General features: G+C 62.6%; 91 protein-coding genes (2 of these 91 cut by a window edge). 30 read left to right on the top strand and 61 right to left on the bottom strand.

Features of this window, described 5'->3' with window-relative positions:
• The 5 genes in view from PFZ56_RS21105 to PFZ56_RS21085 are tightly spaced (at most 57 nt apart) and all read right to left on the bottom strand, a layout consistent with a single transcriptional unit that may run on beyond the window.
• On the bottom strand, positions 1 to 390 hold the 5' portion of the coding sequence (locus PFZ56_RS21105) for a polysaccharide biosynthesis/export family protein (RefSeq protein WP_110597022.1). Its footprint begins 630 nt before the window's first position; 390 of the gene's 1,020 nt are visible here — the first part of the coding sequence; it begins with the start codon at positions 388 to 390; its stop codon lies beyond the left edge, outside the window.
• Between the two features lie 22 nt (positions 391 to 412).
• Positions 413 to 1,057 carry a CpsD/CapB family tyrosine-protein kinase gene (locus PFZ56_RS21100; protein ID WP_102863544.1) on the bottom strand — a complete coding sequence of 215 codons (645 nt, stop codon included), beginning with the start codon at positions 1,055 to 1,057 and terminating at the stop codon, positions 413 to 415.
• A 1-nt stretch (position 1,058) separates the two neighbouring features.
• Positions 1,059 to 1,811 carry a sugar transferase gene (locus PFZ56_RS21095; protein ID WP_102879284.1) on the bottom strand — a complete coding sequence of 251 codons (753 nt, stop codon included), beginning with the start codon at positions 1,809 to 1,811 and terminating at the stop codon, positions 1,059 to 1,061.
• Between the two features lie 57 nt (positions 1,812 to 1,868).
• Positions 1,869 to 2,888, bottom strand: a complete 1,020-nt coding sequence (locus PFZ56_RS21090) for an NAD-dependent epimerase (RefSeq protein WP_102879285.1) — start codon at positions 2,886 to 2,888, stop codon at positions 1,869 to 1,871.
• Complete coding sequence (locus PFZ56_RS21085; protein WP_110653237.1) at positions 2,885 to 4,237, bottom strand: UDP-glucose/GDP-mannose dehydrogenase family protein; 1,353 nt, start codon at positions 4,235 to 4,237, stop codon at positions 2,885 to 2,887. Before PFZ56_RS21085 ends, PFZ56_RS21090 begins: the two co-directional genes overlap by 4 nt.
• A gap of 647 nt (positions 4,238 to 4,884) precedes the next feature.
• Here PFZ56_RS21085 and PFZ56_RS21080 point away from each other — a divergent pair.
• Positions 4,885 to 6,186: an OprD family porin gene (locus tag PFZ56_RS21080; protein WP_123391138.1), complete on the top strand. Its 1,302-nt coding sequence runs from the start codon at positions 4,885 to 4,887 to the stop codon at positions 6,184 to 6,186.
• A 117-nt stretch (positions 6,187 to 6,303) separates the two neighbouring features.
• Here the strand turns inward: PFZ56_RS21080 and PFZ56_RS21075 are convergent, their stop codons facing one another.
• From PFZ56_RS21075 to PFZ56_RS21045, 7 genes are all read right to left on the bottom strand, one after another.
• The gene (locus tag PFZ56_RS21075; protein ID WP_170002848.1) at positions 6,304 to 7,248 is read right to left on the bottom strand and encodes a carbohydrate kinase; all 945 of its coding nucleotides are present in this window, start codon (positions 7,246 to 7,248) and stop codon (positions 6,304 to 6,306) included.
• A 13-nt stretch (positions 7,249 to 7,261) separates the two neighbouring features.
• Positions 7,262 to 8,755: a xylulokinase gene (xylB, locus tag PFZ56_RS21070; protein WP_170002838.1), complete on the bottom strand. Its 1,494-nt coding sequence runs from the start codon at positions 8,753 to 8,755 to the stop codon at positions 7,262 to 7,264.
• Positions 8,752 to 10,254, bottom strand: a complete 1,503-nt coding sequence (locus PFZ56_RS21065; protein ID WP_170002839.1) for a mannitol dehydrogenase family protein — start codon at positions 10,252 to 10,254, stop codon at positions 8,752 to 8,754. Before PFZ56_RS21065 ends, xylB begins: the two co-directional genes overlap by 4 nt.
• Before the next feature lie 31 nt (positions 10,255 to 10,285).
• The gene (locus PFZ56_RS21060; protein WP_102879290.1) at positions 10,286 to 11,389 is read right to left on the bottom strand and encodes an ABC transporter ATP-binding protein; all 1,104 of its coding nucleotides are present in this window, start codon (positions 11,387 to 11,389) and stop codon (positions 10,286 to 10,288) included.
• A 23-nt stretch (positions 11,390 to 11,412) separates the two neighbouring features.
• A complete protein-coding gene (locus tag PFZ56_RS21055) occupies positions 11,413 to 12,243 on the bottom strand; it encodes a carbohydrate ABC transporter permease (protein ID WP_123390765.1) in 831 nt (276 codons plus the stop codon).
• A gap of 10 nt (positions 12,244 to 12,253) precedes the next feature.
• Entirely contained in the window at positions 12,254 to 13,180 is a 927-nt protein-coding gene (locus tag PFZ56_RS21050; protein ID WP_102879291.1) for a carbohydrate ABC transporter permease, read from the bottom strand.
• 157 nt (positions 13,181 to 13,337) lie between these two features.
• Entirely contained in the window at positions 13,338 to 14,609 is a 1,272-nt protein-coding gene (locus tag PFZ56_RS21045; protein WP_249735932.1) for a sugar ABC transporter substrate-binding protein, read from the bottom strand.
• 388 nt (positions 14,610 to 14,997) lie between these two features.
• Here PFZ56_RS21045 and PFZ56_RS21040 point away from each other — a divergent pair, with 388 nt between their 5' ends.
• From PFZ56_RS21040 to PFZ56_RS21015, 6 genes are all read left to right on the top strand, one after another.
• Complete coding sequence (locus PFZ56_RS21040; protein ID WP_102863555.1) at positions 14,998 to 16,020, top strand: AraC family transcriptional regulator; 1,023 nt, start codon at positions 14,998 to 15,000, stop codon at positions 16,018 to 16,020.
• Between the two features lie 315 nt (positions 16,021 to 16,335).
• Complete coding sequence (locus tag PFZ56_RS21035; protein ID WP_102879294.1) at positions 16,336 to 18,000, top strand: AMP-binding protein; 1,665 nt, start codon at positions 16,336 to 16,338, stop codon at positions 17,998 to 18,000.
• Between the two features lie 14 nt (positions 18,001 to 18,014).
• Entirely contained in the window at positions 18,015 to 18,776 is a 762-nt protein-coding gene (locus PFZ56_RS21030; RefSeq protein ID WP_123390772.1) for an SDR family NAD(P)-dependent oxidoreductase, read from the top strand.
• A gap of 12 nt (positions 18,777 to 18,788) precedes the next feature.
• Positions 18,789 to 19,979, top strand: coding sequence for an acetyl-CoA C-acyltransferase (locus PFZ56_RS21025; RefSeq protein WP_102879296.1), 1,191 nt, complete (start codon positions 18,789 to 18,791; stop codon positions 19,977 to 19,979).
• 12 nt (positions 19,980 to 19,991) lie between these two features.
• Positions 19,992 to 21,119 carry an acyl-CoA dehydrogenase gene (locus tag PFZ56_RS21020; protein ID WP_110595731.1) on the top strand — a complete coding sequence of 376 codons (1,128 nt, stop codon included), beginning with the start codon at positions 19,992 to 19,994 and terminating at the stop codon, positions 21,117 to 21,119.
• Between the two features lie 20 nt (positions 21,120 to 21,139).
• On the top strand, positions 21,140 to 21,913 hold the full coding sequence (locus PFZ56_RS21015; RefSeq protein WP_102863560.1) for an enoyl-CoA hydratase: 774 nt from the start codon (positions 21,140 to 21,142) through the stop codon (positions 21,911 to 21,913).
• Between the two features lie 120 nt (positions 21,914 to 22,033).
• On the opposite strand, the gene PFZ56_RS21010 is transcribed toward PFZ56_RS21015, so the two are convergent.
• Positions 22,034 to 22,798, bottom strand: a complete 765-nt coding sequence (locus PFZ56_RS21010) for an SDR family oxidoreductase (RefSeq protein WP_102879299.1) — start codon at positions 22,796 to 22,798, stop codon at positions 22,034 to 22,036.
• Between the two features lie 271 nt (positions 22,799 to 23,069).
• Between PFZ56_RS21010 and PFZ56_RS21005 the strand changes: the two genes are divergently transcribed.
• Together PFZ56_RS21005 and PFZ56_RS21000 are read left to right on the top strand one after the other, a co-directional pair.
• Positions 23,070 to 25,238 (top strand): DUF3274 domain-containing protein, encoded by a 2,169-nt coding sequence (locus PFZ56_RS21005; RefSeq protein WP_394304438.1) that lies wholly within the window; start codon positions 23,070 to 23,072, stop codon positions 25,236 to 25,238.
• Positions 25,238 to 26,833: a DUF2875 family protein gene (locus PFZ56_RS21000; protein WP_346010561.1), complete on the top strand. Its 1,596-nt coding sequence runs from the start codon at positions 25,238 to 25,240 to the stop codon at positions 26,831 to 26,833. The genes PFZ56_RS21005 and PFZ56_RS21000 overlap by 1 nt, the downstream gene beginning before the upstream one ends.
• A gap of 398 nt (positions 26,834 to 27,231) precedes the next feature.
• Here the strand turns inward: PFZ56_RS21000 and PFZ56_RS20995 are convergent, their stop codons facing one another.
• A complete protein-coding gene (locus PFZ56_RS20995) occupies positions 27,232 to 28,383 on the bottom strand; it encodes an acyl-CoA dehydrogenase family protein (protein ID WP_102879302.1) in 1,152 nt (383 codons plus the stop codon).
• Positions 28,384 to 28,387: 4 nt separating this feature from the next.
• Complete coding sequence (locus tag PFZ56_RS20990; protein WP_273922647.1) at positions 28,388 to 29,494, bottom strand: enoyl-CoA hydratase/isomerase family protein; 1,107 nt, start codon at positions 29,492 to 29,494, stop codon at positions 28,388 to 28,390.
• A gap of 263 nt (positions 29,495 to 29,757) precedes the next feature.
• On the opposite strand from PFZ56_RS20990, the gene PFZ56_RS20985 reads away from it, so the two are divergent.
• Positions 29,758 to 30,621 carry a LysR family transcriptional regulator gene (locus tag PFZ56_RS20985; protein ID WP_110651802.1) on the top strand — a complete coding sequence of 288 codons (864 nt, stop codon included), beginning with the start codon at positions 29,758 to 29,760 and terminating at the stop codon, positions 30,619 to 30,621.
• Between the two features lie 193 nt (positions 30,622 to 30,814).
• Here PFZ56_RS20985 and PFZ56_RS20980 read toward each other — a convergent pair whose 3' ends face one another.
• The 11 genes from PFZ56_RS20980 to arnB all read right to left on the bottom strand — a co-directional run bounded on the left by PFZ56_RS20980 (position 30,815) and on the right by arnB (position 42,808).
• Positions 30,815 to 31,519: an HPP family protein gene (locus PFZ56_RS20980; RefSeq protein WP_170004909.1), complete on the bottom strand. Its 705-nt coding sequence runs from the start codon at positions 31,517 to 31,519 to the stop codon at positions 30,815 to 30,817.
• Between the two features lie 296 nt (positions 31,520 to 31,815).
• On the bottom strand, positions 31,816 to 32,331 hold the full coding sequence (locus tag PFZ56_RS20975; RefSeq protein WP_170004903.1) for a GNAT family N-acetyltransferase: 516 nt from the start codon (positions 32,329 to 32,331) through the stop codon (positions 31,816 to 31,818).
• A gap of 41 nt (positions 32,332 to 32,372) precedes the next feature.
• Positions 32,373 to 33,998 carry a glycosyltransferase family 39 protein gene (locus PFZ56_RS20970; protein WP_110595723.1) on the bottom strand — a complete coding sequence of 542 codons (1,626 nt, stop codon included), beginning with the start codon at positions 33,996 to 33,998 and terminating at the stop codon, positions 32,373 to 32,375.
• Positions 33,999 to 35,363, bottom strand: a complete 1,365-nt coding sequence (locus PFZ56_RS20965; RefSeq protein ID WP_110595722.1) for a UDP-glucose/GDP-mannose dehydrogenase family protein — start codon at positions 35,361 to 35,363, stop codon at positions 33,999 to 34,001.
• Positions 35,360 to 35,773 carry a 4-amino-4-deoxy-L-arabinose-phosphoundecaprenol flippase subunit ArnF gene (arnF, locus tag PFZ56_RS20960; RefSeq protein ID WP_102879309.1) on the bottom strand — a complete coding sequence of 138 codons (414 nt, stop codon included), beginning with the start codon at positions 35,771 to 35,773 and terminating at the stop codon, positions 35,360 to 35,362. The genes PFZ56_RS20965 and arnF overlap by 4 nt, the downstream gene beginning before the upstream one ends.
• Positions 35,770 to 36,114, bottom strand: a complete 345-nt coding sequence (gene arnE / locus PFZ56_RS20955) for a 4-amino-4-deoxy-L-arabinose-phosphoundecaprenol flippase subunit ArnE (protein ID WP_102879310.1) — start codon at positions 36,112 to 36,114, stop codon at positions 35,770 to 35,772. Before arnE ends, arnF begins: the two co-directional genes overlap by 4 nt.
• Positions 36,111 to 37,760 carry a lipid IV(A) 4-amino-4-deoxy-L-arabinosyltransferase gene (arnT, locus tag PFZ56_RS20950; protein WP_102879311.1) on the bottom strand — a complete coding sequence of 550 codons (1,650 nt, stop codon included), beginning with the start codon at positions 37,758 to 37,760 and terminating at the stop codon, positions 36,111 to 36,113. The genes arnE and arnT overlap by 4 nt, the downstream gene beginning before the upstream one ends.
• The gene (gene arnD, locus PFZ56_RS20945; RefSeq protein WP_170004905.1) at positions 37,757 to 38,641 is read right to left on the bottom strand and encodes a 4-deoxy-4-formamido-L-arabinose-phosphoundecaprenol deformylase; all 885 of its coding nucleotides are present in this window, start codon (positions 38,639 to 38,641) and stop codon (positions 37,757 to 37,759) included. Before arnD ends, arnT begins: the two co-directional genes overlap by 4 nt.
• A complete protein-coding gene (arnA, locus tag PFZ56_RS20940) occupies positions 38,641 to 40,647 on the bottom strand; it encodes a bifunctional UDP-4-amino-4-deoxy-L-arabinose formyltransferase/UDP-glucuronic acid oxidase ArnA (protein ID WP_110651790.1) in 2,007 nt (668 codons plus the stop codon). Before arnA ends, arnD begins: the two co-directional genes overlap by 1 nt.
• The gene (gene arnC, locus PFZ56_RS20935; RefSeq protein ID WP_110651788.1) at positions 40,644 to 41,663 is read right to left on the bottom strand and encodes an undecaprenyl-phosphate 4-deoxy-4-formamido-L-arabinose transferase; all 1,020 of its coding nucleotides are present in this window, start codon (positions 41,661 to 41,663) and stop codon (positions 40,644 to 40,646) included. The genes arnA and arnC overlap by 4 nt, the downstream gene beginning before the upstream one ends.
• Before the next feature lie 5 nt (positions 41,664 to 41,668).
• The gene (arnB, locus tag PFZ56_RS20930; protein WP_102879314.1) at positions 41,669 to 42,808 is read right to left on the bottom strand and encodes a UDP-4-amino-4-deoxy-L-arabinose aminotransferase; all 1,140 of its coding nucleotides are present in this window, start codon (positions 42,806 to 42,808) and stop codon (positions 41,669 to 41,671) included.
• 477 nt (positions 42,809 to 43,285) lie between these two features.
• Here arnB and xerC point away from each other — a divergent pair, with 477 nt between their 5' ends.
• The gene (gene xerC, locus PFZ56_RS20925) at positions 43,286 to 44,197 is read left to right on the top strand and encodes a tyrosine recombinase XerC (protein WP_394304436.1); all 912 of its coding nucleotides are present in this window, start codon (positions 43,286 to 43,288) and stop codon (positions 44,195 to 44,197) included.
• 44 nt (positions 44,198 to 44,241) lie between these two features.
• Here xerC and PFZ56_RS20920 read toward each other — a convergent pair whose 3' ends face one another.
• A complete protein-coding gene (locus PFZ56_RS20920) occupies positions 44,242 to 44,454 on the bottom strand; it encodes a DUF4880 domain-containing protein (RefSeq protein WP_110651786.1) in 213 nt (70 codons plus the stop codon).
• A gap of 224 nt (positions 44,455 to 44,678) precedes the next feature.
• Between PFZ56_RS20920 and PFZ56_RS20915 the strand changes: the two genes are divergently transcribed.
• Positions 44,679 to 45,134: a glucosaminidase domain-containing protein gene (locus PFZ56_RS20915; RefSeq protein WP_242553852.1), complete on the top strand. Its 456-nt coding sequence runs from the start codon at positions 44,679 to 44,681 to the stop codon at positions 45,132 to 45,134.
• Positions 45,128 to 45,598, top strand: coding sequence for a hypothetical protein (locus tag PFZ56_RS20910; protein ID WP_102864995.1), 471 nt, complete (start codon positions 45,128 to 45,130; stop codon positions 45,596 to 45,598). Before PFZ56_RS20915 ends, PFZ56_RS20910 begins: the two co-directional genes overlap by 7 nt.
• 18 nt (positions 45,599 to 45,616) lie before the next feature.
• Here PFZ56_RS20910 and PFZ56_RS20905 read toward each other — a convergent pair whose 3' ends face one another.
• From PFZ56_RS20905 to PFZ56_RS20885, 5 genes are all read right to left on the bottom strand, one after another.
• Entirely contained in the window at positions 45,617 to 45,934 is a 318-nt protein-coding gene (locus PFZ56_RS20905; protein ID WP_102864996.1) for a hypothetical protein, read from the bottom strand.
• On the bottom strand, positions 45,931 to 46,641 hold the full coding sequence (locus PFZ56_RS20900; RefSeq protein ID WP_262379960.1) for an AzlC family ABC transporter permease: 711 nt from the start codon (positions 46,639 to 46,641) through the stop codon (positions 45,931 to 45,933). The genes PFZ56_RS20905 and PFZ56_RS20900 overlap by 4 nt, the downstream gene beginning before the upstream one ends.
• Before the next feature lie 125 nt (positions 46,642 to 46,766).
• On the bottom strand, positions 46,767 to 47,237 hold the full coding sequence (locus PFZ56_RS20895; RefSeq protein ID WP_102880054.1) for a sn-glycerol-3-phosphate transporter: 471 nt from the start codon (positions 47,235 to 47,237) through the stop codon (positions 46,767 to 46,769).
• A gap of 89 nt (positions 47,238 to 47,326) precedes the next feature.
• Positions 47,327 to 48,805: an alpha/beta hydrolase gene (locus PFZ56_RS20890; RefSeq protein ID WP_170005038.1), complete on the bottom strand. Its 1,479-nt coding sequence runs from the start codon at positions 48,803 to 48,805 to the stop codon at positions 47,327 to 47,329.
• The gene (locus PFZ56_RS20885; RefSeq protein ID WP_170005036.1) at positions 48,802 to 49,479 is read right to left on the bottom strand and encodes a metalloregulator ArsR/SmtB family transcription factor; all 678 of its coding nucleotides are present in this window, start codon (positions 49,477 to 49,479) and stop codon (positions 48,802 to 48,804) included. The genes PFZ56_RS20890 and PFZ56_RS20885 overlap by 4 nt, the downstream gene beginning before the upstream one ends.
• A gap of 214 nt (positions 49,480 to 49,693) precedes the next feature.
• On the opposite strand from PFZ56_RS20885, the gene PFZ56_RS20880 reads away from it, so the two are divergent.
• The 3 genes from PFZ56_RS20880 (at position 49,694) to PFZ56_RS20870 (ending at position 53,184) form a co-directional block, all read left to right on the top strand.
• Entirely contained in the window at positions 49,694 to 51,109 is a 1,416-nt protein-coding gene (locus PFZ56_RS20880; RefSeq protein ID WP_110651781.1) for an MFS transporter, read from the top strand.
• A 36-nt stretch (positions 51,110 to 51,145) separates the two neighbouring features.
• A complete protein-coding gene (locus PFZ56_RS20875; RefSeq protein WP_170005051.1) occupies positions 51,146 to 52,486 on the top strand; it encodes a DUF6687 family protein in 1,341 nt (446 codons plus the stop codon).
• Positions 52,487 to 52,566: 80 nt separating this feature from the next.
• The gene (locus PFZ56_RS20870) at positions 52,567 to 53,184 is read left to right on the top strand and encodes a trans-aconitate 2-methyltransferase (RefSeq protein WP_170005053.1); all 618 of its coding nucleotides are present in this window, start codon (positions 52,567 to 52,569) and stop codon (positions 53,182 to 53,184) included.
• 108 nt (positions 53,185 to 53,292) lie between these two features.
• Here PFZ56_RS20870 and PFZ56_RS20865 read toward each other — a convergent pair whose 3' ends face one another.
• The 5 genes from PFZ56_RS20865 to PFZ56_RS20845 all read right to left on the bottom strand — a co-directional run bounded on the left by PFZ56_RS20865 (position 53,293) and on the right by PFZ56_RS20845 (position 56,743).
• Entirely contained in the window at positions 53,293 to 53,772 is a 480-nt protein-coding gene (locus PFZ56_RS20865) for a copper chaperone PCu(A)C (RefSeq protein ID WP_123390814.1), read from the bottom strand.
• Complete coding sequence (locus PFZ56_RS20860; RefSeq protein WP_102880055.1) at positions 53,772 to 54,377, bottom strand: SCO family protein; 606 nt, start codon at positions 54,375 to 54,377, stop codon at positions 53,772 to 53,774. Before PFZ56_RS20860 ends, PFZ56_RS20865 begins: the two co-directional genes overlap by 1 nt.
• 228 nt (positions 54,378 to 54,605) lie before the next feature.
• Entirely contained in the window at positions 54,606 to 55,022 is a 417-nt protein-coding gene (locus PFZ56_RS20855) for an NUDIX domain-containing protein (RefSeq protein ID WP_170005055.1), read from the bottom strand.
• A gap of 190 nt (positions 55,023 to 55,212) precedes the next feature.
• Positions 55,213 to 55,848 carry a LysE family translocator gene (locus PFZ56_RS20850; protein WP_346010661.1) on the bottom strand — a complete coding sequence of 212 codons (636 nt, stop codon included), beginning with the start codon at positions 55,846 to 55,848 and terminating at the stop codon, positions 55,213 to 55,215.
• A gap of 85 nt (positions 55,849 to 55,933) precedes the next feature.
• Positions 55,934 to 56,743: an AraC family transcriptional regulator gene (locus PFZ56_RS20845; protein WP_102879324.1), complete on the bottom strand. Its 810-nt coding sequence runs from the start codon at positions 56,741 to 56,743 to the stop codon at positions 55,934 to 55,936.
• A gap of 164 nt (positions 56,744 to 56,907) precedes the next feature.
• On the opposite strand from PFZ56_RS20845, the gene PFZ56_RS20840 reads away from it, so the two are divergent.
• A complete protein-coding gene (locus PFZ56_RS20840) occupies positions 56,908 to 57,732 on the top strand; it encodes an enoyl-CoA hydratase/isomerase family protein (protein WP_110595709.1) in 825 nt (274 codons plus the stop codon).
• A 20-nt stretch (positions 57,733 to 57,752) separates the two neighbouring features.
• Here the strand turns inward: PFZ56_RS20840 and PFZ56_RS20835 are convergent, their stop codons facing one another.
• The 12 genes from PFZ56_RS20835 to PFZ56_RS20780 form a co-directional block, all read right to left on the bottom strand.
• Positions 57,753 to 58,985, bottom strand: a complete 1,233-nt coding sequence (locus PFZ56_RS20835; RefSeq protein ID WP_394304435.1) for a hypothetical protein — start codon at positions 58,983 to 58,985, stop codon at positions 57,753 to 57,755.
• Positions 58,982 to 59,980 carry a DegT/DnrJ/EryC1/StrS family aminotransferase gene (locus PFZ56_RS20830; RefSeq protein ID WP_346010600.1) on the bottom strand — a complete coding sequence of 333 codons (999 nt, stop codon included), beginning with the start codon at positions 59,978 to 59,980 and terminating at the stop codon, positions 58,982 to 58,984. The genes PFZ56_RS20835 and PFZ56_RS20830 overlap by 4 nt, the downstream gene beginning before the upstream one ends.
• A complete protein-coding gene (locus tag PFZ56_RS20825; protein WP_170003448.1) occupies positions 59,971 to 60,441 on the bottom strand; it encodes a hypothetical protein in 471 nt (156 codons plus the stop codon). Before PFZ56_RS20825 ends, PFZ56_RS20830 begins: the two co-directional genes overlap by 10 nt.
• A gap of 67 nt (positions 60,442 to 60,508) precedes the next feature.
• On the bottom strand, positions 60,509 to 70,933 hold the full coding sequence (locus PFZ56_RS20820; RefSeq protein ID WP_394304434.1) for a hypothetical protein: 10,425 nt from the start codon (positions 70,931 to 70,933) through the stop codon (positions 60,509 to 60,511).
• Between the two features lie 15 nt (positions 70,934 to 70,948).
• The gene (locus PFZ56_RS20815; RefSeq protein WP_110595705.1) at positions 70,949 to 72,316 is read right to left on the bottom strand and encodes a hypothetical protein; all 1,368 of its coding nucleotides are present in this window, start codon (positions 72,314 to 72,316) and stop codon (positions 70,949 to 70,951) included.
• Positions 72,313 to 75,870 carry a hypothetical protein gene (locus PFZ56_RS20810; RefSeq protein ID WP_170003452.1) on the bottom strand — a complete coding sequence of 1,186 codons (3,558 nt, stop codon included), beginning with the start codon at positions 75,868 to 75,870 and terminating at the stop codon, positions 72,313 to 72,315. The genes PFZ56_RS20815 and PFZ56_RS20810 overlap by 4 nt, the downstream gene beginning before the upstream one ends.
• 2 nt (positions 75,871 to 75,872) lie before the next feature.
• Positions 75,873 to 76,802: a hypothetical protein gene (locus PFZ56_RS20805; protein WP_170003454.1), complete on the bottom strand. Its 930-nt coding sequence runs from the start codon at positions 76,800 to 76,802 to the stop codon at positions 75,873 to 75,875.
• Between the two features lie 92 nt (positions 76,803 to 76,894).
• Positions 76,895 to 77,230 carry a hypothetical protein gene (locus PFZ56_RS20800; RefSeq protein ID WP_102879333.1) on the bottom strand — a complete coding sequence of 112 codons (336 nt, stop codon included), beginning with the start codon at positions 77,228 to 77,230 and terminating at the stop codon, positions 76,895 to 76,897.
• Positions 77,231 to 77,634: 404 nt separating this feature from the next.
• Positions 77,635 to 78,360: a hypothetical protein gene (locus tag PFZ56_RS20795; protein ID WP_102879334.1), complete on the bottom strand. Its 726-nt coding sequence runs from the start codon at positions 78,358 to 78,360 to the stop codon at positions 77,635 to 77,637.
• A gap of 509 nt (positions 78,361 to 78,869) precedes the next feature.
• Positions 78,870 to 79,382, bottom strand: coding sequence for an Imm15 family immunity protein (locus tag PFZ56_RS20790; protein WP_262379728.1), 513 nt, complete (start codon positions 79,380 to 79,382; stop codon positions 78,870 to 78,872).
• Between the two features lie 117 nt (positions 79,383 to 79,499).
• Positions 79,500 to 80,645 carry an AAA family ATPase gene (locus PFZ56_RS20785; protein ID WP_170003458.1) on the bottom strand — a complete coding sequence of 382 codons (1,146 nt, stop codon included), beginning with the start codon at positions 80,643 to 80,645 and terminating at the stop codon, positions 79,500 to 79,502.
• Between the two features lie 14 nt (positions 80,646 to 80,659).
• On the bottom strand, positions 80,660 to 81,520 hold the full coding sequence (locus PFZ56_RS20780) for an RNA ligase family protein (RefSeq protein WP_170003460.1): 861 nt from the start codon (positions 81,518 to 81,520) through the stop codon (positions 80,660 to 80,662).
• A gap of 339 nt (positions 81,521 to 81,859) precedes the next feature.
• Between PFZ56_RS20780 and PFZ56_RS20775 the strand changes: the two genes are divergently transcribed.
• Complete coding sequence (locus PFZ56_RS20775; RefSeq protein WP_170003462.1) at positions 81,860 to 82,519, top strand: hypothetical protein; 660 nt, start codon at positions 81,860 to 81,862, stop codon at positions 82,517 to 82,519.
• 72 nt (positions 82,520 to 82,591) lie between these two features.
• Here PFZ56_RS20775 and PFZ56_RS20770 read toward each other — a convergent pair whose 3' ends face one another.
• Entirely contained in the window at positions 82,592 to 84,283 is a 1,692-nt protein-coding gene (locus tag PFZ56_RS20770) for a SulP family inorganic anion transporter (protein ID WP_110595694.1), read from the bottom strand.
• Between the two features lie 286 nt (positions 84,284 to 84,569).
• On the opposite strand from PFZ56_RS20770, the gene PFZ56_RS20765 reads away from it, so the two are divergent.
• The 3 genes from PFZ56_RS20765 to PFZ56_RS20755 all read left to right on the top strand — a co-directional run bounded on the left by PFZ56_RS20765 (position 84,570) and on the right by PFZ56_RS20755 (position 92,201).
• On the top strand, positions 84,570 to 85,772 hold the full coding sequence (locus PFZ56_RS20765; RefSeq protein WP_110651729.1) for a M48 family metalloprotease: 1,203 nt from the start codon (positions 84,570 to 84,572) through the stop codon (positions 85,770 to 85,772).
• Entirely contained in the window at positions 85,760 to 91,216 is a 5,457-nt protein-coding gene (locus tag PFZ56_RS20760) for a WGR domain-containing protein (protein WP_170003464.1), read from the top strand. Before PFZ56_RS20765 ends, PFZ56_RS20760 begins: the two co-directional genes overlap by 13 nt.
• Positions 91,217 to 91,340: 124 nt before the next feature.
• Entirely contained in the window at positions 91,341 to 92,201 is an 861-nt protein-coding gene (locus PFZ56_RS20755; protein ID WP_170003466.1) for a hypothetical protein, read from the top strand.
• A gap of 121 nt (positions 92,202 to 92,322) precedes the next feature.
• Here the strand turns inward: PFZ56_RS20755 and PFZ56_RS20750 are convergent, their stop codons facing one another.
• Entirely contained in the window at positions 92,323 to 93,393 is a 1,071-nt protein-coding gene (locus PFZ56_RS20750) for an SDR family oxidoreductase (protein WP_170003468.1), read from the bottom strand.
• Between the two features lie 73 nt (positions 93,394 to 93,466).
• Between PFZ56_RS20750 and PFZ56_RS20745 the strand changes: the two genes are divergently transcribed.
• Positions 93,467 to 93,856, top strand: a complete 390-nt coding sequence (locus tag PFZ56_RS20745) for a MerR family transcriptional regulator (RefSeq protein WP_102879344.1) — start codon at positions 93,467 to 93,469, stop codon at positions 93,854 to 93,856.
• A gap of 3 nt (positions 93,857 to 93,859) precedes the next feature.
• Here the strand turns inward: PFZ56_RS20745 and PFZ56_RS20740 are convergent, their stop codons facing one another.
• Complete coding sequence (locus PFZ56_RS20740; protein WP_170003470.1) at positions 93,860 to 94,756, bottom strand: carbohydrate kinase; 897 nt, start codon at positions 94,754 to 94,756, stop codon at positions 93,860 to 93,862.
• A gap of 126 nt (positions 94,757 to 94,882) precedes the next feature.
• Positions 94,883 to 96,448: a carbohydrate porin gene (locus PFZ56_RS20735; RefSeq protein ID WP_110651721.1), complete on the bottom strand. Its 1,566-nt coding sequence runs from the start codon at positions 96,446 to 96,448 to the stop codon at positions 94,883 to 94,885.
• Positions 96,449 to 96,613: 165 nt separating this feature from the next.
• Here PFZ56_RS20735 and PFZ56_RS20730 point away from each other — a divergent pair, with 165 nt between their 5' ends.
• From PFZ56_RS20730 to PFZ56_RS20705, 6 genes are all read left to right on the top strand, one after another.
• Positions 96,614 to 97,888, top strand: a complete 1,275-nt coding sequence (locus PFZ56_RS20730) for an ABC transporter substrate-binding protein (RefSeq protein ID WP_170003472.1) — start codon at positions 96,614 to 96,616, stop codon at positions 97,886 to 97,888.
• Between the two features lie 21 nt (positions 97,889 to 97,909).
• Positions 97,910 to 98,872, top strand: a complete 963-nt coding sequence (locus tag PFZ56_RS20725; protein ID WP_102879348.1) for a carbohydrate ABC transporter permease — start codon at positions 97,910 to 97,912, stop codon at positions 98,870 to 98,872.
• Positions 98,869 to 99,711 (top strand): carbohydrate ABC transporter permease, encoded by an 843-nt coding sequence (locus PFZ56_RS20720; RefSeq protein ID WP_110595686.1) that lies wholly within the window; start codon positions 98,869 to 98,871, stop codon positions 99,709 to 99,711. The genes PFZ56_RS20725 and PFZ56_RS20720 overlap by 4 nt, the downstream gene beginning before the upstream one ends.
• A 27-nt stretch (positions 99,712 to 99,738) precedes the next feature.
• The gene (locus tag PFZ56_RS20715) at positions 99,739 to 100,911 is read left to right on the top strand and encodes a sn-glycerol-3-phosphate ABC transporter ATP-binding protein UgpC (RefSeq protein ID WP_170003474.1); all 1,173 of its coding nucleotides are present in this window, start codon (positions 99,739 to 99,741) and stop codon (positions 100,909 to 100,911) included.
• Positions 100,912 to 101,150: 239 nt separating this feature from the next.
• Entirely contained in the window at positions 101,151 to 101,441 is a 291-nt protein-coding gene (locus PFZ56_RS20710; protein ID WP_375538618.1) for a c-type cytochrome, read from the top strand.
• Positions 101,442 to 101,614: 173 nt separating this feature from the next.
• Complete coding sequence (locus PFZ56_RS20705; protein WP_110651717.1) at positions 101,615 to 102,178, top strand: fasciclin domain-containing protein; 564 nt, start codon at positions 101,615 to 101,617, stop codon at positions 102,176 to 102,178.
• Positions 102,179 to 102,272: 94 nt separating this feature from the next.
• Here PFZ56_RS20705 and PFZ56_RS20700 read toward each other — a convergent pair whose 3' ends face one another.
• Both PFZ56_RS20700 and PFZ56_RS20695 read right to left on the bottom strand, forming a co-directional pair.
• Entirely contained in the window at positions 102,273 to 102,854 is a 582-nt protein-coding gene (locus PFZ56_RS20700; protein ID WP_170003477.1) for a putative natural product biosynthesis protein, read from the bottom strand.
• Positions 102,855 to 103,013: 159 nt separating this feature from the next.
• Positions 103,014 to 103,403, bottom strand: coding sequence for a DUF2946 domain-containing protein (locus PFZ56_RS20695; RefSeq protein WP_110595748.1), 390 nt, complete (start codon positions 103,401 to 103,403; stop codon positions 103,014 to 103,016).
• Between the two features lie 149 nt (positions 103,404 to 103,552).
• Between PFZ56_RS20695 and PFZ56_RS20690 the strand changes: the two genes are divergently transcribed.
• Entirely contained in the window at positions 103,553 to 105,007 is a 1,455-nt protein-coding gene (locus PFZ56_RS20690; RefSeq protein ID WP_170003479.1) for a TrkH family potassium uptake protein, read from the top strand.
• 311 nt (positions 105,008 to 105,318) lie between these two features.
• Here the strand turns inward: PFZ56_RS20690 and PFZ56_RS20685 are convergent, their stop codons facing one another.
• The gene (locus PFZ56_RS20685; RefSeq protein WP_170003481.1) at positions 105,319 to 106,899 is read right to left on the bottom strand and encodes a toll/interleukin-1 receptor domain-containing protein; all 1,581 of its coding nucleotides are present in this window, start codon (positions 106,897 to 106,899) and stop codon (positions 105,319 to 105,321) included.
• A gap of 652 nt (positions 106,900 to 107,551) precedes the next feature.
• Between PFZ56_RS20685 and PFZ56_RS20680 the strand changes: the two genes are divergently transcribed.
• On the top strand, positions 107,552 to 108,016 hold the full coding sequence (locus PFZ56_RS20680; RefSeq protein ID WP_146036439.1) for a hypothetical protein: 465 nt from the start codon (positions 107,552 to 107,554) through the stop codon (positions 108,014 to 108,016).
• A gap of 22 nt (positions 108,017 to 108,038) precedes the next feature.
• Here PFZ56_RS20680 and PFZ56_RS20675 read toward each other — a convergent pair whose 3' ends face one another.
• The 5 genes from PFZ56_RS20675 to PFZ56_RS20655 all read right to left on the bottom strand — a co-directional run.
• Positions 108,039 to 109,676: a serine protease gene (locus tag PFZ56_RS20675; RefSeq protein ID WP_170003483.1), complete on the bottom strand. Its 1,638-nt coding sequence runs from the start codon at positions 109,674 to 109,676 to the stop codon at positions 108,039 to 108,041.
• Complete coding sequence (locus tag PFZ56_RS20670; protein ID WP_170003485.1) at positions 109,676 to 110,668, bottom strand: hypothetical protein; 993 nt, start codon at positions 110,666 to 110,668, stop codon at positions 109,676 to 109,678. The genes PFZ56_RS20675 and PFZ56_RS20670 overlap by 1 nt, the downstream gene beginning before the upstream one ends.
• Before the next feature lie 5 nt (positions 110,669 to 110,673).
• A complete protein-coding gene (locus PFZ56_RS20665; RefSeq protein WP_170003487.1) occupies positions 110,674 to 111,255 on the bottom strand; it encodes a hypothetical protein in 582 nt (193 codons plus the stop codon).
• A 171-nt stretch (positions 111,256 to 111,426) separates the two neighbouring features.
• Positions 111,427 to 112,932 carry a hypothetical protein gene (locus PFZ56_RS20660; protein WP_170003489.1) on the bottom strand — a complete coding sequence of 502 codons (1,506 nt, stop codon included), beginning with the start codon at positions 112,930 to 112,932 and terminating at the stop codon, positions 111,427 to 111,429.
• 312 nt (positions 112,933 to 113,244) lie between these two features.
• Positions 113,245 to 115,343, bottom strand: the 3' end of a protein-coding gene (locus tag PFZ56_RS20655) for a GNAT family N-acetyltransferase (protein ID WP_262379733.1). Its footprint extends 4,855 nt past the window's final position; the window shows 2,099 of its 6,954 coding nt (coding positions 4,856-6,954); the start codon falls outside the window, past its right edge; it ends in the stop codon at positions 113,245 to 113,247.

Genomic DNA, 115,343 nt, shown 5'->3' with positions numbered 1-115,343 from the left:
TTTGGCGTACTGGGCTTCCAGGGCCTGGCGCGCCTGTTCGGCGGACAGCCCGGCGACCTGGAGATTGCCCACGTAGGGCATGTCGATGCTGCCGTCGGGCAGTACCAGCTTGCTGCCCCCCAGTTCCGGCGCGGTGAGGAAGCTCACGTCCACCTGATCGCCGGGCTGCACCCGATACGGCTGCTGGCTGGTGGTGCCGATATGGAAGATCACATCGAGCACGTCCTGCGGGCGCAGCACCTGTTCGATGGGCATGACCTCGGTGAGCTGGGCCTGGTCGGCCGGGGCGCTGAGGATCTGCACCGGCATCTGCTGCGGCTCGCGGTTGACGCAGCCGCCGAGGGCGGCCAGCAACGACAGGCCCAGCAGGGAGAGTCTTGGCTTGTTCATGGTTACACGGTCCTTGTGCCGGTCAGAGACGGTCATAAACCCACTTGGGCATGTAGTACTTGCGGGCGTTGAACACGCTGCCGATCAGCTTCGCCTCGGCCTGGATCAAGCGCTGCGCCGCGGCCTGGGCCACTTCCCAGCGGGTTTCCTCGCTGCGTACCACCAGCACCACGCCGTCCACCTGAGTGCTCAGGGTGAGGATGTCGCCGCTGCTGTACACCGGGTCGCCGTCGATGATCACGAAGCGATAGTCCGCGGCCAGGGCCTGCAACAGTTCCTGCAGCAGTTCCGGGGTCAGGCGCTCGGCGTATTGCTGGCGGCGGCCCAGGGGCAGGAAATCGAAGCCCAGTTCATCGCTGCTTTCGATGCACTGCGCCAGGAGCGGCGGGGTATCGGCCAGGGCCAGGTCGAGAAAGCCCGGGCGTTCGCCCAGGTCCAGGCGCCGGGTCAGGCTGTTGTCCGAAAGGCTGGTGTCCACCAGCAGGACCCGGCCGCGGCTGGTGCGCGCCAGTTCGCTGGCCATGCTCAGGCTGCTGCTGGTGATGCCGCTGTTGCGGTTGGCCGCCGTCAGCAGGATCACCCGCAGCTCGCGGTCGAGCACGGTCACCGCCAGGTTGCTTTCGCTGGGGCGCTGGATCTTCAGACTGGCTAGGGTTGCTGCCGCCATTTCAACTTGCTCCATGGCCATTGAGGACCTTGAAAGGGGTTTTGATCAGGATCTTCAGGTCGAGCCAGGGGCTCTGCTGGAAGATGTAGGTCATGTCGAGGGTGACCCGACCGTCGAAGTCCACGTCGCTGCGTCCGGACACTTGCCACAGGCCGGTGATCCCGGGGTAGATGCTCAGGCGCCCGAGGTGGTGTTCCTTGTAGGTCTGGGCGTGGAACGAGGTCGGGCGCGGGCCGACGATGCGCATCTGGCCGAGTACCACGTTGATCAGGTTCGGCAATTCGTCGAGGCTGGTGCGCCGCAGGAAACCGCCGATGCCGGTGATCCGCGGGTCGCGGTCGATCTTGAAGTCCACCGAATCCGGGCCGTGCTTGTTCAGGTGGCGCACCGAGTCCTTCAAGGCTTCGGCGTTGACCACCATGGTGCGGAATTTGTACATGCCGAAGCGCCGGCCACGAAAACCGGTGCGCAACTGGACGAAGAACACCGGCCCGGGGCTGCTGAGCTTGATCAACAGCGCGACCGTCAACAGCACCGGCGACAGCAGCACCAGCAGCGTCGCCGCCAGCAGCGCCGAGGTCAGGCGCTTGCTGCGCGACAGGGTCCAGGGCCGGCCGCCGTCGCGGCCGCTAATCCAGCCATGCTGTTGCAGCTCGATGGCGGCCTGGACTTTGCGCCGGAACGGATCGTTGCGCCGGTCGATGCGAGCAGGCGCCGGCACCTCGGTTGCAGGCAATGAGAAGGGTCTTTCCATATCCACCGGGAATACTTCCATAGCAAAGGTTGGGTAAAAACGCCCAGGGGCGTGGGCTCAGGACGCGCCGCCCGGGTAGTAGCTCAGGTACCACTGGACGAAGTGCTTCAGGCCCTCTTCCAGGGTCACCTGGGGGCCGAAGCCGGTGAGGTTTTCCAGGGCACTGACGTCGGCGCAGGTGTTGAGCACGTCACCGGGCTGCAGGGGCAGGTACTCCACCTGGGCCTGGCGTCCGAGGAGCTTTTCCAGGGTTGCCACGTACTCCTTGAGTTCCACCGGGCGCTGGCCGCCGATATTGAACAGCCGCCAGGGCGCCATGCTGGTGGACGGGTCCGGTTGTTCGCGGTCCCACAGCGGGTCGCGCACCGGCGGCTTGCCCAGCAGGCGTACCAGGGACTCGACGATGTCGTCGACATAGGTGAAGTCGCGCTGGTGCAGGCCGTAGTTGAACAGCTTCAACGGCCGGCCCTGGCTGATGGCGTCGGCGAACAGGATCGGCGACATGTCCGGCCGGCCCCAGGGACCGTAGACGGTGAAGAAGCGCAGGCCGGTGGCCGGCACCCCGAACAGGTGGCTGTAACTGTGGGCCATCAGTTCGTTGGCTTTCTTGCTCGCCGCGTACAGCGACAGCGGGTGGTCGACGTTGTCGCTGACCTTGTACGGCGTTTGCTGGTTGGCCCCGTACACCGAGCTCGATGAGGCGTAGATCAGGTGCTCCACCGGGTAGCGCCGGCACATTTCCAGCAGGTTGAGGAAGCCTGAAAGGTTGCTGTCCAGGTAGGCCTTGGGGTTTTCCAGGGAGTAGCGCACCCCGGCCTGGGCGGCGAGGTTGATCACCACCTGGGGCCGGACTTCGGCGAACAGCCGCTCCAGGCCCTCGCTGTCCGCCAGGTCCAGGCGTTGCAGGGGGAAGTGTCCCACTTGCTGTTCGACCCAGCGCACCCGGTCGCGTTTGAGCTGGGGGTCGTAGTAGTCGTTGAAATTATCCAGTCCGGTGACCTGATGCCCATCCTTGAGCAAGCGCAGTGCGGTATGGGCGCCGATGAAACCGGCGGCCCCGGTGATCAGGATATTCATGCGCGCAGCGCCTCCGGTACGCGGTAGGGCAGGCCGATGCTCAGGTAATGCAGGCCGGCGTCCGCTGCCTGTTGCGGGTTGTACAGGTTGCGGCCGTCAACGATCAGGCGATCGTTGAGGGTGTCGTGCAGCAGCTTGAAGTCCACCACGCGAAAGGCTTTCCACTCGGTGCAGATCACCAGGGCGTCTGCGCCTTGCAGGGTGTCGTCACGGGTTGCGCACAGCTGCAGGTCGTCGCGGTAGCCGTACAGCCGTCGGCATTCGGTCATGGCTTCCGGGTCGTAGGCATGGACCTTGGCCCCGGCCTGCCACAGCGCTTCCATCAGGTAGCGGCTGGTGGCTTCGCGCATGTCATCGGTGTTGGGCTTGAAGGCCAGCCCCCACAACGCAATGACCTTGCCCTTGAGGTTGTCCCCCAAGTGCGCCTTGAGCTTGCGAAACAGCACATGGCGCTGCTGTTCATTGACGTCACGCACGGTCTTGAGCATGTGCGGCTCCAGCCCGTGGCTTTCCGCGGTGTGGATCAGCGCCCGCAGGTCCTTGGGGAAGCACGAGCCGCCGAAACCGGCGCCGGGGTAAATGAAGTGGTAGCCGATACGCGGGTCGGCGCCGATGCCTTTGCGCACAGCATTGATGTCCACCCCCAGGCGCTCCGCCAGGTTGGCCATCTCGTTCATGAAGCTGATGCGAGTGGCGAGCATCGCGTTGGCGGCGTACTTGACCAGTTCGGCACTGCGGTTATCCATGAACATCAGGCGGTCATGGTTGTGGTTGAACGGTGCGTACAGCTCGCTCAACTGCTGGCGGGGCCGTTCGTGGGAACAGCCGACGACGATCCGGTCCGGACGCATGCAGTCGGCCACCGCCGAGCCCTCCTTGAGAAACTCCGGATTGGAGGCCACGTGCACCCGCAGTTGGGACTTGCCCAGGTCCGCCAGTTGTTCGGCGACCGTCTCGATCACCAGGTCAGCAGTACCCACCGGTACGGTGGATTTGATCACCAGGGTCTTGTCGCTGTGCATCAGACTGGCAATGTTGCGGGCCACCGCCAGGACATGGTCCAGGTCCGCCGAGCCGTCTTCGTTGGAGGGCGTGCCGACTGCGATGAAAATCACCTGGCCATGGCCCACTGCATCGCTGGCCTGGGTGGTGAAGTGCAGTCGGCCGGCCTTTTGATTCTCTTCGATCAGGGTCGCCAGACCCGGCTCGTGAATCGGAGGAATGGAACGTTGCAGCTGGGCAATCTTATGGCTGTCGATATCGACACAGACCACGTTATGCCCGACATCGGCGAGGGCAACTGCTTGCACCAGGCCAACATAGCCAGTACCAAAAACGCTGACTTCCAAGGGAACGACCTCGTCCATGATGAGTGTTGGGTGAGGGCATGCCTCACCTTCTGAAAAAGGCGTGTGGCACTTGGCCGCTATCACGCTCTTTTTTTGACACTATCATAAGGTTGAGACGGTTAATTGACGTTTTGCAGTGATGCATAAATGACGCTGGCGTTTTCGGTGAATCTTTTATTGATAACAAATCCTTTTAAAACAATAAGTTAGATTGATTGATGATGGTCATAATGGAAAGCGTCAAATACTTGATCAGTTGTTCAGAAAGAATAATAAAACCGACGAACGGTAGGTAAAAACGTAAAAAATATGATGCTTTTTCGCCACTATTGACTACTGCGCTGTCTTGGTCAGGTGGTTTTCTGATTATTTAGTCAGGTTTTTTGACCGGTCTTATCGTGCTGAAATTTGCCAAAATTGACAGCTTTTCTGCTGGTTATGGCTGTTCGACGGCGTGGGCAGTGAGTGCAGTCGCGGCGACTGGGGGAGTCAGACTAAAGTCGGGTTGGGGGCAGGGCGGGCCATCTGCCATCATTGCCGACCTTCATTGATTCAATCAATTCAGCCTGCGACTTTTGATTCGTGGGATGGATTTCACCTGGGTCTTTCTTTACCTCGCGTCACTGATTTTCTGCTGGAGCCCGTTCATGCGTCCCCCTTTTGCGTTACTCAATCCGTGCCCACTCCTGGGCCTCGGAGCTGTCGTCCTGTGCGCAGGATTTGCCCCGCTGGCCCAGGCCGGTGGTTTTGTCGAGGACAGCAGCGCCAAGCTGGAGTCACGCACGGTCTACTTCAATCGGGACTTTCGCGACGGTCACACCCGCACTGATCAGGGGGCTTCCAAGCGTGAAGAGTCGGCCCAGGGTTTCATCCTCAACCTGCAATCGGGCTACACCGAAGGCACCGTGGGTGTTGGCCTGGATGCCTTGGGCATGTTGGGTATCAAGCTGGATTCCAGCCCTGACCGCAGCAACAGTGGTCTCTTGCCTTCCAGCGGACACGACCCACGGGGTTCTGCGGATCAGTACGCCAAGCTGGGCTTGACCGCCAAGGTGCGAATGTCCCGGACGGTGTTCAAATACGGCGCGCAACTGCCGGACCTGCCATTGCTCAAGTACAACGACGGACGCCTGCTGCCGACGATGTTCAACGGTGCCGTGCTCACGTCCAAGGAGGTCAAGGGCCTGACCCTGACAGCCGCGCGCCTGAACCGCTACACCGCACGGGATTCCACCGATGCCCAGGACATTCGCGTGCACTGCAAGAACAAGCGCTATGCCTGCAACACCACCGCGGACCACTTCGATACCTACGGCGTGGACTACCAGTTCAATGAGCGCCTGACCGGCCAGTACCACTACGCCGAGCTGGAAGACATCTACCGCCAGCATTTTGTCGGCCTGTTGGCCAACCAGCCGCTGGGGCCCGGGGTATTGAAGGGCGACTTGCGCCTGCTCAAGAGCGCCGACAGTGGCGCCGAGCGCGCCGGCAGCATCGATAACCGTGCCTTGAGCACCCTCTTGGGCTACAGCCTGGGCGGCCATGTGTTCAGTGCCGGCTGGCAGCGCATGTATGGCGACAACTCGATGCCCTACCTGGATGGCAGCAACCCGTACCTGGTGAACTACGTCCAGGTCAACGACTTCGCCGCGATCCAGGAACGTTCCTGGCAACTGCGCTACGACTACGACTTCAAGGCGCTCGGCCTCAATGGCTTGAGCTTCCTGACCCGGTACGTCAGCGGTGACCACATCAAGGTGCCGGGCAGCCTGCGTGAAGGTCGCGAGTGGGAGCGCGACAGCGAGCTCAAGTACGTGGTGCAGAGCGGCACCTTCAAGGACGTGAGCCTGCGCCTGCGTAACGCCACTTACCGCAGCAACTACCAGAAGATCGCCCGTGACATGGACGAGACCCGCCTGATCGTCAGCTACAACTTCTCGTTGCTCTGACCAAGGCCCAGGAAAAGCACCACGGTGGCGCTGAATGTTGTAGGAACTGGCTTGCCGGCGAAGGCGTCGCCCGAATCGGCGCAAGGCTGACGGGCCTCTTCGCCGGCAAGCCGGCTTCTATAGCGGTTGCAGTTGATGGCGGTAGGGCAGGTCCGGGCCGGTGCGGGTGCAGGTCAGCGCCGCGGCCTGGACGGCAAATCGCAGCAGGCTGTCGATCTGGGCAGGGGTCAGTTGCCCCAGGCCCTGAGGCGAGTCCAGGCCCTGTTCGGTGAGCCAGGCGATCAACGCCGCCTGGAAGGTGTCACCGGCGCCCACGGTGTCGGCCACCTGCACCTGGGGCGAGGCCACCGACCAGCTGCCATGTCGTGCACTGAATACTGTGGCGCCCTGGCTGCCACGGGTCAGGAACACCAACTGCGCATGCTCTTGCAGCCAGCCCTGGATCAGTTCCTCGGGCGCCTGCCCGGGATACAACTGGGCCAGGTCCTCGTCGCTGACCTTGATCAGGTCGGCATGCTGCACCAGTTCACCGATACGCTGGCGCCACAGCTGGATATCCGGCTGCGGGTTGAGTCGCACATTGGGATCGAGACTGATCAGGCGTCGCCCCCGCTCACGAAGCACCAGGGCCAGCAGGGTGTCGGCAATCGGCTGCACCACCAGGGAAAACGAGCCGATGTGCAAGCCGCGCACGCTCGGCTCCAGCTCCGGCAGGTGCTCCTGCAGAAGCTGGCGATCGGCACAGCCTTCGCCACGGAAGCTGTAGTGGGGCGAGCCGTCGGCGCCAACCGCCACCATGGCCAGGGTGGTGGGGGCGTCGAACTCCTGCAGGTACCGGGTGTTGACCCCTTCGTCCTGCAGTACCCGTCGCAGGCGTTGGCCCAGGTAATCCCGCGACAGCCCGGCCAGCAGGGCCACGTCAATGCCCATTCGGCGCAGGCCCAGCGCCACGTTGAAGGGCGAGCCCCCGGCAATGGCCTGGAACTGCACTTTATTGGCTTGGGTACTTGCGTCATCGACGCTGAAACAATCGAACAGCGCTTCGCCACACACCAGATACATAGTCATTCGCTCTTCAAAGGGTTGCCAGATGCTGTTGATAGCGTGCATACGCCGGCTCGTAGGCTTTCACCTGTTCGGCCTGGGGCCAGGTCTGGCTGTCGAGGTCGAGGCTTACGCAGCGTTCACAGAGTTGCGCCAGGCTAAAGGCCGGGTCCGTCTGCCGTCCATGGCACCAGGCCGCCTGGATCGCCGCACCCAGGGCGGCGGCTTCGGCTTCACGGGTGCAGATCACCGGGGTGTGCATGATATCGGCGACCATCTGCCGCCATAGCGGACTTTTCGAGCCGCCGCCGATCAGGCGGATGCTCTGGCTTTGCAAGCCATTGGCCCGCAACAGGTCGAGGCCGTAGCGCAGGCCGAAGGTGGTGCCCTCCAGCACCGCGCGGCACAGGTTGGCCTGGGTCAGGTTGTCCAGGGTCATGCCCAGCAGGCTGCCACGGGCCTGGGGCAGGGCGGGGACCCGCTCGCCATTGAAGAACGGCAGCAGGCACAAGCCTTCGGCGCCGATTGGCGCCTGGCCCGCCAAGCGGTTGAAGCTGTCCAGGTCCAGCTCCAGCAGTTGGCGCACCAGGGTGGTGGCGTTGGTCAGGTTCATGGTGCAGATCAGCGGCAGCCAGCCACCGCTGGACGAGCAGAAGGACGCCACCGACGCGTGGCTGACCAGCGGCTGCTCGGCATAGGCATACAGGGTGCCGGAAGAGCCCAGGCTCAGGGTGATGATGCCGGGCTCGATATTGCCGGTGCCGATGGCCCCGAGCATGTTGTCGCCACCGCCGCTGGCCACCAGGGCCTGGGGGTTGATGCTCAGGAGCCCGGCCATCTGCGGCAGTATCGGCCCCACCGGCTGCTGGGCCTGGATCAGTTCCGGCAAGGCACGCTCCAGGCGGCCCTCGGGGTCGATGTGGGCCAACAGGGCTCGGTCCCAGTCACGGCGGCGGACATTGAAGTAACCGGTGCCGGAGGCGTCGCCGTATTCGCTGCAGCAGCGCCCGGTCAGCCAGAAGTTGAGGTAATCGTGGGGCAGCAGGATATGGGCGATGCGCTGGAATAAGGCGGGGTGCTGTTCCCGGGTCCACAGCAGCTTCGACAGGGTGTACCCCGGCGCCAGGGCGATACCCAGGCGCTCCAGGGACCCTTGTTCTCCTCCCAGGTGATCCAGCAGGCGCTGGTTCTCGGCCACGGTTTCGGTGTCGCACCAGAGCTTTGCCGGACGCAGCACCTGGCCTTGATCATCCAGCAGCACCAGGCCGTGCTGCTGACCGGAGACCGCGAGGCCAAGAATGTCCCGGCCATCGACCCCGGCCGCCTGCAACGCCTGGTGGGTGGCGCTGATGCAGGCTTGCAGCCATTGCCCGGGGTCTTGCTCGCGTCGGCCGTTGGCGCCGCTGATCAGGCTGTGGGGGGCGGCGCCCAGGCCCAGGACGGCGCCGCTGTGGCTGTCGAGGATCAGGGCCTTGGTGCCCTGGGTGCCACAATCTAGACCCAGGTACAGCGCGGCTGTGTTCATCCTGCGCTCCGCGCTGGACGCGCTGGCTTGGCCAGCAGGCGTTCCAGGGTCCGGCTGACGCCATGCTCGCGCAGGCTGTTGAAGCAGCGCTCAAAGGCGTCGACGAACTCGGCGGACCTGGGGATCGCCGGGCCGAAGATTTCCTCCACTCCCAGCAGGCGCTGGGTCAGCAGGGTGTCGTCCGCCACCAGGGCCTGGCAGAACTCGGCCCGTGGATCGGCAATCGTGTAGCGCACGCCGTTTTCGTCCACGCCCCGCAGGTACAGGGCCCAGGCGGCCACCACCAGGGCCGCCCGCTCGGTATCGCGGCCCTCGGCGATCAGGCGGTTGAGGGTGGGCACGGTGAACTTGGGAAATTTCGACGAGCCGTCGCTGCACACCCGCTCCAGCTGGTCGGCGATGGCCTGGTTGGAAAAGCGCTGGACCAGCGTGTCCTTGTAGGCCGCCAGGTCTATGCCCGGCACCGGCGCCAGTTGCGGGGTCACGTCCAGGTCCATGTAGGCACGCATGTAGGCGACGAACAGCGGGTCGTTCATGGTTTCGTGGACGAAGCGGTAGCCCTTGAGAAAGCCCAGGTAGGTCAGGGCCAAGTGGCTGCCGTTGAGCAGCTTGATCTTCATCTCTTCGTAGGGCGTGACGTCGTCGGTGAACTGCACGCCCACCTGTTCCCAGGCTGGGCGGCCGTTGACGAACTGGTCTTCCAGGACCCATTGCACAAAGGGCTCGCACACCACCGGCCAGGCATCGTCGATGCCGTGCTGGTCGTGCAGTTGCAGGCGGTGGGCGGTGCTGGTCATGGGGGTGATGCGGTCCACCATGGCATTGGGGAAGCTCACCTGGCTGGCGATCCAGTCGTGCAGGTCGGCGTCGCGCCGGGCGGCAAACGACAGCAGTGCCTTGCGGGTCACGGCGCCGTTGTGGGGCAGGTTATCGCAGGACATCAGGGTGAAAGCCGCAATGCCCGCGGCGCGACGCTTGGCCAGGGCGGCACAGAGGAAGCCGAACACCGTGCGTGGCTGCTGGGGGTGGGCCAGGTCGTGCTGGATCTGCGGCAGGTGGAGCATGAACTCGCCGCTGCTGTCATCGATGCAGTAACCGCCCTCGGTAATGGTCAGGGAGACGATGCGGATCTCTGGGCTGGCCAGCTTGTCGATCAGCGCCTGGGGGCCGTCTTCGGCCAGCAGCATCTGGCTGATGGAGCCGATCACCCGCACTTCGTGGTCGTTGCCGTCCCCCAGTTCGAACAGGGTGTAGAGGCAGTCCTGGCCCGCCAGGTCGTCCCGGGCGCGGCGGTCTTCGGGGCGCAGGCCGACCCCGCAGATGCTCCAGTCCAGGCCCTGGCCCTGGTTCATCAGGGCGTCGGTGTAGTAGGCCTGGTGCGCCCGGTGAAAACCGCCGACGCCGATGTGCACGATGCCTTGGCGGGTGTCGGCGGCACTGTAGGTCGGCACCTGCACCTGGGGCGGGAGCTGGCTGAGGTTGAAGCGATTGAGTTTCATGCAAGGGCTCTCGGTAATCGGGCGGCGGCCATCAGGCGGCGGCGCGCAGGGAACGGGGAACAGCGACGCCTTGGGCATCGAACAGGTGGCAGTGCTCGGGGTCCAGGCGCAGGTGCAGTTGCTCGCCGCAGCGGCTGGCCAGATCACCGCGGATGCGCAGGGTCAGGGCCTCGCCGCAGGTGCTGCGCACATGACAGAAGGTGTCGCTGCCCAGGCGCTCGGCCACGTCGCTGGTGACTGGCAGGCTGCCGGGGCCGGGCTCGCCCAGCTCCAGGTGTTCGGGGCGAATGCCCAGGGTCACCGGGCTGCCGACCTTGAGCTGCGGATGGCTTTGGCTCAGGCGCAGGCGTGCCCCGGCCTGCAGTTGCACCTCGCACCCCTGGCCGTCCACCTGGCTGACGCTGCCCTTGAGAAAGCCCATCTTCGGTGTGCCGAGAAAGCCTGCGACAAACAGGTTGGCCGGGCGGTGATAGAGCTCCAGGGGCGAACCCACCTGTTCCACCCGGCCGCCGTTGAGCACCACCACCTTGTCCGCCAGGGTCATGGCTTCGACCTGATCGTGGGTCACGTAGATCATGGTGGCCTGCAGCTCCTGGTGCAGGCGCGCCAGCTCCAGGCGCATCTGCACCCGCAGCGCGGCATCGAGGTTGGACAGGGGTTCGTCGAACAGGAAGATCTTCGGATTGCGCACGATGGCCCGGCCGATGGCCACGCGCTGGCGCTGGCCGCCGGAGAGTTGCTTGGGCTTGCGTTCGAGCATCGGGCCCAGTTCGAGAATGCGCGCCGCCTCGTCGACCTTCTGTTGCACCTGGGCCTTGTCGACCCCGGCCAGGTCCAGGGCGAAGGACATGTTCTTGCGCACGCTCATGTGCGGGTACAGGGCGTAGGTCTGGAACACCATGGCCAGGTCGCGCTTGGCCGGGCTGACTTGGGTGATGTCGCGCCCGTCCAGCTCGATGCTGCCGTCGCTGACTTCCTCCAGCCCGGCGATCAGCCGCAGCAGGGTGGATTTGCCGCAGCCGGAGGGGCCGACGAAGACCACGAATTCCTTGTCGTTCACTTCAAGGTCGATGCCCTTGATGATCTCGAAGCCTTCGAAGCCTTTTTGCAGGTTGCTGATTTTCAGGTGAGCCATGGGATGTCTCCAGAATTCGAGGGTTACTTCACTGCGCCAAAGGACAGGCCGCGCACCAGTTGCTTCTGGCTGATCCAGCCGAAGATCAGGATCGGCGCGCAGGCCAGGGTCGAGACCGCCGAGAGCTTGGCCCAGAACAGCCCTTCGGGGCTGGAGTAGGAGGCGATCAGCGCGGTCAGCGGGGCGGCATTGGAGGAGGTCAGGTTCAGCGACCAGAAGGCTTCGTTCCAGCACAGGATCAGCGACAGCAGCGCGGTGGAGGCCAGGCCGCCCTTGGCGATGGGCATCAGCACCCGGAGCATTTCCTGGGCCAGGGTCGCGCCGTCCAGGCGCGCGGCTTCGAGAATGTCCCGGGGGATGTCCTTGAAGTAGGTGTAAACCATCCACACCACGATCGGCAGGTTGATCAGGGTGTAGATCACGATCAGCGCGATGCGCGTGTCCAGCAGGCCGAAACTCTTGGCCAGCAGGTAGATGGGCATCAGCACGCCCACCGGCGGCAGCATCTTGGTGGAGAGCATCCACAGCAGGGTGCGCTTGGTGTTGCGGGTCTCGTAGAAGGCCATGGAGTAGGCCGCCGGCACCGCGATCAGCAGGCTCAGGGCGGTGGCGCTGAAGGAGATCACCACCGAGTTCCAGGCGAAGGCCAGGTAGTTGCTGCGCTCGTTGATGTGCAGGTAGTTCTCAAGCGTTGGCGTGAAGATGAACTGCGGCGGCGTGGCAAAGGCGTCGATCTCGCTCTTGAAGCTGGTCAGCACCATCCAGAAGATCGGGAAGAAGATCAGGATCGCGATGGCCCAGGCCAGGGTGCCCAGTAGCAGGCTTTGCAGGCGTCGGGATTGTTGCAGGGTCATGGCGGGCACCTCAGCTCTGGTCAGTCAGGTTCTTGCCGATCATCCGTACCAGGATGATCGCGGCGATGTTGGCGATGACCACGGCGATCAGGCCGCCGGCGGAAGCCATGCCCACGTCGAACTGCACCAGCGCCTGGTTGTAGATCAGGTAGGCCAGGTTGGTCGAGGCGTAGCCCGGGCCGCCGTTGGTGGTGGTGAAGATTTCGGCGAACACCGAGAGCAGGAAGATGGTCTCGATCATCACCACCACGGCGATGGGGCGCGCCAGGTGGGGTAGGGTCAGGTGCCAGAAGATCGCGATGGGGCCGGCACCGTCCAGGCGCGCGGCCTCTTTCTGTTCCTGGTCCAGGGACTGCATGGCGGTCATCAGGATCAGGATGGCGAACGGCAGCCACTGCCAGGAGACGATGATGATGATCGACAGCAGCGGGTAGTGGGCCAGCCAGTCCACTGGCTGGGCGCCGAACAGCTTCCACAGCGCCGCCAGAATCCCCGAGACCGGGTGGAAAATCAGGTTCTTCCAGATCAGCGCGCCCACCGTGGGCATGATGAAGAACGGCGAGATCAGCAGGACCCGGACAATGCCCCGGCCGAGGAACTCGCTGGCCTCCAGTAGGGCACTGATCAGCACTCCGAGCACCACGCTGATCAGCAGCACGCTGCCCACCAGCAACAGGGTGTTGGTGGCCCCGGGCACAAAGCCCGAGTCGCTGAGGAAGTAGCTGAAGTTCTCCAGGCCCACGAACTGGTTTTCACCGGGGTACAGCAGGTTGTAGCGGATCAGCGAAAAGTACAGGGTCATGCCCAGGGGCACGATCATCCACAGCAGCAACAACGCCACCGAGGGGCTGACCAGGAACCAGCCGGGGCTGGCCAGGCGACGCTTGCGGGGGGCCGCCTGCGCTGGCAGATGGAGCTTGGCAGTCGAGGTATTCATGAGGATCACAACCAGTTGGGTATGAGGGGGCGCGACACTGCGCTGGCGTGGCCGGGCTGCGCGTAGGCGCTGGCTGGCCAGCGAAGGCGTCCTTGAACACTGCGCAAGACTCAAGGGCCTCTTCGCCGGCCAGCCGGCTCCTACAAGGCGTGCCGGGTTATTTCGGGTAGCCGGCGCGCTTCATTTCCCGCTCGGTGCTCTGCTGCGCGGCTGCTAGGGCCTGGTCCACGGTGGTCTGGCCGATCAGCGCCGCGGAAAACAGCTTGCCGACCTGGGTGCCGATGGCCTGGAACTCGGGAATGGTCACCAGCTGGATGCCGATGTAGGGCACCGGCTTGAGGGTCGGTTTGCTCGGGTCCACCGCCTTCAGCGATTCCAGGGTGATCCGAGCGAACGGCGCGGCGCTCATGTAGGCCTGGCTGTAGGTGGAGGCGCGGGTGCCCGGCGGCACATTGGCGATGCCGTCCTTCTCGGCCACCAGGGCTGCGTATTCCTTGGAGGTGGCCCAGGTGGTGAAGGTCTTCGCGGCGTCCTTGGCCTTGGAGCTGGCGGGGATCGCCAGGGACCAGGAGTACAGCCAGGCGCTGCCCTTGTCGGTGACTTGGTGCGGCGCGTAGGTGAAGCCCACCTGCTCGGCGACCTTGCTCTGGCTCTGGTCGGTGACAAAGGAGCCGGCGACGCTGGCGTCGACCCAGATCGCGCACTTGCCACTGTTGAACAGCGCCAGGTTTTCATTGAAACCGTTGCTGGAGGCCCCGGGCGGGCCGGACTTCTTCATGTTGTCGACATAGAAGCTCAGGGCGTTCTTCCATTCTGGCCCGCTGAACTCGGGCTGCCATTGTTCATCGAACCAGCGTGCGCCGTAGCTGTTGGCCAAGGTGGTGATCAGGGCCATGTTTTCGCCCCAGCCGGCCTTGCCCCGCAGGCACAGGCCGTATTGCTCCTGCTCGGGCTTGTTGAGCTTGGCGGCGAATTCGCCAATCTGCTCCCAGGTCGGCCGCTCCGGCATGCTCAGGCCGGCCGCCTGGAACAGGTCGGTGCGGTAGTAGGTCATGGAGCTTTCGGCATAGAACGGCAGGGCGTAGAGGGTGCCCTTGACCGACAGCCCTTCACGGACCGAAGGGAAGACATCGTCCAGGTCATAGGCGGCGGGCAGGTCCTGCATCGGTTGCAGCCAGCCCTTGGCGCCCCAGAGTGCGGCTTCGTACATGCCGATGGTGAGCACGTCGAACTGGCCGCCCTGGGTGGCGATGTCGGTGGTCAGGCGCTGGCGCAGGACGTTTTCTTCCAGCACCACCCAGTTCAGCTGGATGTCCGGGTGCTGGCTCTCGAAGGTTTTCGACAGCCGTTGCATGCGGATCATGTCGCTGTTGTTGACGGTGGCGATGGTCAGGGTCTGGGCGCCGAAGGTGACGCTGCTGAGGGTCATGCAGGTGCTGAGGAGCAGGGCTTGGGTGCAAGGTTTCATCGGTCACTCCTCTTCTGCGCCAATGCTGGCGACAGAAGGACGGTTATTGTTGTTATGTCTTCCGCCAGAGAGGAAGAATGTGGGCTGATTACAGCCCTCAAACGCGGCGCTGACAAATCATCCATGACACTGGAGTTGATACTTTTTTGCACTGCTTTGCTGCCGCTGCCAGGGCCCGGGTCTCGATTTGCAGGGCTTGCCCCGGGTTCAAGCCGCTACGGAGCCCGCGAATCCGTATCGGTTTCAAGGTGGGCGGGAGGCGACTCTTAGCCCAAAGCCCACTGGCATTTTTCCGATCACTGCCTAAGATGGCCGTCCTAAACCCCGATCCAGGAAACCCTTGGCCACGATGTCCGAAAAAGACACCATCTCCATGCAACTGGTGCGTGAGGCGCTGCTGCAAAGCTGCGCTCCGGGCGCGGCCACCGATGAAGTGCTGCACAAGGTCGGCATCGATCCGGCGGGCTTGCAGCAGGGCCGGGCACGGGTCCCGGCCAGTGCCTATGCGCGGCTCTGGCGCCTGCTGGCCCGGCGTCTGGACGACGAGTTCTTCGGTATGGACCCGCGCAAGCTGAAGTCCGGCAGCCTGGCCTTTCTCTGCCGCTCGGCCATGGCCCAGCCGACCCTGGCCATGGGGCTGGACTCGGTGCTGGGCTTTCTGTCGCTGATGTTCGAGCGCCTGCCGGCGCAACTGGTGCACCAGCAGAGCCTGGCGGAAATCGTCCTGCTGGAGGATGAACACGAGCCACGGCGGGCCTTTACCTACTTCACTTACTGGATGATCGTCCACGGCGTGGCCTGCTGGCTGGCAGGTCGGCGGATTCCGATCCTGGCCATCGAACTGCGTTGCCCGCAGCCGGATTTCTGCGACGACTACCGGGTGATGTTCTCCGACAACCTGCGCTTTGATCGACCGCGCACGCGGATGATCATCGCCGCCGACTGCCTGGACCTGCCCATCAAGCGCAGCGAAGCGGAACTCAAGCGCTTTCTGGCCCATGCCCCGGCCAATATCCTGGTGAAATACCGCGATCCCGAAAGCCTGGCCAGCCGCATCAAGCAGCAACTGCGGCAATTGCCGGGGGAGCAGTGGCCGGAGAGTGAAAGCCTGGCCCAGAGCCTGTGCATGTCCGCCTCGACCCTGCGCCGGCGCCTGGCGGAAGAGGGCCAGAGCTACCAGGCCCTCAAGGACAGCGTGCGCAAGGAACTGGCGATTGTCTGGCTGGCAGAGCCGCAACTGAGTTTCGCCGAGATAGCCGGGCGCCTGGGGTTTGCCGATACCAGCTCGTTCTACAAGGCGTTTCGCAAATGGTCCGGCTCCAACCCCGGGCACTATCGCAGCCTGATCCTCAACGACCCGGACCTCTCGTAGGAGCCGGCTTGCCGGCGAAGGGGCCCGCAAGCCAGGCTCCGCCCCGGCCGACGCCTTCGCTGGCAAGTCAGCGCCTACACAGCTCGCCATCACCGCATCCGTCCGTAGGAGCCGGCTTGCCGGCGAAGAGGCCCGCAAGCCATGCGCCGCTCCGACAGATCCGCCATCTCGCCGGATCTGTTGGAGCGGGCGCTTGGCCAAACCGGTCACGCAACTTGATAGCTTTGACCATTGTTCCGCGAGGGCTCTGGCGCCAGTATTTCCCCGGTTTTCATGAGGTTCCCATCCTAATAAGAACAGCGAGGGATTCTGGCAATGCGCAACTACCTGTCCGCTATCAAAGAGTTCAACTATCAGCACACCGTCGACGCCGCCCTTGCAGGCTCGCTGTCGGCGCTCAATGCCTGTGTCGAATGTTGTGACCGGCATGCATTGCCTGGTCGTATCGCGCTGTTCTGGGAAGGCCGGGACGGCAGCAGCGCCACCTACACCTTCACTGAATTGCAGGACAAGGCCGCTCGCCTGGCCAATTTCCTCCTGGCCCAGGGGGTCGGCAAGGGCGACAAGGTCGCCGGACTGTTGCCGCGCAATGTCGAACTCTTGATCACGGTGCTTGCCACCTGGCGTATCGGCGCGGTGTACCAGCCGCTGTTCACTGCCTTTGGCCCCAAGGCCATCGAGCATCGCTTGAACAGTTCCCAGGCCAAGGTGGTGGTCACCGATGGGGTCAACCGACCCAAGCTCCTGGAGGTCGCCGATTGCCCTACCGTCGTCACAGTGGGAGGCGCCAAGGGCCAGGGCATCGTGCGCGGCGATTTCAGTTTCTGGGCCGAGTTGGAACAGTACCCGGCCCAGTGCGAACCGGTGCTGCTCAGTGGTGAAGACCCCTTCCTGCTGATGTTCACTTCCGGCACCACCGGCCCGTCCAAGGCCCTGGAAGTGCCGCTCAAGGCCATTGTCGCGTTCCAGGCCTACACCCGCGACGCCGTGGACCTGCGCCCGGAAGACGCCTTCTGGAACGTCGCCGACCCGGGCTGGGCCTATGGCATCTATTTCGGCGTCACCGGGCCCCTGGGCCTGGGTCACCCGATCACTTTCTACGACGGCCCCTTCACCCTGGAAAGCACCTGCCGGGTGATCAACAAATACGGCATCACCAACCTCACTGGTTCGCCCACGGCCTACCGCCTGCTGATTGCCGGTGGCGACCAGTTCGCCCGGTCGATCAAGGGCCGCCTGCGCATCGTCAGCAGCGCCGGCGAGCCGCTGAACCCGGAAGTGATCCGTTGGTTCGCCGAGCAGCTGGACGTGGTGATCCACGACCACTACGGCCAGACCGAGCTGGGCATGGTGCTGTGCAACCACCACGGCCTGGACCACCCGGTGCATGTCGGCGCCGCCGGCTTTGCCTCGCCGGGCCACCGCATCGTAGTGCTGGACGAAGAGTACCGGGAGCTGGGTGTCGGTCAGCCGGGGATCCTGGCCATCGACCGCAGGCAGTCGCCGATGTGCTGGTTCGCCGGTTACGCCGGGGTGCCGACCAAGGCCTTTGTCGGCGATTACTACCTCAGCGGAGACACCGTCGAGCTGAACCAGGACGGCAGCATCAGCTTTGTCGGCCGCAGCGATGATGTGATCACCACCTCCGGCTATCGGGTGGGCCCTTTCGATGTGGAAAGCGCCCTGATCGAACACCCGGCGGTGGTGGAAGCGGCGGTGGTAGGCAAGCCCGATCCCGAACGCACCGAGCTGGTGAAAGCCTTTGTGGTGCTCAGCGAGCAGTACCGCGCCACCCCGGAGTTGGCCGAGGAGTTGCGCCAGCACGTGCGCAAGCGCCTGGCGGCCCATTCCTACCCCCGCGAAATCGAATTTGTCAGCGACTTGCCGAAAACCCCCAGCGGCAAATTGCAGCGCTTTATCTTGCGCAACCAGGAAATCGCCAAGGCTCAAGAGGCCGCGGCGTCAACAGCTACCGCATGAACAGGATTTGAATGATGGACATTGCAAACCAGGTGTTTCTCGTCAGTGGCGGTGCGTCGGGCCTCGGTGCCGCCAGCGCTGAAATGCTCGTCGCCGCCGGCGCAAAAGTGATGCTCGTGGACCTCAACGCCGAGGCCGTGGCGGCCAAGGCCCAGCAACTGGGCTGCCAGAGCGTGGTGGCGGACATCAGCCAGGAAGCGGCGGCCGAAGCGGCGGTGCAGGCCACGGTCAAGGCCTTTGGCAAGCTCAACGGGCTGGTCAACTGCGCCGGTATCGTGCGGGGCGAGAAAATCCTCGGCAAGAATGGCCCCCACGCTTTGGCCAGCTTCAGCCAGGTGATCAACGTCAACCTGATCGGCAGTTTCAACCTGTTGCGCCTGGCCGCGGCGGCCATCGCCGAAAGCACTGCCAATGCCGAGGGCGAGCGCGGGGTGATCATCAACACCGCCTCCATCGCCGCCTTCGACGGGCAGATCGGCCAGGCCGCCTATGCCGCCTCCAAGGGCGCCATCGCCAGCCTGACCCTGCCGGTGGCCCGTGAGCTGGCACGCTTCGGCATCCGGGTGATGACCATCGCTCCGGGGATCTTCGAAACCCCGATGATGGCCGGCATGAGCGAGGAAGTACGGGCCGGTCTGGCCGCTGGCGTGCCGTTTCCGCCACGCCTGGGCAAACCCGCCGAGTACGCCGCGCTGGTGCGGCATATCATTGAAAACAGCATGCTCAACGGTGAGGTGATCCGTCTCGACGGTGCCTTGCGCATGGCCGCCAAGTAAGGAGGAATTCTCATGTCCATTGCCCACGATCCGATTGTCATTGTCAGCGCCGTCCGCACCCCCATGGGCGGTTTCCAGGGGGAACTCAAAGGCCTCAGCGCCCCGCAACTGGGGAGCGAGGCCATCCGCGCCGCGGTGCAGCGCGCCGGCATTGCGGCTGACGCAGTAGAAGAAGTGCTGTTCGGCTGCGTGCTGTCTGCCGGCCTCGGCCAGGCCCCGGCGCGCCAGGCCGCCCTGGGCGCGGGCCTGGACAAGGGCACCCGTTGCACCACCCTGAACAAAATGTGCGGTTCCGGCATGGAGGCCACCATCCTGGCCCACGACATGCTGCTGGCCGGCAGCGCCGAGGTGGTGATCGCCGGTGGTATGGAGAGCATGTCCAACGCCCCATACCTGCTGGACCGGGCCCGTAGCGGCTACCGCATGGGCCACGGCAAGGTCCTCGACCACATGTTCCTCGATGGCCTGGAAGACGCCTACGATAAGGGCCGCCTGATGGGCACCTTCGCCGAAGACTGCGCCGAGGCCAACGGTTTCACCCGTCAGGCTCAGGATGAATTTGCCGTGGCCTCCCTGACCCGTGCCCAGCAGGCGATCAAGGACGGTCTGTTCAAGGACGAGATCGTTCCCCTGCAGGTGATGATCGGCAAAGAGTCGAAGCTGATCAGCGATGACGAGCAGCCGCCCAAGGCCAAGCTGGACAAGATCGCCACCCTGAAGCCGGCGTTCCGCGACGGCGGCACGGTCACCGCGGCCAACTCCAGCTCGATCTCCGACGGTGCCGCGGCCCTGGTGCTGATGCGTCGTTCCGCAGCCGAGCAACGCGGCCTCAAGCCCTTGGCGGTGATCCATGGCCACTCGGCCTTTGCCGACACCCCGGGGCTGTTCCCGGTGGCTCCGGTGGGTGCCATCGAGCGATTGATGAAAAAGACCGGCTGGTCCTTGCAGGACGTGGACCTGTTCGAGATCAACGAAGCCTTCGCTGTGGTCAGCCTGGTGACCATGAGCAAGCTGGAAATCCCCCACGCCAAGGTCAACGTCCATGGCGGCGCCTGCGCCCTGGGCCATCCCATAGGTGCCTCCGGTGCGCGGATTCTGGTGACCCTGCTGTCGGCCCTGCGCCAGAAAGGCCTCAAGCGTGGCGTGGCCGCGATCTGCATCGGCGGTGGTGAAGCCACGGCCATGGCCGTTGAATGCCTGTAACGAGGAATCCCGATGTTGCCCAATGACGAACAACTGCAGATCAGCGACGCGGCCCGGCAATTTGCCCAGGAACGCCTCAAGCCTTTCGCCGCCGAGTGGGATCGCGAGCACCGCTTTCCCAAGGAAGCCATTGCCGAGATGGCCGAGCTGGGTTTCTTCGGCATGCTGGTGCCTGAACAGTGGGGTGGCTGCGACACCGGCTACCTGGCCTATGCCATGGCCCTGGAAGAAATCGCCGCCGGTGACGGCGCCTGTTCCACCATCATGAGCGTGCACAACTCGGTGGGCTGCGTGCCGATCCTCAAATTCGGCAATGACGAGCAGAAAGAGCGTTTCCTCAAGCCCCTGGCCAGCGGCGCCATGCTCGGCGCCTTCGCCCTGACCGAGCCCCAGGCCGGCTCCGATGCCAGCAGCCTGAAGACCCGGGCCCGTCGCGATGGCGATCACTATGTGCTCAACGGCTGCAAGCAATTCATCACCTCGGGGCAGAACGCCGGGGTGGTGATCGTGTTCGCGGTCACCGACCCGGCGGCCGGCAAGCGCGGCATCAGCGCCTTTATCGTGCCCACCGACTCGCCGGGCTATAAGGTCGCACGCATCGAGGACAAGCTCGGCCAGCACGCCAGCGATACCTGCCAGATCCTTTTCGAGGATGTGAAGGTGCCGCTGGCCAACCGCCTGGGGGAGGAGGGCGAGGGCTACAAGATCGCCCTGGCCAACCTTGAAGGCGGGCGCGTGGGCATTGCCTCGCAGGCGGTGGGCATGGCCCGGGCGGCGTTCGAAGCAGCGCGAGACTACGCCCGTGAGCGCGAGACCTTCGGCAAGCCGATCATCGAGCACCAGGCCGTGGCGTTCCGCCTGGCGGACATGGCTACCCAGATTGCCGTGGCGCGCCAAATGGTGCACTACGCCGCCGCCCTGCGCGACAGCGGCAAGCCGGCCCTGGTGGAAGCCTCGATGGCCAAACTGTTCGCCTCGGAAATGGCCGAGAAGGTCTGTTCGGCGGCGTTGCAAACCCTGGGCGGTTATGGCTACTTGAGCGACTTCCCGCTGGAGCGCATCTACCGCGACGTGCGCATCTGCCAGATCTACGAAGGCACCAGCGACATCCAGCGCATGGTCATTTCGCGCAATCTCTGACTTTTAGCAGGAGCTGATTCATGAGCTACGAAACCATTTTGTTGGACATCAAGGACCGCGTTGGTCTGATCACCCTCAACCGCCCCCAGGCGCTGAACGCCCTCAACGCGCAGATCGTCGGTGAAGTGAACCAGGCCCTGGACCGCCTGGAAGCCGACCCGCAGATCGGCTGCATCGTCATCACCGGCTCGAAGAAAGCCTTCGCCGCAGGTGCCGACATCAAGGAAATGGCCGAACTCACCTACCCGCAGATCTACCTCGACGACCTGTTCAGCGACAGCGACCGCGTGGCCAACCGGCGCAAGCCGATCATCGCCGCGGTCAACGGCTTTGCCCTGGGTGGCGGATGCGAACTGGCCTTGATGTGCGACTTCATTCTGGCCGGCGACAACGCCAAGTTCGGCCAGCCGGAAATCAACCTTGGCGTATTGCCGGGCATGGGCGGCACCCAGCGCCTGACCCGCGCCGTGGGCAAGGCCAAGGCCATGGAAATGTGCCTGACCGGACGCTTTATCGACGCCGTGGAAGCCGAGCGTTGCGGTATCGTCGCGCGCATCGTCCCAGCGGACGACCTGGTGGAAGAAGCCCTGAAAGTCGCCGCCCTGATTGCCGCAAAATCGATCCCGGTGAGCATGATGATCAAGGAAAGCGTGAACCGCGCCTTCGAAGTCAGCCTGTCCGAAGGCGTGCGCTTCGAACGCCGGGTGTTTCACGCGGCGTTCGCCACCCAGGACCAGAAAGAGGGCATGGCCGCCTTCATCGCCAAGCGTGATCCGCAGTTCAAGGATCAGTAAGCGCACCGCCCCTGGCAGGACGCGGCGTTCATCCAGCGTCCCTGCAGCCTCAACCGCAGCGCCTAGGGGCTGTTCCCGTTTGGCCCAGCAACGCGGCTCGTCACCAAACGGGAACAGACCCTAGCTGCGGTTGATGGAGACTCCCCCCTCAACCAGCATCGCCGTCCCGCTGACGAAACTGGCGGCGTCCGACGCGAGGAACAGCGCCGCACGGGCAATTTCCTCGGGACGGGCGAGGCGCTTGAGGGCATGCAGGTTTTCGACAAAGGCGCGTTTCTCTGGCGTGTCGGTGGCTGCTCGGCCCATTGGCGTGTCGGTGCCTCCGGGCAGTAGCGCGTTGGCGCGAATGCCATGGGGGCCTTCTTCAGCCGCGATGACCTGGGTCAAGCCGATCAGCGCGGCCTTGCTCGCGGCATACGCCGCCATGCCGGGAAAACCGACGTGGTGCCCGACAAAGCTGGAAGTGAAAATGATCGACCCTGCGCCCCGGCTGCGCAGAGCAGGCAACTGGTACTTGGCCCCAAGAAAGGCACTGGTCAAGTTGCAGTCGAGCACGGCCTGCCACTGGCCCAGGGTCAACTCGGAGACGGACCGGGTTTCACCGGTCATTCCGGCGTTGTTGAACGCGATATCCAAGCCACCGAAACGCTCCAGTGCCAGCGCCACAAGACGTTCGGCCAGTGCCTCGCTGCGAATGTCACCGGCAACCCCGAGTGCCTCGCCACCGGCTTGCTGGATCTGGGCGACCAACGCATCCAGGGCGTCGCCCCGACGGCCAGTCACTATCAGGCGCGCGCCCTCTTGGGCGAACAGTCGGGCGGCAGCCTGACCGATTCCCGATGTGGCCCCCGTCACAATCGCGACTTTGTCTTGCAGTTGTTTCATGATTGACCTCCTTTGCATGAGCGTTGGGCCAACCCTAGGCCGCGGCGAACGGCGCTGAACTCCGGATCTTGCGTTGAATGTCTTTTTCAACGCACCGCGCTGATCGCCGGCAAATCGATGTTTTTTGCCTCGGCGGCACCGGTGACAATCAGGCGCCCCGAGTCCGAGCGCCTTTCAGAGAACTCCTAGATTTATCGTCCTGGTCCTTTGTTATGGTGCGGCGCCGGCTTTGTTTTGCGCCGCATCAGTGCCATCAAGGAGGACTAGCACGATGAATGACGCCGTTCGGATGAGGACCATTTGCACCGGTGAAGCGATCACCCTGCCAGGCGGTGGCGACGTCCACCTGATCGCGCCGCCGCCCAAGCCCTGCGTGACCATCGTGGTGCATGGCGTCAACGACCTGGCCGGTTGCTACGAGCGCATCGAGCGCGGCCTGTGCGAGGGGCTCAACGAGCGCCTGGACATGGCGCCGACCCTGCCCAATGGCGTGAGCAATCCGGGCTTTCTGCGTCCGGCCGGCTACAGCCTGCCCGAGGACGATGAGGGCAAGGCCAGCAACCCTGACGCTGTGTACTACCGGCGCAAATTCGCCGCCGCGGCCAATGGCACCGACGTCCGCAGCGTGGTCATTCCGTTCTACTGGGGCTTTCGCGAGGAAGAGAAGCACATCATCAAGGATGCGCCCCACGGCGAGTGGATGGATCGCAACAGAAACCGCCTGGACAAGGCGGGCACCCTGGAGGGGGGACATTTCGTCAATGCCACCACCAACCTGCCGGACATGTGGGGCAAGGGCTTCAACGGCAAGCTGTTTGGCTTCATCTCCCTGAATCTGCTTGCCGGCGAGCTGACTCACCCATTGTTCTCCGCGCCTGGACGTCGCTACATGGTGCTGGCGGCGATGCGCCTGGCGATGCTGATCAAGATCATCCGCAAGCGCTACCCCAACGACACGGTGAATGTGGTGGGCCACAGCCAAGGCACGCTCATCACGTTATTGGCCCATGCCTTTCTCAATGATGACAAGGTGCGGCCGGCCGACGGCGTGGTGATGATCAACTCGCCCTACAGCCTGCGCGAACCCAACATGGAGAAGCTTCAGGGCTTCGGCGCGCAGCAGACGGCCGAGGCCCGCCTGGCGACGCTTGACGCGATCCTGAAGTTCATTACCGCAGCGCCCAATCCGTACCCGGCCTTGTCGAGCATCGCCCTCAAGAACTGCCAGGGTTATGGCGCTATTGGCGGGCCTGGCTGGAGCGGCGGCAGCGCCTGCGAAACCACGATTGACGCCAAGCGCATTGCCTTCAACGAGCGCGATAACCGAGGCAGTGTCTACCTGTATTTCACTCCACAGGACCAGACCGTTGGCCTGGCCAACGTCCAGGGAATCGGCTGGCAGGGTGTTGACGAGCAGCTGTATGGCAAGCCCCTGCGCCGGACCTTACCGCTGAGTTTCCACCAGCGAATCTTTACCCTGCGCAAGCGCGGTGGCGAAAAGGAACTGATCGGTTTGCACACGCCGCCCCATGCCTACCCATTGCTGCTTCAGGGGGAGGACACCTGGGAAGACACCGGTCTGCCTTGCCTGCAGCGGATGTCCGTGGCCCGCGCCTCCCTTGAGCAAGGGAAGTCGGTGATGTTGACCGCACCGTTATTGCCAGTGCCCGTTGAAACCAACTTTGACGCCGATGGCACAGTGGTCATGCCGGGAGCGGACTCCAACAGCGGTGTCTATCAGATCAAGGACAAACTGGCGCCCATCGACGCCGCCATTGCGATCAGCAATAAAGCCTGGACCCCCGAAAGCACCCGGCACAGCCGGCTGGAGGCGATCGACGAGGCCGTCGCCTTCAAGCACGGACGCGACATTGGCAGCGTTCAAAAGGCCCTCAACGAAGGCAAGGAGATATCTGAAACCACCCACGTGTTTGCCGCACGAGCGACCGATGACGGCAAGGTGCTGGTGACCCGTTCAGAAACCCCCTACGAGGCACGCATGCGCCTGCAAAGTGGCGGCAAGGACAAGGAGCACGAAGAAGCGCTGTCTTTCCACTCGGCCATTCCAAACAACCCGGAACACAGCCGTCGAGTGCTGGCGTATGACGTGGCGATAGGGGCGGGGGAGAGCTTGGATGATGTGACGTTTTATGCGTATTTGTGTCGGGTGGCGGATTGGCGGTTGGATTGGGAGAGAACGCACACTGAAATCAATGGCCAAAATGATGAGGAAAGTTTTGATATGCCCGATGACGCTGTAGAAGAACTATACCTCGCAGAGGAGTCTCAAAATCGTGCGCTGATCGATTCTACGGTGGCATATCGTACCGGTGGCGTACTACCGACAAGTGTGAAGGACAAAATACCTTCTCTGGTAGCTACCCAGTCTCTTGCTGGGCGCAAAGCCGGAGTCCCCGTCAGTTTTGGGGGAACCGTCTGATGCGCCGAATGTTTACGTACTGGTCTCTCACCAGCCTGCTACTGACTAGTCACTTGACCCAGGCTGATGAACTCTCACTGGCATCTATTCGTTGCTTTCCTAGTGCGGCCACGGCCGTAACTGCTTATACCTCGTCCAGAAAGGCCTCCAACATGACTGTTGACACTCGTTATCGTGCACCCACTACTTCGCCTCGGTTGGAGACTCTGGATGTGCTCAGCGTCGGTGTTAGCCTGGACGTTTTTCGTCAGGGACAGGTCTGGCAGAAGTTGCAAGAGCAAGGCGCAAAACAGCCTGAATCACTACACGTAGGTAGCGTTTTGCCTATGGATCCTACGAAGTACCCAGTAACTTCTGATGATAAAAACATGGCATGGACTAAGCGCATTGCCGATGCACTGGAACTGGGGCTGCGAGACTTTATGGAGAAGTGGCCAATCCCAACTATTACAGTGGTTCGTGATTGGGACCCTAAAACGCCTAACTTGCGTTTTAGGCCCGAAAGAACACAAAGAATGCTGATAAACACGGTAAATAGCTATCGGACAGACTCGGGTTTGCACTGGCACCGCATCCGCAATGTGCACGACGGTATTGTTTGCAATGACACCCCCGAAGGTTTGGTGGAGAGTCTATTCCAGTTGTTTGAGCGTAATCCCGATCTACCGGCTGTTCTGGTTTACAACCTCGATGGCATCAATATGGCTGGCGCTCTATCAAGCAAGGACATTTCTTTAAAGTCGCTTGGGGCTGTCGCCGGCCCTCGCCAGCCAGACAAGTTAACCGACGCCATGGTCGCCCTGGTCGTCGGCCGTCCCGAACGTGTCGAATGGCTGCGCTATTACGCCCCCTTCACCAAGGTCAACCAGAACAAGATCGATCCCGAATTCACCGGTTGGGGCTGGCGTAAACCGGCGGTGGAGTTCCAACCTTCGGAGTTCATCCCACAACCCTGGACCGAGCGCGCTTTTGAACAGTGGGACGCCCTGCCGGTGCTGGCCAGGATTCATCGCCCGGTCACGGTTTCCTTACAGCGCCCGGACAACGGCGAGCGCCTCAAGCGCGAAGCCTTGACCGTTCAACTGGCTGCTGGTTGGAAAAAAGCCACTGATGCCGTTACGCCCGCACCGGCCCGGGTGTTCTACGACGGCGGCCTGAACAGCACGCCACTGGCCGAATTGCTTCCTGCGCTGACGGCTGCCCGCAGCTCTCTGGATCTGCTCGACTCCCGCGAAGGCTACGACCTGACCCAGCGCCTGGGCGATACCGGCGCCGCCTCGCCGTTCGTGGGCATCGCGCTGGCGACCATGGCCAGTTACCAGAATGCCGACACCAGCGTGGTCATGCCTCTGCGTCGCAAGGATCAAGCGACCCTTATCACCATCACCTCGCCGACACCTGGGCAAAAGCCCGTTGGCAACAAATTTGGCATCAACCTGATGCCCCAAACCGCCAGCCATGACGACGGCGCCTCGGTAAAACCAGCGCCGGCTGCTCCTGCCGCATCGCGGAGGCCGGTTGTGGAAGAGGACTACACGCTGGAAGAGTTTCTGGCTGAGCTGAGGCCCAAGGACAACTGGATGGATGATCTCTAGCGCTGGCTGATCAAGCTGCGCTGAAGACCCGGGTCAAAGGGAGAGGGCTGTTTCGATGCACCGCATAATGTTGTTGATGGGCTGCCTGTTGTTACTCAATCACGGTGTTCAAGCCGCTGAGCAGCCCCTGACCTCTGGACGTTGCTTCGCCAGTCCGGCCCCGCCCGTGACGGCCTATACCTCAGACAGGAAGGCTTCCGCCATGACCGTTGAACCTCGCTTGTTGTAGAAAGCCGCTTGCGAAGGGGCAGGCTTGTGTAGGCGCTGGCTTGCCAGCGATGGCGTCCAGCAGGGCGACGCCACGCTCAAAGGCTTCTTCGCCGGCAAGCCGGCTCCGGGGGAGCAGCCACAAAAAAATCGCAGCCTGGGCTGCGATTTTTTGTGGGCGCCACTGGTGCCTAGAGCTGATAGTGCTTGAGCTCGCGGGCAATCAGCAGGCGCTGGATCTCGCTGGAACCTTCGTAGATCTGGGTGATCCGCGCATCGCGGTAGTAGCGCTCCACCGGATAGTCCTCCAGATACCCGTAGCCGCCATGGATCTGCATCGCCGAGGAGCAGACCTTCTCGGCCATTTCCGAAGCGAACAGCTTGGCCTGGGAGGCTTCGGACAGGCACGGCTGGCCGGCGCTGCGCAGGCGCGCGGCATGCAGGATCAGCAAGCGTGCGGCATTGAGTCGGGTGTGCATGTCGGCCAGCAGGTTGGCGATGCTCTGGTGTTCGATGATCGGTTTGTCGAACTGCACCCGTTCCCGGGCGTAGGCCAGGGCCGCTTCAAAAGCCGCACGGGCGATGCCCAGGGCCTGGGCGGCGATGCCGATGCGGCCGCCTTCGAGGTTGGACAGGGCAATGGCCAGGCCCTTGCCCCGTTCGCCCAGCAGGTTGGCTTCGGGGATCGTGCATTGGTTGAGGGTCACGGCGCAGGTGTCGGAGGCGCGAATACCCATCTTGTGTTCGGTGCGGTCGACGATGAACCCCGGGGTGTCGGTGGGCACCAGGAACGCCGAGAGGCCTTTCTTGCCCAGTTCCGGGTCGGTCACTGCAAAGACGATGGCCAGTTGGGCGCGCTTGCCGTTGCTGACGAACTGCTTGGCGCCGTTGATCACCCACTGGCCATCGCGTAGTTCGGCGCGGGTGCGCAGGTTGTGGGCTTCGGAACCGGCCTGGGGCTCGGTCAGGCAAAAGCAGCCGATGGCTTCGCCGCTGGCCAGGCGCGGTAGCCATTGCTGTTTCTGTTCCTGGCTGCCGTAGTTGAGGATCGGCCCGCAGCCCACCGAGTTGTGGATGCTCATCAGCGCGCCGGTTGCGCCATCGCCGGCGGAGATTTCCTCCACCGCCAGGGCATAGGCCACGTAGTCCAGGTAGCTGCCGCCCCATTCTTCGGGAACCACCATGCCCAACAGGCCCAGTTCGCCCATCTTGCGCACCAGGGCGTCGTCGATCCAGCCGGCTTTTTCCCAGGCCTGGGCATGGGGCGCGATCTCGCCCCGGGCAAAATCCCGGGCCATGTCGCGGATCATCACTTGTTCTTCGGTCAATTCGATGTCGTGCATGAGTTCAGCTCCCGCTGCCGTCGAAACCGCTGAAGAAACTCGCTACCCGTTCAGCCTCAAGGGCTGCCAGGGTCGGCGGATTCCAGCGGGGGGTCTTGTCTTTGTCGATGATCAGGGCGCGTACGCCTTCCATCAGGTCACCCCGTTCGAACCATTGACGGTCCAGGTGCAGCTCCAGGGCGAAGCACTGTTCCAGACTCAAGTGGCGGCCGTGGCGCAGCATCTGCAAGGTTACGGCCATGGCCAGGGGCGAGCGGATTTCCAGCAAGTCGGCGGTGGTCTTGGCCCACTCGTGGCTGTCGGCAATCGTCACGCTGCGCAATTGCTCGACGATGCTGGCCATGTCCGGCAGGGCGAAGAAGTGGTCGATGGCCGGGCGCAAGGCTTGCAGTGGCGCATCGGGCAAGGTCTGTACCGCCAGCTTGGCCAGCAGGCCCTGCAGGTCCTTGAGCGGTGAGTCGCTCCAGTGCAGGCGATCCAGGCGCTGGTCCAGCAGGCTCAGCTTGTCGCTTTCCAGGTGCCAGTCCGCGAGGCCGCAGTACAGGGCATCGGCGGCGCGGATCTGCACGCCGCTGACCCCAAGGTAGATGCCCAGTTCGCCGGGAATCCGTGAGAGGAAGTAGCTGCCGCCCACATCCGGGAAGTAACCGATGGCCACTTCCGGCATCGCCAGGCGGCTGCGCTCGGTGACCACTCGCAGGTCGGCGCCTTGCACCAGGCCCATGCCGCCGCCGAGGACAAAGCCGTCCATCAGGGCCAGCACTGGCTTGCGGTAATGGTGGATGGTCAGGTCCAGGGCGTACTCCTCGACGAAGAAATCCTCGTGCAGGGTATCGCCGCTCTGGTAGCTGTCGTACAGCGAGCGGATGTCGCCGCCGGCGCAGAAAGCCTTTTCACCGGCGCCGCGCAGCACCACGGCGTGAATCAGCGGGTCCTGGGCCCAGATGTTCAGTTGCTGCTGCAAGGTACGCACCATCGACAGGGTGATGGCATTGAGACCGGCGGGGCGGTTGAGGGTCAGGTGACCGATGTGGTTGCGCACCTCGACCAGTACTTCGCCGGGGGTGGCGTCGAGGTCCTGTGTCGCCTGGGATGAAACCTGAGCAGTCATCACTAACTCCCTGCTTTTATAGTTTTTTATATGAGGCTCGCGCGCGAGCATCGACGGATCGTAACAGTGCAATTTTGCCCAGTACAACCCCGAAAACTGCAGGTTGACTGTGCATTTTTGCATGTTGAAAAAGCCGCCCTCAATCTTGCGCCAGCGCTCTGGCCCGCAGCGTCGGTGCCGATCCGGCGAATGTCCGCGGCCTAGGGGCACGACGGTGCGAGCGCCGCTACAATGGCGCTCGAATTTTTTGCCGGCGAGGCACCATGGACATCGATCTGGCCCGCACCTTCCTGGAAATCGTCCGCAGCGGCAGCCTGATCGCCGCCGCCGAACGCCTGCACCTGACCCAGACCGCCATCAGCGCCCGGGTGCAGAACCTGGAAGGCCAGCTCAACTGCAAACTGCTGGTACGCAACCGCGCCGGCGCCCGACCCACCGCCGATGGCGAGGCCTTTATCGCCTATGCCAATCAGCTGGTGCAGACCTGGGAGGCCGCCCAGCGCGACCTGCCGTTGCTGGCGGGCTATCGCAACGTGCTGCACATCGGCGGTGAGTTGAGCCTGTGCAATCCGCTGATGCTCAATTGGGTACGAGGCCTGCGCCAGGCACTGCCCAACCATGCGGTACGCACCCAGATCGCCGAAGGCGCGAGCCTGCAACGGCAACTGGAGTTGGGCGTGCTGGACGCGGCGCTGGTGTTCCAGCCGCTGTATTGCGCGGGATTGCAGGTCGAGCAACTGCTGGAGGAGAAATTGATCCAGGTGCGCCTGGCGGGGCGTCCCGAGCCTTATGTGTACATCGACTGGGGCGATGATTTTCGTCGTCAGCACGACGCCGCATTGCCGGAGCAGGCCAAGGCCGCGGTGGGCTTCAACCTTGGGCCCCTGGCGCTGCAGTTCATCCTCGACGCCGGTGGCAGCGGCTATTTCCGCACCCGGGTGGTGCAGAGCTACCTGGACAGCGGTGTGCTGGAACGGGTGGAAAAGGCCCCGGAATTCAGTTTTCCCACTTACCTGCTGTATGCCCGGGAGCGCGACTCGGCGCAGCTGCAGCAGGCTTTTACGGTATTGCGCGAGGTGATCGAACAAGACCACGACTGGTCCCAGCGCTGGTCGCCGATGGTTTGAACCCACTGACTTGAGCCTGGCACCGGACTTGAGCGCACCTGCGCTGGCCAGCCAGTGGCTAAGCCTGGCGCGCAATCGACGATGCCCTTGCAGGAACCGGCTTGCCAGCCAACAGGCCTTTTACGCGTGCGGCGCTTCTGAAGCTGTCTTGGCTGGCAAGTTAGCACCAGCGAGGGCGAAGGTTGGGGCGCTATCAGGGCCGCGAGGACAGGACCTGGCCAATGCTGCGCCGGCGGGCGTGGGCTTCGCTGGCGTGGATCAGTTGCTCAAGGTCTTCCGGGGTGACGTCGAAGAATTCTTCCATCTCGGCCAGGGCCTGCTTGAGGTCTTCGGCGGTGATCGCCAGGCTGTCGGCGGGGGCCGCCGAGGGCGGCAGCACCGGAGTATCGCTCGGGCCCTTGGGGTAACGAATCCGCGTCAGGTTGTTGTAGGCCAGGGCACTGGCCAACAGGCTGGCCGCCGCGAGCATCACCGGACCCAGTTCCCGCCACTCCAAAGCCACGCTGGCCGGGTCTGCCAGCACCAGGGTCAGGGCCAGGGCGCCGGCCGGGGGATGCAGGCAACGCAACCAGCACATCAGCACCAGGGCCATGCCCGCCGCGAGGCAGGCGCTGCCCAGGGTCCGGCCCAGGACATGAGCCACCAGCAAGGCCACGACCCCGGCGCACAGGTAGCCGCCGAGGATCGACCAGGGCTGGGCCAGGGCCCCGGAAGACACGGCAAACAGCAGCACCGCCGAGGCCCCCAGCGGACCGATCAGGTGCAGCGCCACCGGCATGCCGAACACCTGGGCGCAGAGCCAGACACTGAACAGGGTGCCCAGGGCCATGCCGAAGGCGGCGCGGCTCCATTCCAGTGGGCGGGTATTGATGGCGGCGGGTTTCCAGCGGGCAAACATCGGCAAGAACGGTCCAGGGCTAAATGACGGGCAAAAAGAAGGGCTTGCCTGGATCACCAGAAAGCCCTTGAACGTTCCAACATTTGGGGGAGGAACGGGCACAGTGTGCCGAGCATTGGTGTAGCTGACAAATTCATAATAATGCCGTTTAAGTGCATTTATTTTGCTGTATGACGCGTCGGCTTGCCGGCGAAGGGAGCGAAGAGGGCTTGGAGTTGGGAGCGGGTCTTGAGGGCGCTTTCGCTGGCAAGCCAGCCCCCTGGGCCAGCTCCAGCAGTGAGTGTGGCAGTGCGTTTTTACAAGCTCAGGCGCATGGCGCAGCGGCGTGATTCGGGCAGGCCGTGCTGTGTTTCATCGGCCAGGACCTGGCGCAGGCGCGGGCTCAGTTGTGCAGGTTGCAGGGTGACAAAGCCCTGGCGCTGGTAGAAAGGTTCGTTCCACGCCAGTTCGCGGAAGGTGCTGAGGGTCAGGGCCGTTAGCTGCTGTTCCAGGGCGAACTCCCGTGCCGCCTGCAACAGGCGCTTGCCAATGCCTTGGCCCTGGTGGCCAGTGGCAACGGAAATTTCCCACACATGCAGTTCCAGGTCGCAGATCTGGGCATTGAGAAAGGCGCAGCGGGTGCCGTCCTCTGTCAGCGCAACCCAGACCGGGTGGAGTTGGATGTTTTCTCGATGGCTCTGGGCATCGGCCACCTCGGCGTCGGCCAGCCAGGCCAGTTGCGGATCACTGCGAAACAGTGCCGCAGCCGAGGTTTCAATGGCGGGGAGGAAGGCCGCGTCAGCCACCCGCGCCCGGCGGATCTGAATAGTCATGGGCGCGAGTGTAAGGAGCCGCCAGGGGGTGCGCAACGCTTTCAGGGTGGCGTGGCAGCGCTCTTGGGCAGGTGCAGCAAGACGAAGTCGTTCTTGTCGAAACGCCCGCTCAGCACCGGAGTCAGCCCGGCCAGGGGCGTGCCTTGCAGGCTGGGCAGATCGCTCTGATCAAGAATCACCCAGGCCGGGGCCGGCACTTGCGCCAGGGCGGCAGCCTGATCGGTGAACTGTGGCTGCAGGTCCCGATCCAGGTTGACCATGAACTTGATCGCCTTGGCGTCCTTGCCCATGCGGTACAGGACTACCGGTGCCGGGTCGGCCTCGATCAGTTGCATGGCGCCGAGGCTGAAGGCGCGAGTGTCATAGAGACGGTGCTCCGCCGGTTCGAAGACCCCGATGTAACAGGCCCAGACCGCCAGCACCGCGCTGTAGGCCAGGCCCACGGCGCGCCACTGGCGCTTGAACAGCAACCCCAGGGACAGCGCTTGCAACAGGCCGAGGATCAGCAGCATGGGCAAGAGGTGGGTGAGCTGTTCAGGGAATTTGCGCCGCAGTACCAGCAGTCCCACCATCAGCAACCCGGGCAGCAGCAGCCACAGGCCCTGGATCAGCCCCCGCAGCCAGCCCATGACCCGCCCGCGTCCGGCCTGGAACGGATAAGCCGCAACGATCGCCGCCATGGGCAGCATCGGCAGCAGGTAGCGGGCCTTTTTCGCTTGGGGAATCGACAAGCCGATCATCACGATCAGCCCGGCAGCAGTGCACAGACGCAACAGTTTCAGGGCCGGGCCCTGTTCCGCGGGACGACTCAGCAACACCGCAACCCAAACCAGGATTGCCAGGGGATAGGCCAGGGCGTAGTTGCCCAGGGAACTGGTGAAGTAATAGAAGACGTCGCTGGAGCCTTCGCTGCCGTCCATGCGTCCCATGAACTGCATGCGGATCACCTCGTCGACAAAGGCCTGGCCACCGCTGAGCTTGGCCAGCCACAGCAGCAGGCCGACGCAGGCCACCAGCAGCAACAGCGCGCTGAAACCGACGCCGAACAAACGGCGCCATTGACCGCCCAGCAGGTAGTAGCTGCACAGCATGCCGGTGGGAATCACCAGGCCGATGGGGCCGCGAATGGCAAAGCCCAGCACCAGCAGCAGGAAGATCCAGCCCAGGTGCCGGCGGGCACCGAAATGGTCGTGGGCATAACCCAGGTAGAACACTGCCAGGGATACCGCGGCGAGCATCTGGTCCAGGGAGACAGCACGGGTTTCGCTGATAAAGGTATTGCTCAGCAGCAGCAAAGCCACGCTGAGCAGGGCCCAGGTGCGGGAGTAGGGCGCCAGCAGGCGATAGATCAGGCTGACGATCAGCGCTGAAGCAATGGCCGTCGGCAACCAGGCGGTAAAGCTGGTGACCTGCCCGGTGGGCAGGGAAAACAGCCACACCAGCAGGGTCGAGGCACTGGAATAGTCAGCGTAGGGCTGGCCATAGGTGGTAGGGAAGAACCCCGGCCCATGGCGCAGCATCTCCTTGGCGAAAAGCACAAAGCGCGAGTCGAAGCCGATGACCGAATCGTGGCCGGCGCCGGCGCAGAACAGCAGCAAGGCCAGCAGCCCCAGCCCCAACGATTGCCAAAGTAATGTGTTCGCAGGGGAACTGGAGTGCGGGTTCATTCAGGCCTCGGTGGACCACTGCTGGTGCGGAATCGGCAGGTTGCGCGATTCACCGCGACCGATCGGGAAGTAGGTGAAACCGTTGCGCGCCAGGCGTTCGGCGTCGTACAGGTTGCGTCCATCGAAGATCACCGGGGCTTTGAGACGCTGCTGGATCAGGTCGAAATCCGGCGCCTTGAACTGCTGCCATTCGGTGCAGATGATCAGCGCGTCGGCGCCATGGAGCACCGATTCCGGAGTGCCCATGAGCATCAGGCGCGATTCGTCCGGGTACAGACGCTGGGTTTCCTGCATGGCTTCCGGGTCGAAGGCCCGGACTTCAGCACCGGCCGCGAACAGCGCGTCCAGCAGCACCCGGCTCGGTGCGTCGCGCATGTCGTCGGTGTTGGGCTTGAACGCCAGGCCCCAGAGGGCAAAGGTCTTGCCTTCAAGGTCGCCTTTGTAGAACGCCTTGATACGCTCGAACAGCTTGTGTTTCTGCCGCTCGTTGATGGCTTCCACCGCTTGCAACAGGTCACTGGAGCAGTGGGCTTGCTCGGCGCTGTGGATCAGGGCACGCATGTCCTTGGGGAAGCAGGAGCCGCCGTAGCCGCAACCGGGGTAGATGAAGTGATAGCCGATCCGCGAGTCGGCGCCGATGCCCAAGCGCACCGATTCGATGTCGGCCCCCAGGTGCTCGGCCAGCTCGGCGATCTGGTTGATGAAGCTGATCTTGGTGGCCAGCATGCAGTTGGCCGCGTACTTGGTCAGCTCGGCGCTGCGCAGGTCCATGAACATGATGCGGTCGTGGTTGCGGTTGAACGGCGCGTAAAGGTTGCGCATCACATCGCGCACTTCCTCGCGTTCACAGCCGATGATGATCCGGTCCGGACGGCGGCAGTCGGTGACGGCCGAGCCTTCCTTGAGAAATTCCGGGTTGGAAACGATATCGAACTGCAGCGGGCGGCCGTCCAGGACCTTCTCTATGTGCGCCTTCAAGGTGTCGCCGGTGCCCACCGGCACCGTGGATTTTTCCACCAGGATCACCGGCTTCTCACGGTGGCGGGCCACTGCGTCGCCTACCGACAGCACATAGCGCAGGTCCGCCGAGCCGTCTTCGCTGGACGGCGTGCCCACGGCAATGAACAGCACCTGGCCGTGTTGCACCGCGAGTTTTTCATCGGTGGTGAAGTGCAGGCGCTTGGCTTCGAGGTTTTCCTTGACCAGGCTGGCCAGCCCCGGCTCGAAGATGCTCACGTAGCCTTGTTGCAGCTGTTTGACCTTTTGCTCGTCGATGTCCATGCAGATGACATCGTGGCCGACTTCAGCCAATACGGCGGCTTGTACGAGGCCGACGTAACCACTTCCAAATACACTGATTTTCATGGGGTATTCCTGGGACTTGTCGCGGGTGCAGATCGAGAGTTGATGGTGATGACCCCAAGGATGACCAGGGCCACCCCGAGGCTTTTGGCAAGCGTGAAGGGTTCGTTGAACAGCGGCAGGCTGGCGGCCAGCAGGTAGACCAGGGCGTAGCTGATGCTGAGCAGCGAATAGGCCCGGCCCAGGGGCAGGTCGCGCAGGGCCAGGAGCCAGCAGAGCATCGACAGGGCGTAAGCAGCGATGGCTGCGATCACCACCCCCAGGGCGGCCAGATCGACGCTGCCAGCACTCAGCGCCGACAGCCACTGATCCGGGGCGGGCAGGCGGGTCATGCTCCAGCGCATGCCCAACTGGGCGCCGCTGACCAGAGCCACACTGCCCAGGGCGAAGGCAAAACCCTTGACCCGGCTCATGCGTGGCGACTCAACAGCAGCACGCCACCGATTACCAGGGCCACGCCGAGCCAATGGCGACGGTCGATGGGCTCATGGAAGACGAAGCGGGCGATCAGGGTGATAAACACGAAATTCAGGCTGAGCATCGGGTAGGCCACACCCACCTCCATGCGTTGCAGCACCAAAAGCCACACCAGCAGGCCCAGGCCGAGGCTGAACAGGGCCAGCCACAGCCAGCCGGAACGCAGTTTTTGCAGGATGCCGGAGGGCTGGTCACGCCAGCTTTCCACGGCGAACTTCTGCGCCACCTGGCCCAGGCAGGTCAGCCCGCAGGCGAGCAACAGCAACAACAGGCTCATGGCTGACTCTGGGGAATGATGAAGATCACGATATTGCCTTGCTCGTAGCGCTTGGCATCCTTGGGCAGCAGCTCGACTTCATGTTCCTCGTCGCTGCTCTTGACCCGCATCACCACGCCGATCGAGCCTTGCTTACGGGCTTGCTCGATCCACGGCTGGACTTGGTTCAGGTCGACCTTGCGCGCCGCAGTGTCCTCGTAGCCCAGGCCGTACTTCACTTCGCCCTGGGTGTTGTAAAGGGTCACGTCGGGGCGACGCAGACGCCAGGCCAGCGCAGCGGCAGCGCCCAGGTCGTTGCTCAGCAGGGCCTTGGCCTGACCCAGTTCGGCCACGTGATCGATGATGAACTGGTCGGGAATCTTGTTGTAGACCACCTTGTTCGGCAGCGCCGCCGGGGCCAGGGCCACCAGCAGGAAGCTGCCCAGGGCCGGGGCGGCCCACAGGCTCAAGGGGCGCATGGCCTGCAACAGGTTGCTGATGATCCAGCCCAGCAACAGGATGTACACCAGGACCAGATGCTGGGGCTCGTCCACATACACCGGCTTCTTCAGCTGGAAGTACACCAGGGCCAGCAGGGCCAACAGGCCGGCCAGCAGGTTGAGCACACCATTGAGGCTGAGGATCCGGGTCGTGCCGGTGGCCAGACGGTCCATCAGGGTGTGGCCCATCAGCAGGGCCACAGGCAGCAGGCAGGGCAGAATGTAGGCCGGCAGCTTGCCTTTGCTCAGGCTGAAGAAGGCCAGGGGCAGCACCAGCCACAGCAGCAGGAAGCCGCTGCTGTTCAGCCGCCGTTGTTCCCAGGCCTGCTTCAGGCTGGCCGGCAACAGCAGCACCCAAGGCACGCAGAAGCCCACCAGCAACGGCAGGTAATACCACCAGGGCGAGGCGTGCTGCGCGTCTTCACCGGCAAAGCGGCGGATGTGCTCGTGCCAGAAGAAGAACCGCCAGTAGTCCGGCTCCTGGGCATGCACCGCCAGGGCCCAGGGCAGGCTGACCAGGATCGCCACCAGCACGCCGATGCCGCCATAGGTCAGCAGCGAGCGCAGGCGCTTCTGCCAGATGGCGTAGGGCAGGGCCACCAGCACCGGCAGCAGCCAGGCCAGAAAGCCCTTGGTCATGAAGCCCATGCCGCAGGCCAGGCCCAGCAGCACCCAGGCGCCGATTTGTCCGCGTCGGCTCTGGCAGTCGAAGGTGAACCACAGTGCCACCAGGCTCAGGTTGACCCAGAAGGTGAACTGCGGATCGAGGTTGGCGTAGCCGGCCTGCAGCGCCACCACGGTAAAACTCATGTAGAGCAGGGCGCTGGCCAGGCTCTTGCGCGGGTCGTTCCACAGGCGCCGGGCCAACAGGTAGGCCAGGACCACGCTCAAGCCGGTGCTCAGGGCCGACGCCACGCGCACGCCAAACAGGTTGTCGCCAAACAGCGCCTGGCCGATGGCGATCATCCAGTAGCCGGCCACGGGTTTTTCGAAATAGCGGATGCCCATGAAGTGCGGCGACGCCCATTTGCCGGTCAGGAGCATTTCCTGGCTGATCTGCGCGTAGCGGGTTTCGTCGGGAATCCACAGGCCGTGGGTGGCCATGGGCAACAGGTAGAACAGACCGAAAGCGATCAGCAGCAGTGGCAGGGCCCAACGTCTGGTCATGCGCCTTGCACTCCCAGCCAGCCTTCACGACCTTCCAGCGCGCCACGCACGACCTTGCCCGCCGGCAGGCTGGCCAGATCCGCCGGGAGCATCTGCCCCAGGGGTTGAAAGTGGATGTCGCGTTGCTTGGCGCTGGCCAGCAACTGGCGGAAATCATTGGCCATGAGAATCCCTTCTACTTCTGCATGCACGGTGTAGACATTGAGTTTGTCCGGACTGAACCGGTCGAGGATGTAGCGGTTGAAATCCTTGGCGGCCACCACCGGCCCGACCACTTCGTCGAAGGTCGGCAGGTCCACCGGAATCTGTGGGGCGCCCAGGCTGCCGTCCGCCAGTCGTGGCTGGAACAGGCTCTGGCCGCGGCAGTCGCTGTTGTAGCGAAAGCCGAACTGTTGCTTGGCTTCGATGACGCGTTCATCGGCGCGCCAACCGGCGGACGCCGAGCAGCTCACCGCTTGCCCGAGAATATCGTTGAGGCTGTCGACGCCACGGCGGATCTGTTCGATCAGCTGTGCCTGACTCCAGCGCCCGGTGTTGGCCTGCCAGCCGTGATGATCCCAGGCGTGCAGGCCGACTTCATGACCGGCGGCCAGGGTCTGGCGCATCAAGTGCCCCAGGTCCCGGCCAATGGGTTTGCCCGGCCAGGCCGTGCCGGCCAGGAGAATGTCCCAGCCGTACAGGCCCGCGGCATTGGAACGCAGCATTTTCCAGAGGAACTGCGGACGGATCAGACGCCACAGGTGGCGCCCCATGTTGTCCGGCCCGACGCTGAAGAAGAACGTGGCCTTGACCCCGGCTTCCTCCAGCGATTCGAGCAGCCGTGGCACCCCCTCCCGGGTGCCGCGGTAGGTATCGACATCAATGCGCAGACTTGCTTGCATCAGCGAGCTTCTTCTTTGGAACGATCGGCGATTTCCAGCATCGCTTCACGCAGGAAGAAGTCCAGGGTATTGCCGATGGTTTGGCTCATCTCCACGGTCGGCTCCCAGTTCAGCAGGCGCTTGGCGTTGGCGATGCTGGGCTTGCGGTGTTCCACGTCCTGGTAGCCGGCACCGTAGAACGCCTTGCTCTCGACGTCGCGGAAACCGGCGAACGGCGGGAAGTTGCTGCGCAGCGGATGAGCTTCGAACTGACGCAGCAGTTCTTCGCCCAGCTGACGGATGCTGGCTTCGTTGTCCGGGTTGCCGATGTTGATGATCTGGCCGTTGCAGCAGTCGTTGTCGTTGTCGACGATGCGCGCCAGGGCTTCGATGCCGTCGGCGATGTCAGTGAAGCAGCGCTTCTGCTCGCCGCCGTCGAACAGACGGATCGGCGTGCCTTCCACCAGGTTGAGGATCAGCTGGGTGATGGCGCGGGAGCTGCCGATACGGGCCGAGTCCAGGCGGTCCAGGCGCGGGCCCATCCAGTTGAACGGACGGAACAGGGTGAAGTTCAGGCCCTTGGCGCCGTAGGCCCAGATCACCCGGTCCAGCAGCTGTTTGGACACCGAGTAGATCCAGCGTTGCTTGTTGATCGGACCCACGATCAGGTTGGAGTTGTCTTCATCGAAGTTATTGTCCTGGCACATGCCATAGACTTCCGAGGTCGACGGGAAGATCACCCGCTTGTTGTACTTGACGCAGTAGCGAACCAGCTTGAGGTTCTCTTCGAAGTCCAGCTCGAACACGCGCAGTGGGTTGCGGGTGTATTCGATCGGGGTGGCGATGGCCACCAGCGGCAGGACCACGTCGCACTTCTTGATGTGATATTCGATCCACTCGGAGTGGATGCTGATATCGCCTTCGACGAAGTGGAAGTTCGGATGGCTGCGCAGGCGCTCGATGGCGTCCGAGCCGATGTCCAGGCCGTAGACGTCGTACTTGTCGTCACGCAGCAGGCGCTCGGACAGGTGGTTACCGATAAAGCCATTGACGCCGAGGATCAGCACACGGGTGCGGCGTGGCTTGCGGCCGGACTCGGCACCGCGCAGCAGGGAGCCGTCCACCAGACCCAGCTCATTGGCCAGTTGCGGGCCACCCAGGTACAGGCCGTTGGCGTTGCGCTGGCCGGAGGTGATCACCAGGGAGTCTTCGCCACAGGCGATGCGCAGCGGGTCGACGCTGATGACCCGGCCAGGGGCCTGGCCTTCGTTGCCCTTGGCAACTTCGGCGCTCCAGACGATCAGCTTGTGCTCGCCGACGGCGCAGAAGGCGCCCGGGTAAGGCTGGGTCACTGCGCGTACCAGGTTGAACAGCTCTTCGGCGGGGCGCTTCCACTCGATCTTGCCATCGGCTGCGGTACGGCGACCGTAGTAGCTGGCCTTGGATTCGTCCTGGGCGGTCTCGGTGATCTTGCCCTGGGCCAGCGCCGGCAGGGTGTCGCGTAGCAGGCTGGCAGCGGCGTCACGCAGTTTGTGGTGCAGGCTCAGGGCGGTGTCGCTGCGTTCGATGGCCACGCGCTGCTGGGCGATGATGGCCCCGGCGTCGGCCCGCTTGACCATGCGGTGCAGGGTCACGCCGGTTTCGGTTTCGCCCTTGACCAGCACCCAGTTGGCCGGAGCACGGCCGCGGTAGCTCGGCAGCAGCGAGCCGTGCAGGTTGAACGCACCCTTGCGGGCGGTGGCCAGCAGGGGTTCGCTCAGCAGATTGCGGTAGTAGAAGGAGAACAGGTAGTCCGGGTCGAGTTTGCTGATGCGCTCGATCCACAGCGGGTGGTTGGCATCTTCCGGGGCATGCACGGCAATGCCTTTGCGGGCGCACAGCTGGGCGACGGAGCCGTAGAAGGTGTTCTCCTTGGGATCGTCGGCGTGGGTGAACACGGCAGCGATCTCGTAGCCTGCATTGAGCAGGGCTTCGATGCCCGCACAGCCAATATCGTGGTAGGCGAAGACAACAGCTTTATTGCTCATGGCGAAACCTGATCAGTATGAGTGGAAGTTAAACCGTCGACAGTGACAGCCGGGGCGGGGACCGCCGGCTGGCTGCGCAAGACTTTTTCGATGAAGAAGCGCGGGCGGGCCCGCACGTCGCTGTACATGCGTCCCAGGTATTCACCCAAAAGACCCATGCCGATGAACTGGCCACCGGTGAACACGAACAGCACCGCAAACAGCACGAAGGTGCCGTCGCCGGCCCAGGTGGCGCCGAAGATCAGCCGCAGGACGATCAGCATCAGGGCGAACAGCGCGCCGACGCCGGCCATGCCGAAACCGATGATGCTCAGCAGCCGCAGGGGGGTGGTGGTCATGCAGGTGATCAGATCGAACATCAGATTGATCAGGCGCATCGGGCTGTACTTGGAGTCGCCGTGCTCGCGCTCGGCGTGCTCCACCAGCACCTCGGTGGTGTGCCGGGCGAAGCTGTTGGCCAGGATCGGGATAAAGGTGCTGCGTTCGGTGCAGGCCAGCATCGCGTCGATGATGGTGCGGCGGTAGGCCCGCAGCATGCAGCCGTAGTCGCTCATGGCCACACCGGTGGAGCGCTGCACAGCGAGGTTGATCAGCTTCGACGGCCAGCGACGGAAGGCCGAGTCCTGGCGGTTGTTGCGCACAGTGCCGACCACGTCGTAGCCGAGCTCGGCCTGGGCCACCAGGCGCGGGATTTCTTCCGGCGGGTTCTGCAGGTCGGCGTCGAGGGTGATGACCACGTCGCCGCGGCACTGCGCGAAGCCGGCCATGATCGCCGCGTGCTGACCGTAGTTGCGGTTGAGGATCACCGCCACTACGGGGCTGCCTTCGCGCTCGGCGGCTTCTTGCAGGAGGGTCGCCGACTGGTCGCGGCTGCCGTCGTCCACCAGGACGATTTCAAAGTCGTGCTTGAGCTGGCGGCAGGCCGCTTCGGTGCGGCGCAGCAGCTCCGGCAGGCTCTGTTCTTCGTTGTAGACCGGAATGACGATCGACACGAACTGGATTGGGTAAGGTTTCAAAGGCTTCAGTCCAGGAGGTTGGCAATGGCATCGGAGACCCGTTCGACATCGTCGAGGGTCATGTCCGGGAACAGTGGGATCGAGCATAGACGCGCCGAGTTCCATTCGGTGTGTGGCAGCCGCACATCGGCGAAGCGCTGTCGATAATAGGTATGCAGGTGAGTGGCGATGAAGTGGATGCCGGTGCCGATGTTCTGCTCCTGCAGGCCCTTCATGAAGGCTTCACGGTCCAGGCCGCAGCGTTCGGCGTCGATGCGCAGGATGAACAGGTGCCAGGCGTGCTGCTGCGGGTACTGGGGCAGGTGCAGGGGTTGTACCGGCAGGCCTTCGAGGCGCTGCAGGTAAGCCTTGGCCAGCACTTCGCGCTTGGCGTTGATGTCGTCCAGGCGCTGCAGCTGTACCAGGGCGATGGCGGCGTTGATGTCCGCCAGGTTGTACTTGAATCCGGGCTCGATCACTTGGGCCTGGGGCTTGCGACCGTGGGTCAGGCGATCGTAGGCGTCCACCCCCAGACCGTGGAACTTGAGCATGCGCACCCGGTCGGCCAGGGCTTGGTCGTCGCTGACGAACATCGCACCTTCGGCGCAGGTCATGTTCTTGATGGCATGGAAGGAAAAGATTGCTGTGCCCCGCGCGCCAATGGCGCGGCCGCGATAGGTGGTGCCGGCGGCGTGGGCGGCGTCTTCGATCACCGGGATACCGTGCTTGTCCGCCAGGGCGTACAGGGGGTCCAGGTCGAAGGCGGCGCCGGCGTAGTGCACCGGGATGATGGCCTTGGTTCGTGGCGTAATGGCCGCCTCGATGGTGGCGGCGTCGCTCATCAGGGTGTCGGGATCGACATCGACGAATACCGGGGTCGCCCCCAGCAGGCAGATCATGTTGGCGGTGGAGACCCAGGTCTGCGACGGGGTGATGACTTCATCCCCCGGACCGATGCCCAGGGCCAGCAGGGTGATGTGCATGGCGCCGGTGGCCGACGACAGGGCCACGGCGTGGCGGGCGCCGACGCGGTCGGCGAATTGCTGTTCAAGTTCCTGGTTTTTCGGGCCGGTGGTGATCCAGCCGGAGCGCAGAACCTGCTCCACTGCAGCTATCTCTTCGTCGCCGATACTCGGGCGCGAGAAAGGAAGGAAAGCCTGGTTCATGGTTACCTCGGGTTTAGCTGATGCCGGAAATACGGGGTGATGCGAACGAACGATTGATGGAGCGCGGGGGAGGTCATGCAGTCATCAAGGCTCATCCAGTTATTGGGCCGGGGTGGCGATCCATGCAGCGTTTGAGTAAAGAAGGTGTTTGTTAAAAGTAAATGCAGATCAAGGTGTTATCTTGACAACCTGAGAAAGCACTGCGTTCGGCAGGAGGCTTGTTGGTGGCTGAGATTAAGCGGAAAAATGTGAAACGAATATGAAAAATAGGGCAAAAGTCCGTTTTTCTGCGGGCCAGACAGCTAGTGTTCAGTTTGCTGTCAAGGTTGTAGTGCGGCGGGGTGCCGGCAGCCATTTCAAGGGCTTGAAGAAGCACTTTAAGGAGCGCTTGCAGGAGGCTTTGAACGGTGTCTTGAACTTGGCCATGAACGGCGCAGGGAACTGCGCTCCGGTATCGTCTTTGCCTTCGGGGGGAGCATGACTTCGCAGGAACAACCGGCCGTTGCCGACAACGCGCACAAGGCCAACCCGTTGCGCCTGTACCTGGCCCGTCTGGCGCCCTCCAGCCAGTCGACCCTGCGTTACGTGCTGCAGGACGCCGCCGATCGCCTGGGGTATGACGAACTCAACCTTGAGGACATCCCCTGGCACCACCTGCAACCCGAGCAGGTGACGGCCCTGGTGGCCACATTGCGCCGTGACGGCTATGCCCCGAATACCTCGTCGCTGTATGTCAATGCCCTGCGGGGGGTGATGAACGAAGCCTGGCGCAGCAGTCTGATCAGCCAGGACCATCTGCTGAAAATGCGCTCGGTCAAGGCCATGGGCGGTACACGCCTGTCCCGGGGGCGCAATCTCAAGCGCGGGCTGATCCAGGACCTGATGGCGGTGTGTGCCGCCGACCCGCGGCCCCAGGGCGTGCGCGACGCGGCAATCATCGCGGTGCTGTACGGCTCGGGCATGCGCAAGTCCGAATCGGTGAACCTGGACCTGGCCCAGGTGGACTTCGTCCAGCGCAGCCTGCAGGTGCTGGCCAAGGGCAACAAGCAACTGATCAAGTACGCCCCGGCCTGGGCCTTCGACAAGCTCCAGGCCTGGCTGGACCTGCGTCGCGCAGACTTGCCGGCAGGCCTTGAGGACGACGCTTTCCTGTTCAACCGGATCCGTCGCGGTGGTCATATCACCCGTGAACGCATCAGCAAGCACGCCATCTACTACATCGCCCGCCAGCGGGGCGCCCAGGTTGGCGTGCGCATCATGCCCCACGACTTTCGTCGTTCGTTCATTACCCGGGTGATCGAGGAACATGACCTGTCGATCGCCCAGAAGCTGGCGCACCACACCAATATCCAGACCACCGCCAGCTATGACATGCGTGATGACAATTAACGACGCCGGGCCATCGACCGCTTTGACCTGTGAGTGTCAGCCGTTCAATAGGTCGGCCCGGAAGGGGCCAGATGCCCGGTCAGGTCCCAGGCCTCGAGCATTTTGGCGTACTCAAAGGCGTGGCTTGGGTCACTCTGCAGCCAGTCTTCGAACGCCTGGCGTTCATCCAGGCTGCAATCGGCCTCACGCAGGCGGATGCACCAGTGGGCGGCCTGCATCATCAAGTATTCATCTGCTTCGCTGGCAGGACTGTTCATCGTGCGGTCCTTGTTCAAAGTGGCGCCGCTCATGAGGAACAGGCGCGGCACGTAGAAATCACTTGCAATCTAGAGTGTATAACGAGAAAAAAGCGTCAATTTTTTGCGTGAAATCAGTCATTGGTATCGGTGCGCAGGCCTGAGGCAAGGCCTGGATGCTGCTCTATAATCGGCATGTTTCACCTGTGGCAAATGGAATCGACCAGTCAAATGAGGGAGCAATCGTGAGCGCCAAACTGTGCAACAACACCAATGCCGTGACCTTTGTCAGCAAATACAAGGCAGCCTGCCAGCCGATCGCCGATCAACTGGACCTGCCGGTGGAAAACATCCTTGGCCTGGCGGCCCAGGAGAGCCAGTACGGCGCCGGACGTATTGCCCGCGAGCTCAATAACTATTTCTCCTTGCATGCCCCGGCGCCCCTGCAGAGCGGGGCCGAGGCGCCCCAGGGCAACGCCAACATCAAGGTGGCGAAGTTCGACTCGTTCCAGAAGTGTGCCCAGTCCTTCGCCTTGCGCTATGGCTCGTCGGTGCGCAGCAAGCGCGACCCCATGGAGTTCGCCCAGGCCCTGGTGCGCAGCGGCTACAACAGTGGCGACGCGGCCTCCGGTGGCCGCAACGGTTTTGCCGAGTACCTGGCGAAGATCATTGTCGCGGTCAGAGGGCGCATGGCGTGCTGAGAAAAAATCCCCACGCATGGCTGCTGGGCCTGCCCCTGGCCTGCGCGGCACTCGTCGCCTGTGCCGGTGCAGTGCTGCAGCCGGATGAGGTCAAGGCCACGGGCCTGACCCGCGAGCAGGCCCAGGAAGTGCTGCTGGTAGCCTTGAAGCATCAGGACTATCAACTGAGCAAACCCGGGGTCTTTGTCGATGGTGACCTGCAGGACGACAGCGGCCAGCCGCCGCATCCGGGCTACTTCGACTTCAGCCTCGGCTACAACGATCCCAAGGCCGGCGCCACTGAGTACTGGGGGCTGTTCTCGGTGAGCACCGCCACCGGCGATGTCTGGGAAATCAACAGCTGCAAGCGTCTGGACGGCAGTGAGTTGCGGGCCTTGCAGGGGCAGATCATGGCCCGTACCGGCAAGACCCTGGCGGATGAAGAGCCCCAGCGCCAGGGACTGGGGTGCGAGGATCAACCATAGTCCCGAAACCGGTCTGCATCAGGCCGCAGCGCTCAGGTGCAGGACCGTAAAATAGGCCGCCGTGCCAATTGCCGCGGTGCTGATCAGGCCCAGGCTGTTGCTCAGGGCAATGAGCCCCACCAGCAACAGGGACACCGAGGCTGCCAGGGGCTCGCGGCTCATCTCGCTGAAGGCGATGTACACCGCGAAGTTGATGAACACCGCCACCGGCAGCACCCGCTCCAGGCAACGCTGCAGGCCGGGTTGCAGGCGGATGCTCACGAACGCCGGAATGATCCGCACCAGGCAACTGGTGGCCAGTAGCGCAGCGATGGTGACCCAGGCCGAATCGCTCATGGCTTGGCCCTGGAAAGCAGGACAGTGCTGATCAGCACACTGGGAATCCAGAAGTACAGGAGGCCCAGGAGCATGATCAATACCAGGGTCACCGCGACACAGAGCGCCACGGTCGACAAGATGGCCAGACGACGTTCGTGCGCCAGGCTCAAGCGGCTGCGCAACTGCGCCAGCGACAGGTACATCAACACCACGCTGGCCGGGTAGCCCAGGTTGACCTCGGTGCCGATCCACTGCAGCGGCAGCCATTTGCCCAGCCATGCCCCCAGCACCCCGACCAGTGCCCAGGTCAGGAAGATCGTTGCGCGTATCACCAGCACCGTGACCGGATTGTCCCGTTCGTGCTCGGTGGCGTAGGCCTCGTCCCCCAGCATATGGGCCGCCGCGGCCTTTTGCAGGAACCCCCGGGGCAACCGTGGGCTGGAGGTGAAGGCAATGGGCAGGTAACGGCTGTTGATCGAAGCCGAGACCAGCAGCAGGGTGAAGAACCCGGCTCCCGACTGGGCCAGGGGCAGGGCGGCGAACTGACCGCTGCCGGTGAATCCCAGCAGCCCCACCAGTGCCACCTCCAGCAGTGACCAGTCGGCGCGACCTGCCAGCAGGCCGAACAGCATGCTCACCGGGACAATGGCCAGCGCGGCCGGGGCCACCCTGCGCAGAGCACCTGACGTGCTTTGTGCGAACGGCATCTGTTGCTCGACCTGCATAGGTTTCCTCACCTTTTGCTCATTACCGAGGCAAAGACCCGGAGCGGCGCCCCAGTCATTGGTCGATGGAGTCTAGGAAAGGCAGCGAGACAGCGTCTTGTACGATTGTGCGAGTTTGCCGGGGCTCAGAAGCGGTAGCCGACGTTGACCATCACTGCGGCAGCGCCCAGCACCACCAGCTCGGTGCCCACCGGTCCGTAGTGCACGCCCACCGCCGGAATCAGCACCGGTGCCACGCCAAAGTGGTTCAACGGGATCTTGTCCTTGTAGTCGCCCTTGTAACCCTGGATCAGCCCACCGCTGAGCTTGGCGTAGACCGGCCAGTCGGCGTGTTCCCAGGCCTTGCCCAGGTACGCGTAGTAGGAGCGCTGGGAGAAGGAGTTGCGAAAGGTGCTCACGCCCCACAATTGACCGTCGGCGTAGTTGCGCTCCAGGCCGATCAGATCCTGGTGGTTGTTGTGGTCGGGATCGTTGCTCCAGTGGTTGGTGTAGACGCTGGTCTGCACGTACCAGTAGTCCTGTTGCGCGGCGGCTTGCAGCGTCTGGCTGGCGGCGGCCAGCAGCAGGGCCAGGCCCGCGGCTTGGGTTCGAAGCATTGCTTTCATCAAGGTTCCCTGCCATCGCGGCAGTCGTGCCCCCTCGGAAATCAAGGGGGAAAAGGGGGCAGACGCTAACATCCAGCTATTCAGCGAATCAATGATTGAACTGTTGCTTGATCTATATCGGCTTCGATGCGCTGGATCAGGTAGGGGAAGAACGGGTTGGCGGTCAGGCGCATCAGCTCCTCCATGGGCACCACCAGCACGCCGCGTTCACCGCGGGCGGCGATGGTGCCCAGGTGCACGCCAAAGTCTTCACGGGGGGTGGGCTGGGTCCCGTACAAACCGTCGTCCACTGGGAACGGCAAGGCCACGTGGGACAAGGAAAACACCCCCGCCGGATAGGCCAGGTCCAGGGGCCGTCGCTGGCTGTCCAGGCTCAAGGCGGGGGTGCTGACTTCGGCCAGGGTCGCGCCGCCGCTGCCTTCATTGGTCAGCACCCGGGTGCTGTAGTTGCGCGGCGGTGCCGGCAGCAGGCTGGCCAGGGAGGTGAGGCTGGCGGGGTCCAGCAGGCCTTCGAAGTCCCGGTCCCGGTTGAGGTCGAAAATCACCAGTTCACTGCCGTTGGCCGGCAGTTGCCGGTACAGGCCGGAGACCAGGGCAGGGGTACTGACTGTGGCATCGGTCAGTGACTGGAAGCTGAGGATCGGTGGCAACCGGTTCAGGCGCGGGTCGCCCACCAGGGCCAGCAACTGGCTTTGCAGGGCATCGGTCAGCAGCCATGACTGGCGCGCGGCATTGACCGGAAACGAGTTGTACTTGAACGGGTTGTACTCAGGGCGCAGGTTCAGCCAGGCCGCCTTGCTGAAGGCCGGAAACACCGCCGGCCAGCCGGCCACACCGGCAAAGCGCGCCGACGGGGCCACGCCGATCATCGGCGAAATCAGCACCAGGCGCTGGGCCTGCGGCAACTGCGGATTGTCCAGGGCGTCCAGGGCGTACTTGACCGCCAGGGCACCACCGTTGGAGTAACCGACGACATGCAAGGGCGCAGGCGCCGGGACTTCGGCCCGAGCGGCACGCAGGGCCAGGCGGGTGGCGGCCAGCCAGTCCTGCCAGTGGGCGTCGGTCAGGCCGGCCGGCACCGTGCCGTGGCCGGGCAGGCGCAGGCCGATGGCCAGGTAACCGTGTTCGACGTAGCGCCTGGCAACGTGGCGCAAGCTGTAGGGCGAGTCGGTCAAACCATGCAGCAGCACCACCACGCCCCGTGGCGTGCCTGAGGGCCGCAGCAGGTAGGAGCGGTTCCAGTCGGTGGCAAAGCGGGGCGGGTAGACCCGGCTGTCCACGCGATAACGGTTGAAGGGCGGGACCTGGGTCGGGTCCAGGCGGTCGCTGACTTCACGCCGGACTTCGGCAAACAAACGCTCCTCGGCCTGCATCCAGGCCGCCCAGTCGGCGCGATCGATCTGTTCGATGCTCAGTTCATGGGGCACCCGCAGGTGCCAGGGTTGCAGCGCCGGGCCCCGCTCGCTGTCGTAGGCACGCCAGGCCAGCAGGGTGAGTGCGGCAACGCCGAGGATCAGCGCGCCACCCTTGAGCAGGCGCGACAGGGTCGGGGCGATCACTGGCGGGGACTCGGTTGGAGGGCGCTGATGCGATAAACGCAGCGTCGATCGCCAGTGATCAGGTGCTCCACGCGCTGCACCTGCCCAAGGTCGCCAATGGCGGCCTGGAACACTTGCAGTTCGGAGCGGCAGAAACCCTGGCACTGCTGGGCCGCGACACAGATCGGACAGTGACTCTCGATCAACAGCCAGCCCTCGCCGTCGGCCTCGACACTGGCCATGTAGCCGGCGACTTCACGGATCTGCGCGAGGGCCCGGACCCGTTCTTCCAGGGTCGGTAGCGGGGCGCAGACGTCGAGGTACTGCGCGGTGTTGACCCGCTCCATATCAGTGACGATGCGTTCCACGCCGTCGGCCCCATAGACCGCGCGAATCGAATCGATCAGTTGCAGGGTCAGGTGGGCATGGGTGTCGGGAAAACGGGCCTGGGCCTGCTCGGTCAACACCCATTTCTGCGACGGACGCCCGGCGCCCTGGGCCGGCATCATCTGCCCGGCGATCAGTTCAGCGTCCAGCAGTTTCTGTAGCTGCTGGCGGGTGGCTTCCAGGGACACCTTGAGCAGCGGGGCCAGGTCGGCGGTTTTCAAGGGGCCGCGGGTTTTCAGCAGAAACAGAATTCGCTCGGCGGTGGCTCCGGGGTTCTTCTTCTCGGCAGGGGAGGATATCGAGGACATGCTGGGCCATTAACCAATGCGCAAGTGGGGTATCAAGGGCGTGCTGGACGCTGCTAACCGCGCAAGCATAACAGGCTCCGGCCAAGGGGCCCGGCGATTGTCGCGCTTTGAACGGCGGATTGGGCAAGAGAGCGAGACGATGAAAAATTAATTATCAAAGTAATTGCTTGTGTAATACAGTGCGGCTTTATCGAACACCCTAAGGGAGCAAGGCATGGCTTCGACAAACGGATGGTCAGCACTGTTACTGGGCAAGAACGGACTGCGCTCGGCAGCCCTGGCCGGTGGCGTGGCGCTGCATGCAATCAATGTGTACCTGGTCACCACGCTGTTGCCTTCGGTGGTCAAGGATATCGGCGGCCTGGACTACTACGCCTGGAATACCACCTTGTTCGTGGTGGCCTCGATCATAGGTTCGGTGCTGTCCACCCGGGCCCTGGGGATACTGGGGCCGAAGCTCGCCTATGCCCTGGCCGGCCTGGTGTTCATGCTCGGTTGCGGCCTGTGTGCCCTGGCCCCGGACATGGGCTGGCTGATCATCGGGCGCAGTGTCCAGGGCCTGGGCGGAGGGCTGCTGTTCGCCTTGCCCTACGCGATGATCCGCCTGGTGTTCGACGAGCCGCTATGGCCCCGGGCGATGGCGCTGATTTCCGCCATGTGGGGCGCGGCCACCCTGATCGGCCCAGCCGTGGGCGGGGTCTTCGCCGAACACGGCGCCTGGCGTGCGGCGTTCTGGGTGCTGCTGCCCTGCACCTTGCTGTTCATGCTGCTGGCGATCGCCCTGTTACCGGGCAAAAGCCGCGAAACGGCGCCCCGCAGCCCCATTCCCGGGCTGCAACTGGTGTTGCTGACCGCGGTGGTGCTGGCGATCTCCATTGGCAGCATCACACCTTCGCCCGGGTACAACGCTTTGGGGCTGGGCGTCGGGCTGGGCCTGTTGCTGCTGGTGGTGGTGCTGGAGAACCGCTCCGGCAAACGTCTCTTGCCCCGCGACAGCCTGAAGTCCGGCAGCCCCTTGCTGGCGCTGTACCTCTCCATGGCGCTGCTGGTGGTGGGCATGACCAGCGAGGTCTTTGTGCCGCTGTTCCTGCAAGAACTGCATCAGCAGACGCCCTTGCTGGCGGGTTACATCGCCGCGCTGATGGCGGCCGGCTGGACACTGGGGGCGATCTTCAGCTCTGGCCTGAGCCCCCTGGGCGCGGCCCGGGCCATCGCCAGCGGGCCGTTTCTGGTGGTGGCCGGCCTGCTCCTGGCCTGTCTGTTCATGCCTGCCACGGCCACGCCGCTCCTGAGCCTGGGGGCGGTGTGCCTGGCCATGTTGCTGGTGGGCACAGGGATCGGCCTGGCGTGGCCCCATCTGTTGTCCCGAGTCCTGGAAAACGCGGCCGATGACCAGAAGGAGCTGGCGGGCGCCTCGATCACCACGGTGCAACTGGTGGCCACGGCCCTGGGCGCGGCGCTGGCGGGGATGATTGTCAACCTGGCCGGACTCAGCTCCAGCGCCGGTGTTGCCGGTACGGCCCAGGCCGCGGCCTGGCTGTTCGGTCTCTACGCCGGGGTATCGGCCCTGCTGTTTATCAGCATGCGTCAGGTCCGGCGCCACCATACCCGGGCGCTGGCCGAGGCCTGAGGCCTGCCTGACTCATCACACTTCAAGGACATACAGATGAACAGCCTCAATACCGCTTGCCAGGAACAGGGCTTCCTTTTCGATCCGGGAGTCGCCCCATTGTTCGCGCACCTGGACCTTCGCCTGCTGGGGGGACGCGCCATCGGCATTGCCGATAATCAGTTCACCGATCTGCTCAGCGTCCTCGGCGGCCCGGGCTGCGGGGTGTGCAATGGCAACCCCCGGGACCTGCGCCGGGAGAACCTGCGCCAGTTCAGTTATCGCCTGGACGGTTCGGGCGAACTCAGCAGCGCAACGCCGGCGCTGCGGGAGCTGCCCCGGCAGTTGCATCAGCGACTGGCGCCCGGCGCCGGCGAAGCGCCGCTGGAGCTTGGCTTGCAACCCTGGCGCCTGGGGCCCCACAGCCCCTATGGATTCCTGCCCCTGGGCCAGACCCGCAGACGGTCCAATATCTCCCTGGATTCCATCGACAATCCGGCCACCGTGCTGACCTTGTCCCATTGGCCGGCCAACAAGACCCCCAGCGCCTACAAGGCCAACCTGTCCACCACCAGCGCCCTGATCTTTCTCCAGCAGGGGCTGAGGGTGGAACAGGCGCAGGTGATCACCAGCGATCATTTCGATCTTGACGGGCTGGCCTCGGTCTACGCCTTCCTGGCCCCCGAGCAGGCCCTGCGGCACCGTCAATTGCTGATCGATATCGCACGACTCGGCGACTTCACCCGGGGCACTTCGCCCCAGGCCCTGCACTGCGCCTTTACCCTGCATGCCCTGGCCGCCCGAGTGCGCAGCCACAGCCAGGGCGGCAACGACCGGCAACTCATGGCGCGTTTCACCGCACTGCTGCCGCAACTGGCCGATGTGCTGGATAACACCCGGCGTTACGCCGAGCTGTACGACCCGGCCATGCAGGAGCTGCAGCGCAGCACGGCGCTGGTGGAGCATGCCGCCACACGGATCGAAGAGTACCCGGACATCGATCTGGCGATCTTTCGCCTGCCTGACGGCGCATGGCAGGGCGAGGGCGAGTACTTCGGCCTGTCGCCGGTGGCGTTGCACAATCGCAGCCGCTGCGCGGTGCTGGCCATCGTCAATCAGGGGCGTATCGAAATCCGCCAGCGTTATGAAAGCTGGGTCGAGCGCAGCAGCGGCATTCCCCGGGCCCGTCGGGACCTGGCGATCTTCGCCCGGGCCTTGCAGGAAACGGAGCGCACTCCTGGGCAGTGGCACTACGACGGAGTGCAGGCAATCATGCCGGGCCTGAGGTTTGTCGCCGACCGGCCCAGCAGCCACTCCAGCGACAAGCTGCTGGCCGAACTGCGTCAGTTCCTTGGCCAGGCCCCGGTGGCCTGGGATGCCAACGGCCAGGCCACATAACGCAGCACCGCCAACTTCGCTTTGCCTGGCGCCCTTGTGCTGTAATCCGCGGCCACCGAACAGCACAAGGAAGCCTGTGGATGCACGAATCCGCCCGTCACATCGTCGATCTGTACCAGCGTCATGCCCAGGCTTGGGACCGGGCGCGTAGGGCCAACACCCAGGCATTTCACAGCGAACAAGCCTGGTTCGAACGCTTTCGCCAGGTCATGGGGACTGGCCGGCAGGTACTGGACCTGGGGTGTGGCGGTGGCGAGCCGGTAGCGCGCTATCTGCTCGAACATGGATACGCGGTCACTGGCGTCGACAGCAGCGCCGCCTTGCTGGATCAGTGTCGCCAGCGCTTTCCCCAACAGCAGTGGATCAATGCCGACATGCGCGGTCTGGCCCTGGACCAGGACTTTGCCGGCATTCTGGCCTGGAACAGCCTGTTCCACCTGAGCCCGGACGATCAGCGCGCCATGTTTGCCGTGTTCGAACGCCACGCCGGCCCCGGCTGCGCCCTGATGTTCACCAGCGGACCTGCAGCAGGGGAGGCCATCGGCGAGTTCGAAGGCGAGGCCCTGTACCACGCGAGCCTGGACCCGGGGGAATACTGCACCTTGCTCGATACCCACGGTTTCGAGGTGGTGCAGCAGGTCAGTGAAGACCCGGAGTGCTGCGGGCTGACGGTGTGGTTGGCGCGGGGGATTTACTGAGGCTCAAGTCGCCCCGTCTCTTGGCAAGGTGCGGGGCAAAAAAAAGCCGGTTTCTGCTGAACAGAAACCGGCTTTTTCAGATCTTTGGAGCGCTGTCGTTTACCGCACTCAGTGCTTCATCATGCTGTGATCCGGCGCATTCAGCGCGCGGGCCTGGGCTTGGACCTTGATGGTTTCCTTCTCGCCCTTGGCGTTTTCCACGATCAGGGTCAGAGGCACTGTGTCCCCGGCCTTGATCTGGCCGGTGAGCTCCATGAGCATCACGTGATAGCCGTGGCTGTCCAGGCTGACCTTCTTCCCGGCCGGCAGGGCCAAGGCGTCCACTTGCTGCATGCTCATCACGTCGTTGTGCATGCTCGACTGATGGATCTGCACGTTCTTGGCCACGGGCGATTGCACTTCAACCAGCTTGCTGTCGCTGCTGGCGGTGAGGTCCATGAAAGCGCCGCTGGCGTGCTGGCCAGGGACGGTGGCGCGGACCCAGGCGTTGTCCACCTGGGTCGCGGCGCTGGCGGTGCCGGCCAGGCCCAGCAGGGAGAGCATCAGCAGGGCGGATTGGATCCGGGATGGGCGACGTTGCGAGTTCATTAACAGACCTCCATGACGGTGAGCAGATCTTCCGCGCACTCTTGGGCGTTGAGGGACTGGGACAGACCCAGGCGCAAGGTGCCCCGGGAGTCGTAGACGAAACTGGTGGCGGTGTGGGACAGGGTGTAGGTCGAGCCGCTGGGGATCTTTTCGTAGAACACGCCAAATTCCTTGGCGGTGGCCGCGGTTTCTTCCAGGGTGCCGTAAAGCGCCTCGAAGCTCGGGTCGAAGGCCTTGACGTAGGCGTCCAGCACCTCGGGCGTGTCGCGCTCGGGGTCCAGGGTGATGAACACCACTTTCAGGCGGTCGCCGTCGCGGCCCATGAGTTTCTTGGCCTGGGCGGCGCGGGCCAGGGTGGTGGGGCAGACCGCCGGGCACTGGGTGAAGCCGAAGAAGATCATCGGCATCAGGCCACGGTAGCTGGACAGCGACTTGGTTTCGCCCTGGGAATCGGTGAGTTTGAAGGTGCGGCCGAGAATCTGATTGCTCAGGTCCTTGCCATATTTGAAGGACAGTCGGGGACTGTTGTCGCAACCGGCGAGCAGGCCCAGGCCGAGCACCCCGGCGCTGGTAAGCAGGGTGCGGCGAGTCAGCAAAACACTCATGAAATAACGCCCTTTGAACAGCCAGACAGGCAAAAACCCGCGCATGGTAACAAACAGACGAAAGCGGCGGCGGGCTAATTAGACCAATGCCTGCGGCCATCGGTCGCAGTCTGGGTTGTGGATTGAGCCGGACTCACGGCCAAGTGTAGAACGCTGCCCGGAGGCGGGTCCTGCTGTTGCAGCCATGCTCTGGCCGATCAGCCACAGGGCGTTGCGCGATGAGAGCCTTCAATCTTCCAGCGCCGCGATCTGCACCAGCGCCCGCACGGCGGCGCGGGTGGCCAGGGTCAGGGGCTTGGGTAGCCGGTCCAGCTCGAACCAGGCGATATCGCTGTGCTTGTGCGGCTCGTTGTTACGCGGCGCCATGGCCGGGGCGGAGGCCAGGTACACCGGGCAAACCCAATGTTCCTGCCGTTCGGGGTCGATCTGGTCCGCCACGCATAACAGGCTGACGCCTTGCAGGGTCAGTCCGAGCGCTTCGAGGATTTCACGGCGCATGGCCTGCTCCACCGGCTCCAGCCAATCGACCTTGCCTCCGGGCAATCCCCAGCAACCGGCCTCGGGGTCCCGCAGGCGCTTGACCAGCAGTAACTGGCCATCGCGGACGATAGCGGCGCCGCATCCCAGGCGAGGCTGTTGTGACATGGCTGTACTCCTGTGCGTTGGGGAGAAGGGCAAGGCCCGTAGTCCTGCCCGGCAGCTGATGTGCGCTTCGCACACTATCGACTGTCAAGGATGACAACCGCGTGTTGCTTTGTTGTTTATTTGTAACTTTCAACGTGCAGGACGGCCGTCGATTCAATGCTCGGTTTAGAACCTGACTCAAGTGCCCGGCTCAGTGGCGCAACAGGGTGGCCGCGATCACGGCCAGTGCCATGAGGATCAGGATCACCCCGGTGATTCGTTCCAGCCAGGGCAGGGCGCGAGAGAAGCGCAGCCTTACCCGGCCATTGCCAATGGCCAGCGCCACCAACACATCCCACAGCAGCACCACGCTGAACATCCATACGCCATAGACCAGCTTCCAGGCGGTGCTGGTCTGGGCGCCCACCAGTGAGGCCAGGCTGACATAGAACAGGGCGTTCTTCGGGTTGAGCAGGCCCGAAAGCAGACCCGCGCCCAGGCCGCGCCACCAGGTGGCCCGGTGCAGCGCCCGGCTGTCGCCCTGGGCATCCACCGCAGCCAGGGAACTGGTGCCAGCGTGACGGATGAACAGCCAGCCCAGGTAAAGCAGGTAGCCACAACCGGCCAGTTGGATCGCCAGGAACAGCCAGCTGTCGGGGCGCAATACCGAGACCCCGCCAAAGGCCAGGACAATGAACAGACCGTTGGCCAGGGCGATGCCCAGGCAGGCGCCGGTGGCCGGTTTCCAGCCGCTGACCATGGACAGGCGCGCCACCAGGAAAAAGTCCGGCCCGGGGGAGAGCAGGGCGAGAAAATGCGCGGCGGCGACCAGCAGGAACTGTTGAATCATGAAGGCAGACTTCCAGAGGCGAGAAGGGGCTGGAAGTCTGCCGGGCGTCAGCGCTGGGGTATTGAAGAAAATTGCGCGGCCTTCAGCGCTTGTACAAACCCGGGGTGACCCCGACATGGGCCTTGAACACCCGCTGGAAGTGCGCCTGATCGGCAAAGCCCAAACGCTGGGCCAGGGCCGCCGGGGCCTCGCCGGCCTGCAGCGAGGTGCGGGCCTGGATGATGCGCTGGTTCAATTGGTAGGCGTGGGGCGTCATCCCGGTGGCGGCGCGAAAGGCCCGGATCAGTTGGTAGCGGCTGAGGCCCGCCAGCGTTGCCAGGCGCTGCAGCGGGTGAGCCTGTTGCGCCCCCTGTTGCAGGAATTGCATGACCCGCCGGACCCCGGCGCCGGCCAGGCCCGGATCGGCGGCCAGGGCAATCACCGGCTGCCCCTGCAGCGGAAAGTCGCCAATGAACTCGATCAGCGCTGCTTCCTTGTCTTGCCAACTGGCGGTGGAGAACAGCAGGTCGTTGAGGCGGCAAAAGCGCTGGTACAGATCCCCGTCGTGACTCAACAGCACCTGGCCAGGCGCCAATGCCGCCTGCTGCTGTGCTTCCAGGCGCACGCCTTCGACCCAGCGCGGCTCCAGGTGCAGCATCTGGTAGCTCCAGGCCGTGTCGGGCTGGGGATTGCAGGCATGGGCGCAATGGGCCGGGACGAATACCACGCTGCCGGCCTGGATCAGGGTGGGTCCCTCGGCGCCGCCACTGAACAGGCTGACGCCACGGTCCACGGCGCCGATGGACACTGTCGGGTGGCTGTGGGCCCTGTAGTTGGCGCGGCTGTCACAGGCTCGGCGGCTTTCTACGTAAGGCAGGTTCGGGTCGCGCCAGAATTGCGCTGAAGGCGTCATGCTGCAGCTCTGCGGTCAGGGGACGGATGAGCAGGCTAACAGGGTGGATTGCAAGGGTGCCAGTTTGAGCTGAGCGCGGATGCCGGACGGGAGCGCTCGCCAGGGCTGCCTATACTGCACTCGGGTTTTGCTCAACCGCGCCACGACCTGCAACAGGAGCTGCCATGAACTTCAAGGAAATCGCCTACGAGCAGCACGGACCCGTAGTGGTCATCCGCTTCAATCGCCCCGAGCAGCGCAACTGCATCGGCCCTGTGACCCACCTTGAATTGATCGACGCCTGGACGCGTTTTCGCGACGACGAGACGGCCCTGGTAGCGATCATTACCGGCACCGGCGATCGGGCCTTTTGTGCCGGCGGCGACCTCAAGGCCGCCGCGCAACTGGTGCCGTCGAGCGCCGAAGAAATGGCCGCCCATGATCGTGGCGAACGTCCCGGAATCATCGGCCCCAGCCGTTGGGTCGACGTCTATAAACCGGTGATCGCCGCCGTCAATGGCGTGGCCTATGCCGGTGGCCTGGAGTGGGCCTGTTTTGCCGATATGCGCATTGCCGAAGAGCATGCCTCGTTCGGCGTCACCTGCCGCCGCTGGAACATCGGCCTGGCGGACGGCGGCACCCAGCGCCTGCCGCGGATTGTCGGCATGGGCCGGGCCATGGAACTGATTCTGACCGGCAAGGTGATTGATGCCCAAGAGGCGTACCGCATCGGTCTGGTCAACGAAATAGTGCCCAGCGGGCGCTCCCTCAAGCGCGCGCTGGAACTGGCCCAGGTGCTGGCCGGTCTGCCGCAACCGGCGATGCGCTCGGACAAGGAAGCGGCCATCCGGGGATACGGATTGCCCTTGGCCGAAGGCTTGAAGATAGAAGCCCAGTGCTTCAATCGCTCGATCCACGCCCCTGAAACCCAGGAAGGACTGCGCCGCTTCATCGAGCGCGATCACCCTGATCGTGGAGGCGGCCCAGCGACAGGCATGGTCAAGCACTGAGCCCTGTCCAGCCCCAGGACTCAGGCCTGGCCGTGCAATGGCCGGCAGGCTTCTGCCAGGGCAGCGCGCAACGCCTGGCACAGACGCTGGGGTTCGCCGCCCTGGCGAAACCCCTCGACCTGGCGTTGCAGTTCGGCGAAACACCGGCCCTCGGCACTGCGTGCCAGGCTCAGGCGCGGATCGGGCTGGACGTAGCGCGGATCGTCCGGCGCCAGGTACAGGCCGTTGAGGTTCTGGTAATCGGCGTCGATCCAGGCGTACAGGTGATGTTCGAAACGCTCGGCAAACCGATAGCGGCCAAAGTCCATCAGCTGCAGTTGCAACGGCGCCACGCTGGACACCCCCGCCAGTTGCACATTGACCCCATCAATCAGTAACGGCGCACCCCGGTTGGCGCTCAACAGGCGGTGCAGCGTCGCGGCCACCTGAGCACTGACCGCCAGCCTTTGCTCATCGCGTCTGACCTGCAGTTCGCCGTTCTCCCGGCACAGGTGAAAGCGCACCGCGCCGCAGCTGCTGGCGGTCAAGCCATAACGCCGCAGCAGAAGCTCGGCCTGCATCAGGGCCCCGGCCAGTTCGGGGCCCTGCCAATAGCGTTGCCACTGGCAGCGCGGGCGGGTGCAGGCCCGACGCAACAGCAGCACCGCCGGTTCCGCCGCACGCCCGTCATGCCACAAGGCATCGAAGCCCAGGTCGATTAGGGCATAGGCCGGCAATGGCGTGATCGCCGCGCCGGCGTGGTTCATGGCGGCGAACACCAGGTGCTCCATCAGCACTTCATGCACCGCCTCGGCCAGGGTCAGCAAGCCGTTGGAATGGGGCAACTGCGGGGCTTCGTCCGGCGGCACGCCAATGCCCTTGATGTCGAACAGCACCTGCTCGCTGGCCGGCGCGCACAGCACCGCGGCGCGCCCATAACGCGGCGGACGCCAGCCCGTTACCCGTCGATCGTCCAGGGCAATCGGGGTGTTGATGCCCTGGGCCGCCGCCTGGCTGGTGGATATATAAGCAGCGTGGTCCAGCAGCCAGCGATCGATGGCCTCCTCCGTTGCCCCCTCCCAGGGGGCATCGAAGTCGGCGCGCAGCGCCGGGTAGTTGGCGAACAGCACCCGCGCACCGGCCACCCCGAGCAACTGTTCTGTGCTCAGCGTCTGACCGCTCTGGGCGTAGTCGGCCAGTCGTTGCACCCGTGGGCCTGCGGCGAAAGGCAGGTTCAGATCGTGCTGGGGTTGCCAGGCGGCGGGACTGTTCATCGAGTGTCTCCGGCCCAGGCATCCAGGCGCCCGGGGTGGTCGAGGGCGGCGATGGGGTCCAGCAGGACCCAGTTGCGGCGCAGTTCCAGGCTGGCTTGCGGCCCCTGGGCCACCTCGCCACGGCCGCGCAGCATGGGCAGTTCCCGCAGCGCGCCGGCCGCCGGGGCGCAGACCCCCAGGGCTTCGGCATGGGGGCTGTGGCGCAGGCGTTCGAACAACTGCGGTTCGCGGGTGCGGATCGCCAGGTATTGACCGTTGGGCAGCGCCGATCCAGCCGCGGTCCAGGGCTCCAGGCCGGCATCGCGTAGGCGTGCCAGCAGCCCGGGCATCTGCTGCCGCAGGCGCTGGCTGCGGGCCTGGGCCCTGGCGACGGCGGGTATCAGCGCCGGCAGGGCATGAATCGACAGGGCCGGGCTCAAGGCCGGGCAGGCGCGGGAACGCTGGCCCGGCGACCAGACGTCGATATCGCCATCCACCGCGAGGTCACCGAACAGCGCGCCCCCGCCGCCAATGTCCAGGGCCTTGCCGTGGCCCAGGGAGGTGACCACCAGTGATGCGCCGGGACAGCACAGATCCCAGGCACCGGCGCTGTCTTCGATGATGGGCAGGCGCGGGCCGAGCAACTGGCGCAAGGCCGGGATGTCGCAAGGCAAGCCGTATTGATGGACCGCGATCACCGCGTCCAGGCCAGGGATATGGGGCGCCAGCGCCTCGCTGCTGAGCAGCAGGTCGGCGGCGTTTTCGATAATCACCGGTATCGCGCCGGCATTGAGGACGGCGGCCACCACTTGATGGCAGGTGGCGGCCGGAACCGCGACCCGCCAGGTGCCGGTGGCCCCCAGCTGGCGCAGCGCCAGTTCCAGCGCCGCGGTGCCGGAACCGACCAAGGCACCGTAGCGCCGCTGATAAAACTGCGCGAGCCAGGACGAGCACGGCAGCCGATCGGCCTCCCGTGCCCGCCACTGGCCATCGGCAGGACCTGGAACTACTTGCACTTGTCCATGGCGCAAGCGGTGAGGGCTTCGACCTTGCACTTATCCATGGCGCAAGCGGTCAAGGTTTCGACCTTGCACTTGTCCATTGCGCAGGCGGTCAAGGCTTCGACCTTGCACTTGTCCATTGCGCAAGCAGTCAAGGCTTCAACTTTGCATTTATCCATGGCGCAAGCGGTGAGGGCCTCGGCCCGAGGGCCGCCGATGCGCCAGCTGGTGAACTTGCTCTCCGGCAGCGCACCGCGCTTGACCACATCCAGGTGCAGGGTGCGGGCTTCATGGTCGTTGCACTCGAGCAGGATCTCGTCCTCGGCGACCGCGAAGTGATCGTGCAGCAGGCAGAGTCCGAAGCGATCCAGGTTGCCGTGGCGCTCCAGTAGCTCATGCAGGTCATTGATGAATTGCGCATCAGACACCCCCAATGGCATGGCTTCGTCAAAGGAGGGATTGGTGTGTCCGTTCATGTGGTGTACTCCAATATGTTTGATTTAAACCGGTCATCTTCATCAACAGTGCGCGGTAGTGGTGGCCTCATGCACCTCCTTGTTCCGGTGGAACCTTGCTTGCGGATACCCAGAGGGTTTCGATGCTCAGCAGCGGTGGCTGGTTGTCCGCGGCCACCGCGCCCCGCGCCAGTTGCGCCGGATCGTCGGCGCTGAAGGCCCGCAGGGTCAGGTCGACCCGGGCGTTGCCCTGGAGCGTGACCTGTTCGGCCAGCCGCCAGCGGTCGATGGCCTGGCTGAAGGCGCTGGTGAAGGCCGGCGGGCTGTTCAGCGAGGTCGCCACCGGCAACAGCAGCGCCGCCGGCAGCACGGTGCGCGCGACCACGCCCGGCGCTGCGACCTCGTAGCTGTAGCGGCCCTCCATGCCGACCTGCACCGTGGTGCCATTGCTGCCGGCGCCCAGGGCGGCGAAAAACACCTCCAGGTAGTCGTCCAGGCTGGCGTTCGGTACCTGCAGGTTGTCCAGGGAGAAGGTGCCTTGGCTGATGTGCGGGCTGATGCTTTCGACAAAGCGCACCACCGGCGTCGAGAAACGGAACAGCGCATTGGTCTGCAGGGTGCCGATATCCGCTGCGGGGAACAGGATGCGGTTGCGCTCCACCGACAGCGAGGCCCAGGCGTTCTGGTGGTCGAACAGGTTGAGGGCCGGCAGGCTGGTGCGGCGCTCGTCGATCAGCAGTGCGTCCGCGTAGTCGAGCCAGACGGCCGGCTGGCTGCCCTTGAGTTGATAGCGATAGGCGATCAGCCCCGGGTTGCTCGGATCGACCACGCTCACCGCGTCGTACTGTTGCGGCGCGATCTGCACCAGTGGCACCGGCAGGCTGACCTTGCCGAACTCTGGCAGGGTGGCGCTGATCTGCCCGCTGGCCGGATCGTAGCTGGCCGCCACCTGATTGATGCTGACATCCAGCAGCAGGGTTTCGGCCCGCTCCTGGCCATCCACCGTCACCGGTGCCAGGACCTGGCTGAAGCTGCAGGTCAGGGCCTGGGGCGCGACAAACGCCGCGGCGCTGCGCAACAGCGGCCGGGCCCAGGCGTCATAGGCCTCGGTGACCTGCTGGACGATGTAGACGAAGGCCTCCACCGCCTGTTGCGCCGCGGCAATCTGCACTGCGGTGGGCTCGCCGAAGTTGATCGCGCTGAGGTTGTCCTGCATGGCCACTTCAATGCTCGGGTACACGCTGACGAATTGCGCCAGGGCGGTGACCAGGCTCTTGTCGACACTGCGCAGCGCAGCATCGACGGTCGGCGTGTTGAGGGCGATGGCCACGTTCAGGCTGTCCTGGGCCGTGCCGCGCACCAGTGAGTCGAAGGCGTAGGTCCACTTGCTCAGGTCCGAGACTTGCTGCGGCACCGGGGCCCAGGCCGTCGCCGTCTGCCCCTGGATGGTCGGCGGCTCGGGCAGGGCCCGCAGCAGCACCGGCAGGTTCAGGGTCTGGCCGTCGGCCAGGGGCACCCGCAAAGGGCCGGAAATCAGCGAGATCCAGTTCGACTGGGTGTAGCCGCTGATGCCCGGCACGTTGCGCACGTCATGCTCCAGGTGGCTGATCTGCAGCTCCAGGTCCAGCGGCACGTAGCTTCTTGCCGCCTCGTTGCGCGAATTGAAGACAAACGCCAGGGCGCTTTCCCCAGGGGCGTCGGGCAGGCCGATACGACCGCTGCCAAAGGCATAGTTGTCGTTGCCGGCCTCCGGCGCTTCGCTGTTGCCCGCCACTTTGGCGGCGCTCGCCACCGTTGGCTGGCCGTACAACGATAGGGGCTCGCCGGTGGCGCTGCCTTGCACCGAGAAGCCGACGATGGCGGTGGTGCTGTAGGCCGAATACAACTGGTTGAGTAGGGTCTGGCGCAGCTTCTCGCCCGCCGCGGCCCGTGCCGGGCCATCCTGCGGGCCCGCCGAGAGCACCGGCTTGATGGTCGATGCAATAGCGTCGGCCAGGGTCTGCTTGGCGCTGAGGATTTTCCCCAGGTTGCCGTCCTTGAGCGGGTCCTTGCTGCCCAGCAGGGTGTCGAGCAGAAACACCGAGGGCGCGTAGGTCGGCGCGAGGAAGCCGTCGATGGCCTTGAGGGCGGTTTCGAACCACAGGTTCTGATCGACCCCGGTGAGGGTCAGGGTCACTGGATCGCCGCTCGGGAATGGCTGGTCCGGCTGGTAGTTGGGGTAGATCTGCACGCTGTCCGAGGTCAGGCTGCGGGCGATCGGCTGGGCGGCGAAGTAGCCCGGGGCCGGATCGATGCGGTAACGGATGCCGTCGTTGCCGTCGCCGAGGGCGAAGCGCGCGGCCCACAGGGTCTGGCTGCGGCCGTCCGGGGTGCTGCCCGGGTCCGCGGTGCCGCTGCCGACCCGGGTCATCCAGGCCCCGGCCCGCTGGAACAGCGCCTCGAAGGCCCGGGCGAACTGGCTGTAGCCGCTGGTGCTGGCGCTCAGCGCGTCGGGGACTGGCAGCAGGGTGCTGGTCACCGCCACGCCACCTTCCAGGCCGGCGACATCCGGCTCCACCAGCGCCGCCACCCGGCGCAGGCTGAGGGTCAGGCTCAGGGGCAGGATCGAGCCCGGAGCCAGGGCGTCGATGTCCACCGCCAGCTTCAGTTGCACCGTGGCCGGCGCGGCGGGGCGGGTGCCCTGGACCACTTGGGCGAGGTACAGGATCACCCCGTTGACGTAGTCCAGCAGCGGCTGCGCCTGGCTGTCGTCGAGCCGGCTCAGGGGCTGGGCGAACAGGCTGTTGACCAGCTCCACGCTGACTGCGCGGCCCTGGCACCAGGGCAACTGCAAATCCTTGTAGGACTGATTCAGCTGGTAGTAGATCAGGTTGAACATCCCCAGGTCCTTCTTGGCCTGCTCCTTGACGTTGTCACCGCCGGCCGGGTCATAGCTGGAAGTGTCGAGGCTCAGGCTGATCACCAGTTGCGCGCCACCGGCAACGGCTTCGTAGGTATAGAAGCTGCGGGTATTGGGCCAGGCCGACAGGGCGATCAGCCGGTCGCAGTAACGCAGCGGCAGCGGCGGGTGATTGAGGCTGCCGGGATAACCAGGCGTGGGGGCCTGGAAGGGGGTGACGGTGATGTTGCCGAAGATGTCCAGCCAGGTCAGGTTGACCTGGGCGAAGCTGCCCACGCCACGGTAGGGGTTGTCCGCGGCGCTCGGCAGCCCGGGCCGGGCTGGCACTGGCGCGGCATTGCTGGTGGCGCGCCGGGCCAGGCCAAGGGTCTGCTGGTAGCTGTACTGGCTGTCTTCGGCCAGGGCATCAAGGGCCCGGGCGCGGCTCTGCGGATCGCGCATGGCCTGGCGGTGGGCCTGGGCCTCGGGCGAGTCGACGCCACTGTCCGGCCGCTGCGGGCCGAAGGGCAGGGCCAGCTCGCTGGCGCTGAACCAGGGCGAACCGTCGAGCCCGGCGGACAGCACCGAGTACAGGTTGTACAGGTAGGCGCTGGCGTAGCCGTCCGGGTCCAGGCTTGGCGAATCCACCGGCGGCGGGTTGTTGCGCAGCACACTGAAGGCCGCGTTGCCCTGTTTGAACACCGCTTGCAGATCGAAGGTCTGGGTGTCGATGCTCAGGCTGCTGCCGACGCTGAACAGCCCGGTGACCTGCGCGGCGCTCACCGCCAGGGCGTCCAGGTCAAGGCCGTAGTAGGTAGCCAGAGACTGCAGGCTGTTGCCCGGCGCCAGGCTGGCGTCGACGACATAGGTCAGGGCCGGGATGAACAGCGCCACGCCGCCGGCGGCGCTGACCCCGGGGTTGAGGTTGGCGATCTGCGTGGCGCTGATCGGCTGCAGCGCGCCCACCGAGTAGTAGCGCGCCAGGTTGTCGAGAATGCTCGCGCTCTGGCCGTTGCCGGCGCTGGCCTCGGCCGGGGTCACCAGGTGAATGATGCCGTCCACCGGCACCTGCGCCGCCTTGCTCAGCGTTACGCCGGCATTGAGCTCGGCGATGCGTCCAGTGCCGATGCCGTAGAAGGCCGCGAGGCTGTCCAGGCTGTCGCCGGCGTTGGTCGGTTGGCTGCTGTCGGCGGTGGCGGCCGAACGCAGGGTCATGTGGCTGCCTTGCTGGATCACCGTGTCGGTGCTGACGAAGGCGTTGACGAAGTTGCACAGGCGGCCGTCGAGCGCGTCGCGGGGGTAGGTCACCACCAGGGTCAGGGTGGCCGTGCCGCTGTCGTCGAAGATGCTGTCGGGCAGGCCGGCGGCGGCGATCGCATCGTAGTAGCTCAGGTAGTAGCCGCCGGAGCGCACGGTGGACAGTTCCCAGAGCAGCTTGACCACTTCCTCGGGCGGATTGAGGATGCCCCGCGGCCCGGCTTCTTCGGCCAGGCGCGCGGCCATCAGGGCCGGCGGCGGGTTGGTTTCGGTGGACAGGTTGGTCTGGGTCAGGAAGGCCAGGAAGTCGCTGGCCGCCTGGCTCAGCAGGTTGCTGGCCTTGGCGTTGCCCTGGGGCATCAGCAGGAACTGGCCGCTGATGATCGCGCTGCCCAGCTCGCTGACCGCGATCAGCAGGCGTTCCAGCAATTGCGCGTCGGTGGCCGACGGGCCGAGCAGTTCATAGGTGTAGGACAGGTTGCTGCCGCTGCCGGCGATGGCCCCGGGTTCGGCCTGGGGCAGGCGCTTGATGGTGAAATCGATCCGGGTCGCGTAGCTGTAGGCCGGGATCTCGCGGCGGGTGGTTTCCAGGGTCGCCGGGTCGGTGGACACCTCGCACGGGGTGAACGCCGGCAGGTAGGGGATTTGCTGCGTCAGCTTCGGCAACTGCCGGGCGAGGTTGCCAACCCGCTGGTTGATCAGCTGGATCAGGCCGTCGGGCAGGGACCAGAGCATGGGCTGCACGCTGGCGCCGCCCTCGCTGCTGGCCCGCAGCCCCGGCTGACAGAGGTTGCGCAATTGCTGCAGGTCGGCGGTCGACCACAGGGACACGCTTTTCACTGCGTAGTCTTTCGGGCTGCGGGCCACGGTGGGCAGCAGCTCGATGCGTGGCGCCGGCTGGAACTTGCCTTGCCGGGCGTAGGCCAGTACCCCGCTGAGGTTGCTGTAGGCCTGATTCAGGTTCATCGAGCCGCTGCTGGCCCCGGCGATCTGCACGAACGACAGATCGACCCCGTGGCTGGTGGCGGCCCGGCTCAGGCTGATGGGCAAGTCACTGCCGGGCAAGAGGTCGGCCGGGGTCGGGAACTGCTGCCCTGTCAACTGGTACAGGCCATAGGCGTTCTGCTGGGCGGGGTAGAGAAACGCCGGGCTCAGGCTCAGGCCGCCCATGCCCGCCGGGTTCGCCGGCAGGCGCAGGCCGTAGGCCAGAAAGCGCGAGAGCATGCCCGCCAGTTGCGACAGCTGGTCGGTGGTCACCAGCAGATTCCACAGGTCCTCGGTGTACAGGCTGTTGAGTGAAGTCAGGGTGATCTGCGGCTTGTCGAACAGGGGCGCCACCCTGAAGTTGGCCGACGCCGGGTCGCTGAACAGGGCCATGGCACTGACGCCGAAGCGCGCGCCGGCGCTGTTGAGGCTGTCGCCGGCGGTGCGGTACGCCAGGTTCGGCAGCAGCAGCGGCTGGCCGGCCAGCAGCAGCCCGGGCATGGCGTAGAGCGCACTGTCCTGGGCCAGTTGCGCCAGCGTCACGCCCAGGGTCCGGGCCAGGCTGTTGAAGGTTTCCCCGGGGCCGGTGGTGCACTGGTGGATGTCGTTGCCCACCGGCAGGCTGATCACCTGATTGGCGGCGATCACCAACGAGTTGCCATTGGCCAGGATCAGCCCCGAGGCGCTGGTGCTCCAGCGCGCCGGCACGCTGCTGTCGGACCAGGCCGCGGCGACCTTGGCCAGGGTGTCGCCGCTCTGCAGGGTGTAGGCCGGCAGCGGGATATCCAGGCTCAGGCCGTCGCTCAGGGCGACTTCGGCGTTGGGCCGGACGATGTCGTCCAGGGTCAGGTTGTTGCCGCGCAGGTCGTTGGTCCAGCTCAGGATCGCGCTGACGGAGTTGCCGTTGGCCGTGGCATAGGCGTAGTCGTCGAAGGCGTTCAGCGCGACCTGCAACAGTTGCCGGCCGATGACCATGAAGGCATCGGTGAAGATCACCGCGGCCATGGATTCGCTGTCGTCCGCCGCGGCGCGCAGTGCCGGCGTCGGCGTTTCCTCACTGGTCACCAGCGCCGCCAGCTCCTTGAACATCTGCGCGACATTGCTGCGGTAGGTGCTGTTGGTGCCCACGTAGTGGGCGAAATCCACGGTCGCGCTGCCGGCATTGGCCAGGGGCACGCCCAGGGACAGACCGTCGAACACCGGAAACAGCACCGAGCCGGCTTGCAGTACCTGCTGGATCTGCGCCTGGTTGGTGGCGTCGGGCAGGGTGATGCTGACCTCGAAGGACGACAGGAAGGTCAGCAGCTCGCTGATGCCGAACGGCGGGTTGGCCAGGTCGGCCAGGCGTTTGATGTCCTCCACAAGCATGGCCTTGTCCACCAGGGTGCCGAGGATGTCGGCCAGGGTGTCCTGCTCGCTGCTGGCCGAGCCCAGGCTGCCCACCAGCCAGGGCAGGTAGTCGGCACACAGGCGTTCGAAGCTGCTGATGCCGGCGCTGTCGGCCGAGGCCCGGGTCGGCGAGGGCGCGTCCATGGTCAGCAGGAACACGAAGGCTCCTTGCTGGTCGGCGTAGTGGCTGGCGCCCTCGTTGCACAGCACGGTGAATTGCGGCGTGGCGTAGAGGTTCAGCAGCGGTTTGCCGGCGGCGCGCAGCAGCGTCATCGGTTGCGGCGTGGTGGCCCGCCGCGCACTGGCCAGCTGGTCATGGCGGGCCTGGCGCGCCAGCAGCAGGCCGGGTTCGGCCCAGGGCGCCGGGCCGCTCTCGATGGCGTTGATCTCGAAGCGCGCCGAGACGTCGGCATGGAAGGAAAAACTGATGCTGAAGCTGAACAGGCCGAGGTCGATCTTGACCTTGACACTGACCTCCACCGTGGCCCGGGCGGCAATTGGAATCGGCTTGTAGCTCTCGTAGGTCAGGGACAGCGACAGGGTGATGCGCACGTTGACCGCGGCCGAGATGATGGCGAAGTCGATGCTGCCGTAGAGCAGGCCGATGACCCCGACCGTGCCCTGGATCTTGAAGTAGTAGTCGTCCTGCACGCTCTTGCCGGCCGGCACCAGGGCGGTGGACGGACGATAGGCGTGGAAGGCGGCGATGGTGCCTTCCAGAATGCCGAACACGGTCAGGGCGAAACCGGCCTTGAGCGGCCCCTTGACGAAGTTGTAGCCCAGGCCCAGCTGCAGGCCGAGGCCGAAGACGATCACCGGGTCGAAGGTGCCCTGGGTGGTTTTCGGCACCTGGGTGGCGGTCACCGACGACAGCTTGCCCAGGTAGAAACCGCCGGCGCCGAGCACCGGCACGCCGTAGACGATCGCGGAAATCGAGAACGAGCGGGTGAAGTCCAGGTTGTAGGGAAAACCGATGTCGATGAAGAAGTCGCCGTTGGTGTAGATCTTCACCCCGATCTCCGGCAGCACGATGGACACCGCGCCGAAGTTGAGGTTGCGGATGCTGTCGGGGAAGGTCCATTCGATCTGGTACACGCCGACGTCGTCGGTGATCTTCTTGTACAGGATGTCCAGCACCAGGTTGCCCAGGGCCTTGGCTTTCTCCCCGGCCAGGGCCAGGCGCAGGCCATAGAGGTTGGGGTCGTTGAACACCAGCATCAGGTCGACGGTCCAGTCCTTGCCGGTCTTGAGCAGCAACAGTTGCCCGGCGATCAGCCAGTCGCTGTTGCGGTTGTAGTAGGGCACGCCCTTGCTGCCGCTGTCGCTGGGGTTCAGCGGGTTGGTGTAACCGGTGGTCGATGGCACGTCCTTCAGGGCGTCGATCACCGCCTTGGTGTTGGCAAAGCTGTCGTAGCCGCTGATGGCCACCCGCTGGCCGAGGACCAGCAGCGGCAGGCTGAAGTAGTCCGTGCCCTGGCCCGGCACCGTAGGCAGCTTGTCCACTGGCTGGCCTTTGCTCGGGTCCAGCAGGTTGCTCCAGTCCTGCTGCTCCTGGGGGTTGTTGCCCTTGAACACCGAAGAACCGTCGATGCCCAGGGTGATCTTGTCCACGCCATTGACCTTTTTGCGCTCGAACACCAGGCCGTCGATGCTCATGAACCCCAGGTCGATCTTGCTCGCCAGGGTGTACTTGGCGCTGATGCTCGGCACGCTACTGCCGCTGCTGTTTTCCAGGTTGATGATCAGCGACAGGCCGTCGAGGGAAATCTGGTTGAGCACGTCCCAGGGCGAGCTCAGGGTGAAATACGGGTCGCTCAGCGACTGCATGAGTTTCTGGATCAGCCGGCCCAGGCTCCAGTTTTTCAGGGTGAAGGTCAGGGCCTTTTTGTCGACCTGATAGACCGCCGTCAGGCCTTCCCAGGACAGGGTCAGCTGGGCGTTGCTGCCCTGGTTGTCGGGGGCGAAGCTGTAGCCCAGCAGCACGCTGTCGTTGAGAAAGCTGAAATCCCACAGGGTGGTGGCGCTGCCGCTGTACTGCTGGTTCGCCGGCTTGCTGGCGTCGTAGCTCAGGCTCAGGGTGGCCAGGGTGTCGACGCTGAAGGCCTGGCCCAGGTTGAAGGTCCAGCGCAGGCTGCCGGCCACCGTGTAGCTGTCGAGCGGGGTGTTGCCGGTGCTCAGGCTGGCGTCCACCTCCAAGGTGTTGACCAGCAGTTGGCCGGGCAGGAAATCCGGAAAGCTGAAGGTCCCGCCGAAGCTGAGGAACTGGCTGACCAGCTGTTGCACGTCCACCGGCTGCGCCAGCTGCGCGGCGACTTGCCAGGTGGCCGGGGTCTTGCTGCCGTCGTAGTCGAGGCTGGCATTGGCGAAATACGGACCGATGCCGACCAGGCCACCGATCCCCGCCTGGTAGGTGGTCACCGCCGGGGCATTGTTGCCGCTGGCGCTGGTGGGCGTGGTGGCCTTGATGTACAGCTGGCCGTCGGTGACCGAGAGAATCGGCTTGCCAGCGACGCTGAACAGGTTCAGGTCGAGCTCGAAACCGGCGTTGAAGGCGTAGCTCTTGGCACCCACATCCAGGCTCAGGCCGACGTCGGACAGCGAGGCGTCGACGAAACTCTTGGGGATGCGGATCAACTGAGCGGTCAGGGTGGCGATCAGGTCATTGAGGTTGGCCGTGCCGTCGAAGCGCGCCAGCAGTTGCAGGTCGGAATTGAACTGGACAAAGAACAGGCCGTTTTCGTCCGCGGTCTTGCCCTTGAACACCTCGGGCAACAACAGGAAGCGGGTCTGGAACAGAAAGCTCTGGGCGTTGCCCTCGGGCAGGAAGTTGATCCCCCACACCAGTTCGAAATCGGTGACGCCGAACACCAGCTGGTTGGTCGGGTCCTGCAGGGGCACCCAGGGATGCTCGAGATTGATCACCGTAGGGTCGGCGCCCAGGGTCACGCTGGCGGTGCTCAGGGCCAGTTTCGGCTGGGTGACGCCACTCAGGGCCAGGCTGCGCAGGCCGATTCCGGAGAGAAACTGTTGCAGCACCGGCGGCGTGCCGCTGAAGAAGCTGCCGTTGTTGTCCAGCAGGCCGATGATGGTCGCCGGGGTCAGCAGGGCGCTGCCGTCATCGCTGTGGCCGAGGTAGAAATTGAAGGCGCTGCCGTTGTTGATCTGGGCCAGGGCGCGCATCTGGTAGTCGACGGACTTGCCGTTCTGGTCGGTCAGGCTCAGGTTGAGGCCGAAATACAGGCTGACCTGCTGGTCGTAGAAGGCTTCGGCCGGGTCTTCGCCGTCCTGCAGTTCCGGCGGGCCGATGATCAGGCCGAACACCGGGGTATCGACGTTCAGGTACAGCAGCTTCAGGCCGCCGCTGACGTTGAGGAACGGCGCCTGCAAGGTGGTGGTGGGCATGAACACCTCGACCCCGTCGACCTTGGCGAAGTCCATGCTGCCGGTAAAGGGCAGGGCCAGGGTCGGGAATCCCAGGTTCTGCACCACCGCGACCGCGGTGCTGAGCTGGGTCGGCGGCGTCAGCTGGGCGGCGAAGCCCTGGCGCGGGCCCTGGCTGGCCTTGAAGGTGAAGACTGCGTTGCTGATTCCGGTCCACTTGAAGGGAATGCCGGTGGCGAAGCTCGACAGGTCGGCCCAGGTCCAGCTGGCCGGGGTGGTGACGATTTCCAGGCTCAGGCTCTGGGCCCCGACAGCGCCCGTGAGGCCGAAGGTCAGTACCAGCCCCTGCTGGATGTCCTGTTGCAGGAAGCGCGCGCTGACCCCGGTGACCTTGAAGCTCTGGGTGGCGGGGTTCAGCGGCTGCACGCTCTGCGCCGTGAGGTTGACCGTGAGCCCGGCGACCGGCGACTGGAAGGCCGCCTTGAGGTCGTTGTCCAGGGTCGCGGAGACGCTGACCGTGGCATCCGCCAGGCCGGCGATCAGGTAGTCGCGGGTGAGGACGAACGGCGCGCCGGCATCGCCGGTCAGGGCCGCGGCGAGGTTGCTCAGGGGGCTGTTGGCCATCTGTCTTCTCCTTGTTCAGACCGTCACAAACAGGGCCAGGTGATCGCTGGTGGAGCGGATGTGCCCCAGGTTGCGCCAGCCGCGGTAGCGTTGCCGATCGCCCGCGGCGAATGCCGGGGCGGGGGCGGGGGGCGCCGGGATCCAGGCGAGCGGCGGCGCCTGGAAATCGCTGGCCATGGCCACCAGGCCCATGGGCGCACCGCCGGGCGCGGGGTTGACCACGTTCAGCGGCACCCCGACCACGGTGTTGGCGATGGTGAAATTGCCCGCCGCGCCGCCGCGCACCAGGATGTTGTCGATGGAATACAGGCTGCTGCTGTTGGACGAACCGATGTAGCGGTAGCCCGGATAGGGCACGGCCCCGGCGTTGGTCGACCAGAAGATGCTCGCGTTGCGACTGCGCAGGTGGGTGGCGAAGTAGCCGGTGTAGGCCTCCAGCGCCGGCGGCGGGGCCAGGGCCGGAGGTTGCAGTTGCAGGCCGTAGCCCAGGGCGGTAAGGGCGCCATAGCGCCCCGGATCGTTGCCGTTCTGGCTCAACAGGTTGACGTTGAAGTCGCCGGTGATGATCCGGGTTTCCAGCGCGCCCAGGGCGGCGCTGATGTCGCGCACATTGGCCAGGGCGTTGAGGTAGGCATTGGCCGCGACATACTGCGGCGGCGAGTGGATGGCAAACAGCGTGAGGTTGCGCTGCACCACCACTGGCGGGCCGTCGACGGTTTCGCAGAAGGTCACCATGTAGGGTTCGCGCAAGCCGCCGTAGTTGATCGCGGCGCCGAAATTGTCGACGAACGCGACCCGCGCCGCGCAGCGGCTCTCGTTGAGGTTGCCCGGGTTCAGCGCCGTAGGCGGAATGGCCCGGTTGGGCACGCTGAAGCAGGTCTGGGTCTGCAACGCCGGGTAGTTGCCGGCGGCCGGCGGGGCCAGCACCTGGGGGTTGAAGCTGATGCCATTGCCCGCCGGCGACCAGGCGTTGGGGCCGGTGAACAGGCGCTTGCCCGCCGCCACGCCGCCGCCCGCCGGAATCACCGGCTTGTAGAACACCGCGACGCCCTCGGCGCGCCCGGCCTGGCCAACCACCAGGGGCGGCACCAGGTTCCAGGGCACGCCGGTCTGGTTGCGGATGCGCAGCAGCAGTTCGGCGCAGCCCTGCCAGCCGCCGGTGGGGGAAATCAGCGATCCGGGGCCATGGCTCGGACCGCTGGCCGTCTCCACCACGACGAAGATGTCCGGGTTGAACGCGGTGATATGGGCCAGGATCAGAGCCAGTCGGTCGGCGGCGTCAAGGTCGGGAATCAGGGCGCCGTTGCGATCGCGCTTGGTGCTCAGCGGGCGGATCTTGTTGTAGCCGAAGCTCTCGATGTTCCAGTACAGGACCCGAGTCATGGCGTCACCTCCGATGGTCCGGTCAATGCCGGTTGCGTGGACTGGCCCGACTCCACGGCGAGCAGGCTGGCGGTCTTGCTCTGCGGGTCTTTGACGTAGGCGGCGTACCAGCCCAGGCTGCCGGAGGATTGCGGGTCGCCGAACAGGAAGAACTGCAGGGTGGCGCCCGGCGGCAACTTGGCGATGCCGAGGATCTTGATGCCGATATCGGTCAGTTGCAGGTTGAAGAACCTGGCCTGGGTGTCGGTCTGACCGGGGATGGTCTGGTACAGCAGTTTGATCGGCCCGGTGGAGACCTTGATGATGCCCTGCAGGGAAAACACGCTGGCCGACGGCGCGGCGCCGGGCAGGCTGAGGCCGACAAAAAGCATTGGGCTGGCGTCGCTGCTCTTGCTGCCGGGCGACCAGGCGATCAGCAGGTCGGACTCGAAACCGGTGCCCGACACCAGGGACCCGGGGGAGCCCATGGTGACCTTGTAGACGATGCCCGACCAGGCGCCCGACAGCGCCTTGAGCGCCAGGTCCTGCGGCAGCACCGGGAGGAAGCCATAGTCCGCGGGCTTTTTCTGCGCCGGTGCCTGGATGAACTGCTTGAGCTGCAGGGTGAAGCCCTTGTACAGACTCTGTCCGCGCACCTGGCTGGTGGCCGGGTCGAACCCGAGGTTGTCGGGGTTGAAGGCAAAGCCCACGGCATTGGGCGTGGCGCTGGGAAAGGCCATGGCGATTTCCAGGTTGGTGTAGGCCAGGCCCTGGTTGCTCGGGCTGCCGTCGGCGCTGCCGAAGGACAGCAGGTCGAAGGGCCCGTCCGAAGTCTTGAGCAGGGTGAAATCCAGCTTGCCCCACAGCAGAAAGCGGCTGGCGGTAGTGACCCCGCCGTCCGGGCTGCCCAGGGTGTTGAACTGGATGCGGTTGACCGAGGCGGCCGGCAGCACGTTGCTGTCGAGGTTGAACAGGTAGCTCTGGCTCTGCTCGAACACGTAGGTGGTGGTGTCGTTCTGTTGCAGGGCGCTGCCGTCGAGCACCATGGCGTTCACCGCGCTGGGCTGGCCGGCGCGCAGGGTGGCGCGGATCGGCGAGCCGAACAGCAGGTCCAGGCTCAGCTGGATGCGACTGTTGAAGGTCACCAGCCGGGATTGGCGGAACAGCGCCTGCAGTTGCAGGACACTGAAGGCGTAACCGTTGCTGGTGCTCAGGGCCACCGGCATGTCCGGGGTCGCGCCGTTGGCCTGGGCCTGCTCATAGGCGGGGTTCTGGTAGTCGATCAGACCGAACAGGGTGGAGATGCCCTGGATATCCAGGGTGTCGCCCTGTTGGCTGATGCGGCTGACACTGGCGCCAAAATGGTGGGCCAGGAAGCGGCTGTAGTCGATGCCCGCGGCGATGCCCGCCAGTTGCTCGGGCAGGCTGTCCAGGGGCAGGTCGGCGTTGAGCACCATGAAGCCGTTCCAGGCCGGGTCGCTGACCTGGGCGACGAAGTCGGCGTAGAGGCTGTCGGGGCTGGCCGCGGCCTTGGCCTCGGCGACGGCGATGAAGTCCTGCAGCCACTGGGACAGGCCGGTGTAGGCCAGGGTTTCCAGGCCCGGCGCCAGGTCCGCGGTTTTCGAGAACGTCTCGGGCATGGTCCAGCGATTGGGGTTGTCGATGCGCTCCTTCAGGCTGCCGGCGCAGTACTTCATGATCAGCACATTGCGGTAGCTGGTGGTTTGCACGCCGACGCCGATGTTGGCGATAAAGCGCCAGTCGGCGATGTCCATGCGGTTGCTGAAGCTTGCGCCCTGGGTGAAGAACGGCAGCGGATTGACCCCCACCAGAAACAGCTGGTTGGTCTGCAAAGCCTCGTGCAGGGCCTCGCTGGGCTGCACGAAGGCAAAGTCCAGCGGCCCCTGGGTGGATGGCGAGCGGGCCAGCAGCACCTTGGCGTAGCCGATGCCGTCGGCGTCCAGGTCCACCAGCAGGCCTTGCGGGGTGGTCGCCCGATTGGGTTGTGCCGCGTCGGCGGTCAGCAGCCGTTGCAGGCGCCGGGCCCGCGCGGCTTGTTTGCCCGGCAGGGTCGCGGCGCTGATCAGGCTCTTGCGCGAGGCGGCGAGGATCTCGCTTTCGAACTGGGTCAGGTTGAGGCTGGCATTGCTGCTGGCCCCCGCGTAGGGCACCAGAGGGAAGGCAAACCCGGCGTCCTGGGGCAGGGGTGTGCTCGGCGCGGCCGGGGCCAGCAGCGGTGTGGCGCCGTTGCTGCGGCTCTGGCCATAGAGCGGGCTGCCGTCGGGCTGGGCGCTGTAGGCCGGGGTGGAGGCGCCGGCCACCAGGCTGCACCAGGAGGTCCGGTGCGCGTCGTTCAGCAGGGCGCTGACCGCGCCACTGGTGGGCGTGACCAGGCTGCTGGTCTGGAACGGAAACACCGGGGCATAGGCCGGTTGCGCCGCCAACAGGCGCAAGCGGTCGTTGTCTTGCGGGCTCAGGGAAGAGTTGTAGGCGGTAAAGCTCAGCCACTCGGTGCCGAAGATCCCGCACAGCAGGTTCTGCCCGGCACTGGCGGCCGGCAGGCTCAGGCCAAAGTCGCCGGCCAGGGTCAGGCTGTAGCTGCCGCCTTGGGCACAGAACACCAGGCTGGCGGCGTAGGGCCGGGGCCAACCGTTGGCGTCCAGGCCATTGAGCGGGATCAGGCTGATCGGGTTGCCGGCGGTGCTGCGCCACTGGCTGGGCAACGCGGTCGTGCCGGTGTTGGCGAAGCTCATGGCAGTACGGATCAGACCGGCGGCCAGTTGCGCCGCGGCGATGTTCTGATTGAGCGGGTCCAGCGGGTCGAGCACGCCGCCCATGGTCAGTTTGGCGGGCATGCCGTTGGGGTTGAACACCGGGTAATTGAGCACGCTCTGGCCGCCTGTGGTGTTGGCCACATAGGTAAAGCCGGTCGGGAAATACTTGAGGGCGGGCTGGCTGCTGTAAGTCAAGGCGTAGGTCAGGCTGCCGGCCTGATTGCCGTCCAGGGGCACGTAGGCCAGCGGCTGTTGCGGCGGTGTCAGCTGCAGGCCGCTGTCGGCCGCCAGCTTGTCGATCAAACCCATGGTGATGCCGGCATTGGATTTGAGGCGCAGGGCGTTGAAGTCCGGGTCGTATTTGACGTAGGTGCCGAAGTTGATGAAGAACGTCAGGCGATCGCCAAGCTGCAGGTTGAGGTTGTTTTGCACCTGGCTGGGGGCCGTCACGCTGATGCGCAGGCCGTAGCTGTTGAAGGCCTGAGGCGCCGGCAGGCTGGAGCCGGGCAGCCACAGCAGCGCGCGGCCGACGAAGTTGCGCTGGTCGACGGCGAATAGAAAGTCGTACAGGGCGTTGACGAATGCCGTGGGGTCGCTGCGCAGGGCGGCCGGTTCGCTGGGGGCGAACAGGTAATGGCCGGCATATTTGTCGAAGGCGTCAGCCGGACTCAGGCTAGCCGGCAGGCTCCCGGGCGCGGTGCCTTTGGGCATGACATAACCGCGCCAGCCATAGCCGCTGGCATCCGGCAGGGCGTAAGCGGCGCTGTGGGCGATCTGCTGGTAGTCGGACGTGCTGGTCATGTCTATCCCCTGCAATTGTCGGCGCGGCCACGGATCCACGACCAGTCGGCGACGCTGCCAACGTAGTGGTTCGGTGGGTTGTGACCGGACTGGAAAGTGCCATCCAGGCTGAGCTGCCCTTGCTGCTCCTGGGTGGCGGGACGAAAGTCCAGGAGTCCGCCCTCGATGCGCACCGGTCCGACGCTGGACTGTCGCAGGCTCACCGGGGTGGCGGTGGCCATGAGGGTGTAGCGGTCGATCAGATCGCTGGCGTAATAGAAACTCACCTGGGCGGTCAGCGCGTTGCTGCTGTCGGCCTTGTAGGGGTCCAGCAGTTCCACGATCACCTGCAGGTCCGGCAGCAAGGGCTGGCGGTAGCGGGCCAGGACACTGGTGATCGGGCTCTGCCAGCGCATCAGGTCGCCACGATAGGCCTGGGTCACGGGTTTACCGCTGTCGCGCTGGTTCTCGATGGTGAAGTCGGCCAGCAGGTGCGAAGTGTTGGGCGGTGCGCAGAAAAAGGCGCCCAGGCTGCCCCAGACTCGCTGGCCATCGCCGTTGGCCAGATTGAAGTCGGCGGTGGGAGCGGCGGCGGTCATGTTCAAGCCGGTCAGGGCGGCGTTGCCCAGGGAAACCTGGGCATTGACCCGGGCTTCGTTGCTGTCCACCACCAGCACGAACAACACCGGACCGACCTGGCGATTGACCTTCATCCCGGGCAGCAGCACGGGGCCCGGTACGCAAGGATCATTGGTGGTGGCAGAGGAGGAGGGCGAGAGGTCGACGCAATCTGCGGCTGGCGCGATGGCATCGCTACTGGAAAGGGCCTGGTCGTGGCTGCTGGATACCGTTGGCAAGCGGCTGCCGGTGGTCATCAGCCACATTGCAGTCGCCAGGATCGCGCCGAGGGTTGCCCAGAGAATCCGGGTGTAGAGCATCCGTTGCCTGGTCACGCGAGGGTACCGTCCATGTCCCATATTGCATGAAGCAAAGCCGGCGCCATGCCGGCTTCGCAAATGGGCTCCGGCCTAGGAGCCCGAGTCGATCACGACAGGGTGAAGGTCCCGATGTTGGTGTTGTTGAACGGTGTTTCCGAGCCGCTGTCGATAATCACCCCGGTGAACAGGATGCTGAACGCCGAGCCCACGTTCTGCAGTTTGACCTGGGCACCCTTGCGCAGGATGACCGGGCCGGCGGAGGTGTCAGCGCTGAGAGTCTGGACAGTTGCGGTGTTGTTGACCTGGGTGGCCCACAGCAGGTTGTTCTGATAGCTGAAGGTCACTTTGGTGGTCTGGTTGGGGTCGCCGTTGTAGGTCGCGGTGGACTGGCTGTTGATGGTCAGGGGGGTGGTGACGGTGTTTACCGAGGTGAAGGCGTTCATGTTGAATATCCTTTTCGTGTGTTGGGCATGATTCAGCTGGCTGAACCGGGTGAGAGTCTAGGTGTGCTTGTTCGTCTGTCGAGGTCGCTGAACAAGCGTTCGAAAGGCGTTTTTGACCCTCTGGCGATGCTCCGGACACACCGCGTTTAGCGCTGTAGACCGCATAACTTAAAGGCTCTTGGCCTGAATGCGAGTTCGAGGAACAAGGCCTCTAATAGCGTTTTGTTATCACTGTTAATACAAAATAGTTGGACACTCCCGAGTTCTGCGTTGGCGTCCCGGGCAGGGTGAAACCTCAACTAAGCAGAGCGTTGCGGGATGAGGGGGGCGGGTGGAAAGAGGAGATATGATTAACTCAACTAAACAACCATTTAGTTGAGTTAATTCGTTTGCAAACCTTCAACTTAGCAGGACAGGGCTCTTGCCCGTTTTAATAAAGCCATTCGCATCAGCATGTAGGGGAGCCTTTCATAGTTGCAAACGCAGGCCTTTCTCTCACTGACACTGGTTGTTAGCTGAGCCAGGCTGATCTCGGATTTCAGGTCCAGGTGGGCTTGTTCAACGATATAGAAGCTCCAATTGTCGAGTTCCAGTACCGAGCGAACAATTTCGTCCTGGCATTGCTTGAATATCCGCTTGTTCTTCTCGGTTTGTGTGACAAGGCTTTTGTTCCATTCAAAATGAAAACCCTTTACCAAGTCACACAACACCTCATCCAGTTGCAGATAAGCGAAGACATAGAAGTCTGACCAATGGGATGGCGTCTTGATTGGCGTATTGGTCGCATAGTTGAAGCCCTGAACCAGGGACGTCTTGAAAAATTGGTCTTGGCTATAGGAATCCTTGGATTTGACCTGGATGGTGTATTTCACATCGTCGAGGAAAAACACGAGATCGTGGACATCAGATTCGATTCGCGTAGCGAAATGCGAAATTGGCACCTGGAAGCGCTGACCGTCCATTTTCAGTAGAGCGCGATAAATCAGGAATTCAGCAAAGTACCCCCTGACCATAGGATTGTGCAGCGCCGAATTGTTCCATCCCCAGAAACTCTTGACGAAGTTCTCTTCCTTGATGGTGCCTCCAGAGGTCAGGGGTTCATCACCGCACAACGGATCGAGTTGGAACATTTGCAGTAGGTCCTTGGAAAGCGATAGGCATCGGCGAATTGCCCAGCCATACGGGCAACGCAAAATAGGGTAAGCAGATGCAGGTGTCCAATCGTTGAAATGTACGGGACTGGGCTCAAAGTGATGATTACAAGGTTACGCATAATGTATATTATGTTAAATTACGTATTATGCTGGCATTGATCTGCTGCTCGCTCACGCGGTTATGCATCTTTCGCATTCAAGGCACTGAGGCTGATGGTTCATTCAAAATCAGTCGACTGGGTCAAGGTCATATCAGCGCCAACAACTGGATGACTCCACTGCTCCTTGAAGAATGATCCGTCTAGACGCGGTAGGCTTCATTCAGGCCAACCTAGTCATCCACACTGCCATCTGCAAGACACTTAAAGCTTCTACCATCTCCCATCAAGTACTGACTTGAGTAACACCTACAGTGCCACGGACTTAACCTTAACTAGGCGCCAAAGAAATTTCTCATCTTCATCGAACAGACGAGTTCTTTGCACTCAACAAGTCCTGGGAACAGCAAAGACCCTTACAATTTCCTCAGCGCAAACGGCGTCATGAAATCTACTTTCATAAAAATCAAAAGCAGTTTCTACCCCGCAGTTGGAAAAATGGCTTTTTACTTCTTGCATCTCCCGTGACTCAAGACCTCCATCATTTTCTCGTACTTTTTCCAAAAAACCGACCGAGGCCGGCTTTGGATAAATAAATATATTAGGTATGAGGATGCCTTGTTCCTCCAATCCCTCAAAGTCTGTAAAGCTCACGGCAAAAAACACACGTTCACTTCTTGATACTTCTAACAATCTTAAAGTATTCAAAAGAAACACAGCGAGCCCTGTCAGAAAGTTAGAAGCCCCGCTGCCGCTCAGCTCATCCTTCAAGAGCTTTAAGCGACTGTATCTTGACACAAGTGGAATTTCTTCAAAGCTTTCATAGTTCTCGAAGAATACATCCATGTCATTGTACGGTTCTTCGCTGATTATTTTACTGTAGATATCTGTAAGCTTCATTTTTAGGAGGGGCTCCATCCGTACTTGTTAATTCATTTATTTATTTTCTTTTGCTCTGCTATAAACTTTTAAAGCTTTTAATGAAGTGCGGACTTATATCAAGAACCTAAGTGCCACTCACCCCGTCACCGCCTGATAAACCACCCGGTGCGCCTCGGTCGGCAGCGGCACTTCCCACTTGAACAACATGCGGCGGATATCCTCGTTGCGCAGCGAGGTGTCGCGCTTCTGGTTGCGCCGCATGATTTCGTCCTCGGGCCGCTCCAGGTAAAGAATTTCCACCTCGGCGCCGTAGCCGTAGAGCAAGTCCAGGGTGCGGTTGCGCATCTGCGCCGACAGGTGCGTGGAGTTCCACACAAAGGGTTTGTGCTCGCGCAACAAGGCCTTGGCCCGGTCGATGGCGTAATGCGCAGCGGCGCCTTCGTTCTGTCCGTGGCGCAGGCCCAGGGCCTGGCGCGCGTCGTCGAACGACACCACCGGCAGCTCCGGGTAATGTTGCGCGGTCCAGGTGTCCTTGCCGCTGGCCGGCAGGCCCGAGAGCATAACCACCGACGAGCCCTGCGGCGCGTGCAGTGGGTAGTCGGGATGTACCCAGGCGCCACGCAAGTACTGAATGCGTGTGTAGTCGTCGACAAAGGCCCGCGGCCCGTGCAGGCAGCCCTCCTCCTCTGCCAGTTCGCGCCACAGTTCGATGGCGTCCAGTACATCGGCTTTGCCGGCGTAATCGCGACCCTGCATATCGGCCTCGGCCACGGCACAGAGCATCCACAGCGGCAGTTCCCAGGACAGTTTGTGCAACAGGAACTCAGCGCTGCGGCCGCTGCGATCACCCTGCAAGGCGAAAAACGGCACCTGATGCACGGCGATGATGCGGCAGATCTGCTCGCGCAGCTCGAATGGCACGCCGGCGCGCCACAACAGCAGCCGCGCGTCCACTGCGCCCCGGCGCGAGTGACCGGGCTGGCCGATACGCCCGGTATCCGGGTCGATCACCGTGGTGTCGGGCTTGGCGATATCGTGCAACAGGGCGGCGAAGAACAGCACAAAGCGCTGCTCGGCGCTGGCCTGCTGGTAGGCGGGTTGGGCCAGCAAGGCTTCGACTACCAGGCGGGTATGAATCCACACATCGCCCTCGGCGTGGTAGGTCGGGTCTTGCGGTGTATCGGCCAGGCGCGCCAGGGCCGGGATGGTCGCCAGGCAAGCGGCGACGTCCATATCGCGCCCCGGCTCGGGGACCAGTTGTTGCAGTTGTCGAATATCCATATCGGGATGCTCCTTCAGTAGCCGTGGCGTGGGCCCTGCCAGTCCATGGACAGGCGCGGGGCATAGAGGTCGACGCCGTCGGCCAGCTGATTGGGGATGAAGGGTTGGTTGGCATGGTGCTGGTCGGCATCGAGGATGGCCTGGACGAAGTCCTGGCGTACCCACTTGAGTCGGCCGAGGGTCTGCTGCTCGTCCTCGAGCTTCAGGTACAGGCCTTCCATGCGGCTGGAACGGTCGCACTGGCGCCAGGCACGGGCCAGATCGAGGCCTTCGCGGCGTACCACCTGCTCGAACACCTGGCGCCAGCGCTCGCTCTTGGCCAGCGAATCACCCACCAGCGCCATCAGCTCGGCATGCCGGCGCGGCGCCGGGCCTTCGTACAGCACCGGCACCGACAGCACCGGCCCGCCCTCGAGCAGGCACCGGCGCGCCGCGGTGGAGAGGAACAGCCCTGTGGCGCGGTCCCACACATCGAATTCGCAGAAATAATGTGGCAAGCGGTCGTAGAACACCGAGTGCTTCTTGTGCAGCCATTCGCCATACAGCACGAAGCGATCTTCCAGGCGCTCCAGCAACCAGTGTTCGTGAGCCACGGCCCACTGCTTGAACAGATTGAACTGGCGCTCGCGACCACCGCCAGTGAGGTAGTGACCGCGAGATTGCAGGCGCAACTCGCCGCTCGCGCTAAAGCTGATGCCGGCGTTGGCGCCATCGAGTTTTTCTTCCACCACCAGCCACTGCCCGGCCAGGGCGGCATAGCGCACCTGGCCAGTGTCAGTGTCGCCATCTTGCAGGCGCGAGCCTTGCAGATGGGGTGTGCGGGGGTATTTGAGCAGTTCCAGGTTGTGCGCGGTGGCACGAATATCCATGTGCATGGGTTTGTCCTCGAAAACAGAGAAAAACCAACGACAGGATCAGGCAGGCATGGCAATCAAGCGCCGCCGCGCATAGGCACGGGCAGCCATCAGGCAGGATGGACCGTCGTCGGTATCAGGCGTGTTGGCTGGCGTAGGGCACTGGCTTCACCACTTGGAGAAAAGGTTGCAGAGGCTTTAGGGCGCGCATTCAACAGCAGACAGCGGCATCAGGTCAAGTCCCGAAAGGGCAAAACTCCAGCGGCCCTGTTTGCGCGCAACACCCGAGCTTTTGTCATGAAAAAAACCGCCTGGTGCTCATAGGGTGCAGCCAGTCATAACCCCGATAAGGAATCGATCATGAAACTTTCAAGCGTGCTGATGGCTGGCGTCATTGGCCTGGCCCTTGCACCTTTGGCCCAGGCCTCGTCCACGGCTGACCGCGAAGAAAAAGCCCAGTTACGCAAACTCTTCTGCGAGTCGAAGGGCGGCGCCGATATCACTGCGCTGGGTGAGTTGAAGAAGTCCGACGACGTCGGCGCCGTGGTGGTGTGCAAGCTCCCGCCGTCGCCCACCACCGTGGTGGAAAACCAGGCGGCATCGAGCCTTGCCGCCCTGCCATTGACGCCCGTCACGGCAACGCTTGCGCCACCGTCCGGGGTCTACAAGCTCGCCCCGGGCGCCAGCAGCGTCAACACGTCCTGCTCGGCCAACCTGGCCATCGCCAAATGGGCAGGCTTTCCCAATACCAGCAACGGCAACGCCACCTTGAACTGTCGCGGATACAACGCCGGCGCAGCAGGCGGTACGTTGGGGTGCAAGATCGAATGGACCGGGCCGACCCAGGTCGCCATCGGGGTCACCCCTTACGGCGGCCAGGTGGCGGTGAACTTCAATTGCCAGGCCCTGTACTTCGGCTCCGTCGGCACAGTGATGGATTTCAGCTACGCCGATCCGACTTATCCGCGCATCCGCTACGGCTCGGTCCAGGCCACCAGCAGCATGACCATCACCCAGTGAGGCCTCGCCGGCTCGGCTGAACTTCGGTCAAGCGCCGGCGGGGTCGCTCCCTGCCGGCCACCCTCCTCTGCATCACTGCTTGCCGCGCATGCTGTTGCGCCATATGCGGTAGGCCCTGATCCCCGAACGCACCGAACTGAACAGCAACTGGCCGTCCATTTCCCGGGTCATCCCCGAGCGTTCCAGCATCGCCAGGAAAGTACCGCGGGCACGGGCGATGGCGAAGTAGATGCCCTGGGCGGCCAGGGTTTCGCGGATTTCCCGCAGCACCGCGATGCCGCTGACATCGATATCGGTCACCGCCTCGGCATTGAACAGCACCACCTCGGGCTGGCTCTCGCGCTGCACAGTTTCCAGCAGGCGCATCTTGAAGTAGTCGGCGTTGAAGAACAGGATCGCGTCGTCGAAGCGATACACCACCAGGCCGGGCACGGTGCGCGCTTGCGGGTACTGGCGGATGTCCACCTGGCCTTCGATGCCCGGCATCCAGCCCAGCACCGCGTCGGTGGGTTGGTAGATGCTGTACAGCAGGCGCAGGATGGCCAGGGTCACGGCGAAGATGATGCCCGGCAGCACGCCCAGGCCCAGCACGCTGACGGTGGTCAGCAGGCACAGCCAGAACTCGAAGCGGCTGAGGCGGTAGATCTGCTTCAGGGACTTGACGTCGAGCAAGCCCCAGCCCGCCATCAACAGCACCGCGCCCAGGGCCGGCTGCGGAATCCACGCCATGGGCGCGGTGAAAAACAGCAGAATCAGCGCAATCGCCAGGGCGGCGATGATGCCCACCAACTGGCTCTTGCCTCCGGCCATGTCATTGACCGCGGTACGCGAATCCGCGCCGCTGATGGCAAAGCCCTGGGAGGCACCGGCCGCCAGGTTGCTCAGGCCCAGGGCGATGAATTCATGGTTGGCGTTGATCGCGTAGCCATGGCGCGCGGCGAAGCTGCGGGCCGTGAGCATGGCGCTGCAAAAACTCACGGTGGCGATGCCCAGCGCGTCGCGCAGCAGGCTCTTGCTTTCCTCCAGGGTGGTCTTGGGCCAGGACAACTCGGGAATCCCGGCCGGCACAGGGCCGAGGATCGCCACCCCGAAGCGGTCGAAGCCCAAGAGCCCGGCCAGCAAGGTGAACAGCGCCACCGTCAGCAGCGCTGCCGGCAGCCGCGGGTAGCGTCGCGGCAGCCAGATCAACAGGCCCAGGCTGGCCAGGCCAACGGCCAGGGTCAGGCCATGGATCTCCCCCAGCCGCTGGAGAAAGTCCGCCAACCCCAGAATGAAGCCGTCGCCTTCGATCTTGAAGCCCACCACCTTGCCCATTTGCCCGGCGATCAGGCTCAGACCGATGCCGTTGAGGTAGCCGATGAGGATCGGCCGCGAGAAGAAGCTGGCGATAAAACCCGCCCGGGCGATCCCGGCGGCAATCAGCATCAGGCCCACCAGCACGGTGACGATCATCGACAATTCGACGGTACGCTGCAGGTCGCCCATGGCCAAAGGCGCCACGGCCCCGCCGAGCATGGCGCAAGTGGCGGCATCGGGGCCGACCATCAGTTGCCGCGAGCTGCCGATCAAGGCATAGACAATCATCGGCAGCACACAGGCGTAGAGCCCGTACTGCGGCGGCAGGCCGACAATCTGCGCATAGGCGATGGCGATCGGGATCTGGATAGCCGCCACGGACAACCCGGCCCGCAGGTCGGCGCGAAACCATTCGCGGCGGTAGTGCAACAAGTTGGACAGGCCAGATAGACAGCGCGATAACGACATGCCGGGTCCTTTCGAAGTATTGCGTTCTAGTGTTTGGTTGCGCTCTGGCGGCCCTCTTGTTTGGCCAGGCGATGCGGGCGCGTATTCAAGCGAATCGGGCCACTTGGCGCCATGAGCTGGAGCAGCTTTTGCGTCGATCGAAAGGGTTATGTACTTTCACAAGTAATTTCACTAACCCCTAGGTATGCTCCGCTTTTATTGCCGATCACTGATACCGGGATGCCAGCCCAAGCCTCTGCTGCGCAGGCGCAGCTCATGGAGCCGTATCCTCAAGGATGTTTGAACGATGAGTACCCCCGCGCTGGATATTGCCAGCCTGACGCCATTGCCTTACCACCAGCAGGTGGTCGACTACCTGAAAACCAGTGAACCTGCGGTGTGGGCTTGGGCCTCATCCCTGGGCGTTCAGCAGGAACACGCCCAGGATGTGCGCGCCCAATTGCTGCGAGACACCTATCGCCTGAGCCCGGAAACGCACTCGCAGGCTTATCAGGCCTGTGAGACGGCGTTGCAACGCCTGCAGATCGAGGCCCCCGCGACCCTCTACCAGGCCGGCGATGGCACCATGAATGCCAGCCTGTATTACCTGGCCGGTGAGGTGCATGTGGTGTTCTACGGGCCGATCCTTGAACGACTCGATGCTCAGGAGCTGCTGGCGTTGCTGGGGCATGAACTGGCGCATTACCGCTTGTGGTCGGAGCACGAGGGCGACTACCTCACCGCCGAGCGGATTCTCAATCACGCGATGGCCGATGTGTATACGCCTCCGAGCCTGGAACAGACCGCACGTTTATATAGCCTGCACACCGAAATCTATGCCGACCGCGGGGCGGCGTTGGCGGCTGGCTGTGCGCAAGCCTCCATCACCTCGCTGGTCAAGGTCCACACCGGGATTCTCAGCGTCGATGCCGCCAGCTATCTGCAGCAGGCCCGTGAACTGGATGGCAAGGATGCGCCGTTGTCCCAGGGCGTTTCCCATCCGGAGACTTTTCTGCGTTCCCAAGCGGTGGAAAGCTGGTGGCGACAGCTCCCGGATACCGACGCCTGGCTGCACCGCCGACTGCGCGGGCCCTTGTCGCTCAACCGCCTGGACGTGACTGACCAGGTCGAGTTGACCGCCCTCACCCGCGGCTTCATCGCCAGCTTCATCGGCAATACGGTGTTGCAGTCCGAGGCGGTGCTCAATCAGGTGCGCGGCTTCTTTCCCGACTGGAAGGCGCCTGAAACACCGCTGGACCTCGGCACGCTGAATGCCGAGCGCATCGACGCGAGCATTCACGAATACCTGCACTTCATCATGCTCGACCTGTGCCTGGTCGACCGTGACCTGCGGGATGAAGCCTTGCTGCATGCCGCTCGCACGGCGAAAAAACTCGGCAGCGCCGACGACTTCATCAACGTGCTCAAGCGCGATATCAAATTCCCCAAACGTGAGCTCGACCCGATTGTTCGTGCGCTCAAGGCGGAGGTCGACACATGGACCCAATAACTCAACCGCTGAACTTCGCTCAATTGCTGCAGAGCCACGATGGCGCCGCCGTGCCCATCGACGATGTGCTGTTCCTGACGCTGCCGCTGCTGCGCCAGGTGGCGCAATTGCATGAGCGTGGGCATGTCGCCCAGCTCAGTTACCTGGATGTGGTGCTAGGCCCGGAACGCACCCTGCAACTGCGCCACCCCGACGGCCAGTCGCCGCGCCTGGCGCTGGAGGCGATCAAGCAGGTGCAGCCCAATCCAGAGTCGGCGCTGAATATCGTCGGCAAGGTCCGCCTGACCCGGGATTCGGAAACCGGCGTGGCCATTACCGACCTGCAAGTCCAGGAAGACCCGCAGCAGCCCATCAACCACCCGGTGTTCCTCACGGACTTGCACAGTTGGGAACATCGGCTCGGGCATCACGACGAAATCACCGATATTTTCCAGCTCGGTCAGTTGCTCGCGTGCCTGGCCTGCGGCTTGGATTTTGCCGACGTCAACGACCTCAAGTCGTTCGCCGCGCACCGGCGCAACCTGTTCCAGCTCAATGGCCGGCTCAACCCGGTGCTGGCCAACTTGATCGTCGAGATGACCGAGCTCAACCGCCATGAGCGCGCCACTGATGTGGGCTCGCTGGCACGCCGCTTGGAGTCCTGGCGCGAACAGCCGGCCAGCCTGGATGTCGAGCGTGTGTTGGCCCAGGCCGAAGGCCCGGCCTCGCGACGCACTGTGGTGCTGGAACATCTGCGCAACCGGTTGTTTGACCTTTCGCGTCGCAATCGCCTGCTGTATTTCCGGCCGACCCAGACCAGCGTCAACTTGACCGTGGCCAGCGTTCCGTTGGTGATGCGCATTGAAAGTATCCGGCCCGAAGCGCTGTGCACCTGGCAACCTACCTTCGGCGGATTCTCCGAGCAAGTGCTGGGCGGCAAACCTGTCGGCCTGCAGCAATGGCTGCGCTTTGAAGACCAGACCTGGCTGCAGGCGTCGCTGGAGCGCATCATCCAGGAAACCCGTCGCGACCGCGCCGAATTCGGCTTCAGCAACCTGCGCCTGGTGGTGGCGTTCATGCGCTGGCACAACCTCAAGGACACGCCGGAAGAACGCATCGTCACCCCGCTGCTGTGGTTGCCGGTAGAGTTGAGTCGCAAAAAGGGGGTACGTGACCAGTTCGTGTTGCAGTGCGACGAAACCGAGGCCGAATTCAACCCGGTACTGCGTCATCAATTGCGTCAGCTCTACGACATCCAGTTGCCGGAAACCGTCGACCTGCAAAAGACTTCGGTGCAAGACATCCACGCCGATATTGCGCGCCAGATCAAACTGACCGAGCCCGGCGTCGAGTTACACCTGCAAAGCAAACCGCAAATCGAACTGATCCACCAGAAAGCCGTGCAGCATCTGCACCACTTCCAGCGCCGTCGTGCCCGCCAGCGCATGTCGACGCCTTTGGTGAAGCCGGATTTCAGCTACGACCGCGAAGATTTCCGTCCGCTGGGCCTGCAGTTGTTCCAGCAGAAGGTGCTGCCCAGCGAGTTGCCGCTGCGTCTGGCCATAGGCGCCAAGCCCGTTCTGCGCAACCAACACCCTCAGATGGTTGCCAGCAGCGCCGAAAACAGCACCTTCGCCATGCCCGAGAACCAGGGGCATCGCTACGCCTGGGACATAGACCTGACCCAGGTGACCCTGGCCAACTTCAATTATCGAAAGATGTCGCTGGTGCGTGACTATGCACAGTTGATCGACGAACCGGCGCAGAACGAAGCCTTTGACCGGATGTTCTCCATCGAGCCTCGGGACGTCGAGGTCCAGGCCCCCGAGCCGACCCCGTTGCCCGAACAGTGGAACGTGGTGGCGGGTGACGCCACGCAGAATGCGGCCGTCAGCCTGGCCCGTACCGGGCGTAACTTCATCATCCAGGGACCGCCAGGCACTGGCAAATCGCAGACCATCACCAACCTGATCGCGGACTACGCCGCTCGTGGCCTGCGCGTGCTGTTTGTCTGTGAAAAGCGTGCAGCGCTGGACGTTGTGTTCCATCGCCTGCAACAAAGTCAACTGGGTGAGTTGTGCTGCCTGATCCACGATTCCCAGACCGACAAGAAGGCCTTCGTGAGCAACCTGCGCGAGTGCTATGAGCGCTGGATCGCCGGTGATGCGCAGTCGTCGCAGTTGCAAGCCCAGCGCGACACCTTGCTGGCTGGCCTGAGCCAACAGCTGGGCTTGATCGAGCGTTTTGAACAGGCAATGCGTGGAGTGCCGGAGTCCTTGGCATGTTCGGTACGCGAGCTGGTACGTCATCTGATCGAACTGCCGCCCGTTGCTGCCAAGCTGCCCCCCGAAGCCTTGGAACGTTTACCCGAATGGCGTCAGTGGCAGGCACAAAGCGAGCTGACGGGGCGCGTGTATCAGGCGATCAAAGAACGTTTCGGCCTCGACAGCTTCGCACGTCATCCTTTCAGCCATTTGGCCTCAAGCCTGATTACTCACGAACATGCCTACGGCCAACTCAAGGCGTTCCTGGATGAAGCCAGTGGGCTGATGGACAGCGTCGAGCAATTTTTGGAGTCATCGTCGAGCCTGTTGTCCGGGGACACCCGCCTGGCGGATGCGTGCGTGCTGACCCAGGCCGCCGAACAATTGACCAGCGCCAACCTGGCAGCGCACCTCGACCTGCTGGAACCGGGCTCATCAGGCGCCCAAGCGCTGCACGCCGAGCAGGCCGCGCTGCAAGCACTGGCCGTACAGCAACACAACGCCCGTGAATCCACCCACCACTGGCGTGAAAAACTCGCGCCCCAGGACACCCAGGCTGCCATCGATCTGGTACAGCGGCTGGAAGGCTCGCTGCTGCGTTGGCTACAACCGGCCTGGTGGCGGCTGCGCGGTGAATTGCAACGACGCTACGACTTCAGTCAGCACGCGATTCGACCCAGTTTCGGGAGCGTGCTAGACAACCTGGCCCGCGAGCATCGCGTCACTGCCGAGCTGCACGCCGAGCAGCAACGCCTGCAAGAGCGTTACGGCATCCCGGATGTCGACCTGTTCCTGCACAACCTGCAAGCCTTGCTCCAGCAACTGAGCGCATCACCGCTGTTGCGCCAATGGGTTGAAGGCCTGCGGGGTAATCCCGACGCCCTGTCCGGTGTACGCCAGGAAGCCAGCCTGCGCCAGCCGGTGGCGCGCTTGGCCGAGCTGGTCGCGCAACATTGTGTGTTCGACCCGGCGCTGAGCCTGGTCGAGTTGGCCGAGTACCTGCGCGATCTGCGTGAAGAACTCGACGAACTGCCCGACACCCTGCCCCTGCTCAATGAGCTGCACCAAGCCGATCCTGTCTGCCTGGCGGTCGTGCAACAGTACGCCTTGGCGCAACGCGTACTGGACGGTTTGATTGCCCAGGAAAACCTGACCCGCCTGTACCGCGCCAATCCGCAGCTGGCGCGCTTCGACGGCCCGGCCTTGAGTTTGGCCGCGCGCGCGGTCAGCCAGGCTGAATGCAACCTGCTCACAAGCAACGCGCAGGTGCTTAGCGCCACGTTGCACCAGCGTTTTCTGGAGCATGTGAAGCAATCGGCGATGTCGGTGACTCAACTCGACGCCCAGGCCCGTGAGTTCAAGAAAGCCTACGCCAAAGGCCGACGTGAACTGGAACATGAACTGGGCAAGACCATGCGCTATCGCTCCATTCGCGAAATGGCGAGTGGCGACAGTGGCCTCGTGATCAACGACCTCAAGCCCATCTGGTTGATGAGCCCGCTGTCGGTGTCCGACACCCTGCCTTTGACACCGGACCTGTTTGACGTGGTGATTTTCGACGAAGCCAGTCAGATCCCCAGCGAAGAAGCCGTGCCGGCACTGAGCCGTGCGCAGCAGGTGATTGTGGTCGGTGACGAGATGCAATTGCCACCGACCAACTTCTTCTCCAGTGCCGGCGACCAGGACGACAACGAACTGATTGCCATGGAGGATGGTGAGCAGATCGCAATCAACCTTGATGCCGACAGCCTGCTGAGCCAGGCCGCGCGAAACTTGCCGGCAACCCTCCTGGCCTGGCACTACCGCAGCCGCCACGAAGCCTTGATCAGCTTTTCTAACGCGGCGTTCTACGAAGGGCGGCTGATCACCATTCCCGACCGTCGTATCGAGCGCCCTGCCCCGGCCCAAACCGCACTGGACTCCACGGACGCCCAGGCCGTCATCCGCGGCGCCGACGCGCTGCTCGACAGCCCGATCAGCTTCTTGAAGATGACCGATGGTGTCTACCTCAGCCGCAGCAACCTGGCCGAAGCGCGGTACATCGCCAACCTGGTACGGGAGCTGCTGCAACGGGAGACGGGGCTGAGCCTGGGTATCGTGGCCTTTTCCGAGGCCCAGCAAGGCGCCATCGAGCAGGCCCTGGAAGACTTGGCCAGCGGCGACTCGGCCTTTGCCACACGGCTTGAGCGCGAGTACGTGCGTGAAGATGCCGGGCAATTCAATGGCCTGTTCGTCAAGAACCTGGAAAACGTCCAGGGCGATGAGCGTGATGTGATCATCCTGAGCATCTGTTACGCGCCAGGACCGAACGGCAAGATGCTGATGAACTTCGGCCCGATCAACCAGCGTGGTGGGGAAAAACGCCTCAATGTGATCTTCAGTCGTGCCCGCAAGCGCATGGCGATTGTCTCCAGCATTGAGTCCGAAGCCATCACCAACACCCACAACGATGGTGCCGCCGCACTGCGCGCGTTCCTGCAGTTCGCCCAGGCCAGTGCCAGCGGGGATGCACCGCGCTCCCAGGGTATCCTCGCCAACCTCAATCCGGGCGCCAAGCAGTCCTTTGCCGTCAGCCTGCCCAAGGATCACCTGCGCGGTGCCCTCGCTGCCGCGTTGCGAAAGCGCGGGCATTCGGTTCAGGAATATGTCGGACGTTCGCAGTTCCGTTGCGACCTCGCGATCAGTGACGCCAGTGGTGAACACTTCAGCCTCGGCGTACTGCTGGACAGTGATACCGCGGCCGCCCCTGACGTACGTGAGCGCTACATTTTCCGGCCGACGGTACTACGCAGCTTTGGTTGGAAGATCATCGACGTGCTCAGTAATGACTGGCTGCGCGACCAAGAAGAGGTGCTCAATCGCATCGAAGCGTTACTCAGGGGCGAGGAAGCCGTTGCACTTCCAGAACCGCAACAGCCAGAGGAAACCATCGAGATCCAAGCCCAGCCGCCAGTCACCACTGAAGCGTCACCCTTGATGCGCGAGTTCACCTTTGGTGAGGGCAATTCCAACAAGTTCTGGCGTATCGGCGTCGCCGAGGCTGAGGTGATGGTGAATTTCGGCCGTATCGGCACCAAGGGCCAGACCCTGATCAAGTCCCTCGACAGTCCCGAACGCGCTTTGCGTGAAGCAGAAAAGCTGATCGCGGAGAAACTGCGCAAAGGCTATCAAGAGCAGGCAGGGTCAATCGCCCAGGGGTGAGCTGCGTCGGTCTAGCACGAAAGAGACAAGCGCATTCAATCTGCACGCGCTGCAGCGACCCGAAAAAAACGACCCGAAAAAGGGGCGGCCCCATAGGGAGCTGAATGCTCATGAACATCAATTCATGAGCATTCAGCTCCACAACATGAGCAAGGCGCCGGACGCTGCGCTATTTCATCACCCCCAGGGCGCAAATCAAAAGTGCTTGCCCGCCTTATTCAATGGATCAGACATGCTTAGAGTGATTGGTGAAGAGCAAGATATCCGTTCAGCGATCAACAGCTTCAACTCCTCCTACCATGAGGACTTCTTTCGGGTTAGGGAGGTCTCCAAGGCCTACCTGGCGACACCTACGCCGCATAACGCCGAATTACTAGCCGACGTGCTTCGAAATGCTTTGTTGAACTGGGGCGCTGGCTCGCGGAAAGCCCCAATACTGCATCTGCCGGCTGAAGCCGCAGCCGGGCTTTGCAATCCGAACCTGCACGCCAAGCTTGTCCGTTTTGACACTCACCAACTGGGGGCATTCGCGCTGTCATCCGAAGATCGACGGATCTTCACCACCGAGGGAATGTATCCGTCAGCGGTTCACTTTGATGCAGAGCTGCTCGGGGTCTTGAGGATGTTGGCAGACGCGCTGTTCGCTAATAACACCAACGTCACCTACCCCATGAAAGCATTACTCCTCATAACGGGATTCATGCCAGCACTGGATAGCCAGGTCAGGAATGGATTGAAGCACGCGGGCTTTCGAGGATTCAGTAGCACTCAGTACCTGCTCCCCAGCGACACCCTCAAAGCGGCTGGTCAAAAGCTCTGCAGACTGCCCTTCTCGCTTGGCCACTGTTGGGGGCAAAACAAGGAGTTGTTGATTAAGGCCGTTCAGAAGAGCGATCACCCTGCCCTTCAAGTCGAACCGGGTCGGGTTTTCGACATCCTGCTCTTCATGCAGCAAGACCCGAGCAGGAAGCTAATCGCCCTCTGAAGTGTAAAGGCGTACTCCAGCCGCACGCCTTGGATTCGACACTGTCCATCAGCACCGCCACAGCTGCCGCAGCATAGTGCGGATGACTGCGGTGTCGCCCCGAAGGGCGAACTGGGCGGGCTTAGCCCTTGGCTATGCAAGATGAGTTGACGAACGTTGCGGTGTGCTGCAAGGACTGACGTATATCCGGCTTGGCGATTCCATGGCTTTTGGCAAACTGCTCGACCGCCGCCGTATCAAAACGAGTGGTCTGGATAAAGTCCAAGGCTTCGGGTTTTGTATTCATAAACCGGGCGACGGGAGGAATGCTCAGCAGCAACTTCAGCAATCGCAGCGAAACGTGATGCCTGGGAGGCTTCAAGCCCAAAGGTTGTGCCACCTGTACCAGCAGTTCTTGCAAGTTGGGAGTTTGCTCATCCAGCGCCAGCAGTTCCTGGCCCACCATGGCAGGATCAAAAGCACTCACCACCATCAGCTCAACCAGGTAATCCACGGTGACCAGTGGCAGCCAGTGCTTGGCGGTACCGGGCACGGCAGTGAGCTTTCCCTGTATCAGGTTGCGTATCAGCTCCACCAGCGGCTGGCCGTCAAGGATATGCCCCGTGCGGCTGTGGCCACAAACTGTCGCGGGGTGGACAACGGTGATCTCCCCGCCTTTGGCGGACATGAGCTCCAGGGTCGCAAAATGCGCCTCCAGCTTGCTCGCCTCGTAACCGCCGACACGCCGGTAGACGGCAGGCCAATGAGTCTGCTGCGCAGAACGAGGATCAATTCCGATGCGTTGCAGATGTTCATGGTTTTTCAGCATGTAGCCGCCGATCATCACTAACCGGCTGTTTTGCTCCACCGCCAACAGCGCCACCCGCTTTGCCCCTTCTACGTTCACCGCACGAGACTGCTCCAAGGACAGCCCCCAGGCGAAGTGGGCGCCCAGGTGAAATACGACTCTGGCCTGCCTTAGCTGTTCTCGGTCAGCAGGACTCAGACCGAGGTTGTCCCGCTCCAGATCGCCAGCTACGGCAAATACCCGGGCTGCACTCCCTCCCAATTTGACGACTTGCTCGCGCAATTCAGTCAGTCGCTCTGGGCGCCGCATCAACACCCGAACGGTGTGACCTTTTGCACTCAGATGAGCCACCAGATGTTGGCCGATAAAGCCGGTACCCCCCGTGACAAAGCACTCCACGCTCATTTCCCCGTTCCTTGTTTAAGGTAAGAAATCAAGCGTAAACTATCGACCCAACTCTACAGTCAAGGGATGTTTTATGAAGATCGGTGAAATCGAGGCCCGCAGTGGTGCCAGTCGCCATACGCTGCGTTACTACGAGCAAATCGGCCTGATCTCATCGCAGCGGCGAACGAACAACTATCGCGTTTACACAGCGCAAACCCTGCAAGATCTGGACTTTATCCAGCGCGCGCAAAGCATGGGGTTTTCCCTGGGGGAAATAGGCGAGATTCTGGATGCGCAACGCAACAAGCAGATCGACTGTGCTGAAGGCGCTAAGTTAATCGAAAAGAAGATGGCAGAAATCACACAGAAGATCGCCAACCTCCAGAGCATTTATCAGTATCTGGATGAAGAGCGTGCCAACCTCGAAGCCAGTGCCGCCAGGCAACTTGAGCTTCAGCGATTGAGCAACGCTTCCAACTGAACGCTAGGTAGTGAGCAAACCTTCCACATCAGCCAGCGAAGGAGCATGGGCTCCGGCATGGCGGCAGGATACGGATGCGCAAGCCGCTGAAAATCGCAGGCGCTCTCTCAAGCCTGAGATCCCCAACAACTCTGCAGCCAGCCAACCGGCCATACAAGCGTCCCCTGCTCCAACCGTGTCTTGCACGTTCACGGCAATAGCCGGCTGATCGAGTTGGCTGTCCGGGGTGTGGAGAGTCATCCCGTGTTCCCCACGGGTCAACAATATCTGCGCCTGAGGATTAAGCGCGCGAAGCTCATGCATTGCCTGCTGTTCGCTCAGCCCTGGATAAATGTGCCGCAGGTCTTCGTCGGACAGCTTAATCATGTCAGCAAGGCTGGTCATGGTCGGGAAGGTCTGCTCCCGATAATGGCTACCCATTAAATTGCGCCAGTTCGGATCATAGCTAACCCGTTTACCGGCTGCTTTGGCCTGCTGAGCAATGTTAACCAGCGTATCTGCGAGTGGCTGTCGAGCTAAACTGATGCAGCTGAAATGACACAGCTCTGCTTGCTTGAGCCATCCTTCGGGCATCAGGTCCGGATCAAAAAACAGATCGGCCTCTCCAGCAAAAAAGTACCTTGGAGGACGGCTCGATGGAACGATGGCGACCAGAGGATCTCGATCGACTCGTTGGATAAAGCGCATATCCAATCCTGCCGCTTCCGACTGCAAAACGATCTCGTCACCCAATGAATCTAAGCTCACCGACCCAGCAAAAGCGCTGCTGACACCCAAGCGACTTAAGGCTCGTGCAACGTTCCAGGGTGCACCACCGGGGTAACCCTTCCACTGTCCAGGCGTGCCTTGGACAAGGTCGATCAGGGCTTCGCCAAATATGACCGCGCGAGGCAATACCATCTCATTTCCTCAATTTTTTGTTACCGGGATAACTGCTGGCTGATCAGTTCCGACCGGTAGTTTCTTACTCAATGCAACAACAGCCGGCAGACGCACTGAAGGCGTGTTTGCCGGCGCGTTCAACTATTAAAACCAGGTTTCCATTTGTATACCGTATTGCCATACACCTCCGGCGTTGAAGTCCGTCTTGCCGAAGGAGTCTGAAGTACTGTACTTGTCCAGATCCGAAGACCAATTCATGTAGCTTGCGAACACTCGCATTTCCGGACGTGTGAGAAGGTCTCCAACGTCAAGTTTGAATGTCGGGGCGACGGTGAATTTCCAGAAGTTACCGTCGACCGCATTACGTTGTAGATAGCCCTTGGGGTCGAGGTCCATGGTTTGCCAGCTCAGTTCGTAGGCCATCTCGAAGTTGCTGTTGATTGTGTTCGCCAAGCGCATGTTCAGGGTCAGCCAGCGGTAGTCGTCACCCTTGACGTATCTATCCTTGCTCTGCTCGGCCAGCAAGCTGGGTCCGATGCGCCAGTCAGGCGCAATTGGAGTCTCGCCGTAAAGAGCAAGACGCAGAGCCCGGGCCTCGTCAATCAGTTCACCATCCGAACCAACGTTCTTGACCTCTGCCCCCAGACCTTGCCCATAGAGCAGTGCCGTTTTGAAGAAGCCTTCTCTGCCGAAAAAGTTATTCTGGTGATTGGCCAGCATGCTGTGCAAGCCGGAATCCGCAGGCGTCAAACCCGCTTTATTGGTGCGGGTACCGAAATCGTTTTTCTTTGCGCCGATGCCATTGAACATCCACTGCCACTGGCCCTCCTCGAAGAACTGGTTGGAGGTCAGGATGTAACTCGCCACATCGGCATTAAGACCCCCTTGACTGAAATCCCCGTAGCTACGCCCGATCAAGGAGTAATTCGAGCGCCAATCCTTGTTCATCTGCACGTCGTAGATTCCACCGCCGGTACCGGCCAGGTAGACGACGTCCGAGTCCATCCAGTGGATATCGAAGTTATCCCGGTCAAATCGCTTGCCTGCCCACAGGGTGGCGTTCTCGAACACGGGATTGCCCTTGAACGCAGCGATATGGTCGAGCGTTGTGAACACCTGGCGCACGTTCAGTTTGCTTTCGTCGGCGGTCCAGTCATTGGAGCTTTCCACTCCGTCGGCGATGGAGACCGTGAATTTGGAACGGGTGCCATTCTGCGCATAGATTTCTTTCGACAGGTCTATGCGCATGTAGGTGTCGTCTTCGTTACCGAGCCGCCCGACTGCTCCCCCCACCGATCCGGCCGGAGTCGTATAAGGGCCGCCGCGACCACCACCAAGCCCCTCGTCGATCAGCAATCCGGAACGGGCGTAGCCGTTGAAGCTGAATCCATCAGTGAGGTTTGAAGTGCTGGCCTGCTTTTCCATGCTTTCCTGGCGGGCTTCGAGTTTTGCCAGTCGGGTGTCCACAACGGGATTCGTGGCCTGGGATGCAGTGGATGCTGCAGGCTGCAAAGCGGAGGTGGCGAGCTTGATCTGTTGCAATTCTCTGGCAAGTGCCTGGGTTTGCTGTTCGGCTGCGGCTGCGCGCTTTTCCGCTGCACTGGCACGGGCCTCGAACGCGGCCATGCGCTCTTCCAGAGTCGCGGCCTGAGAGGTCGCCGCCGAGCTGCTGAGCACGCCTGCAAGTAGCCATCTTGATGCTTTCTGCATGTGGATTTCCCTGTTTTATTTTTATTGTTTTGTTCCAGCGACAGAGCGCTTTTTTCGCGAGTGGTGAGGGTCCAATTCGACAAAAAAGATGCCTTATCGAAAATGTGCTGTTACATTTGCCGTGTTAACGTTAACTTCTCTAAAAACAAAAATAAAGAGGCCTTCATGAAACAGCTCAAATCTCTCCTTCCAGCAGTGCTGCTCACCCTCAGTGCCGGACTTCCGTCTGTCTCCACCGCCGCTGATTTGACGATCTCGTGCGGTGCGGTAGGTGCAGAGTTACAACTCTGCAAGGAGGCAGTCGACGCGTGGTCGAAGCAGACCGGCAACCACGTCGAGGTGGTTTCCACGCCTAACTCGGCGACCGAGAGGCTGTCGTTCTACCAACAGATCCTCAGTGCGCAGTCCACCGACATCGACATCATTCAAATCGATATGGTGTGGCCGGGGATGCTGGCCAAACATCTGATGGATCTGCGCGAGGGGCTCCCAGCCGACGCGACCCAAGGCTACTTCCAGGCCCAGATTGATAACGCCACGGTAAACGGACGGCTGGTGACCATGCCCTGGTTCACCGACTCGGGCCTGCTGTATTACCGCAAGGACTTGCTCGAGAAGTACAACAAGCAGGTGCCCCAGACGTGGGAGGAAATGACCGCTACCGCCAGAGATGTGCAACAGGCCGAGCGCAACGCCGGCAACCCCAATGTGTGGGGCTACATATTTCAGGGGCGCGCCTACGAAGGGCTGACGTGCAATGCGCTGGAGTGGATCAGCAGCCAACCGGGAGGCGGACTGGTCAATCCACGAGGAGACATCATCGTTAACACCCAGGCCTCAAGAGCTGCCTTGACCCTGGCCAAAAGCTGGGTAGGAGACATCTCCCCGCGTGGCGTGCTCAATTACACCGAGGAAGAAGGACGTGGCGTATTCCAGTCGGGAAATGCGCTGTTCATGCGTAACTGGCCTTATGTCTGGGCCCTGGTGCAAAGCCAGGACAGTGCCGTAAAAGACAAGGTTGGGGTCGCTCCCCTGCCCCGAGGCGGCGAGACCGGCAACCATGCATCCACCCTCGGCGGGTGGGGCCTGGCGGTATCGCGCTACAGCACCCAGCCCAAACTGGCCGCAGAGCTGGTGAGCTACCTGACCAGCGCCCAACAGCAAAAACGCCGTGCCCTGATAGGCGCCTATAACCCGGTGATCGAGTCGCTGTATCAGGATCCCGAACTGCTCGCGGCCATGCCTTACTACGCTCAGCTCCACAGCATCCTCAACGATGGGGTCATGCGCCCCGCCTCAATAACCGCCGATCGCTATCCACGGGTCTCCAATGCGTTCTTCGATCGCGTGCATGGCGTGCTGGCGGGCGAATTGCCTGTCGACCAGGCACTGGCCGAACTGGAAAGCGAACTCACACGCATCAAACGTCGGAACTGGTAAGCCACAGGGAAGGAAATCACCATGTCTGTCTCTACTACCCACGTCTCCAGTGACGCGCTCCTGCTCACCCGGGAGACGCCTATACAGCGTCGCCGAGTACGCGCCGCATGGCTGTTTTTGACACCAATGCTGCTGTGTCTGGCCCTGGTGGCGGCCTGGCCGCTGTTGCGCACATTCTGGTTCAGCCTGACCGACGCCAACCTGGCGGACACCGCTGGCGGCACCTTTGTCGGCTTGAGCAACTATCTGTTCCACGACGGTTCCAACTGGTCGGGCATCCTGGTCGATCCACAGTGGTGGAACGCTGTGCGCAACACGTTGTATTTCACCCTGGTGTCGGTGGGACTTGAAGTCGTCCTGGGGCTGCTGGTGGCGTTGCTGCTGAACATCCAGTTCACAGGCCGTTCCCTGGTGCGTGCGCTGATCCTGATTCCGTGGGCGATTCCTACCATTGTCTCAGCCAAGATCTGGTCATGGATGCTCAATGACCAGTTCGGCATCATCAATCACCTGATGCTGAGCCTCGGGCTGATTGACGCGCCTCTGGCCTGGACCGCAGATGCGGATCTGTCGATGTGGGCAGTGATCATCGTCGACGTCTGGAAGACCTTGCCTTTTGTCACGCTGCTGATGCTGGCGGCCTTGCAGATGTTGCCGAGCGATTGCTACGAAGCCGCCAGGGTCGATGGGATTCATCCGCTGAAAGTGTTCTGGCGCGTCACGCTTCCACTGTTGATGCCGGCACTGTTGGTGGCCGCGATTTTCCGCATCCTCGACTCCCTGCGGGTATTCGATGTCATCTATGTGCTGACCTCAAATTCGTCCAGCACCATGAGCATGTCGGTCTATGCCCGCCAACACCTGGTGGAGTTCCAGGATGTTGGCTATGGCAGCGCGGCCTCGACTCTGCTGTTTCTGGTCGTTGCGCTAATCGCCACGCTTTACCTGTACCTCGGACGCCGTCAGATGGAGGTTCGAGCATGAGCCCGCGCCTCCTCAAAAAAGCGCTGTTGCGCTGCGGATTCTGGTGCCTGATCGGGGTGCTGTTGCTGTATGCGGTCTTCCCTTTCTATTACGCCATCGTGACTTCACTCAAGCCGTCCAGTGCCTTGTTCGCAGTCAGCTACTGGATCGACAGTCCCGACTTCTCCCACTACGCGGCGGTACTTCACCAAGCCTCATTCCTGCGGGCGATCGGTAACTCGCTGATGGTCGCACTGTGTGTGGTGGCCCTGGCGCTGTTCCTCAGTGTGACGGCCGCCTATGCCTTGGGAAGGGTGAAGTTCCGTGGGCGTGGCACGGTATTGATGATGGTTCTCGGCGTGTCGATGTTTCCCCAGGTCGCTGTACTGTCGGGGCTGTTCGAAGTGATCCGCGCCCTGGGTCTGTACAACACCTCTTGGGCGTTGATCCTGAGCTACACCATTTTCACCCTGCCCTTCACTGTCTGGGTGCTGACCACGTTCATGGGGCAGCTCCCTCACGAACTGGAGGAAGCGGCAATCATGGATGGCGCTTCGCCCTGGGTCGCGCTGACTCGTGTGCTGCTGCCGCTGCTCTGGCCGGCACTGGTCACCACTGGCTTATTGGCCTTTATCGCCGCGTGGAACGAGTTCCTGTTTGCCCTGACCTTCACCCTCACAGACACCCAGCGCACGGTGCCGGTCGCCATCGCCCTGATTTCCGGCGGGAGTCCCCATGAGCTGCCTTGGGGGCTGTTGATGGCCGCATCCGTGCTGGTCACCGTGCCCCTGGTGATTCTGGTGCTGATCTTCCAGCGCCGAATTGTTTCCGGTCTCACGGCCGGCGCGTTAAAGGGTTGATGCCCAACAACTACAAGGAACAGCATCGTGATCAAACTGAAGCTAGATAACGTGAACAAACAATTGGGCGGCGTGCGGATTCTTCGTGATGTCAGCCTGGAGATCGCTGCGGGCGAATTCGTGGTCTTCGTCGGCCCTTCGGGCTGTGGAAAGTCGACCCTGCTGCGGCTGGTCGCAGGACTGGATTCGATCTGCGCCGGCGACCTGCTGATCGATGGGCGACGGGTCAACGACCTGGAGCCGCGCGAGCGTGGCGTCGGCATGGTGTTTCAGTCCTATGCGCTGTACCCGCACATGAGCGTCTACGACAACATCAGTTTTGGTCTCAAACTGGCCAAGACTGAAAAGAGCAGCTTGCGCGAGCGGGTGCTGAAAACCGCGCACATCCTGCAATTGGACAAACTGCTGCAACGCAAGCCCAAAGAACTGTCTGGAGGGCAGCGTCAGCGTGTGGCCATGGGCAGAGCCATGGCGCGGGAACCGGACATCTTGTTGTTCGATGAGCCGCTTTCCAACCTGGATGCGTCCTTGCGGGTGCAGATGCGCAACGAGATCGCCCGCCTGCATGCTCGACTGGGCTCGACCATCATCTACGTTACCCACGATCAGGTGGAAGCCATGACCCTGGCCGACAAAATTGTCGTGCTCAATGGCGGTCGCGTAGAGCAGGTCGGTTCACCGCGCGAACTCTATGAACGTCCGGCCAGTCGCTTCGTCGCCGGCTTTCTCGGCTCGCCCAGAATGAACTTTCTGGCGGCGCACCTGCATACACCTGGCCAAACCAGCCTGGTCGACACCCCCGTTTGGGGCATGCGCTCCCTGCCCTTCGACAGTTCGAACCTGGCGGCAGACACGCCGCTGAGCCTGGGGATTCGCCCGGAGCACATTTCCCTCAAAGCGGCTGAGGGAGCCGCCGGCCTCGTCGTGACCGGGGTCGAATACCTGGGCAGCGAAACCTATGTGCACCTCGAAACAGGTCAGGACGAGCCCCTGGTCTGTCGTTGTGAGGTGAGCGCCGGATGGCAGGCGGGTGATCGGGTCGAACTGCAGCTGGAAGTCGACAACCTGCATCTGTTCGCCGCCGACGGCACGGCCTTGAAGCGCCACCCGCAAGCCGTTGAAAACCTGCCGCATGCGGTGCCGGTAGTAGATCATGAGAGTGCCGGGCTCCTCGCGAAACACCGGCACTCAGTGACGTGATGTAACCCTGCCTGGAGAAAGCATCCCGTCGGCCGGCAATGTAGCACGCAGGCGTTGCCGGCCTGATGTGCGACAACCTGCCATAGGGCGACGGTCACCTCCAGACGGATCGCCCAACCGAGCACTCGCCGCCGGCACCTGCGGCAGGCTGTCGCAGTGGGTGCGTAAGAACCCCCTCCCTACACTGCCTCGATCGCGCACCTGCACGACAACCTGATGATAAGAACACGATGAGGACCATCATGAAGACCCTATTGGCTGCCGCCTGTTTACTCGCATTCACCAGTGCTCACGCCGCCCAGGACCCGGAGGCGGTGTTCAACCGCGCCTGCACCGCCTGCCACAGCGGGCAGTTGCCCATGGCACCGAAAAAAGGCGATCAGGAAGCCTGGAAGCCGCGCCTGGCTCAAGGCACTGACGTATTGGTCAAGCACGTGACCGAAGGCTTCAATGCCATGCCGCCCCGTGGCTTGTGCATGGATTGCAGCGCCGAGGATTACCAAGCGGTGATCAGTTGGATGTCGAAGTAAGGCGCCGCGCGCCCGGCCCTGTTCTGCGCTTGCAGCGCAGCCTGGGCAGGCGCTTCCGAGTCGCTTGACCGAGCGCTGGCCGCAAAAATCGGCCAGCGCTGCATCCGTTTGCCGATGCGCACCGTACATTCAGCACCCTCATCAGGAGGGCCGAATAATCGAGGAGCTGCATCATGCAAACCTTTAGCAAACGCCTGGCCGCTGTCTGCTTCGCCGTATTCTCCGTCGCTGCCCCCCTCAGCGCTTTCGCCGCCGATACGGTGATGGTCGGTGGCGCTGCGATGTACCCCAGCAAAACCATCGTGGAGAACGCGGTCAACTCCAAGGACCACACCACCCTGGTCACGGCGGTCAAGGCCGCGGGGCTGGTGGACACCCTCAACAGCAAAGGGCCGTTCACCGTGTTTGCGCCCACCAACGAGGCGTTCGCCAAGCTGCCGGCCGGCACGGTCGAGACCCTGGTCAAGCCTGAGCACAAGGCCGACCTGACGAAGATCCTGACCTACCATGTGGTGCCCGGAACCCAAACCGCCGGGCAACTGATGGCCGAGGCCAAGAAAAATGGCGGACAGGTCACGCTCAAGACCGTCCAGGGCGAAGCGCTGACCGTCAAACCCTATGAAGGCAAGCTCTGGGTCATCGATGCCAAAGGCGCCAAGGCCGCGATCAGCATCGCCGATGTCATGCAGTCCAATGGGGTGATTCACGTGGTGGACAGCGTGCTGCTGCCGCAGTAATGCAAGGCCCCGGCAGACCTTGCGTCTGCCGGAAGTCAGCGCTTGCGCCAAGGCCGCTCAGCAAGCACCGCAAGGCGTTGGACCGATGCCGGGCTCAAGGAATCGGCAACCAGCGCCGGAAACCCGAGCCCCCCTTGCCACTTAACGGGCACCAGGCAAAGTCCCAAGGCACCGGCGGATATTCTTCCGGCTCGCCATTGGCCGCCGGCACCGAACGCGACGCCACCTTCCAGTCAAACACCCAGTCCGGTGACTCGCGCCAGGCCAGCACCAGGCCGCGTGCCTGACTGTCGTCGGTGTTGATCCAGCGCGCAGCCGCTGCGCTCATGAATGCCTCTATGTGCTCCTCGTTGATCCGCGCTTGGTAGCGTGAACCCAGCAGCCAGCGGCACACGCTCAGGTAATAGGTCCAGTTCAGCGGCGGATGATTGCGATAGGCCCAGGTCATGAACCCGCGGAAGATATTCAAGCCATCCGGAGGATCAAGCTTGAGCAGCCCCGGACAGACATCGAACAGGGTGTGCCAGTACGGCAGCAGGCGCGCATCCAGGTGCACGAAGCTGCGGGCGTTGCTCGGGTAATCGGGAAACGGCAGCAGAAAGTCGCCGTGGTTATTTACCCGTGTGCTTTTACTCACCAGACGGGAGGCGCCAGAAGGGATTGCTAGTGCGCGCATGTCAGCCTCCAGCGGCGCTTGCCCGCTTTGCGGGCTACGGGCAGCAGTCGCTGTTGCCAACCTTGAATGATTCGAGGCATCTCGTGCTCCTTTCCATCTCAGCCATAACCATGCACACGTCTTCGGCCCATTGACCGGGGGACGTGCGAATAACAAAGGTCATGCGCAAGCGTGGGGAGAAGCCCTGGGGTTGGCCGATGGCCAGGAATAGCGCGGGGGCGCCTTGCAGCGCGGTTCAAGCGCACGGCGCCTGAGCTGGCCGATACGCAGCAGCCAGCTCAGGCAAAACAGCAGGACCAGACTGAGCGCGGCTCCCGAACAGACCGGGCAGGAAAAACTGCCGGCCCAGGTACTGGCGCTCTGATCGCTGAAGTCGGATGCCTGCACCGGGGCCTTGCTGCCCAGGGAGGAGCAGAACTGCCCGCCTACGCCGTTGAGGGCAAAGCCCATCATCTGGCCGTGCCCCAAACCGCAGGCGAACACATTGAACAGGACACAAAAATACAGGGTCCAGGCAATGAGCGAACGGTCGGGGCGGGACAATTTCATGGCGGCGACTTTAACACCGAACAACACAACGGATGAAGCAGGGCCTCAATGGCGTGAGCGCCCTCCCGGCAAATATTTACTGAAACTTTATAGCGCTCCAGGCAAAGATATCCGATGCTGCGCGGTTATCACTCAGCAGGCTGGTTTTTATGTCAATCGCGGCAATGCGGCTTATCGGTTTCATCTTGGGTATTTTTCTGATCACCCTGGCCATCAGCATGGCTATTCCGATGATCACGTTACTGATCCATGACCGCAACGAGGAGCTGTCCGCGTTCCTCTGGTCCAGCATGATTACCTTTGTCACGGGCCTGTTTCTGGTTGTGCAACGCAGCGCCAAAAGCACTCAACTGCGGCCCCGCGACATGTACCTGCTGACCACAGGCAGTTGGCTGGTTGTGTGTATCTTTGCCGCATTGCCCATGGTGTTCATTCACCAAATCAGCTACACCGATGCCTTCTTCGAAACGATGTCGGGTATCACGACCACAGGCTCGACCGTCCTTACCGGGCTGGACTCGGCCTCGCCTGGTCTGCTGATCTGGCGCTCCATGCTGCACTGGCTGGGCGGTATCGGTTTCATCGGCATGGCAGTGGCGGTGCTGCCATTGTTACGGGTCGGGGGCATGCGCTTGTTCCAGACCGAATCCTCGGACTGGTCGGAAAAGGTTGCGCCTCGCTCCCACGTCGCAGCCAAGTCGATCCTGCTGGTCTATCTGGGGCTCACCGGCTTGGCAACCCTGGCGCTGTGGATTGCCGGGATGACGCCTTTCGAAGCGGTCAATCACGCCATGTCACTGATTTCAACTGGAGGTTTTTCGACTTCCGATGCTTCGCTCGGACATTGGACTCAACCGGCCATACACTGGATCGCGGTGGTCATCATGATCCTCGGCAGCCTGCCCTTCACGCTCTATGTGGCGACGTTGCGAGGCAATCGGCGTGCACTGTTGAAGGATCATCAGGTCCGTGGCTTCCTGGGTTTCCTCATCGTCATCTCCCTGGCGGTGGGAACCTGGCTGTCCTGGAACAGCGATTACGGATGGTGGGATGCACTGCGGATTGTGGCGATCAATGCGACGTCAGTGGTCACCACCACCGGCATTGCCGTGGGTGACTACACCACGTGGGGTAGTTTTGCAGTGTTGCTGTTCTTTTACCTGACCTTTGTCGGCGGCTGCTCGGGCTCCACGGCCGGCGGTTTGAAGATTTTCCGTTTCCAGGTCGCTGCAAGTCTGCTGATCAGCAGTCTGAAGCAGTTGATTCACCCACGGGCAGTGATTCAGAAAAAGTACAACGGCCATCCCATCGACGAGGATATTGTGCGCTCGCTGCTGACGTTCTCGTTCTTCTTCACCATCACCATCGCACTACTGGCCCTGGGGCTTGGCCTGATCGGCCTGGACTGGATGACGGCATTGAGCGGCGCTGCAACCGCAGTGTGCAACGTCGGCCCGGGTGTGGGCAGCATCATTGGGCCTGCCGGCAACTTCTCATCGCTGCCTGATGCGGCGAAATGGCTGCTGACCATCGGCATGCTTCTGGGGCGCCTGGAGATCCTGACGGTGCTGGTACTGATTACCCCGGTTTTCTGGCGCTATTGAATGCTGCGGTTCCTGGCGTCCTGGCGAAGTTCAATGACAGTCCCCAGCCGCCGCGGCAACGAGCCAGCGAAAAACACACCTCAGCGAAATTCGACAGTTCATCAACAACAGCGTCGTTTGTGGCAGCTTGGCGCCGATTGAGTTCGGCACTTGCGCAAATCGGTCAAACGCTCTCAGTAGAACAAATAACCTTTTTTCTGCGAGTCCAAGACTCAATCCTTATCGCCTTGTTGTGTTGAATCAGCTACCCAGCGAGTTGGGTAGCTTTTTCAACTGTACTGATGACAACTGGTGGTTAGAGCTGCCCCCACTCACCAACGCAAGATGGCGTCGCCACCGTCGCTGAGCGGATACTCGCTCTTGGAGTTGATGGTCACCCATACCGTCAGCACAGTCTCACCAGATTTCATACTGGGATGCAGCCGGGCTCGCAACGAGAAGTTTTCCAGGCGACGTTCACTCTGCCCCTCCACCGTGCCTATGGCTACTTTATTACTGTATGGAACAGGGTCGGTCCATGAGAACTTTCCATTAACGCGTTGCGCCAGCGTAAAGTGAACGCGGTCAGCAACGATGGAACCGTCTGTTCGGTTTTCGACTTTCAACTCTTTGAAGTCCAAGATCACCATATTGTGATCGAACCGGGCGGTTCCGCGAGCATAGATCTTGATGGGCATCAACTCCGTTCCCGTTTCCGTCAGTTTGTCAGACCCGTTGGAGAGTGAGAACTCACGTGGTAGTTGATCCGCCATCCGCACTATGTTCCTGTCCGGAGTTCGCGTCTCGGTACTGATAGATAAGGTAATCCACCCCATCGCTCCGATCCCTGCAACAAGGGCCGAAAAAAACAGGAACGCTGACAGTCGGCCAGTTCGCACGACCGCCGCCATACTGCGAACAAAGCCCCATGTAATGTAGAGCAGATGGAATATCAGGCTAAGATTAAAAATGATCAATACAAGCACTATATGTGCTGGCAACTCATTGAGTTCCTCCATGTTGTCCGGTGGTATTAAGCCCCCCTCCTCAACATTCGTCAGCTGTTTTAAGACGTTCTCTGGGGCAAAAATTGCCCACAAAGAGAGGTAAAGCACCCAGCAACTGATGATCGCAGCACAGAACCTCAGTGAGTATGCAAACCGCCCACGCGCGTGAGTCCGAGCAGGTCCCAGACGCATGACCAACGAAGCCAGTCCGTAGACAAGGCCGACAAATATGAAGATCACTCCAAGGATTTTACCCAAAGACTCCAGTGCATCGAGGTCCTTAAATAGCACCACACCCAGCATAAATAGCGCGGCTGTGGAGAGACAGACACCAAGCAATGCCGATGTGATACCTGAAGCCGTACCACGTAACGCAATCCCACCTGCACTCACCGGGTACAGAAGGCTGTAGAAAAGATCGGTAAACATGGAGCCTATCAACGTCCCGCCTTGAGCAGTATCAGATGAGATATTACTGCTGATGGCGCGCTCGAGCGCTTTGATTCGCCCCAGGTCAGGACCTGTACAGTCCACAGCATGTAGCTTGCCAAGCCAGGCGATGTCGGCGGGCAGCTTGCTCAGGTCTGGCTTTCCTTCGCCATTGCCAACGATGACGGGAATGACCGGTTTGCCGAGACTGCGGGCAACGTTGAGCTCTTCATGCAAGTAATCCGGACCGCTCTCGGGTAATGATGGCTCGCACCAGCTATTCCCAACTGCGCAAATAACAACGCTGCTTTGAATGACCGCAGACCTCATCTCCGCTCGCCAGTCCGTGCCACCGAGAAATCCGTCTTGATCAAGTACAATCGACCTTTGCCCGAAGCAACTTCGCAAATGCTGCTCAAGTGCGCTAACTCCAGTCGCATAATCTTTCCGTCGATAGCTGATGAAAATCGATGCCATCTGAGCCTCCCTTGCTCGGTGTATTGGGATACGCTTGTCTGGCGACTGCTGGAAACGCAGTGCATGGCATACGCACTTTAGCCATAGCAGAGTACCCAGCTTACTCAGCCGCCAATTCGTACTTCAGGATTTAGCTTTCGGGGTACTCGTCTCTGCTCAGATAGGTGTTCTTGCTCCGTATTTACTTTAGTTCAGAAAAGCGAGGGCGCGGAAAGGAGTTAACGTTACGGAATCGAGCAAGCTACATAGCTTCGAACTAGACTTCGCCCACCAAAAACCTTCATTGCCAAGTACTGAGGTTCTGCGAGTGAGGCACTTTGCGCATTACATTAAGCGTACTGTAGTAACCACAGGAGTGAGGAGCCAAGCCAGTGACCTCCTTTATGTAGAGCCTCAACCTGAAAGCCAAGGCTTCAGCTTGCCGAACTATCATTCCGTACCTTTGAACTCGGGCGTCGCTTTACGGGTAGGGGTTGGCGATACGATCTGGTTGTTTTCCCAGCTCAGTAGCCCTTGGGGCTCCTTACCTCCTTCGCTGGATGGCAAGATCGAGGTGGGGGAAGTATCCAAGAGCCAGGGAAAGGCCGATCGGTATAGATTCGGTGCTAGTGGCAATTCGGAGTGGTACCCGCTATTCAATGCAACCGAGCTCGTGCGCGAACTGAAGGCCATGGATGCGCAGGGCAATGTACGTCATTTGCTGAACACACCTCGCACCGCGATTGGCCAAGCATTGCAGTTTCTTCGCGAAATCGCTGATCCTGCTCTTTTGTTGAAGCATGCTGCGCGCCTGGAAGAAATGGCACCCGATTTCATCAGCTACAGGATGATGGATGGAACACGAGCAGCATTTGAACTTGCCACGCGCCTCCTGGATCATCAGCGCCCCGTTTTCTGGGATCGTTGGTCATTACCGCGTCGTCTCACCGAGCGCGATGAACACGTCGCGGCCGTTGCGCTAGACAAGCGTATCGTGGAGGCGATTGAACACGCTCGAATCGTTTGGGGCGTGCATTCCGAGCATTACGCCAAGGCGGGGTCATACTCGAAACTCGAGAAAGAGTGGGCCTCAAGGCTGGTCAAGTTTCGGCCCTACCCTCCTTGGGTCGAGGACTAAGCCTTTCCCACGTCCATCCCATTCAGATACCCTTCCAGTGCTGACGAATCGATTGCAGGGTGATGCCTTCATTTGCTTCATAGTAGCCAGTACCAGACAACCGCCGGCACGTCTGCGAGCCCGCGTGGTGCAGAGCGACGACCTCCCACTCCCTGTTGAACACCGGGCTGCCGGAGCTGCCTGGATCGGTGGGCGTTCGGTAGTGCATCAGTCGCTCGTTTTCGCAGACATCGAGGAGGACGCTGTCCTGGAGCGAGAACTGCAGTTCGCCGGCGCGCGGATGACCGACAACAAATGCCTTGGTCCGCGGCGAGGGCCAGGGAATGGTTGCCGCCACGGGAAGGCCATCTGCGCCGACCGGTGTTCGGTTCAAACGGCAGACGGTCACGTCCAGCTTGCCCGGCGCCTCGGCTACGTTGCCGAGTTGCCCCGGCTCCGAACTGAACAGAATATCTTGCACCAGGCAAGGCAGCATGCTGCTGTCTGCCTCGGTCTCGAAGGTGACGCGCGCGTCTGCGCTGTGTATCGCTTTGGGCAAGTTATCGCTGATGACGTGTGCATTGGTGACGAACAGCAGGCCCTCATGGCCAAACGTTGACCCCTGTACCAGGAAACCGGTGCCCATACGCACACCTTTGTCGTTCATCACGCAGCCGATGTTTGGCGCGAGAGCTAGCATCCTGCGGATGTCCCCCACGGTGAACGACTTCTCTCCGCAGAAGTTTTTCTCCAACTCCTCGGGGTTTTGCTGAAGCCACTGCATTTGACGGGCATCCACAGACCAGCGTCGCTGGGTGCGCAACACATGACCTTCAAAGATTCTGGCTAGGCGACCTGCGCACGTAGAGTCATCCAGTGGTGTTCCATTCCAGATTTCGCGCACCTGGCGGAAATAGCTCTCCATCTCGAACGGCCCACACTTAGGGTGCGCCAGGAACCGATACAGCCACAGCTCGGCCCAGTCGCACCAGTTCTCGTCCGGTAGAAAGCGGTTCAACGCAAGACATGCCTCGGAAGCAGTCGCCAGCGCCCAGGGATCGGCAGGCTTGGTTCGGATCGCAACGGATGCCTGTTTCAGGACATCGTGAGCCAGGTCAATCAACGCCTGGACCTGTTGCGCTATCCGTTCGTGCAGGCAGACGCGCAGCGCCAGCACGTTGACATCGAGAAAGAAGCTCGGCTCTGCATGCTGCTTCTTCTGGTAGTAGGCGATTGATTCGTCGAGCACATTCACGTTGTCGGTCAGCACAAACCGTTGCTTGCGGATACGTCCGCGCAAAGCGTTGTAGTCCTTGTCCTGGGCTTTGTATTCGAGATCCTTTGGGTGCTTGCTTGCCATTTGGTCGACTTCGTCGAGCAATTCGTCGGCCCCCTCCAGAGCCCCGAGTTCCACTTTGGCCTGGGCAAGTAGGCGCTGGATGACAGCGTCGCAGCCATGTGTGTCGTGCCAGGCGACACCGATCTCATGCACGTGTTCGAAATGGCGGTGCCTGCGCAGCAGGTCCATGGCGTCACGGATGCTCTTCGGAGAGGTCCGCTGGCTGCCAAGCACCTCGTCCGTGAGGAAATGCACAGCTTGCGTCAGTAACTGCAACGGAGGGTTTGGATACTCGCCGCGTTTCAGTGCGTTCGCGAGCTCGCTGACTGACAGGAGCGGCATCAACGCGGTACCTCGAGGGCCTGCGCCAGCAACGTGCGGAACTGTCTGCCAGCGAAGTAGTGAGTGATGGTGTGGCGCCAACTGCCCCAATTGCTCTCACACACGTCCTCCACCTTGCGCCCCGCCGTGGGATGGTAGTCGTTCATTTTCGGGTCCATACCACAGACAGGGTCGAGAGGGTCATAGACGTTGATCCAGCGACCGAGTGCTGGCGGAAAGTCGATGGGCGGCATGCGTTCGGCTCGTAGTTGTTCCTGTACCTCGGTGATGCCCAATGGCGAACCCAAGGTAAACAGTACCTCCACCGGTGGGCAATCCTTACAGTTGCGTAGTACGTCATACGCGATCATCGTGCCCATGCTGTGGGTCACCAGAACCAGGTTATGCGCCCGCTTCGCGGCTTCTTTCAGGTCATCGATCAGGCGCTTGCGCAGCTCCGCCCGCACCTTGAAGGTCACGCCATCGACCGGCCGGACATACTCCTTGTCGAACAGGAAATAATAGGCCTCCATCGCCGCCTTTTTGATGACCGCCTCTTTCACAGGCTTCGGCAGCCAGGACGCTATCTCGAGTTGTGCAGCTTGCTGTGCAACGGACAGAGTCATGAGGTCAGGCGGTTCGCCAGGGCACGGTACTTCGCGCATTTTGCGCTCCACCTCTGCGAGGAATCTCGCCTCTTTTTCGTTGACCGGTGTTGGGATGGCAAGCTCACCGGCCACCTGCTCCACATTCTCCTGATCGGCGATGGCATCGTTCTCTGATTCGTAGAACGCGTCGAGATCCGTTTCGTAGTCGGTGCCGTAGAAAACGTCGGCGTAGTAGTTGAAGAGACTCGGCACTCCCAGGATATCGAGATCGATCCCTGGGTTGCCCCCGTCAAAAGGTGCAGGCGTGTCCCCTCGCTCCAGCCCCCAACGCCAGATCTGCGCGAGTTTTTCTGGTGAAGGTTTCTTTGCCAGCCCGTGCACAAAGACGACAGCATATTTCCTCATGCCTCTTACTCCCTGCTAGCGTCCTGGAAAAGCGTCTGGGCGTCGCCGCAGAACGAACAAGGAACTGGCCTGCCGTCTTTGATGGCATTGGCCTTGGCGCGGGCATGATTCATATCCGCCTTGTAGAAGCGTACAAGCTTGCCGTTGCTGCGCCCTTCCTCTAGTTCATCGCGGGCTATTGCACCGCCGCCGATGGCGATCATCACGTCGCTGGCGTTCACCATCGCTTGTGAGGTGGAGGATAGATGCTCGTTGGCCTGCTTTCCGCCCCAAGTATCGTCGTCCACCACGAACACGCACTCGCAATCCCTGGAAAAGCGCACTCCCTCGGCCCGTGCCCGCGACGATACGATGCCCACGGTGCGGAACCCCTCGCGTAGCGCCAGCGGATAAACCATGCCGATGCCTTCTGTGGTGGCGCCGGAGCAGACGATAGTGTGCCTCGGATCGAGTGTCTTGAGTTCCGCCAGGAGCACCTCCCGGGCTTTAGCCTCATCCTCGTAACCCGCGTCGGAAAAGCCCAGAAAGGTCACCACACACCTCCCCCCGAGAGCGCGGATACCGTCGACAGCTGCTTGTGCGTCCATGGAATGGATCTCGTGGCAGGGAAACCAGGGCCTGTCGATGATCGCGCCTGACAGGTCGCCAAGTGCACCGGGGCCCGATAGATCAAATGACGTAAGCACCAAACCCAGGGTTCTGCAACTTAACTAGCATGCCCTATCCTAGGTTCGAAACAGCAAAGCTGGGGCGTTTACCTAGCGTTTGAAATCTTCATCTTCATAGTAGGCGAACTCGAACTCAACGGCTGACAGCGCTGAATGGCCGTGTGACGACTGCCCCAGTTGACCTCGAATTGCCACGCAGCGAAAGTTCTCAACACCACCGTGCTTGAAATGTTTGGGAGTGCGGTCCGGCTTAAATTTATACATGTCGATTTCTACACTCAGGGACCTGCGAGAAACGTAACTGTCACCCACCAGTACCCAATCCACATTGGGGTCAAGGTCCTGGTGCTGGATTGACCTGGTCTTGAGCTCGCTGGAGCCAGAATGTGAGCCAGCGGGATGATAGGTTACAAGCTCGTCAATCCAACTATCTTCAGGATTGTGAGGGGCGTAAGTTGGCTTCTGACCAAGAAGTGTTAATCCGTTAAGCACCCCGATTCCCCAATGGCTGATAATGCCTGTTAGTTCCCAGCCGTTCATATTCGCCGCTTGTGGCGCCTGACCACTGATCTTCTTGCCAATAGCCGTATTGCTCACTCCCGAACTTGTGGAGTTTGTAACAGTAATCTGGCTCAAAAGATCTGATGTCCATGCTTCTACACGGTCGATTCTGCCGATTGGCGACGACGTCAGGTTTAGAAAGTTCAGCTTCTCATCCACCCAATAGGGACCGTGGACATAGGTGCGCATCGAAGCGTCCACACAAGGAAGGTCCAGTTCATGGCCGGGCCGAAAGTTGTCCAGGAGAAATGTGGGCAGGTAGATCTTCAAGAACTCCTGATACCAGTGGTTGAACAGGCGGCGCTTGGCGGCTTCGGCCATTTGCGGGTAGATGTTGTCCACTGTACTGCGTGTACTGACAAATACGATCGAATCGCCTGAGACCTCGTCCCTGATCGTGCGTGTTTGATCGCGAACGATGCCGCCAGAGCCATGCTGATGATCGGAAATTCTTGATCGGCGCCAAGTTTTGACGGCAGACATGGCTCTAACAAAGAAAGCCTTATATTCATTTATTGTCTCGTCAAGTTCCTCAGCCCGTTGCGGGTCCGTTTCGCCATACAGATCGCGGCCATAGAGCACGCGCTCACGCAGGATTGTCAGGTGGGCGTATGAGAATGTGATGGTTACCGGCAATAGATGGATCATGTTGGATGAACGTGTCAGGCACTGGTGCAATCGAGTGGCCGACTCCAGGCAGGCGGCCAGGTGTGCCGCCTTTTCGGCTAGAGCCCTTTCGGATGCATAGCGATTGAGCGAGATTCTTAGGGCATCGACTTCGTGTTGATAGGTCTCGAATTCCTTGCGCAAGACCGCGCTATCAACCAGCTCGATAACTTTTTGCTTGATCGCGTCCCAGATGTCCGTACTTGAGGGGCGCCAGAAAATATCGACCAGACTTTTGACGAAGAACCCAACGCCAGGCGTCTTTGCCACCAAGTTTAAAGAGATAGTGCGCATTGCGTTGTTCCAGTCCAAGGGAGCTGCGCCTAGCAACGAGGTGGACTGAACTTGAGAGGTCAGATTGTCGTTCATGGGTAATAAGTCCCTTGGAATGAAGATCCTTAAAGACGGCTGTTAGCCATCTTTTTTTCAGTAAAGCACACCTTGGAGTTGTTCGTGCAAACGGTAAATCAGAAAACACTAGTAGTGTGCTTACTCCCACGCTAAAACTATTAAGCCTAAACGCTTTCAACAAGCACTACTGTTTCTGGTGCCTCGGCGCCGCTTGCATTCAGCACTTGCGCAAACCTGTAAAATGCTCTGAAAAGACCAAATAAAAAAGCTTGTTCCTACCTCCTTATTCATCTATCGGACATCCGCGAACAACGGACTTATGATCATCCATCACAGTCCATCCATGCCCCACTCCCCCTCTTCCACCGCCAACCGCTCCAACAATCGACAATACTCCCCAAACATCGCCTCCCCCTGCGCCGCCGCCAGGTGATCAGTCGCCAGATCCCAATGGATCAACAAGGCCCCTGGCGTCTCGATGCTCAGATTGTCCAGCGCCACGCCGTGGGTGCGGCTTGCACTGTCAACCAGGGTCACGCCTTCGGGCAGCTCCAGTGGTCCTTGTGGGTTGAGTCGGGTAAACACCACCGGGAAATCCAGGGTGCGTGGGTGCTGCTTGTCCGTTGCGACCTTGCGCAGTGCCTGCAAGCCGCTGATGGCGCTGTGTTGTTGATCCTCGGTGAAGATCCGATCGCAACGGCGGGCTTGTTCGATGAACGTCAGGGCTTGGCTGTTGAAGTCGATCCAGCTCAAGGTGGTGAAGTCGCCGACCAGTGCGTCGATCTGTGGGTGGACGGGGGGGCGTTTCCAGCCTGGGGCCACCAGGGTGAAGGCTGGCAGTGCGCAGTGTTTTGCCAGGCAAAAGGCATAGACGCTGATCAGTAAGGCATCGGCGCTGATGCCCGCATGTTCGATGCGTTTGCGCAGCAGTGGCCAGCAGTCGAGGCGATGCTCGTATTTCAGGTACAGGCCGTTGACGTCGCGGTTGGCCTCGAGTTGCGGTCCCTGAGGCAGGCGGCGGAATTTTTCCTGCCAGTAAAGCGCAGCGTCTTGCGCCGCTGGGCTGCGTTTGTGCTGTCCGAGTGCTGCGATGTAATCCGCGAAGTGGATGGTCAGCGGGGGCAGTGTTGCGCCCTGGTAGAGCTTGAGCAGTTGCCGGATCAACAGGTCTCGGCTGGGCAGGTCGACAAGCAGCAGGTCCACGGCCAGATGCACCAGGCTCTGACCTGCGTCGGCGCTGCTGACCTTGAGCACGGCATAGGGCCAGTCACCCAGTGCAGTCACCCGGCCGAGCAGCTCTTCGGCGACTTGGGCGGGGCTGACACCCTGCCCCAGCGTTTCCAGTTGTCCTCCTGGCGGGCTTTGCATGATCTGTTGGGTGCCGTTGGCCAGAACCCGCGTGCGCAGCAGCGGATGGTGGGCCTGCAATTGCTGCCAGGCCCGGGCCAGCCGAGCAACATCCAGGGCTGGGATGCTCAAGGCCAGGTAGAGCTGTGAGCCGCCCTGTCCTGGGTGCAGCGAGCGGCTGAAGGCATATGCCTGCTGTTGATCCGTCAGTGCAAAGGGCTGGGTTGGCTCCGCGCTGGAGACCAGCTGAAAAGGCGCCACAGGGAGCAGATCGGTGGATTTCAATGCCTGCCAGTGATCGTCAGCGTCCGCCAACCGGCACAGCAGCTGGCAATAGTCGGTAAACAGCTGCTCGATCAGGCCGTCGGGATAGCAGTCGATGGCCACGTCCCAGCTCAGGCTCAGTGCGCCGCCACGCTCGCGCAGTTGGTGATCAAGGTTGATCTGTGGGGTTTGGGTCACACAGTAGTGCTGGGCATCGCCGAAGCTCGGGGCAGCGTCGAGCACCGGGTTGTTGAGCATCGAGGTGAAGACCACCTCGCCGCCTTTGAAAGGTTGCGATGGCTCGCCACGCCGGCGGATTTCCCGCAGCGCCGCGACGCCGCCGACGCTGGCATGGTCAAGGTCCTCCAGCAACTGGCGCTGCACCCCTTGAACCCATTCCCCCAGGCTTTGTTCCCGGGCTGCGGCAAAGGCAAAGAATTGGGTCGAGATCAGGGGGCCAACCAGACGCTCAATGTCCGGGTGCAGGGGCAGCCGGCCATAGCTGGTGGTGATCAAGGAGAACGCCTGGCCGGCATTGGCCCGTTGCAGGATCAGGCCAAACAGGCTGAGCAGCAGTGCCGTGCCTGAAACCTGCAGGGCCGCCCCCCGCTCTTTCAGGCGCTGCCAGCGGCTCGGCTCCAGGGTCGAGGTCAGCCGTTGGCGCTGGCGGCCGGCCGGGCGCGGTGCCTTGGGCAAGTACAGGCCCGGCGGCGCCGCCGCCAGTTTGTCGAGCCAGTACTGCAGGTCGCGCCGGTAGCGCGGTGAGTCTTTGCAAGACTCCAGCGCCCGCTGATAGTCACGCAACGACACCCCCTGAT

Origin of the sequence: Pseudomonas danubii (assembly GCF_042980055.1) — a bacterium.
Lineage (GTDB): Bacteria > Pseudomonadota > Gammaproteobacteria > Pseudomonadales > Pseudomonadaceae > Aquipseudomonas > Aquipseudomonas danubii.
Note: the sequence above shows the minus strand (reverse complement) of the source record. Positions and strands in the feature narration are given on the sequence as shown.

Excerpts from the sequence above, each read along its gene's own strand:
- PFZ56_RS21090 (WP_102879285.1), bottom strand. The coding sequence starts at position 2,888 with ATGAATATCCTGATCACCGGGGCCGCCGGTTTCATCGGCGCCCATACC.
- PFZ56_RS20675 (WP_170003483.1), bottom strand. The coding sequence starts at position 109,676 with ATGCCGCTCCTGTCAGTCAGCGAGCTCGCGAACGCACTGAAACGCGGC.
- PFZ56_RS21055 (WP_123390765.1), bottom strand. The coding sequence starts at position 12,243 with ATGACCCTGCAACAATCCCGACGCCTGCAAAGCCTGCTACTGGGCACC.
- PFZ56_RS20920 (WP_110651786.1), bottom strand. The coding sequence starts at position 44,454 with ATGAACAGTCCTGCCAGCGAAGCAGATGAATACTTGATGATGCAGGCC.
- PFZ56_RS20700 (WP_170003477.1), bottom strand. The coding sequence starts at position 102,854 with ATGCGCGCACTAGCAATCCCTTCTGGCGCCTCCCGTCTGGTGAGTAAA.
- PFZ56_RS20690 (WP_170003479.1), top strand. The coding sequence starts at position 103,553 with ATGTCAATCGCGGCAATGCGGCTTATCGGTTTCATCTTGGGTATTTTT.
- PFZ56_RS20895 (WP_102880054.1), bottom strand. The coding sequence starts at position 47,237 with ATGCTTCGAACCCAAGCCGCGGGCCTGGCCCTGCTGCTGGCCGCCGCC.
- PFZ56_RS20835 (WP_394304435.1), bottom strand. The coding sequence starts at position 58,985 with ATGAACAGTCCCGCCGCCTGGCAACCCCAGCACGATCTGAACCTGCCT.
- PFZ56_RS20770 (WP_110595694.1), bottom strand. The coding sequence starts at position 84,283 with ATGTCGTTATCGCGCTGTCTATCTGGCCTGTCCAACTTGTTGCACTAC.
- PFZ56_RS20865 (WP_123390814.1), bottom strand. The coding sequence starts at position 53,772 with ATGAACTCGCAACGTCGCCCATCCCGGATCCAATCCGCCCTGCTGATG.
- PFZ56_RS21075 (WP_170002848.1), bottom strand. The coding sequence starts at position 7,248 with ATGTATCTGGTGTGTGGCGAAGCGCTGTTCGATTGTTTCAGCGTCGAT.
- PFZ56_RS20725 (WP_102879348.1), top strand. The coding sequence starts at position 97,910 with ATGTCTGTCTCTACTACCCACGTCTCCAGTGACGCGCTCCTGCTCACC.
- PFZ56_RS20860 (WP_102880055.1), bottom strand. The coding sequence starts at position 54,377 with ATGAGTGTTTTGCTGACTCGCCGCACCCTGCTTACCAGCGCCGGGGTG.
- PFZ56_RS20875 (WP_170005051.1), top strand. The coding sequence starts at position 51,146 with ATGAACAGCCTCAATACCGCTTGCCAGGAACAGGGCTTCCTTTTCGAT.
- PFZ56_RS20665 (WP_170003487.1), bottom strand. The coding sequence starts at position 111,255 with ATGGACGCACAAGCAGCTGTCGACGGTATCCGCGCTCTCGGGGGGAGG.
- PFZ56_RS20750 (WP_170003468.1), bottom strand. The coding sequence starts at position 93,393 with ATGAGCGTGGAGTGCTTTGTCACGGGGGGTACCGGCTTTATCGGCCAA.
- PFZ56_RS20880 (WP_110651781.1), top strand. The coding sequence starts at position 49,694 with ATGGCTTCGACAAACGGATGGTCAGCACTGTTACTGGGCAAGAACGGA.
- PFZ56_RS20980 (WP_170004909.1), bottom strand. The coding sequence starts at position 31,519 with ATGTTTGCCCGCTGGAAACCCGCCGCCATCAATACCCGCCCACTGGAA.
- PFZ56_RS20745 (WP_102879344.1), top strand. The coding sequence starts at position 93,467 with ATGAAGATCGGTGAAATCGAGGCCCGCAGTGGTGCCAGTCGCCATACG.
- PFZ56_RS20790 (WP_262379728.1), bottom strand. The coding sequence starts at position 79,382 with ATGAAGCTTACAGATATCTACAGTAAAATAATCAGCGAAGAACCGTAC.
- arnE (WP_102879310.1), bottom strand. The coding sequence starts at position 36,114 with ATGAGCCTGTTGTTGCTGTTGCTCGCCTGCGGGCTGACCTGCCTGGGC.
- arnB (WP_102879314.1), bottom strand. The coding sequence starts at position 42,808 with ATGAACCAGGCTTTCCTTCCTTTCTCGCGCCCGAGTATCGGCGACGAA.
- PFZ56_RS20685 (WP_170003481.1), bottom strand. The coding sequence starts at position 106,899 with ATGGCATCGATTTTCATCAGCTATCGACGGAAAGATTATGCGACTGGA.
- PFZ56_RS20900 (WP_262379960.1), bottom strand. The coding sequence starts at position 46,641 with ATGCAGGTCGAGCAACAGATGCCGTTCGCACAAAGCACGTCAGGTGCT.
- PFZ56_RS20905 (WP_102864996.1), bottom strand. The coding sequence starts at position 45,934 with ATGAGCGATTCGGCCTGGGTCACCATCGCTGCGCTACTGGCCACCAGT.
- PFZ56_RS20990 (WP_273922647.1), bottom strand. The coding sequence starts at position 29,494 with ATGACTGCTCAGGTTTCATCCCAGGCGACACAGGACCTCGACGCCACC.
- PFZ56_RS20705 (WP_110651717.1), top strand. The coding sequence starts at position 101,615 with ATGCAAACCTTTAGCAAACGCCTGGCCGCTGTCTGCTTCGCCGTATTC.
- PFZ56_RS20995 (WP_102879302.1), bottom strand. The coding sequence starts at position 28,383 with ATGCACGACATCGAATTGACCGAAGAACAAGTGATGATCCGCGACATG.
- PFZ56_RS20780 (WP_170003460.1), bottom strand. The coding sequence starts at position 81,520 with ATGCACATGGATATTCGTGCCACCGCGCACAACCTGGAACTGCTCAAA.
- PFZ56_RS20775 (WP_170003462.1), top strand. The coding sequence starts at position 81,860 with ATGAAACTTTCAAGCGTGCTGATGGCTGGCGTCATTGGCCTGGCCCTT.
- arnA (WP_110651790.1), bottom strand. The coding sequence starts at position 40,647 with ATGAGCAATAAAGCTGTTGTCTTCGCCTACCACGATATTGGCTGTGCG.
- PFZ56_RS20670 (WP_170003485.1), bottom strand. The coding sequence starts at position 110,668 with ATGAGGAAATATGCTGTCGTCTTTGTGCACGGGCTGGCAAAGAAACCT.
- PFZ56_RS20740 (WP_170003470.1), bottom strand. The coding sequence starts at position 94,756 with ATGGTATTGCCTCGCGCGGTCATATTTGGCGAAGCCCTGATCGACCTT.
- xerC (WP_394304436.1), top strand. The coding sequence starts at position 43,286 with ATGACTTCGCAGGAACAACCGGCCGTTGCCGACAACGCGCACAAGGCC.
- PFZ56_RS21030 (WP_123390772.1), top strand. The coding sequence starts at position 18,015 with ATGGACATTGCAAACCAGGTGTTTCTCGTCAGTGGCGGTGCGTCGGGC.
- PFZ56_RS21020 (WP_110595731.1), top strand. The coding sequence starts at position 19,992 with ATGTTGCCCAATGACGAACAACTGCAGATCAGCGACGCGGCCCGGCAA.
- PFZ56_RS20755 (WP_170003466.1), top strand. The coding sequence starts at position 91,341 with ATGAGCATTCAGCTCCACAACATGAGCAAGGCGCCGGACGCTGCGCTA.
- PFZ56_RS20785 (WP_170003458.1), bottom strand. The coding sequence starts at position 80,645 with ATGGATATTCGACAACTGCAACAACTGGTCCCCGAGCCGGGGCGCGAT.
- PFZ56_RS20845 (WP_102879324.1), bottom strand. The coding sequence starts at position 56,743 with ATGACGCCTTCAGCGCAATTCTGGCGCGACCCGAACCTGCCTTACGTA.
- PFZ56_RS20855 (WP_170005055.1), bottom strand. The coding sequence starts at position 55,022 with ATGTCACAACAGCCTCGCCTGGGATGCGGCGCCGCTATCGTCCGCGAT.
- PFZ56_RS20965 (WP_110595722.1), bottom strand. The coding sequence starts at position 35,363 with ATGAAAATCAGTGTATTTGGAAGTGGTTACGTCGGCCTCGTACAAGCC.
- PFZ56_RS21100 (WP_102863544.1), bottom strand. The coding sequence starts at position 1,057 with ATGGCGGCAGCAACCCTAGCCAGTCTGAAGATCCAGCGCCCCAGCGAA.
- PFZ56_RS21080 (WP_123391138.1), top strand. The coding sequence starts at position 4,885 with ATGCGTCCCCCTTTTGCGTTACTCAATCCGTGCCCACTCCTGGGCCTC.
- PFZ56_RS20765 (WP_110651729.1), top strand. The coding sequence starts at position 84,570 with ATGAGTACCCCCGCGCTGGATATTGCCAGCCTGACGCCATTGCCTTAC.
- PFZ56_RS20760 (WP_170003464.1), top strand. The coding sequence starts at position 85,760 with ATGGACCCAATAACTCAACCGCTGAACTTCGCTCAATTGCTGCAGAGC.
- PFZ56_RS20825 (WP_170003448.1), bottom strand. The coding sequence starts at position 60,441 with ATGAACGGACACACCAATCCCTCCTTTGACGAAGCCATGCCATTGGGG.
- PFZ56_RS20720 (WP_110595686.1), top strand. The coding sequence starts at position 98,869 with ATGAGCCCGCGCCTCCTCAAAAAAGCGCTGTTGCGCTGCGGATTCTGG.
- PFZ56_RS20870 (WP_170005053.1), top strand. The coding sequence starts at position 52,567 with ATGCACGAATCCGCCCGTCACATCGTCGATCTGTACCAGCGTCATGCC.
- PFZ56_RS20985 (WP_110651802.1), top strand. The coding sequence starts at position 29,758 with ATGGACATCGATCTGGCCCGCACCTTCCTGGAAATCGTCCGCAGCGGC.
- PFZ56_RS21005 (WP_394304438.1), top strand. The coding sequence starts at position 23,070 with ATGAATGACGCCGTTCGGATGAGGACCATTTGCACCGGTGAAGCGATC.
- PFZ56_RS21050 (WP_102879291.1), bottom strand. The coding sequence starts at position 13,180 with ATGAATACCTCGACTGCCAAGCTCCATCTGCCAGCGCAGGCGGCCCCC.
- PFZ56_RS20695 (WP_110595748.1), bottom strand. The coding sequence starts at position 103,403 with ATGAAATTGTCCCGCCCCGACCGTTCGCTCATTGCCTGGACCCTGTAT.
- arnT (WP_102879311.1), bottom strand. The coding sequence starts at position 37,760 with ATGACCAGACGTTGGGCCCTGCCACTGCTGCTGATCGCTTTCGGTCTG.
- PFZ56_RS21045 (WP_249735932.1), bottom strand. The coding sequence starts at position 14,609 with ATGACCCTCAGCAGCGTCACCTTCGGCGCCCAGACCCTGACCATCGCC.
- PFZ56_RS20840 (WP_110595709.1), top strand. The coding sequence starts at position 56,908 with ATGAACTTCAAGGAAATCGCCTACGAGCAGCACGGACCCGTAGTGGTC.
- PFZ56_RS20885 (WP_170005036.1), bottom strand. The coding sequence starts at position 49,479 with ATGTCCTCGATATCCTCCCCTGCCGAGAAGAAGAACCCCGGAGCCACC.
- PFZ56_RS21010 (WP_102879299.1), bottom strand. The coding sequence starts at position 22,798 with ATGAAACAACTGCAAGACAAAGTCGCGATTGTGACGGGGGCCACATCG.
- xylB (WP_170002838.1), bottom strand. The coding sequence starts at position 8,755 with ATGAACACAGCCGCGCTGTACCTGGGTCTAGATTGTGGCACCCAGGGC.
- PFZ56_RS21060 (WP_102879290.1), bottom strand. The coding sequence starts at position 11,389 with ATGGCTCACCTGAAAATCAGCAACCTGCAAAAAGGCTTCGAAGGCTTC.
- PFZ56_RS21035 (WP_102879294.1), top strand. The coding sequence starts at position 16,336 with ATGCGCAACTACCTGTCCGCTATCAAAGAGTTCAACTATCAGCACACC.
- PFZ56_RS20970 (WP_110595723.1), bottom strand. The coding sequence starts at position 33,998 with ATGAACCCGCACTCCAGTTCCCCTGCGAACACATTACTTTGGCAATCG.
- PFZ56_RS21065 (WP_170002839.1), bottom strand. The coding sequence starts at position 10,254 with ATGAAACTCAATCGCTTCAACCTCAGCCAGCTCCCGCCCCAGGTGCAG.
- PFZ56_RS20815 (WP_110595705.1), bottom strand. The coding sequence starts at position 72,316 with ATGACTCGGGTCCTGTACTGGAACATCGAGAGCTTCGGCTACAACAAG.
- PFZ56_RS21040 (WP_102863555.1), top strand. The coding sequence starts at position 14,998 with ATGTCCGAAAAAGACACCATCTCCATGCAACTGGTGCGTGAGGCGCTG.
- PFZ56_RS21025 (WP_102879296.1), top strand. The coding sequence starts at position 18,789 with ATGTCCATTGCCCACGATCCGATTGTCATTGTCAGCGCCGTCCGCACC.
- PFZ56_RS21015 (WP_102863560.1), top strand. The coding sequence starts at position 21,140 with ATGAGCTACGAAACCATTTTGTTGGACATCAAGGACCGCGTTGGTCTG.
- arnF (WP_102879309.1), bottom strand. The coding sequence starts at position 35,773 with ATGAGCCGGGTCAAGGGTTTTGCCTTCGCCCTGGGCAGTGTGGCTCTG.
- PFZ56_RS20730 (WP_170003472.1), top strand. The coding sequence starts at position 96,614 with ATGAAACAGCTCAAATCTCTCCTTCCAGCAGTGCTGCTCACCCTCAGT.
- PFZ56_RS20810 (WP_170003452.1), bottom strand. The coding sequence starts at position 75,870 with ATGACCAGCACGTCCGACTACCAGCAGATCGCCCACAGCGCCGCTTAC.
- PFZ56_RS20660 (WP_170003489.1), bottom strand. The coding sequence starts at position 112,932 with ATGAACGACAATCTGACCTCTCAAGTTCAGTCCACCTCGTTGCTAGGC.
- PFZ56_RS20800 (WP_102879333.1), bottom strand. The coding sequence starts at position 77,230 with ATGAACGCCTTCACCTCGGTAAACACCGTCACCACCCCCCTGACCATC.
- PFZ56_RS21000 (WP_346010561.1), top strand. The coding sequence starts at position 25,238 with ATGCGCCGAATGTTTACGTACTGGTCTCTCACCAGCCTGCTACTGACT.
- PFZ56_RS20795 (WP_102879334.1), bottom strand. The coding sequence starts at position 78,360 with ATGTTCCAACTCGATCCGTTGTGCGGTGATGAACCCCTGACCTCTGGA.
- arnD (WP_170004905.1), bottom strand. The coding sequence starts at position 38,641 with ATGCAAGCAAGTCTGCGCATTGATGTCGATACCTACCGCGGCACCCGG.
- PFZ56_RS20820 (WP_394304434.1), bottom strand. The coding sequence starts at position 70,933 with ATGGCCAACAGCCCCCTGAGCAACCTCGCCGCGGCCCTGACCGGCGAT.
- PFZ56_RS21095 (WP_102879284.1), bottom strand. The coding sequence starts at position 1,811 with ATGGAAAGACCCTTCTCATTGCCTGCAACCGAGGTGCCGGCGCCTGCT.
- PFZ56_RS20735 (WP_110651721.1), bottom strand. The coding sequence starts at position 96,448 with ATGCAGAAAGCATCAAGATGGCTACTTGCAGGCGTGCTCAGCAGCTCG.
- PFZ56_RS20975 (WP_170004903.1), bottom strand. The coding sequence starts at position 32,331 with ATGACTATTCAGATCCGCCGGGCGCGGGTGGCTGACGCGGCCTTCCTC.